This is a genomic window from Methylobacterium sp. Leaf111, assembly GCF_001423285.1.
GTDB lineage: Bacteria > Pseudomonadota > Alphaproteobacteria > Rhizobiales > Beijerinckiaceae > Methylobacterium.
Window position 1 is genome coordinate 1 of record NZ_LMNE01000004.1, and the last position, 115,343, is coordinate 115,343.

Annotated in this window: 95 protein-coding genes, 1 tRNA gene, 1 other RNA gene, 4 pseudogenes and 1 riboswitch (1 of these 102 running past the window's edge); of the genes and pseudogenes, 60 read left to right on the forward strand and 41 right to left on the reverse strand. The window is 69.3% G+C overall.

Translation table 11 applies throughout. The annotated features are described in order from the left end of the window. Window positions 1-495: 495 nt before the first annotated feature. Window positions 496-612, reverse strand: a pseudogene (locus tag ASF41_RS25930) (SOS response-associated peptidase); the annotation flags it as partial. Between the two features lie 80 nt (window positions 613-692). Beyond that, window positions 693-2,045, reverse strand: coding sequence for an alpha/beta hydrolase (locus ASF41_RS05620; protein ID WP_348271623.1), 1,353 nt, complete (start codon window positions 2,043-2,045; stop codon window positions 693-695). Window positions 2,046-2,445: 400 nt separating this feature from the next. On the opposite strand from ASF41_RS05620, the gene ASF41_RS05625 reads away from it, so the two are divergent. After that, a complete protein-coding gene (locus ASF41_RS05625; protein WP_056491658.1) occupies window positions 2,446-2,913 on the forward strand; it encodes a MucR family transcriptional regulator in 468 nt (155 codons plus the stop codon). A 75-nt stretch (window positions 2,914-2,988) separates the two neighbouring features. On the opposite strand, the gene ASF41_RS05630 is transcribed toward ASF41_RS05625, so the two are convergent. Further along, window positions 2,989-3,372, reverse strand: coding sequence for a VOC family protein (locus ASF41_RS05630; RefSeq protein ID WP_056352893.1), 384 nt, complete (start codon window positions 3,370-3,372; stop codon window positions 2,989-2,991). A gap of 1,899 nt (window positions 3,373-5,271) precedes the next feature. Between ASF41_RS05630 and ASF41_RS05635 the strand changes: the two are divergent. Further along, a pseudogene (locus ASF41_RS05635) lies at window positions 5,272-5,935 on the forward strand (outer membrane protein); the annotation flags it as partial. 1 nt (window position 5,936) lies between these two features. Continuing rightward, window positions 5,937-6,124: pseudogene (locus ASF41_RS25935) on the forward strand (porin family protein); the annotation flags it as partial. Window positions 6,125-6,306: 182 nt separating this feature from the next. Here ASF41_RS25935 and parE read toward each other — a convergent pair. From parE to ASF41_RS05665, 6 genes are all read right to left on the reverse strand, one after another. Beyond that, the gene (gene parE, locus ASF41_RS05640) at window positions 6,307-8,352 is read right to left on the reverse strand and encodes a DNA topoisomerase IV subunit B (RefSeq protein ID WP_056272126.1); all 2,046 of its coding nucleotides are present in this window, start codon (window positions 8,350-8,352) and stop codon (window positions 6,307-6,309) included. A 265-nt stretch (window positions 8,353-8,617) separates the two neighbouring features. Continuing rightward, window positions 8,618-10,600: a PhoX family phosphatase gene (locus ASF41_RS05645; protein WP_056491553.1), complete on the reverse strand. Its 1,983-nt coding sequence runs from the start codon at window positions 10,598-10,600 to the stop codon at window positions 8,618-8,620. Between the two features lie 101 nt (window positions 10,601-10,701). Then, complete coding sequence (topA, locus tag ASF41_RS05650; RefSeq protein WP_056491555.1) at window positions 10,702-13,476, reverse strand: type I DNA topoisomerase; 2,775 nt, start codon at window positions 13,474-13,476, stop codon at window positions 10,702-10,704. Window positions 13,477-13,635: 159 nt separating this feature from the next. Continuing rightward, entirely contained in the window at window positions 13,636-15,540 is a 1,905-nt protein-coding gene (locus tag ASF41_RS05655; protein WP_056491557.1) for an AI-2E family transporter, read from the reverse strand. An 86-nt stretch (window positions 15,541-15,626) separates the two neighbouring features. After that, on the reverse strand, window positions 15,627-16,010 hold the full coding sequence (locus ASF41_RS05660) for a response regulator (RefSeq protein ID WP_055955569.1): 384 nt from the start codon (window positions 16,008-16,010) through the stop codon (window positions 15,627-15,629). 211 nt (window positions 16,011-16,221) lie between these two features. Continuing rightward, a complete protein-coding gene (locus ASF41_RS05665) occupies window positions 16,222-16,449 on the reverse strand; it encodes a hypothetical protein (RefSeq protein ID WP_056382219.1) in 228 nt (75 codons plus the stop codon). 483 nt (window positions 16,450-16,932) lie between these two features. Between ASF41_RS05665 and ASF41_RS05670 the strand changes: the two genes are divergently transcribed. The 3 genes from ASF41_RS05670 to ssrA all read left to right on the forward strand — a co-directional run bounded on the left by ASF41_RS05670 (window position 16,933) and on the right by ssrA (window position 17,844). Further along, entirely contained in the window at window positions 16,933-17,124 is a 192-nt protein-coding gene (locus ASF41_RS05670) for a hypothetical protein (RefSeq protein WP_056219697.1), read from the forward strand. 34 nt (window positions 17,125-17,158) lie between these two features. After that, the gene (locus tag ASF41_RS05675) at window positions 17,159-17,473 is read left to right on the forward strand and encodes a hypothetical protein (RefSeq protein ID WP_056491559.1); all 315 of its coding nucleotides are present in this window, start codon (window positions 17,159-17,161) and stop codon (window positions 17,471-17,473) included. Between the two features lie 5 nt (window positions 17,474-17,478). Beyond that, window positions 17,479-17,844: a transfer-messenger RNA gene (gene ssrA, locus ASF41_RS23545) on the forward strand. Between the two features lie 199 nt (window positions 17,845-18,043). Here the strand turns inward: ssrA and ASF41_RS05680 are convergent. Both ASF41_RS05680 and ASF41_RS05685 read right to left on the reverse strand, forming a co-directional pair. Further along, on the reverse strand, window positions 18,044-18,718 hold the full coding sequence (locus ASF41_RS05680; RefSeq protein ID WP_056219691.1) for a hypothetical protein: 675 nt from the start codon (window positions 18,716-18,718) through the stop codon (window positions 18,044-18,046). A 46-nt stretch (window positions 18,719-18,764) separates the two neighbouring features. Further along, entirely contained in the window at window positions 18,765-19,151 is a 387-nt protein-coding gene (locus ASF41_RS05685; protein ID WP_056219689.1) for a hypothetical protein, read from the reverse strand. A gap of 460 nt (window positions 19,152-19,611) precedes the next feature. On the opposite strand from ASF41_RS05685, the gene ASF41_RS05690 reads away from it, so the two are divergent. From ASF41_RS05690 to ASF41_RS05700, 4 genes are all read left to right on the forward strand, one after another. Next, a tRNA-Arg gene (locus tag ASF41_RS05690) sits at window positions 19,612-19,688 on the forward strand. Between the two features lie 142 nt (window positions 19,689-19,830). Beyond that, window positions 19,831-19,995: an Rmf/CrpP family protein gene (locus ASF41_RS05695; RefSeq protein ID WP_056491561.1), complete on the forward strand. Its 165-nt coding sequence runs from the start codon at window positions 19,831-19,833 to the stop codon at window positions 19,993-19,995. Further along, a complete protein-coding gene (locus ASF41_RS26425) occupies window positions 19,995-20,123 on the forward strand; it encodes a hypothetical protein (protein ID WP_280138128.1) in 129 nt (42 codons plus the stop codon). The genes ASF41_RS05695 and ASF41_RS26425 overlap by 1 nt, the downstream gene beginning before the upstream one ends. 142 nt (window positions 20,124-20,265) lie before the next feature. Continuing rightward, window positions 20,266-20,646, forward strand: a complete 381-nt coding sequence (locus ASF41_RS05700; protein ID WP_056491563.1) for a hypothetical protein — start codon at window positions 20,266-20,268, stop codon at window positions 20,644-20,646. Between the two features lie 32 nt (window positions 20,647-20,678). On the opposite strand, the gene ASF41_RS05705 is transcribed toward ASF41_RS05700, so the two are convergent. Then, window positions 20,679-20,924: a hypothetical protein gene (locus ASF41_RS05705; RefSeq protein WP_156653210.1), complete on the reverse strand. Its 246-nt coding sequence runs from the start codon at window positions 20,922-20,924 to the stop codon at window positions 20,679-20,681. A 720-nt stretch (window positions 20,925-21,644) separates the two neighbouring features. On the opposite strand from ASF41_RS05705, the gene ASF41_RS05715 reads away from it, so the two are divergent. After that, window positions 21,645-21,929 carry an XRE family transcriptional regulator gene (locus ASF41_RS05715; RefSeq protein WP_407067259.1) on the forward strand — a complete coding sequence of 95 codons (285 nt, stop codon included), beginning with the start codon at window positions 21,645-21,647 and terminating at the stop codon, window positions 21,927-21,929. Window positions 21,930-21,962: 33 nt separating this feature from the next. Here the strand turns inward: ASF41_RS05715 and ASF41_RS05720 are convergent, their stop codons facing one another. Then, a complete protein-coding gene (locus ASF41_RS05720; RefSeq protein WP_056491571.1) occupies window positions 21,963-22,151 on the reverse strand; it encodes a DUF2934 domain-containing protein in 189 nt (62 codons plus the stop codon). Window positions 22,152-22,322: 171 nt separating this feature from the next. Beyond that, a riboswitch (cobalamin riboswitch) is annotated at window positions 22,323-22,539 on the forward strand. A 353-nt stretch (window positions 22,540-22,892) separates the two neighbouring features. Between ASF41_RS05720 and ASF41_RS05725 the strand changes: the two genes are divergently transcribed. The 3 genes from ASF41_RS05725 to ASF41_RS05735 all read left to right on the forward strand — a co-directional run bounded on the left by ASF41_RS05725 (window position 22,893) and on the right by ASF41_RS05735 (window position 31,318). Continuing rightward, window positions 22,893-25,115: a TonB-dependent siderophore receptor gene (locus ASF41_RS05725; protein ID WP_056491573.1), complete on the forward strand. Its 2,223-nt coding sequence runs from the start codon at window positions 22,893-22,895 to the stop codon at window positions 25,113-25,115. Beyond that, complete coding sequence (locus ASF41_RS05730; RefSeq protein WP_056491575.1) at window positions 25,115-26,548, forward strand: peptidase; 1,434 nt, start codon at window positions 25,115-25,117, stop codon at window positions 26,546-26,548. Before ASF41_RS05725 ends, ASF41_RS05730 begins: the two co-directional genes overlap by 1 nt. Window positions 26,549-26,809: 261 nt before the next feature. After that, on the forward strand, window positions 26,810-31,318 hold the full coding sequence (locus tag ASF41_RS05735; protein WP_056491577.1) for an SdrD B-like domain-containing protein: 4,509 nt from the start codon (window positions 26,810-26,812) through the stop codon (window positions 31,316-31,318). A 58-nt stretch (window positions 31,319-31,376) separates the two neighbouring features. Here the strand turns inward: ASF41_RS05735 and ASF41_RS05740 are convergent, their stop codons facing one another. The 3 genes from ASF41_RS05740 to ASF41_RS05750 form a co-directional block, all read right to left on the reverse strand. Further along, window positions 31,377-31,592 carry a hypothetical protein gene (locus tag ASF41_RS05740; RefSeq protein WP_056213480.1) on the reverse strand — a complete coding sequence of 72 codons (216 nt, stop codon included), beginning with the start codon at window positions 31,590-31,592 and terminating at the stop codon, window positions 31,377-31,379. 376 nt (window positions 31,593-31,968) lie between these two features. After that, window positions 31,969-32,844, reverse strand: a complete 876-nt coding sequence (locus ASF41_RS05745) for an SDR family oxidoreductase (RefSeq protein ID WP_056213482.1) — start codon at window positions 32,842-32,844, stop codon at window positions 31,969-31,971. Between the two features lie 84 nt (window positions 32,845-32,928). Then, a complete protein-coding gene (locus tag ASF41_RS05750; protein WP_244479573.1) occupies window positions 32,929-33,537 on the reverse strand; it encodes a phosphatase PAP2 family protein in 609 nt (202 codons plus the stop codon). 353 nt (window positions 33,538-33,890) lie between these two features. Here ASF41_RS05750 and ASF41_RS05755 point away from each other — a divergent pair, with 353 nt between their 5' ends. Beyond that, a complete protein-coding gene (locus ASF41_RS05755) occupies window positions 33,891-34,553 on the forward strand; it encodes a DUF2147 domain-containing protein (RefSeq protein ID WP_056213487.1) in 663 nt (220 codons plus the stop codon). Window positions 34,554-34,632: 79 nt separating this feature from the next. Here ASF41_RS05755 and ASF41_RS05760 read toward each other — a convergent pair whose 3' ends face one another. After that, entirely contained in the window at window positions 34,633-35,859 is a 1,227-nt protein-coding gene (locus ASF41_RS05760; RefSeq protein ID WP_056491579.1) for a serine hydrolase, read from the reverse strand. A 271-nt stretch (window positions 35,860-36,130) separates the two neighbouring features. Between ASF41_RS05760 and ASF41_RS05765 the strand changes: the two genes are divergently transcribed. Next, window positions 36,131-37,249, forward strand: a complete 1,119-nt coding sequence (locus ASF41_RS05765; RefSeq protein ID WP_056491581.1) for a metallophosphoesterase — start codon at window positions 36,131-36,133, stop codon at window positions 37,247-37,249. Window positions 37,250-37,330: 81 nt separating this feature from the next. On the opposite strand, the gene ASF41_RS05770 is transcribed toward ASF41_RS05765, so the two are convergent. Beyond that, the gene (locus ASF41_RS05770) at window positions 37,331-37,825 is read right to left on the reverse strand and encodes a DUF427 domain-containing protein (RefSeq protein WP_056491582.1); all 495 of its coding nucleotides are present in this window, start codon (window positions 37,823-37,825) and stop codon (window positions 37,331-37,333) included. Between the two features lie 159 nt (window positions 37,826-37,984). On the opposite strand from ASF41_RS05770, the gene otsB reads away from it, so the two are divergent. From otsB to ASF41_RS23555, 10 genes are all read left to right on the forward strand, one after another. Then, a complete protein-coding gene (otsB, locus tag ASF41_RS05775) occupies window positions 37,985-38,740 on the forward strand; it encodes a trehalose-phosphatase (protein ID WP_056491584.1) in 756 nt (251 codons plus the stop codon). Between the two features lie 61 nt (window positions 38,741-38,801). Further along, a complete protein-coding gene (locus tag ASF41_RS05780; protein WP_056491586.1) occupies window positions 38,802-39,812 on the forward strand; it encodes a glucokinase in 1,011 nt (336 codons plus the stop codon). Window positions 39,813-39,826: 14 nt separating this feature from the next. Further along, on the forward strand, window positions 39,827-40,579 hold the full coding sequence (locus tag ASF41_RS05785; RefSeq protein WP_056491588.1) for a DUF2459 domain-containing protein: 753 nt from the start codon (window positions 39,827-39,829) through the stop codon (window positions 40,577-40,579). 86 nt (window positions 40,580-40,665) lie between these two features. Then, window positions 40,666-42,195, forward strand: a complete 1,530-nt coding sequence (locus ASF41_RS05790) for a Do family serine endopeptidase (RefSeq protein ID WP_056491590.1) — start codon at window positions 40,666-40,668, stop codon at window positions 42,193-42,195. Between the two features lie 267 nt (window positions 42,196-42,462). Then, a complete protein-coding gene (locus ASF41_RS05795) occupies window positions 42,463-43,758 on the forward strand; it encodes an aminotransferase class I/II-fold pyridoxal phosphate-dependent enzyme (RefSeq protein WP_056491592.1) in 1,296 nt (431 codons plus the stop codon). Between the two features lie 65 nt (window positions 43,759-43,823). Beyond that, on the forward strand, window positions 43,824-44,312 hold the full coding sequence (locus ASF41_RS05800) for a hypothetical protein (protein ID WP_244479574.1): 489 nt from the start codon (window positions 43,824-43,826) through the stop codon (window positions 44,310-44,312). 39 nt (window positions 44,313-44,351) lie between these two features. Continuing rightward, the gene (locus ASF41_RS05805; RefSeq protein WP_244479575.1) at window positions 44,352-44,861 is read left to right on the forward strand and encodes a hypothetical protein; all 510 of its coding nucleotides are present in this window, start codon (window positions 44,352-44,354) and stop codon (window positions 44,859-44,861) included. 60 nt (window positions 44,862-44,921) lie between these two features. After that, window positions 44,922-45,755: a 3-deoxy-8-phosphooctulonate synthase gene (gene kdsA, locus ASF41_RS05810; protein WP_200941253.1), complete on the forward strand. Its 834-nt coding sequence runs from the start codon at window positions 44,922-44,924 to the stop codon at window positions 45,753-45,755. 188 nt (window positions 45,756-45,943) lie between these two features. Continuing rightward, window positions 45,944-46,273 carry a hypothetical protein gene (locus ASF41_RS05815; protein ID WP_082487217.1) on the forward strand — a complete coding sequence of 110 codons (330 nt, stop codon included), beginning with the start codon at window positions 45,944-45,946 and terminating at the stop codon, window positions 46,271-46,273. A 210-nt stretch (window positions 46,274-46,483) separates the two neighbouring features. Next, the gene (locus tag ASF41_RS23555) at window positions 46,484-48,448 is read left to right on the forward strand and encodes a Hint domain-containing protein (protein ID WP_244479576.1); all 1,965 of its coding nucleotides are present in this window, start codon (window positions 46,484-46,486) and stop codon (window positions 48,446-48,448) included. Here the strand turns inward: ASF41_RS23555 and queF are convergent. Further along, window positions 48,433-48,897, reverse strand: a complete 465-nt coding sequence (gene queF / locus ASF41_RS05825; RefSeq protein ID WP_056213513.1) for a preQ(1) synthase — start codon at window positions 48,895-48,897, stop codon at window positions 48,433-48,435. The genes ASF41_RS23555 and queF overlap by 16 nt on opposite strands. 132 nt (window positions 48,898-49,029) lie before the next feature. On the opposite strand from queF, the gene ASF41_RS05830 reads away from it, so the two are divergent. From ASF41_RS05830 to ASF41_RS05845, 4 genes are all read left to right on the forward strand, one after another. Further along, complete coding sequence (locus ASF41_RS05830; protein WP_056183260.1) at window positions 49,030-49,233, forward strand: hypothetical protein; 204 nt, start codon at window positions 49,030-49,032, stop codon at window positions 49,231-49,233. A gap of 206 nt (window positions 49,234-49,439) precedes the next feature. Then, on the forward strand, window positions 49,440-50,729 hold the full coding sequence (gene eno, locus ASF41_RS05835; RefSeq protein WP_055951092.1) for a phosphopyruvate hydratase: 1,290 nt from the start codon (window positions 49,440-49,442) through the stop codon (window positions 50,727-50,729). A 102-nt stretch (window positions 50,730-50,831) separates the two neighbouring features. Continuing rightward, window positions 50,832-51,242, forward strand: coding sequence for a thiol-disulfide oxidoreductase DCC family protein (locus ASF41_RS05840; RefSeq protein ID WP_056491667.1), 411 nt, complete (start codon window positions 50,832-50,834; stop codon window positions 51,240-51,242). Window positions 51,243-51,294: 52 nt separating this feature from the next. After that, complete coding sequence (locus ASF41_RS05845) at window positions 51,295-51,948, forward strand: DUF1345 domain-containing protein (protein WP_056491600.1); 654 nt, start codon at window positions 51,295-51,297, stop codon at window positions 51,946-51,948. Window positions 51,949-51,969: 21 nt separating this feature from the next. Here ASF41_RS05845 and ASF41_RS05850 read toward each other — a convergent pair whose 3' ends face one another. Next, window positions 51,970-53,013, reverse strand: coding sequence for an endonuclease/exonuclease/phosphatase family protein (locus ASF41_RS05850; RefSeq protein WP_056491602.1), 1,044 nt, complete (start codon window positions 53,011-53,013; stop codon window positions 51,970-51,972). Window positions 53,014-53,126: 113 nt separating this feature from the next. Between ASF41_RS05850 and ASF41_RS05855 the strand changes: the two genes are divergently transcribed. The 4 genes from ASF41_RS05855 (at window position 53,127) to ASF41_RS05870 (ending at window position 59,500) form a co-directional block, all read left to right on the forward strand. Continuing rightward, a complete protein-coding gene (locus ASF41_RS05855; protein WP_056491604.1) occupies window positions 53,127-54,503 on the forward strand; it encodes a pentapeptide repeat-containing protein in 1,377 nt (458 codons plus the stop codon). A gap of 31 nt (window positions 54,504-54,534) precedes the next feature. After that, on the forward strand, window positions 54,535-55,305 hold the full coding sequence (locus tag ASF41_RS05860) for a potassium channel family protein (protein ID WP_056213524.1): 771 nt from the start codon (window positions 54,535-54,537) through the stop codon (window positions 55,303-55,305). A 192-nt stretch (window positions 55,306-55,497) separates the two neighbouring features. Beyond that, the gene (locus ASF41_RS05865; RefSeq protein ID WP_056491606.1) at window positions 55,498-58,482 is read left to right on the forward strand and encodes a response regulator; all 2,985 of its coding nucleotides are present in this window, start codon (window positions 55,498-55,500) and stop codon (window positions 58,480-58,482) included. 73 nt (window positions 58,483-58,555) lie between these two features. Continuing rightward, on the forward strand, window positions 58,556-59,500 hold the full coding sequence (locus tag ASF41_RS05870; RefSeq protein WP_056350637.1) for an aspartate carbamoyltransferase catalytic subunit: 945 nt from the start codon (window positions 58,556-58,558) through the stop codon (window positions 59,498-59,500). A 22-nt stretch (window positions 59,501-59,522) separates the two neighbouring features. On the opposite strand, the gene purN is transcribed toward ASF41_RS05870, so the two are convergent. Both purN and purM read right to left on the reverse strand, forming a co-directional pair. After that, a complete protein-coding gene (gene purN / locus ASF41_RS05875; RefSeq protein ID WP_056491608.1) occupies window positions 59,523-60,197 on the reverse strand; it encodes a phosphoribosylglycinamide formyltransferase in 675 nt (224 codons plus the stop codon). Further along, the gene (gene purM / locus ASF41_RS05880) at window positions 60,197-61,264 is read right to left on the reverse strand and encodes a phosphoribosylformylglycinamidine cyclo-ligase (RefSeq protein WP_056272042.1); all 1,068 of its coding nucleotides are present in this window, start codon (window positions 61,262-61,264) and stop codon (window positions 60,197-60,199) included. The genes purN and purM overlap by 1 nt, the downstream gene beginning before the upstream one ends. Before the next feature lie 252 nt (window positions 61,265-61,516). Here purM and ASF41_RS05885 point away from each other — a divergent pair, with 252 nt between their 5' ends. From ASF41_RS05885 to ASF41_RS05910, 6 genes are all read left to right on the forward strand, one after another. Continuing rightward, entirely contained in the window at window positions 61,517-62,608 is a 1,092-nt protein-coding gene (locus ASF41_RS05885) for an AI-2E family transporter (RefSeq protein WP_056491610.1), read from the forward strand. Then, on the forward strand, window positions 62,609-63,373 hold the full coding sequence (locus ASF41_RS05890; protein ID WP_056491612.1) for a hypothetical protein: 765 nt from the start codon (window positions 62,609-62,611) through the stop codon (window positions 63,371-63,373). It abuts the gene before it with no gap. A 120-nt stretch (window positions 63,374-63,493) separates the two neighbouring features. Next, window positions 63,494-65,914, forward strand: a complete 2,421-nt coding sequence (locus ASF41_RS05895) for an RNA degradosome polyphosphate kinase (RefSeq protein ID WP_082504089.1) — start codon at window positions 63,494-63,496, stop codon at window positions 65,912-65,914. 22 nt (window positions 65,915-65,936) lie between these two features. After that, window positions 65,937-67,484: an exopolyphosphatase gene (gene ppx, locus ASF41_RS05900; protein ID WP_082487221.1), complete on the forward strand. Its 1,548-nt coding sequence runs from the start codon at window positions 65,937-65,939 to the stop codon at window positions 67,482-67,484. 52 nt (window positions 67,485-67,536) lie between these two features. After that, complete coding sequence (locus tag ASF41_RS05905) at window positions 67,537-67,866, forward strand: hypothetical protein (RefSeq protein WP_056213546.1); 330 nt, start codon at window positions 67,537-67,539, stop codon at window positions 67,864-67,866. A 328-nt stretch (window positions 67,867-68,194) separates the two neighbouring features. Beyond that, entirely contained in the window at window positions 68,195-68,902 is a 708-nt protein-coding gene (locus tag ASF41_RS05910) for an SAM-dependent methyltransferase (protein ID WP_244479577.1), read from the forward strand. Between the two features lie 19 nt (window positions 68,903-68,921). Here the strand turns inward: ASF41_RS05910 and ASF41_RS05915 are convergent, their stop codons facing one another. Beyond that, entirely contained in the window at window positions 68,922-70,367 is a 1,446-nt protein-coding gene (locus ASF41_RS05915) for an acetamidase/formamidase family protein (protein WP_056491616.1), read from the reverse strand. Between the two features lie 205 nt (window positions 70,368-70,572). Between ASF41_RS05915 and ASF41_RS05920 the strand changes: the two genes are divergently transcribed. After that, complete coding sequence (locus tag ASF41_RS05920) at window positions 70,573-72,018, forward strand: helix-turn-helix transcriptional regulator (RefSeq protein WP_056491618.1); 1,446 nt, start codon at window positions 70,573-70,575, stop codon at window positions 72,016-72,018. Window positions 72,019-72,147: 129 nt separating this feature from the next. On the opposite strand, the gene ASF41_RS05925 is transcribed toward ASF41_RS05920, so the two are convergent. The 4 genes from ASF41_RS05925 to ASF41_RS05940 form a co-directional block, all read right to left on the reverse strand. Beyond that, the gene (locus ASF41_RS05925; protein WP_056491673.1) at window positions 72,148-74,970 is read right to left on the reverse strand and encodes a bifunctional transaldolase/phosoglucose isomerase; all 2,823 of its coding nucleotides are present in this window, start codon (window positions 74,968-74,970) and stop codon (window positions 72,148-72,150) included. A 199-nt stretch (window positions 74,971-75,169) separates the two neighbouring features. Next, window positions 75,170-77,245 (reverse strand): transketolase, encoded by a 2,076-nt coding sequence (gene tkt / locus ASF41_RS05930; protein ID WP_056350648.1) that lies wholly within the window; start codon window positions 77,243-77,245, stop codon window positions 75,170-75,172. A gap of 51 nt (window positions 77,246-77,296) precedes the next feature. After that, window positions 77,297-79,201 carry a glycoside hydrolase family 15 protein gene (locus tag ASF41_RS05935; RefSeq protein ID WP_056213624.1) on the reverse strand — a complete coding sequence of 635 codons (1,905 nt, stop codon included), beginning with the start codon at window positions 79,199-79,201 and terminating at the stop codon, window positions 77,297-77,299. Window positions 79,202-79,333: 132 nt separating this feature from the next. Beyond that, complete coding sequence (locus ASF41_RS05940; RefSeq protein ID WP_156653211.1) at window positions 79,334-80,002, reverse strand: hypothetical protein; 669 nt, start codon at window positions 80,000-80,002, stop codon at window positions 79,334-79,336. Between the two features lie 349 nt (window positions 80,003-80,351). On the opposite strand from ASF41_RS05940, the gene ASF41_RS05945 reads away from it, so the two are divergent. From ASF41_RS05945 to ASF41_RS06000, 12 genes are all read left to right on the forward strand, one after another. Then, window positions 80,352-80,939 carry an ANTAR domain-containing response regulator gene (locus ASF41_RS05945; protein WP_056213559.1) on the forward strand — a complete coding sequence of 196 codons (588 nt, stop codon included), beginning with the start codon at window positions 80,352-80,354 and terminating at the stop codon, window positions 80,937-80,939. 13 nt (window positions 80,940-80,952) lie between these two features. Further along, the gene (locus tag ASF41_RS05950; protein ID WP_056491622.1) at window positions 80,953-81,963 is read left to right on the forward strand and encodes a CmpA/NrtA family ABC transporter substrate-binding protein; all 1,011 of its coding nucleotides are present in this window, start codon (window positions 80,953-80,955) and stop codon (window positions 81,961-81,963) included. A 409-nt stretch (window positions 81,964-82,372) separates the two neighbouring features. Further along, window positions 82,373-83,662 (forward strand): CmpA/NrtA family ABC transporter substrate-binding protein, encoded by a 1,290-nt coding sequence (locus ASF41_RS05955; protein ID WP_056491624.1) that lies wholly within the window; start codon window positions 82,373-82,375, stop codon window positions 83,660-83,662. After that, window positions 83,662-84,525: a nitrate ABC transporter permease gene (gene ntrB / locus ASF41_RS05960; RefSeq protein ID WP_056213565.1), complete on the forward strand. Its 864-nt coding sequence runs from the start codon at window positions 83,662-83,664 to the stop codon at window positions 84,523-84,525. Before ASF41_RS05955 ends, ntrB begins: the two co-directional genes overlap by 1 nt. 12 nt (window positions 84,526-84,537) lie before the next feature. Beyond that, the gene (locus tag ASF41_RS05965) at window positions 84,538-85,332 is read left to right on the forward strand and encodes an ABC transporter ATP-binding protein (protein WP_056272007.1); all 795 of its coding nucleotides are present in this window, start codon (window positions 84,538-84,540) and stop codon (window positions 85,330-85,332) included. 17 nt (window positions 85,333-85,349) lie between these two features. Beyond that, a complete protein-coding gene (locus ASF41_RS05970; protein ID WP_056272003.1) occupies window positions 85,350-86,570 on the forward strand; it encodes an NAD(P)/FAD-dependent oxidoreductase in 1,221 nt (406 codons plus the stop codon). Window positions 86,571-86,581: 11 nt separating this feature from the next. Continuing rightward, on the forward strand, window positions 86,582-88,369 hold the full coding sequence (locus ASF41_RS05975) for a NirA family protein (protein ID WP_056272000.1): 1,788 nt from the start codon (window positions 86,582-86,584) through the stop codon (window positions 88,367-88,369). Continuing rightward, the gene (locus ASF41_RS05980) at window positions 88,366-89,967 is read left to right on the forward strand and encodes a sulfite reductase subunit alpha (RefSeq protein WP_056491626.1); all 1,602 of its coding nucleotides are present in this window, start codon (window positions 88,366-88,368) and stop codon (window positions 89,965-89,967) included. The genes ASF41_RS05975 and ASF41_RS05980 overlap by 4 nt, the downstream gene beginning before the upstream one ends. A gap of 117 nt (window positions 89,968-90,084) precedes the next feature. Continuing rightward, window positions 90,085-92,757: a nitrate reductase gene (locus ASF41_RS05985; protein ID WP_056491677.1), complete on the forward strand. Its 2,673-nt coding sequence runs from the start codon at window positions 90,085-90,087 to the stop codon at window positions 92,755-92,757. A gap of 39 nt (window positions 92,758-92,796) precedes the next feature. Next, complete coding sequence (gene cysG, locus ASF41_RS05990; protein WP_056213575.1) at window positions 92,797-94,290, forward strand: siroheme synthase CysG; 1,494 nt, start codon at window positions 92,797-92,799, stop codon at window positions 94,288-94,290. Window positions 94,291-94,410: 120 nt separating this feature from the next. Continuing rightward, a complete protein-coding gene (locus ASF41_RS05995) occupies window positions 94,411-94,992 on the forward strand; it encodes an SCO family protein (protein WP_056491629.1) in 582 nt (193 codons plus the stop codon). 120 nt (window positions 94,993-95,112) lie between these two features. Then, window positions 95,113-95,997, forward strand: a complete 885-nt coding sequence (locus tag ASF41_RS06000) for a dihydrodipicolinate synthase family protein (RefSeq protein ID WP_056491631.1) — start codon at window positions 95,113-95,115, stop codon at window positions 95,995-95,997. 12 nt (window positions 95,998-96,009) lie between these two features. Here ASF41_RS06000 and ASF41_RS06005 read toward each other — a convergent pair. After that, window positions 96,010-96,660: pseudogene (locus tag ASF41_RS06005) on the reverse strand (glycosyltransferase family 2 protein); the annotation flags it as partial. Between the two features lie 88 nt (window positions 96,661-96,748). Then, window positions 96,749-96,958, reverse strand: a complete 210-nt coding sequence (locus ASF41_RS25775) for a hypothetical protein (protein ID WP_056491635.1) — start codon at window positions 96,956-96,958, stop codon at window positions 96,749-96,751. A 261-nt stretch (window positions 96,959-97,219) separates the two neighbouring features. Here ASF41_RS25775 and ASF41_RS24630 point away from each other — a divergent pair, with 261 nt between their 5' ends. Both ASF41_RS24630 and ASF41_RS24635 read left to right on the forward strand, forming a co-directional pair. Next, window positions 97,220-97,453 carry a hypothetical protein gene (locus ASF41_RS24630; protein ID WP_156653212.1) on the forward strand — a complete coding sequence of 78 codons (234 nt, stop codon included), beginning with the start codon at window positions 97,220-97,222 and terminating at the stop codon, window positions 97,451-97,453. Continuing rightward, complete coding sequence (locus ASF41_RS24635; RefSeq protein WP_156653213.1) at window positions 97,437-97,847, forward strand: hypothetical protein; 411 nt, start codon at window positions 97,437-97,439, stop codon at window positions 97,845-97,847. The genes ASF41_RS24630 and ASF41_RS24635 overlap by 17 nt, the downstream gene beginning before the upstream one ends. Before the next feature lie 45 nt (window positions 97,848-97,892). Here the strand turns inward: ASF41_RS24635 and ASF41_RS06015 are convergent, their stop codons facing one another. The 3 genes from ASF41_RS06015 to ASF41_RS06020 are packed head-to-tail and all read right to left on the reverse strand — an operon-like array spanning window position 97,893 to window position 99,429. Continuing rightward, window positions 97,893-98,360, reverse strand: coding sequence for a hypothetical protein (locus ASF41_RS06015; RefSeq protein WP_056491637.1), 468 nt, complete (start codon window positions 98,358-98,360; stop codon window positions 97,893-97,895). Beyond that, window positions 98,353-99,189, reverse strand: a complete 837-nt coding sequence (locus ASF41_RS24640; RefSeq protein WP_156653214.1) for a hypothetical protein — start codon at window positions 99,187-99,189, stop codon at window positions 98,353-98,355. The genes ASF41_RS06015 and ASF41_RS24640 overlap by 8 nt, the downstream gene beginning before the upstream one ends. A gap of 12 nt (window positions 99,190-99,201) precedes the next feature. Further along, window positions 99,202-99,429, reverse strand: a complete 228-nt coding sequence (locus tag ASF41_RS06020; protein WP_056491639.1) for a DUF6471 domain-containing protein — start codon at window positions 99,427-99,429, stop codon at window positions 99,202-99,204. A gap of 111 nt (window positions 99,430-99,540) precedes the next feature. On the opposite strand from ASF41_RS06020, the gene ASF41_RS06025 reads away from it, so the two are divergent. Both ASF41_RS06025 and ASF41_RS24645 read left to right on the forward strand, forming a co-directional pair. Then, window positions 99,541-100,497 (forward strand): IS1595 family transposase, encoded by a 957-nt coding sequence (locus ASF41_RS06025; protein WP_056491641.1) that lies wholly within the window; start codon window positions 99,541-99,543, stop codon window positions 100,495-100,497. A gap of 569 nt (window positions 100,498-101,066) precedes the next feature. Next, the gene (locus ASF41_RS24645; RefSeq protein WP_156653215.1) at window positions 101,067-101,555 is read left to right on the forward strand and encodes a hypothetical protein; all 489 of its coding nucleotides are present in this window, start codon (window positions 101,067-101,069) and stop codon (window positions 101,553-101,555) included. Window positions 101,556-101,612: 57 nt separating this feature from the next. Here ASF41_RS24645 and ASF41_RS06030 read toward each other — a convergent pair whose 3' ends face one another. Beyond that, the gene (locus ASF41_RS06030) at window positions 101,613-102,041 is read right to left on the reverse strand and encodes a hypothetical protein (RefSeq protein WP_056491643.1); all 429 of its coding nucleotides are present in this window, start codon (window positions 102,039-102,041) and stop codon (window positions 101,613-101,615) included. Between the two features lie 33 nt (window positions 102,042-102,074). Then, on the reverse strand, window positions 102,075-103,340 hold the full coding sequence (locus ASF41_RS06035) for a glycosyltransferase (protein WP_244479578.1): 1,266 nt from the start codon (window positions 103,338-103,340) through the stop codon (window positions 102,075-102,077). 150 nt (window positions 103,341-103,490) lie between these two features. Between ASF41_RS06035 and ASF41_RS06040 the strand changes: the two genes are divergently transcribed. Next, complete coding sequence (locus tag ASF41_RS06040; protein WP_056491680.1) at window positions 103,491-104,309, forward strand: transporter substrate-binding domain-containing protein; 819 nt, start codon at window positions 103,491-103,493, stop codon at window positions 104,307-104,309. Between the two features lie 93 nt (window positions 104,310-104,402). Continuing rightward, entirely contained in the window at window positions 104,403-105,206 is an 804-nt protein-coding gene (locus ASF41_RS06045; protein ID WP_056491647.1) for a glutathione S-transferase family protein, read from the forward strand. 7 nt (window positions 105,207-105,213) lie between these two features. Here ASF41_RS06045 and ASF41_RS06050 read toward each other — a convergent pair whose 3' ends face one another. Further along, window positions 105,214-106,434, reverse strand: coding sequence for an MFS transporter (locus ASF41_RS06050; RefSeq protein ID WP_156653216.1), 1,221 nt, complete (start codon window positions 106,432-106,434; stop codon window positions 105,214-105,216). 561 nt (window positions 106,435-106,995) lie between these two features. Here ASF41_RS06050 and ASF41_RS06055 point away from each other — a divergent pair. Then, window positions 106,996-108,669 (forward strand): lysine--tRNA ligase, encoded by a 1,674-nt coding sequence (locus ASF41_RS06055; protein ID WP_056271987.1) that lies wholly within the window; start codon window positions 106,996-106,998, stop codon window positions 108,667-108,669. 342 nt (window positions 108,670-109,011) lie between these two features. Here ASF41_RS06055 and ASF41_RS06060 read toward each other — a convergent pair whose 3' ends face one another. The 6 genes from ASF41_RS06060 to ASF41_RS06085 all read right to left on the reverse strand — a co-directional run. Further along, on the reverse strand, window positions 109,012-109,866 hold the full coding sequence (locus ASF41_RS06060) for an SDR family oxidoreductase (protein WP_056491652.1): 855 nt from the start codon (window positions 109,864-109,866) through the stop codon (window positions 109,012-109,014). Window positions 109,867-109,876: 10 nt separating this feature from the next. Beyond that, a complete protein-coding gene (locus ASF41_RS06065; protein ID WP_056213599.1) occupies window positions 109,877-110,056 on the reverse strand; it encodes a DUF1328 domain-containing protein in 180 nt (59 codons plus the stop codon). Between the two features lie 59 nt (window positions 110,057-110,115). Continuing rightward, a complete protein-coding gene (locus ASF41_RS06070) occupies window positions 110,116-111,453 on the reverse strand; it encodes a chloride channel protein (protein WP_056491685.1) in 1,338 nt (445 codons plus the stop codon). Between the two features lie 157 nt (window positions 111,454-111,610). Then, window positions 111,611-113,005 (reverse strand): deoxyribodipyrimidine photo-lyase, encoded by a 1,395-nt coding sequence (locus ASF41_RS06075; RefSeq protein WP_056350668.1) that lies wholly within the window; start codon window positions 113,003-113,005, stop codon window positions 111,611-111,613. Window positions 113,006-113,426: 421 nt separating this feature from the next. Beyond that, on the reverse strand, window positions 113,427-114,539 hold the full coding sequence (locus ASF41_RS06080; RefSeq protein ID WP_056491655.1) for a TRAP transporter substrate-binding protein: 1,113 nt from the start codon (window positions 114,537-114,539) through the stop codon (window positions 113,427-113,429). Between the two features lie 182 nt (window positions 114,540-114,721). Next, window positions 114,722-115,343, reverse strand: partial view of a branched-chain amino acid ABC transporter substrate-binding protein gene (locus tag ASF41_RS06085; RefSeq protein ID WP_056213606.1) — the 3' portion only. 512 nt of this gene lie beyond the right edge of the window; 622 of the gene's 1,134 nt are visible here — the last part of the coding sequence; its start codon lies beyond the right edge, outside the window; it ends in the stop codon at window positions 114,722-114,724.

The following is a 115,343-nucleotide window of genomic DNA, read 5'->3' on the forward strand; positions in this document are numbered from 1 at the left end:
CGTCGTCCTCAATCAGCAGCACACGCATGGGCCAGGATCCTCCAAAGGTTGAGGCATCCTGAACGCGCATCGGCAACAAACCGTTAAGGTTGCACCGCGGCCGGACATAACAACGGCCACGGACGCTGGAACGAGGTGCGCGTACATCCGGCGTCACCCCATCCCGGCATCTTGGCCGCATCCGATCGGGCCTTAGAGCCGCGATGGGTAAGGTTCTGAGATGGGGGTAGTAGGGTTAATATTCAATGAAGCTGCCCCGCCGCCCGATCTGATCACGAGCCGGCGGGGAGGATCGTCCATCTCACAGGCGAGCCGGTACGCAACGTGGCTCGACGTCAGGATGCAGCCCTTCGGTTACCCGAAGGCTCATGGTCAATCGTCGTCGCGCGTGTCGATGTGGGAATGCGACAGCAGGAATGCGCATCCCGCGCGCCGCGTGTGCCAGGGCAATCAACTCCCGTGTCGTGACCGTATGCGATAGGACATTGCAGAGCACTCCGGCGTCGTCAGCAGGACCGGCATGGCTTTCAGGTGGACCGGGCCGACGATACCGCTGGCCTCGCAGATCAGGAACGAGAACAGGCGGTGCTCCGCCTCCACGCGCTCGGGGTTCCACTCCACCGCCTCAAAAACAGATCGAACAATGCACGCAACTGGTCGCCATCATTTTCGACCCCGAAGAGGTTAAACCGCTAGCGCCCGCTGCTTCCGAGCGCACGCACCGGAGCGCCAGCGAGATCGACGGTCGATCCAACGGTGTCGCGCAGGCCAGATCCGACGTTCGAGAGGTGCTCGCCGTAAGTCTCGCGGGTCTGGGGGTCGATCAGGGCTACGGGGGCGGCAACGGCCAGGGCAGCTCCGGTCGCCACCGTGGACGCGGCGCCGGCGGCCGTGCTCACCAGACGGTCGCCGATGCCGATCTGACCGTCCGAGATTGGCTGGCCGTCGGCGAGGCGCTTGCCCAGGAGGGCGACGACGTCGCCGCTGGCGAACTTGCCGTGATTGAGTGCGTCGGTCGACTTCACTGCGGAGAGATTCAGCACCGACACCTTCTCGCGCTCGAGTTGCGTTCGATAGGGTTCGACCGTCGGGTCGATGGCGCCGAGGCGGACGCTGTCGCCCCAGACCAGGCGGGACACCGCCAGGGCCTGGTCGTCGCCGGAGACCATCAGCGTCAGGCGTGGGCGGTCCTTACCCATGTCGTGGAAGGCGGCGCGGGCAAGATCCATGTCGACGTCGGGGGCGGCCAGGATGACGTTGCGGATCTTCGGGGCGATCCGGCGGTCGCGGATGGCCATCTGGCGCAGGCTCTCGAGGGTCAGCCAATTACCCATGGAATGGGCGAGGATCGTCACCTCGCCGACATTCGGATCTTTCGCGAGGTCCCGCAGCAGGTCCTCGAGCCCGTTGCGCGAGAAATTCGTGCTTTCACGGTCATAGCCATAGGCGAGAACGGATCCGCGCGATGGCCAGGTGAAGAGCACGGGCGCGACCTCGGCGCCGGAATCATGCACGATCTGGGCAAAGCGGAAGACGGCATCCTCGAACTTGTTGTTGAAGCCGTGGACGAACACGAGAACGTGGCGCTTGGCCGAACCCCGGACGGCGCGGTGCGTCCAAGCCGGGACCTTCGAGCGCTCGATCGGATCGGCGCGCAGGGCGACGAAGTCGGTGGCCGGGTTGCCAGGGACCGCCCTCGGCCATTGGACAGAGCCCGGCTGACGGATGGCGTCGGGCGGGATCGAGACCGCGAGATCGGTGTAGGTCACCGCCTCGCCACGCTCGCCCGAGAACAGCACGCCGCGGTCGGCCGCGGACTTGCGGGTCGTGGCGACGAGCATGTCGACGCGCGAGGTGCCCACAACCTGCTCGGCGCCGGCGACGGGCAGGAGAACCCCGCCGGGGCGCCCCGCACAGGCCGTCAGCAGGGCGAGCGCCGTCACAGCGACCATACTGCCTGCCGTCACACGCCCGAACCCAAAGGCTCCGAACACCCGCATCTCCATGCCCATCTCGCTGAAAGGCTGGACGGGCGATTGGTTCACGCACCGTCAAGACCGAGACACGCTACGGTACGATTGCGGCGTCGGGCAGTCCGATCCGGCGGTTCTCGAACCGATGTGGCGAAGGAGTCACGAAAGCCGCAGCTTCTTCCGGGGAGCGCGGCACACGCACCGCTCGTCCTATTCTCCGCTGGGCCCCATCTCCCAGATGTCCCCTTGGCGCCGCGATGGCAGAACTGCTTCGGACCCGGGATGCCTGAGCGGAACACATCCAAGACGCGTGGGCCGTCCGCTTCGCTCCCGCCGACCAGCTTTTGCCGGATTGGATCGATCGCCAAGACCCTTCCGGCTCGCTCCTGGACCATCGGCCAAGGCAAAGCTTGATAATCATTCTTGGATGTTCGATTGCCCTCCGGTCGAGGTACAACAACAGAATATTATCATGCCCAAGAACATAGAAACCCAAACCACCAACTTCGTCGAGCTCACGGGCGATATCGTCTCCGCGTATGTGTCGAACCATCCAGTCCGGACCGCCAATCTACCGGATTTGATCCGTCAGGTTCACAGTGCGCTTGAGGCGCCTGCAATAGGAGTGGCCACAGCCGCGCCGGAAGCCGAGATTGAGAAGCCGAGCGCTGCGCAGGTCCGCAAGTCGGTGACGCCGGAAGGCATCGTCAGCTTCATCGACGGCAAGACCTACAGGATCTTGAAGCGTCACCTCGGCATGCATGGCTTCGACCCGCACAGCTACCGTCAGCGCTTCGGTCTCTCGGCCGACGACCCGATGGTCGCCCCTGAGTATGCCGCGCGACGCTCAGAGCTTGCGAAGTCCAGCGGCCTTGGCCGTGTCGTCGACCGGGGCGACTCCGCGGAGCCGAAGGCCACAAAGCGCACGAAGGCTGCGTGATTCGCCCTCACCGTCGTCACGTCGCTATCACCTATCGGTATGGGCCCAATGGTCAACCGGCAGGTGGGAGCAGCTTCAGTCCGCAACCTTATGGCGTGCGCAGAGCTTGTTGCCGTCTGGGTCGCGCAGGTAGGCGAGATAGATTCGACCCATCGGCGTTTGACGCTCGCCCGGCGGGTTCTCGATGGAAGTGCCCCCGTGGGCGACACCGGCTTCGTGCCAGGCACGGGCCTCATCCGGGCTGTCCATCCCAAACCCGATGGTACCGCCGTTGGAGGCGGTCGCGGGTTCCCCGTTGATCGGCTTGGTAATTACGAACCGGCTGCCGCGGTGCGCGTAGACCAAGCGCCCTAGAGCGTCCGTCGTGCCGGGTTCGCCGCCCATGACACCGAAGAGCGCATCGTAGAAGACTTTCGCCTTGGCCAAGTCGTTGCTGCCAATCACCATATGGCTGAACACGTCGTTGCCTCCCTCTCGTTGTGTCGCACGGCTACCGCGTCCGGGGCTTCAGCTGCAGCTATGGCCTTTTGCAGCGTCCCGACATGATACGCTGCAGGATCGACGATCCTCCCCGCCAGCCCATGAGCAAATTGGGTGGCGGGGGCAAGTCCGGGTTACCGGCCAGTGCTGCTTGGTGCTGCACCTGCGCCGGTCCCCGATGTGCCCGACGATCCGCCCGCAGAGCCAGCGCCACTGGTACCCATACCACCGCCTGTACCGGATCCCGTGCCAGTACCTGCGCTACTACCAGAGTTGCTGCCAGATCCACCGGTCCCGCCGCCGCTCATTCCGCCTCCGCCAGATGCGCCGCCTGCAGCTCCCCCGGCGCCACCCCCCGCCCCTCCAGCGCCACCGCCACCGCCACCGCCACCACCCTGGGCCAGCGCAAAGCTGGCACTACCAGCCAGAAGGGTCGCAGCGATCAGGGACGAGCGCAAAATCTTGGCGTTCATTTTCAATTCCTGCCGTGTCGTTGGAGAACCTTTCGAAGGGCTCTAGCCAACCAACCAAAGATTTCATCGCGTGTTCCTATTTCGCGAAAGGCGTGGACGTTCACGCCAACCTCATGATGATCGTCGCTGCGCAAATGAGGAGTGTGGCGGCAAGTGTGAGTTCAAGGCGCGTCATGGACGCCAAAAACCCACGAAGCTCCACGCGCTCGCCCGCCACCAGTGCGTCGGAGATCCGTCCCAGGATCGTGTTTTCGATAGCCTCGGCGTCTCGCCTGCGAAGGCGCGGGCTCTACTCTGCGATGCGGAGGATCAACTCGGATTTAATCATGAAGAGAGGGAAGCACTCAGCCGAACCGCGTGGTAAGTGCGAGAGCACGGATGCCTCAGCAGGCATCGCTTCACGACCATGGCGCAGCGACGAGGCTCGACTCCGGAGCGCCAAATCCAAGCATCCGGGTTGTGCGCAATTCGATGACGCACAGATCAGGGATGGTGTAGTTATGTCGTGTGGTGGATATTGTTTCATTTTTCATGAAACTTATTGCAGATTTTATCATTAACGCTGACTGCCAACCAATCGTTTGCGCCTCCTGAGGAGGCCTCTTCGTCACCCGAGAGCATCATGCGTGAAGCTAACTACTGCCTGCCGCTCGAAGGCACGCCGTCTTACCCAGTGCTCTATGGGATCGCTCGGGGCCTGGAGGATCTCTTCCCGGTCCCCGACCACCCTCATTTTTCCGACCGCGAGGCCGATGCTGGTGTCCCAGGGGATGCAGATCGAGACGACGTCGACAAAGGCATGCGTCGAGTCGGTTAGCTACAGAGCCATCTGCTCAACCGACTGGTAAGATCGCGGGCTTCACCTCAGCGACCGAACCACGACTGATGCCCTTCACGGCGTTCCGTTCAGGCCGTACCGCGAACAGCATCCATGAGGGACCCGCCGGCTTGGTTCTTGATCAAAAGCTGAGCACGCCAATCGGCATTCCATTCGTCCCCTCGATTCAAATCGACCGTCTACGGCTTCACGGCCTTCACGCTGGTCTTGGAACCGATAGGGCGGACGTGAGCTGTGGCGTTCACGAACAACATGGTAAGTAAAACCCTAACGCATTCTTTGACCAATCCGGGCTTCATTATTCTGATCTAGGTGTTGCGCGTCTGCACTAGTGGCCAGACCTGCCCTGTCGGTAAGGTCTCTTCACACCGCACCGAGAGTGCGCGGCAGCTTTCCCCCNACAACATGGTAAGTAAAACCCTAACGCATTCTTTGACCAATCCGAGCTTCGTCATTCTGATCTAGGTGTTGCGCGTCTGCACTAGTGGCCAGACCTGCCCTGTCGGTAAGGTCTCTTCACACCGCACCGAGAGTGCGCGGCAGCTTTCCCCCGGTAGACCAGACATGATCAAGACCCTCATCCTCGCCAGCGCAGCCACGGCCCTCCTCGCCGGTGCCGCCTCTGCCGCCGACCTTCCGCGCCGCGCGGCCCCCCCGGTGTTCGTGCCGGTGCCGGTGTTCACCTGGACCGGCTTCTACGCCGGTTTCAACGCCGGTTACGGCTTCGACGCYTCCAGCAACAACCAGGCGACCGTCATCGGCGTGAACGGCGCCAGCACCCTGGTCCTGCCGGGCACCACCGCTGCCATCGCCTTCGGCAACGGCCGCAGCAACGACGGCTTCGTCGGCGGTGGYCAGATCGGCTACAACTACCAGTTCACCCCGGGTTCGGGCGTGGTCGTCGGTATCGAGGCCGATGCCCAGTACGTCGACTTCGGTCGTGAGCGGAACCGCTTCTCGGCCACCGGCCCGCTGGCCGCCCAGCAGGTCTAGGCGCGCCGAGACCCCCGAGGAGACCGAGGCAGCCGTGACGACTTCCAGACCGGCTGGGCTGCCGGCGGCGGTATCGAGTACGCGCTCCCCACCGACTCGTTCCTGAACTTCTTCAAGTCCTCGGCCGTGACGCTGAAGGTCGAAGGTCTGTACGTGAACCTCGACCAGGGCAACCGCAACAACGGCGCCTTCGCGGTCAACAACGTCGGCACCGTCATCACCACCACCAGCCCGGGCGNTCGAAGGTCTGTACGTGAACCTCGACCAGGGCAACCGCAACAACGGCGCCTTCGCGGTCAACAACGTCGGCACCGTCATCACCACCACCAGCCCGGGCGTCGTGCTCGTCAGCGGCGGCCGCCAGGTGCGCGACACCGAGTTCGCCGTCGTCCGCGCCGGCCTGAACTACAAGTTCGGCTCCTACTAGGATCTGAACCCACGGCCTCCCGCGCGGTCGATCCGGTCGCGCGGGCCCCGGCCAACAAGAAAGCCCGGCCTCGCGGCCGGGCTTTCTTGCGTCTGGGCTCCTCTTCAAGACGGGCGTCCGTTCGGGGCCCGTCGATCGTCGCCCGCGCGTCCGGTCTTCCGAAGGCGCGGGCGATCGCCGTCTCAGATGTCGAGCTCGGCCCCGTCGGCGAAGGCGGCACGCTCGGAGATGAAGGTGAAGCGCGCCTCGGGCTTGTTGCCCATCAGGCGCTCCACCGCGTCCCCGGTGGAGTCGCGGGCCTCGTCCAGCACCTCCACCCGCAGGAGCGTGCGCTTCTTCGGGTCCATGGTGGTCTCCTTCAACTGGGCTGGCATCATCTCGCCGAGGCCCTTGAAGCGGCCGATCTCGACCTTACCGTTCTTGAACACCGTCTTGATCAGTTGCGCCTTGTGGTCGTCGTCGCGAGCGTAGGCCGTCTTGGCGCCCTGGCTGATCCGGTAGAGCGGCGGGATCGCCAGGTAGAGGTGCCCGCGGTCGATGAGCTTGGGCATCTGCCGGTAGAAGAACGTGATCAGCAGCGAGGCGATGTGGGCGCCGTCGACGTCGGCGTCCGTCATGATGATCACCTTCTCGTAGCGAAGGTCCTCCGAGCGGTAGCCCGTGCCAGTGCCGCAGCCGAGGGCCTGGGTCAGGTCCGAGATCAGCTGGTTGGCGCCGAGCTTGTCCCGGCTGGCCGAGGCGACGTTGAGGATCTTGCCGCGCAAGGGGAGAATCGCCTGGGTGGCGCGGTCGCGCGCCTGCTTGGCCGAGCCGCCGGCCGAGTCGCCCTCGACGATGAAGATCTCCGAGCCGGCCATGCCGGCCTTGGAGCAGTCGGCGAGCTTGCCGGGCAGGCGCAGCTTGCGGGTGGCGGACTTGCGGGCGACCTCCTTCTCCTGGCGCCGGCGCAGGCGCTCCTCGGCCCGGTCGATCACCCAGTCGAGGAGCTTGTTGGCCTGGGCCGGGGAGGCGGCGAGCCAGTGGTCGAACGCGTCGCGGATCGCGGTCTCGACGATGCGCGAGGCCTCGACGGTGGCGAGCTTGTCCTTGGTCTGGCCCTGGAACTCGGGCTCGCGGATGAAGACCGAGAGCATCGAGGCGCAGGTCGCCATGACGTCGTCCGTGGTCACCGCCGTCATGCGCTTGGCCTGGCCGACGCGCTCGGCATGCTCGCGCAGGGCCCGCAGCAGGGCGACGCGCAGGCCGCTCTCGTGGGTGCCGCCCTCCGCCGTCGGGATGGTGTTGCAGTAGGAGGCCGAGACGCCGTCGTCGGTCACCATCCAGGCCACGGCCCATTCGAGGGAGCCGTGCCCGCCCGGCTTGGTGATCTTGCCGGAAAAGATCGCGTCGGTGACGAGTTCCTTGCCCTCGAGATCGCGGGCGAGATAGTCGCGCAGGCCCCCGGGGAAGCGGTGCACGGTCTCGGCCGGCACGTCGTCCAGGCCCTCGAGGAGGGCGGGGGCGCAGCGCCAGCGGATCTCGACGCCGCCGAACAGGTAGGCCTTCGAGCGGGCCATCTTGAACAGGCGGCGGGGATCGAACTTCAGCGCCCCGAAGATCTCGGCATCGGGGTGGAAGCGCACGCGGGTGCCGCGCCGGTTCTGCACCCGGCCGACGGTTTCCAAGGGACCCTGGACATGCCCCCGCGAAAAGGTCTGGCGGTAGAGGGTCTGGCTGCGGGCGACCTCGACCTCGAGCTCGTCCGAGAGGGCGTTGACCACCGAGATGCCGACGCCGTGCAGGCCTCCGGACGTCTCGTAGACCTTCGAGTCGAACTTACCGCCCGCGTGCAGGATGGTCATGATGACCTCGAGCGCGGACTTGTTCGGGTATTTCGGGTGCGGGTCGACGGGGATGCCGCGGCCGTTGTCGGTGACGACGAGGTGGCCGCTCTCCTCCAGCTCCACCTCGATGAAGCTGGCATGGCCCGCCACCGCCTCGTCCATGGAATTGTCGATCACCTCGGCGAAGAGGTGGTGCAGGGCGCGCTCGTCGGTGCCGCCGATATACATGCCGGGGCGGCGGCGCACCGGCTCCAGCCCCTCCAGCACCTCGATGGTGGAGGCGTCGTAACCGGCCTCCGCCGAGACGGGGGGAAGCGGCGCCACAGCGTCGAGCTTGCGGCGCTCGGCGGTCTTCGGCAGGGGCGCCTTGCCGCCGGCGAAGAGATCGCGTGCGGGGTCGCTCACCGGAGCGCCTCGCGCGGGTGAGGGGGCAGCCGCGGGCTTCGCGGGCAGGATCGCAGAGGGAGACCGTGCAGCATTCGCCTTCATCCTCTCACCATACCGGAACAAACCGGAAACAGAAAGGGGTTCCCGCTCCGAGAGGCGGGAGCCGGAAGCCCCCGCCGCACAGGGCGTACCACCCCATGACATGGTATGGGGGTGGTTAAGAAGGCCTGACGGTGGCGTGATCCGTGGATCGTCGCGCCGGGCACCGCGCCCGTGGGCCGCCTCAGGTCCCGACGCGGCCGCCCCCGCGGCGGGTGATCGTCAGCACGGCGGGGCGGGGCGGCATCGCCGGGTCGAAGTCGGGCCAGCGAGTGGCGGGCGCCTCGAAGGTGGCGGGCACCGCCTTCGGGTCCTCCTCGTCGGCCTCGCCGGGATGCTGGACGGCCACGAAGAAGGTGGTGTCGTCGGGGGTGAAATAGGGGCCGCACATCTCGGCGCCGTGGGGCACGCGGAAGAAGTGCTTGCCCGTGCCGCGGCCCGCCCCTTCGGTCTCCATCGCCCAGATACCGTCATTGCGACCGGTGCGCGATGGGGCGTTGCCGTCCGTGGCGACCCAGAGCCGGCCGAGGCCGTCGACCGAGCAATTGTCCGGCATCCCGAACCAGCCGTTCGTCGTGGTGGCCGACGAGAAGGTGGCGCCGACCTGGGCGATGCTCGGGTCGCCGCAGCGGACCAGGATCTCCCAGGTGAATCCGGTGGCGGCATGGTCGCCGTCGTCGGGGGTGAGCTCGACGATGTGGCCGAACCGGTTGTCGGCCCGCGGGTTGGCGGCGTCGACCTGATCGGCCTTGCGCTTCCCGTTGTTGGTCAGCATCACGTAGACCTTGCCGGTCTTCGGGTTGGCCTCGACGTCCTCGGGCCGGTCCATCTTGGTGGCCCCGAGCCGGTCGGCGGCGAGCCGGGCGCCGATCACCACGTCGGCCTGGGATGCAAAGCCGTTCTCGGGCGTCAGCGGACCCTGCCCGAAGACCAGCGGCATCCAGGTGCCGCGCCCGTCGGCGTCGAAGCGGGCGACATGCAGGGTGCCGGAATCGAGGAGGTCGCGGTCGCCGCTGTCGGCCCGGCCCAGGGTGACGAACTTGTAGACGTAGTCGAAACGCTCGTCGTCGCCCTGGTAGATCACGTACTGCCCGGCCTTCGCGACGATGCCGGCCGCGCCCTCGTGCTTGAAGCGCCCCAGGGCCGTGCGCTTCTTGGGGACGCTCGTCGGGTCGAAGGGGTCGATCTCCACCACCCAGCCGAAGCGGTTCGGCTCGTTGGGCTCGCGGCCGAGGTCGAAGCGCGGGTGGAAGCGGCCCCAGGCATAGGCGTTGGCCGGCAGGTTGAAGCGCTTATGGTTGGCGGCCTCCGGCGAGTCCTTCGGCAGGGCGCCGGAGAAGTAGTAGTTGATGTTCTCCTCGCAGGTCAGCCACGTGCCCCAGGGGGTCGTGCCGCCGGCGCAGTTGTTGATCATCCCGAGGGCCGACCGGCCGCTGGGATCGGCGCCGGTCCGCACCCGGTCGGTGCCGGCGGCCGGGCCGGTCAGCGCCATCGGCGTCGTGGCGGTGATGCGGCGGGCGTATTTGGAATCCGGCACCACCGTCCAGCGGCCGTCCCGGCGCCGGATCTCGAGGACCGAGCCGCCATGGGCCGCCATCTCGATGTCGACGAGCGCCCGGGTCATGCCCTGGAAGTCCACCGCCTTGCCGTCCTGGCGCCCGAGGCCGGGGAACATGAGTTCCTCGTTGGTGTATTCGTGGTTGACGACGAGGAGGCCGTGCGCCGCCGGGTCGGCCGCCCCCGGCATGGGGAAGTAGCCGACGAAGTCGTTGTTGTAGCCGAACTGCTGGACCTGTGCCGCCGCGGACTGATTGCGCGGGTCGAAGGCGGGCGCGCCGGGCAGCACCGGGTCGCCCCAGCGGATCAGGATCTCGGCATCGTGCCCGGCGGCGACGTGGTGGTGCGCGTCCGAGCCGGCCTCGATCTCCGCGAACGGGAATCGGGAGTCGCTGGCCGGCGACGCCGGACCCACCGCCCCGCCGGCGGCCAGGGCGCGGGGCGTCACCACCGCCGCGATGGCGCCGACCCCGAGGAGCCCGCGCAGGAGGTCGCGCCGGTCGAAGCGCGCCGCCACCACGTCGCCGAAGGTCGGGTTGGCGCTGCCGTTCGACCCGCGATCCTCGGCGGCCTCGGCGGCCTGCGAGCGGTTCTGGTTCGATGCGGTCATGGCGTGGCGGGTCCGGTGCGGGGCGCGGGCTGACGACCGTCCCCGCTACCCCGCCCGCATGGCACCGGTGTGACAGCGGCCGGTGCCCCGGCCACCGATCCTTAAGCCTTCCGGCGCGCCGCGGCGGCGGGCTTCTCGGCCGCAGCCTTGGTGCTCTTCGCCGGTTTCTTGGCGGCCGTCGCCTTCGCGGCGGGCTTGGCCGAGGCCTCGTCCCCGTCCGCTGCAGCCGTCTTCCCGGCGGCCTTCGCCGCAGGGGCCTTCTTGACCGCCGCCTTCTTCGCCGGGGCCTTGGCGCCCGCCGCCTTGCGGGCCGGAGCCTTCTTCTTGCCCCCGCCCGCGGCTTCCCGGGCGGCGATCAGCTCCAGTGCCTGGGGCAGGTCGACCGCCTCGGCCGCCATGGTCTTGGGCAGCGTCGCGTTGGTGGTGCCGTCGGTGACGTAGGGGCCGTACTTGCCCGACTTCACCACGATGGGCTTGCCCGTCTCCGGGTGCTCGCCGAGGGGCCGGCCCGGATCGGCCGCCGGCCCGCGCCGGCCGCCGCCCTGCTCCTTGGCGACGATGAGGTCGATGGCCCGGTTGGCGCCGATCTCCAGCACGTCGTCGTCGCGCCCGAGATTCGCGTACATCTTGCCGTGCTGCACGTACGGCCCGAAGCGCCCGAGATTGGCCAGGATCGGCTCGCCGGTCTCGGGGTGGCGGGCCACCTCGCGCGGCAGGGCGAGCAGCTTCAGGGCCATCTCCAGGTCGACCGAGGACGGGCTGGTGCCCTTCGGAATCGAGGAGCGCTTGGGCTTGGGCGCCTCCTTCTCGGCCGCGGCCTCGCCGAGCTGGACGAAGGGACCGAAGCGGCCGTCGCGCACCGTCACGGGCAGGCCGGAGGCGGGATCGTTGCCGAGCACCCGCGTGCCGGGCTGACCGCCGTTCTCCGACGAGCTCTCGCCGTCGCCCTCGACGCCCGAGGCGGCGAGCTGGCGGGTGTACTTGCACTCCGGATAGTTCGAGCAGCCCACGAAGGCGCCGAACTTGCCGAGCTTCAGGGAGAGCTGGCCGGAGCCGCAGGTGGGGCAGGTGCGCGGGTTCGAGCCGTCGGCCTTCTCCGGGAAGATGTGGGCGCCGAGCAGGTCGTTGAGCGCGTCGAGCACCTCCGCGACGCGCAGCTCCTTGGTGCCGGCGATCGCGGCGGAGAAGTCGCGCCAGAAGTCGCGCAGCACCTCGCGCCAGTCGATCTCGGCGTTCGAGACCCGGTCGAGCTGCGTCTCGAGGTCGGCGGTGAAGTCGTACTCGACGTAGCGCTTGAAGAAGCTCTCCAGGAAGCCGGTGACGAGGCGGCCCTTGTCCTCGGCCACGAGGCGCTTCTTGTCGATCCGCACGTATTCGCGGTCGCGCAGGGTCTGCAGCACGGCGGCGTAGGTGGAGGGCCGGCCGATGCCGAGCTCCTCCATGCGCTTGACGAGGCTGGCCTCGGAATAGCGCGGCGGCGGCTCGGTGAAGTGCTGGGTCGAGGCGATGCGCTCGCGCTTGAGCGGGTCGCCCGCCTTCATGGGCGGCAGGCGCCGGCCGTCCTCGTCCTCCTCGTCGTCCTTGCCCTCCTGGTAGAGGGTGAGGAAGCCGTCGAACTTCACCACCTGGCCGGTGGCGCGCAGCTCCAGCGTGCGCGGCCCGACCTGGGCGACGACGTCCACCGTCGTGCGCTCCAGTTCGGCCGATTCCATCTGGCTCGCCACCGTGCGGGTCCAGATCAGCTCGTAGAGCTTGGCCTGCTCGGCATCGACGGTGCGGGCCACCGCCTTGGGCAGACGGCCCATGTCGGTGGGGCGCACGGCCTCGTGCGCCTCCTGGGCGTTCTTGGCCTTGACGCTGTATTTGCGCGGCGCACCCGGCAGGTAGCGTTCGCCGTATTCCTGGGCGACGACCCGGCGCACGTCGGCGATGGCTTCGGGCGCCATGTCGACGCCGTCGGTCCGCATGTAGGTGATGAGGCCCACCGTCTCGCCGTCGATCTCCACACCCTCGTAGAGCTTCTGGGCGGCGCGCATGGTCTGGGCCGGCGCCATCCCGAGCTTGCGGGAGGCCTCCTGCTGCAGGGTCGAGGTGGTGAAGGGCGGGGCGGGGTGGCGCTTGGCGGGCTTGGCCTCGACGCTGCCGACCGAGAAGGTGCCGAGCTCGAGGTCGCGCTTGAAGGCCGCCGCCTCCTCGCCGGTGCCGACGTCCAGGCGCTGGATGCGCTTGCCGTCCGCGCCGGTGAGGCGGGCCTCGAAGCTGGCGCCGGTCTCCGTCACCAGGGTCGCCACCAGGGACCAGTATTCCCGCGGCTTGAAGACCTCGATCTCGCGCTCGCGCTCGCAGACGAGGCGCAACGCCACCGACTGCACGCGCCCGGCCGAGCGGGCGCCGGGCAGCTTGCGCCACAGCACCGGCGAGAGGTTGAAGCCCACGAGGTAGTCGAGCGCCCGGCGGGCCAGGTAGGCGTCGACAAGCGCCTGGTCGATCTGCCGGGGCTGGCGCATGGCGGTCTCCACCGCCGTCTTGGTGATGGCGTTGAAGGTCACGCGCTCCACCGGCATGCCCTTGAGGGCGCGGCGGGCGGTGAGCGCCTCGACCACGTGCCAGGAGATCGCCTCGCCCTCGCGATCCGGGTCGGTGGCGAGAATCAGGCCGTCGGCGCCCTTCAGCGCCTTGACGATGTCGGAGACGCGCTTCGATCCGCGATCGTCGAGCTCCCACAGCATGTGGAAGTCCGCCTCCGGATCGACGGAGCCGTCCTTGGCCGGAAGGTCTCGGATATGGCCGAACGAGGCGAGAACCTCGTAGTCGCGGCCGAGATACTTGTTGATCGTCTTGGCCTTGGCCGGCGACTCGACGACGACGACTTTCATGTGCTGGTACTAGCCTCTCGTCAGGGCCTGACCCGCAGCAACGTCCATGCGCAGATTGTGCGGGGGGCGTCGCCACCCGTCCGGAGAGGGGGTCGGCGCGGGGGAGAAGTGGGTCAAGCCCAGGGGGATGTCAAATGGCCCCCCTGGCCCGGCCCGGCCTCACCCCCGTTTGGCGAAGGTCAGGGCGGCGTCGAGCGCCCCGTTCAGGGTGGTCACCAGCACGTCGGCGGAGAGGGTGCGGCGCAGCCGATCGAGGGAGGCCGGATCCCGCTCGCGCCAGAAGCCGACGAGGACCCGGACGCCGGGAATCGCCCGCCGCGCCTGGCGGACGTTCAGCCGGATCTGCGACAGGCTGACGGGCTCCAGGTAGGAGAAGCAGACCAGGGCGATCCCCGAGAGATCGTCCGGCGTTTCGCCCCGGCGCAGCTCCGCCATCGACATCACCTGTGCGCCGAGGCCGTGCCGGCCGAGGATCTGCCCCAGCATCGCGGTGGCCGCCTCGTCGAAGGGGCCACGGCTCGACACGCAGAGCACGGGCCGGGCCGCCCGCCAGCGGGCCGGGAGGTCCTCCGGGCGCAGCACCACGGCGGCGACCTGCCGGTCGGGCCCGATGGCGGCGATGGCCGCCGAGGTCTCGGAATTGCCGGCCGAGGCGGAGGAACCGATCGTCCGGCCCGCCGGCACGGTCCCGAGGCGGGCGACCACGGCCCGGAGCGCGGTGCCGACCTCGTCCTGGCGGGTCCGGTCGAGGGTGCCGCGGGAGAGGTCCTCCTGCGCCATCAGCAGGCCGGCCAGCACCACCTCGTCGTAATAGGTGACGAGGGCGCGGGCCTTGAGGAACATCCGGCCCTGGTCGATCGCCTCCTCGGGGTCGCCCGCCAGCATGCGCTGGTAGAAGATCTCCGGCGGCGACAGGGCGGGGCGGTCGCCCAGGATGACGTCGAGATACCAGAGCCGCTCGATGTGGCGCCCCAGCACCACGAGGCAGACGGTGATGGGGGTCGCCAGCACGAGGCCGATCGGTCCCCACAGGAAGGCCCAGAGGGTGGCGGCCAGGATCACCGCGATGGGCGAGAGCCCGGTGGAATGGCCGTAGAGCAGGGGTTCGACCACGTGGCCGGCGATGGGCTCCACCACCACGAACAGGATCGCGGTGGCGATGACCATGCTCCAGCCCGGATCGACGGCGGCGGCCACGATGAGGGGCAGGAGGGCGCTGATCGCCGCGCCGATATAGGGCACGAAGCGCATGATCGCGGCCAGCACCCCGAACAGAATCGGGTTCGGCACGCCGATCCACCACAGGCCGAGGCCGATCACGAGGCCGAAGGCGATGTTGAGGACGAGCTGGGCCAGGAAGAACCGGCTGAGGCGGGCCACCGCGTCGTCGATGGCCGCCGTGGTCCGGCGCAGGTCCCCCGAGCCCGCCAGCCGGATCGCGCGGTTCCGCAGGTCCTCCCGCTGCAACAGGATGAAGATCGTGAAGATCAGGATCAGGCCCGTGGTGGCGAGGGGATGCAGGATCGGGCCGGCGACGGCGCCGAGGGTTCCGAGCAGCCCGGCCTTGGCCGTGGCGATCTGGACGTGGAGGGGATGGGCGAGGCTGCCCGCGCTGCCCTCGGGCGGGGTCGCGTTCGGGTCCGGCTGCAGCTCGGCGCTGAGGTCCTGCACCATGTCGACCATGCGCGAGAGGGTGCCGCTGCCGGCGGTCGCCTCCTTCAGGGAGGCGATCTTCTCGCGCATCGTCACCTGGTAGCGGGGCAGGTCGGAGGCGAGCTGCGCCGTCTCGTTGGCGATCAGGAGGGCGACCCCGAGGAGCGCCCCGAAGGCGGTGAGCACCACGACCAGGACGGCGAGCGCCCGCGGGACCCGGATGCGGCGCAGGAGGCGCACGCCCGGCACCAGGACGAAGCTGAGCAGAATCGCCAGGGTCACCGGCACGAAGACGTCGCGGCCGAGATACAGGGCCGCCGCGATGGTGATCACGAGGAGGCAGGAGGCCAGGGTCGTGAAGACCGGCATCGCCTGCCGCAGGAGGCGGGCGGTGATGGGATCGTCGCTCATGGATGGATCGGTCTCGTTGGGGTGAGCGACGCGGCAGCCGATGCGACGGCATCGGGCGCGCGGGGCGCGCGGCCGGGCGGGCCGCCTCAGGCGATGGCGGGCGCCTGCGGACCGACGGCGGCGTTGATCTGGGTCAGCAGCTTGGAGAAGTCCACCGGCTTCGGGTGGTAGTCGTTGCAGCCGGCCTGGATCGCCTTGTCGCGATCGCCCGACATGGCGTGGGCGGTCAGGGCGATGATCGGGATGCCCTTGGTGTCGCTGCCGGATTTCAGCACGCGGGCGGCCGACCAGCCGTCCAGGATCGGCAGGTTCATGTCGAGGAGGATGACGTCCGGCTGCCCGGTGCGGGCCTGCTGAACGCCGGATTCGCCGTCATGGGCAAGGATCACGTCGTAGCCGCGCCGCTTCAGCCGGCGGGACAGGAAGTCCCAGATCTCCTCGTGATCTTCCACCAGAAGAATTTTCGCCATCGCCCCAATATCCTTCGATCGTCTTCGGCCCCGATGCCGCCGGATCTGTCGTAACCCCGGACGGTCCGCACGGGACCCAACCCCCGATACACGAGCCCCCCGAGCAAGACACGTGCGCGGGCCGAGCGGTGAACGCGCGATCGGCCGGAACGGTCCATGGCATCCCACGCGATCCAGCGACACAGGCGCCGTGCTGTGACGGGCTTGCCCCTCAGGGGGCGCGCGGCGCCGGCGCCGGAGGATCGAGGCTCGTCCGGGGACGGTCGTCGCTGTAGCGCCCCTGGCTCCCCGGGAGGAGCCCGGTGTTCTGCATCCAGATCATCAGCATCACGGCCGCCAGCAGCGTCGCGAAGGAGGTGAGGCGACCGATGTGGCGCCGCCGGACCACCATCAGGACGACGGTCGCCAGGAGCAGGAGGGACAGGAGGAGGAGCAGCATGCGGCCTTCCCGGACGGGCAGTCCGGCCGGAGACGGTTCCGGCACGGACCGCGGAGCCAACGGGATCGATGCCGCCGCCGTTCCACGGGCCGGGTCCCCGGGAAGCAGGGGCGGCCAAGGCGGGCCCCGGGGATCCGCGACGGGATCGTCGAGGCGGCGAACGGCGCCACCTGCGGCTCGGATCCAGGCGGGCCGGCTCGACAGGACCTCGCCGATGACGCAGCGGTCGACCGACCTCGCCGCCGGCCCTGATCGCGACAAGACCTTCCGTGACAAGACGGAGGGCGGCGTGACGGTGGTTTTCCACTCTACCTGAGCCGCGACCGTCAAGACCGGGCAGGATCGCCGAAGTCAGAGCCCGCGCCGCGCGCGGGATTTCGACGCGCGGCCGGACAATAGCCATGGAGATCAGCCAAGGATATCTCGGCCCTCTTGCTCCGATGTGCATTGCGGGTCGCCCCCGGCATCCGCTAAAGCCGAACAATGTCAGACTTGGAATCCCTCCTCGACCGCCTCAAGGACGCTCAGAGGACCCTCATCACCGAAGCCGCGAAGATCGAGATGCTGCCGCCCGACAGCGTCCTGCGACGCGTGGCCGACCTCGAGAACACGATCGCGGCCGTGGAGGCCCTGATCGAGGAGCAGGCGCATCGCCGTGGCCGCGCCACGGGGTAAGGCTCCGCCACGAACAGAAGCGGCACCGCCGCTCGTGACGCCGGACGGACGCTACCTCGTGGTGCGCGGCCGGCTCTGGCGCCGGACCCGTCCCGACCTCGGTTCCGCCGCGCGCGACGCCCTCGTCGCCGCGCTGATGGATGCGCGCCGGGCCGTGAAGGCCGGCAAGGCGGCCGGGAATCCGGACGCGGTCGCGCAGGCCCGCCGGGCCGTCGACGCGGCCAAGCGCGGCCTCGGGGAGCGCGGCCCCGTCTGGTGGGACGACGGCGCGCCCGACCTCAACCGGCACATGGCCCACACCACCCCCTACGCCGATTGGTTCGCTCGGGAGACGGGTGCGGCGGGATAGCGCGCCGACTGGACCCGCGCGGCGATTTCGCCTATATCGGATCTGCGGTTGATGACCGGTTCGTAATAACGTTTCAGGACCCGGAGGGCAGTACTCCGGCGCCTCCACCACAAGCCCATCCACGTCGGCGGGTGGTCTTCTGATGGGGGCGAAATAGGATCGACTGGGCGGTAAAGGGATCGCGAGTTCGCTCTCACTTCGGTGCGGGACGATGCGGCTGTCGGTAAGGACTCGACCGGTTCGACGCAGGCAACCCCTGTTTCGAGCATTTGGCCAAAACTCTAAATGCCAACGATAACGTTGTCATGGATGCCCGCCTCGCGGCGTAAGCATCTTGCGGTAGGGTAACCGTCGAAACAGAACCCGGAGCTTCGGCTCCGGGACCCACCCTTTCCTGATCATCCCAGACCGTCGCGAGACCGTGGCCCGCGTACACGCGGAGAGGCCCAACGCGACCGCGCCTCGACGACTCCCCCAGTCCACGCACGAAAAACCCCGGGGCCGAGGGCCGCCGGGGTGTCCGCCGTTGCGAGGGCCGCCCCCACGCGGAGGGCGGCCGTGGGGCGTCGATCAGACCGGCGTGGTCGGGTAGGCGCGCACGCGGTTGCGGCCCTCGACGGTCCCGCCCAGGGCATTGCCCGGGATGGCGTTCGGCGAGGTGGCGGCGGCGGCCTGCGGGGCGGTCCAGCCCTCGGCCCGCCAGTTCTGGGCGCGCTCGTCGACGTCGATCGAACCGTGCTCCTCCAGGATGTCCATCACCCGGGCCGCCTGGGACTGGTCGGCCCGGACCGTCACCAGGGTGCCGCCGCGGCGCACGCCCTCGCTGTAGGTATGGGCGTCGGTCTCGCTGAGGCCCGCGCCGGTCAGGCCGCCGGCGAGGCCGCCCGCCGCCGCGCCGATGCCCGCGCCCGTCAGCGTGGCCACGAGCCAGCCTGCCGCCACGACCGGGCCGACGCCCGGGATCGCCAGCAGGCCGAGGCCGGTCAGCAGGCCGGCGGCGCCGCCCAGGACCGTCCCGACGGTGGCGCCCGCTCCGGCGCCACTGGACGCCTTCTCCGGGGTGTCACCGTGGACGGGGGCGTCCAGGTCGGAGGCGGAGCGCACGCGCCCGGCATGCCGGTCCCCCTCGTTGCTGCTCACGATGCTGATGTCGGCATGCGCCACGCCGGCGGCCTCGAGCTTGGAGACGGCCGTGCTGGCAGCGTCGTAATCGTCGTACAGGGCGGTGATGGTCTGATGAGCCATGGGAAACTCCTGTGTGCGGGCGAGGGGAGGGGTGGGCGTTGGCGGCCTACTGGGCCGCGACGTTGCCCTTGAAGTCGACGCCGACCTTGACCGGCTTGCCGTCGAGCACCGCTTCGCCGCGCCAGATGCCCTTGTCGTCCTTGGTCAGACCCTTGACGTCCTTGTAGCCGGCCTCGGTGAGGCGGTGATGCGTCTGGGCCTCGGTGAAGCTGTTGGCGCCTTCCTCGAGCTTGGCGTTCGAGGCCGCCTTGGCCGTGGCCGGCTTGGTGGCGTCCGGCTTGTCGGTGTTGGGCCGGGTCACAGCCTCCTGGCCGCCGGAGGTGGCACTCGACTTGGCGTCCGGGGCCGGGGTGCCGGTGACGGTGGTCTGGGCGGAGGCCGAACCCGCACCGAGGATCGTCAGAAGGGCGAGGGTGGTCAGGGACCGTTTCACGGCATTCTCCTTGGATAAGTCTAGGACGGGCAAGAGACCCTCTCAATTCCCGAGGACCGCAAAGCGTTCCAAGATGGAAACCGGCAATCCCGGTTCAAACGGCCAAGCCGAAGCGTTGTCATAAATGTTCCACCTTGCCCTGACAGTGATGACGGGATGAAACGACAAGATCACGAGCCGACAAAAAACCAATTTTGATCGACGCATACGCTGCATCCCGGCATCAGATCTGCCCTTCACCGCGAAAGAACACCTTCCGACCGAGACGAGCCTGCGTTCGAAGAACGAGATAGGGGATCGCCCGCCGGGAGGCCGGACGTCGTGCCCGCGCGCGCCCTCCCCGAACGGATGGTGAAGCGCACCGCCGCGAAAAATCTGTCCGGCCAGGGTTGCCAGCGCAAAAAGGAGCCTCTAAACACCCGCTCACACCGGGGGCGGCACCAACCCCCACCGGTCGCAGGCGCCCGTAGCTCAGCTGGATAGAGCACCAGACTACGAATCTGGGGGTCAGAGGTTCGAATCCTTTCGGGCGCGCCATTTCTTTCCGAAGCCTTTGCTGGGAAAGACAAATTCTCCACCTGACAGCGTGATGCGGATGCCGGCGGGACTCCGTCGCGCCGATGAGGCGTGGACGCGTCGGGCCCTTGGAGGCCCTTCCGCGCGCCCTATCTTCCCGCCCATGACAGAGCCCCCGGACGACAACCTGGATCACTACGCGCTGGGGTTCTACGCCCCCGGCAAGGGCCTGCGCCGGGAGGACTGCCCCTATGCCGAGGGCACGCAGGCGCACGCCCAGTGGATGGCGGGGTATGACGCCGCCATGAAGGCGGGGGAGGGCGCGTGATGGTCTTCCTCCGCCTCCTCCACGTCCTGCGCCTCTGGACCCTCCTGTCCGTCCCGGCCGGCATCGTGATCGGCAAGCTTCTCAAGGCGAACCGTCGGGCGACCACCCGGCCCGTGGACCGCCCGTAGGGGCGCAGCGGCACCGGACTCCATCGGGAAAAACGCGCGCCCGCGTCGGCGCCGGCCGGCGGCAGGGTCCCGTCGCCCCCGGCGCCCGCCCCGGGGACGGCCCGTGGGGGTAGGGGACAGATCGGAAAGGTTCGGAACACGTATGTCGCCACGTCTGACCGCCCTTTCAAGGCTCGTCCGCGCGGCGGCCTGGCTGAGCGTGGGAACCCTGGTCTGGCTCTCCTGGATTCCGCGGGATTGGGAGGCGCGCACCTCCCTGCTGGGTCAGGTCGAGCACGCCATCGCGTATGGCGGGACCGCCGGCCTGTTCGTCCTCGGATACGGTGCCGCGCTGCGCTGGTGGCGGATCGGCGTGCCGCTCACCGTCCTGGGGGTCGTCATGGAGATCGGCCAGCGCTGGGTGCCCGGCCGGACCGCGCAGGTCATCGACGCTATGGCCAGCGGATCGGGCGCGCTCCTCGGCGCGCTGGGCGGCACGATCGTCGCCCGCTATCTGCTCAAGCCCGAGCCCCCGTTCCGGTAGGGCGCGCCGGCTCAGCCGGACGCCCCGAAGGTTCACGCCTTCCGGGGTTCGGCGGGCGAGGCCTCGGACGTCCAGAGCAGCGAGGCCGCGACATAGGACGCCTCCACCGCCACGAGCATCCAGATCGCATCGGTCAGGACGATCGCGAGGGCACGCTGCTCCAGGGCCCCCTCGATACCGATCGCCACCGCCATCAGCGATACGATCACCAGAAGACCCGGCAGGCGCACGGCCTGGCTTGCGGCAGCTCCGAGCGAGGCAAAACAGATCAGAAGCATTTGCGCACCAACGACACCGGAAGGTAGACTACCTAGGTATTGAGAGGACACAAGCGGAAATAAACAGCACTTTTGTGCTTTGCACAATTTCAGCTGCACTGCGGTCGTTAGTCCATTATCAACCTTAGCACTCCGTGAGCGACCCAACACAGGAAGACGACCCAGGCTAGAGTCAGTCCGAACCTCAGCCCCAGGATCGTGAGGGTCGAGACCCCGTGCACGGCGCGGCCGAAGGCGGCCCGCCGCGGCGGGATCGCGGGCCCGTCGACACGCGGTTCGGGATCGTTGGTTTTCTCCAGCAACCGCTCGATGAAGAACCCGAAGGCGATCGCCGTCGCCCGCACGGGCCGTATCGCGCGCTAAGCCGTCGCTCAGCACCGACCGCGTCGCCCGCGCCCTCACGGCGCGCGGCACATCCGGTGCGGGCGCAGGCGACGCGGGAACGGAGCGTTCCCGAACGGAAAGTCCCGATCCACGGATCACGGCGCAGTCCGGACTGTTTCCGACTAGCCCGGCGGTCGCCGCCGGATCAGGCGCGTCGAACGGCGCCCCCGCCCGCGGCGTCGCGGCGGCGCCGGCCGGGCCTGCGCCCTCCGATCAGGCGCCCGGGTCCTGCTCTCCGAGGGATTTGCGGTACTGCCGTGATCGCGCCCTCCCCATGCTGTTTGAGGAGGGATGTCCCACGTGTCTGCTCACCGCCAACGCCCGGATTCGGCGGGGGTGTCGGAACCGGGCCGGGAGGGCGGTCGCTTCCTGAAGCCCCTGCGCGCGGCGCGCGGCCTATGCCGGCACCCGCTCGCCACTGTGGTCGGGGCCGAATACGACACTGTCCTCTCGCAGCTGGAGACCGGACGGGGACGGATCCCACCGAATTGCTACCGCGCCTGGGCGGCCGTCCGCGACGTCCCCGTCAAGGCCCTCGTCCGGGCCCCGATTCGCGTCGACGGCCCGTTCACCCACGCGATCCTGTTCGCGGACCACGACGCGGTGGCGGCGAGCGGCTGAGGCGACCCGCCCCCGAGCCCGTCCCCGGCGCCGTCAGGGACAGGCGGCGTCCTCCTGCGCCTGTGCGGCCGACTTCGGGGCGTTGCGGGCGCGCTCGGCCCGCAGCTCCCGCTCGGCCATCAGCCAGAACTCGACCTCGAACCCCTCGGGGCGGTGGTTGCGCTCCCAGATCTCATGGGCGCGCTCGCGGATCCGCTCGAAAGTGATCCCATCCTCGGACATCGTGCTCTCTGCTCCTTCAGTCTCGGTCACAGCGTCACAGCCCGGTTCTCCCTGCGGGGCCAACGCTCCACGGCGGGATTTGTCCCCCGATCCGCGCGAGGCTGCCCCGGTCGCCCCGTTCGCAGGGCAGGCTGCCGAACCCCGGGGGATTTGACGGCGGCGCCGGAAACGGCCTAGCTTACCCGCGACGGTTCCTCTTTAACGAGGATCAAAAGGGAACGCGGTGAGGGCGAGAGCCCGAGGCCGCGGCTGCCCCCGCAACTGTAAGCGGCGAGCTCCTCATCAACACGTCACTGGGTGAACGGTCCGTCAGGACCCGGGCCTGGGAAGACGATGGGAGGGCGGTGACCCGCGAGCCAGGAGACCTGCCGTCAGTCGTGGTCACACGCGAAACGCATCGGGCGGGGTGTCCTGGTGGGTGTCGGGGCGTTCGCTTGCCGCGAACGGACCGACCTCTTCGCGGTGACGTGCCACTCCGCGCGACTCGTCGCGTCAGCCGTCCCGTCGATGCCCGTCCTCGCCCGCAAGTCTTGCTCCCGCATGCTCCCTCCGGCCGCCCCGCGCGGCCCGGTGACGGCTGCGCCGCGGACACGCCGGCCCCGGGCCCCGCTTGCCAATTGTAATGTTATAACATTCAGTCTAGCGGAGACGGCAGGTCGGCCCCGACCGATGCCCGCGCCCTTGTTCGGTTGCCCCATGTCCGGTTGCCCCACGTCCAGTTACCCCACATCCCGTTACCCTATGCCCGTCGCCCCCATCCCGTCCCGAACCGCGAACGCGCGCGGGTCGCGGCAAGGCCCGACCTTGCCGTCGCGACACGTCCTGCCCCTGGCGGCCCTGCTCGGCGGCCTGCTGCCGATCTCCGCCGAGGCCGAGACCCGGGAGGTCCCCCCGGCCGTCACCCTGGATACCCTGGAGGTCGCGGGCTCCGGGCGGGGCGGCCCGGCGCCCGCCGAGGGGCTCAACCTGCGCAGCCCCGGCCGCAGCGCCAGCCGCCTCGGCCTGACGGCCCTGGAGACCCCCGCCAGCGTCGACGTGATCGCGGGCGAGACCACGCGGCTGCGCGGCCAGAACACGGTGGCGGAGGCCGTCACCCAGAACGCCACCGGCATCACCACGGTGGCGGCGCCGGGCAACGGCAACGGCGCCTTCACGGCCCGGGGCTTTTCCGGCCCGAACTCGATCCAGCAGCTCTACGACGGCACCCGCCTGTTCGTGGGCGCCGGCACCGTCACCTTCCCGTTCGACACCTGGAACGTCGAGCGCATCGAGGTGCTGCGCGGGCCGGCCTCCGTGCTCTACGGCGACGGCGCCATCGGCGGCGTGATCAATGTCGTCACCAAGAAGCCGGTCTTCACGCCCCTCAACGAGGCCCGCGCGGCGGTCGGCTCGGACGGTCTGGCGCGTCTGGCCCTGGATTCCGGCGGCCCGATCGGGGAGGCGCTCGCCTACCGCCTCAACATCAGCGGCAACCGGGCCGAGGGCTGGATCGCCCCGGACGGGAGCTTCCGCAACCTCGCGGTCTCGGGCGCCCTGACCCTGCAGGCGACGCCGGACCTCGCCGTCACCCTGAGCCATGATTTCGGCTATCAGGAGCCGGCCCGCTACTGGGGCACGCCCCTCGTCGACGGGCGCATCCGCGACGCCCTCCGGTTCAACAACTACAACGTCCGCGACGCCCAGATCCTCTGGACCGACAACTGGACGCAACTGCGCGCCGAGTGGACGCCGAGCGCCGACGTCACGGTCCGCAACACCGCCTACCGGCTCCAGAGCCGGCGCCAGTGGCGGGACGTGGAGCAATACGCCTTCAACCGCGGCACCGGCCGGATCGACCGCTCCGACTACCTCGAGATCTACCACCAGCAGGAGCAGATCGGGAATCGCCTCGACGCCACCTTCCGCGGCACCCTGTTCGGCTTCCGCAACGAATTCCTGGCCGGGTTCGACGTGAACCACATCGCCTTCCGGCACACCAACAACTTCTACTTCGACACCACCACCAGCGTCGATCCCTTCGCCTACGACCCGGGCCTGTTCCCGGCCGAGGGCCGCGCCCGGCCCGCCTACGCCACCAGCACGCGCCAGGCCTCGGTCTTCGCCGAGAACCGCCTGATCCTGTCCGACCAGGTCTCGCTCCTGGCCGGCGTGCGCTACGACGCGCCGGTGCTGCAGCGGACCGACCTCGTCACCGGCAACACCTTCGACCGCGACTTCCGGGCGCTGAGCTACCGCTTCGGCGCCGTCTACAACCCGACGCCGCTGCTGGCGCTCTATGCCCAGTACGCCACCGCCACCGATCCGGTGGGCAGCCTGATCTCCCTGTCGCAGAGTCTCGCCAACTTCCGGCTCTCCACCGGCGAGCAGGTGGAGGTCGGCGCCAAGGGCGTGGCCTGGGACGGCCGGGCCGAGTGGACGCTGGCCGGCTACCGCATCGTCAAGGACAACCTGATCTCGGCGGTACCGGGCCAGCCGACGCTCTCGACCCAGGTCGGGCAGCAATCCTCCCTCGGCGTCGAGGCGGCCCTGAGCCTGCACCTCTCCGAGGCCTGGCGCATCGACGCCAACCTGGCGCTGCTGCACGCCCAGTACGACACCTTCGACCAGGCGGTCGGCGGGGCGGTGGTGTCCTATGCCGGGCGCCAGCCCATCGACGTGCCGGAGCGCGTCGGCAACCTCTGGGTCACTTACGCCTTCGCCCCGGCCTGGGAGGCCCGGGTCGGCCTGCAGCACGTGGGCGAGACCTTCAGCGACTTCGGCAACCAGGCGAAGCGCCCGGCCTACACCCTGGTCAATGCCGGGCTCGACCACCAGGTCACGCCGGATTCGCGCCTGTCGCTGCGCGCCTACAACCTGTTCGACACGATCTACGCGATCAGCGGCAACGCGGTGAACGGGGTCGGCACCAACTGGCTGCTGGGCCGGCCTCGCTCCGTCGAGGTCGCCTACAGCGTCCGGTTCTGATGCGGGCCTCTCCGAAACGGGCCTTCCTGAAGCCCCTGAAGCGCGGGCTGATCCTCGGCCACCGCTGGCTCGGCATCGCCACGGGGCTGTTCCTCGCCGCCTGGGTGCTGTCGGGGCTGGTGATGCTCTACGTGGCGTTTCCGGCCCTGAAGGAGGCCGAGCGCCTGTCCCGCCTCGCGCCCCTCGCCTGGGACCGGGTCCTCCTCGGCCCGGACGCGGCCCTGGCCCGGGCCGGGCTCGACCCGGCCCCCGGCGGCCTCAGCCTGTCCATGCGGGGCGGGGCGCCGGTCTATCAGGTCACCACCCGCGACGACGCCCGGCACGTGGTCTCGGCCGAGACCGGGCAGGCCCTGGGCGAGATCGACGGGGCGGCCGCCCGGGCGTCGTTCGGCGAGGGCGCCACCGTGCGGGCGGTGACCCGCGACCCATGGACGGTGCGCGACCGCTACGACCCGGTGCGCCCCTTCCACGTGGTGGCGCTCGGGGACGCGGCCGGCACCGAGCTCTACGTCTCGGCCCGCACGGGCGCGGTCGTCCTCGACACCACCCGCCGGGAGCGCCTGTGGAACTGGCTCGGGGCGATCCCGCACTGGTTCTACCCCACGCCCCTGCGGGCGCGGGGCGAACTCTGGCGCGGCACCGTGCTGTGGGTCTCCGGCCTCGCCACCGCCGGGGTGCTGAGCGGCCTCGCCCTGGGGATCTGGCGCCTGCGCCTGTACCGGCCCTACGCCGCGGGGGTGAGCCCCTATCGCGGCCTCGGGCGCTGGCACCACCTCCTCGGCACCCTCGGGGGCCTGAGCCTCCTCAGCTTCGTGGCGAGCGGCTGGCTCTCCATGAACCCGAACCACTGGTTCTCGCCCCGCACGCCCCCGGCGGCCCTGCAGGCGGCCTATGCCGGGCCCCCGGCCGCGGTCGGCCGCGCGGCCCTCGACGGCCTGGCGCGGCCGGGGATCGTCGAGGTCCGGTTCACGCAGGTCGGCGGCCGGCCCGTGCTGGTCGCCGCCGATGCCCGGGGCCGCCGGGTCGCGGTCCCGCCGCCCACGGAGGCGATCTTGCGCGCCGCAGCCGCCCGCGCCTGGCCGGAGGCCCGCATCGCCGCGACCGAGACGCTGACCGCCTACGACGCCTACTGGTATCCCCACCACGACACCCGGCCGCTGCCGGTGCTGCGGGTGCGCTTCGACGACCCGGCCGCGACCTGGCTACACCTCGACCCCGAGACCGGCGCGCTCCTCGACCGCCTCGATGCCAGCGGCCGGCTCCAGCGCTGGCTGTTCGAGGCGCCCCACCGCCTGGACTTCGGAAACCTGTTCCAGGCCCGCCCGGCCTGGGACGCGGTGATGTGGCTCCTCAACGGCCTCGGCGCGACCATCGCCCTCTCGGGCGTGGTGCTGGGCTGGCGCCGCCTGCGGCGCAGGGCGCGGCTCGGGTAGGGGCGCCGCGCCCCCCCCCGCGACGCGATCTTCGCCGCCGGATCTTCCACGCCCGCGCCGACATCCTCGCGCCCTGCTCTTGAGGCCCGGACGCGCCTGTGCTGATCGATGGGCCGGACTCTTCGGATCTATGGCAACATGATTCCGACAAAGAGAGCGCTTTGTCACTATAGTCCATTGCCTCCAGGCAATAGAGGCCTCACCCTAGACTGATAAAGCGGCGACGCGGCAAAGCGTCGTCAGCGATCAGGGGGGAAGGGCATGGCTGGCGCGACGCTGTCGGGGGCAGTCTTTACCGATGCCAACGGCAATGGCACGCGGGACGCCAACGAGACGGCCCTCGCGGGCGTCTCGGTCGACCTGCTCGCCGCCGACGGGAGCGGGGCCGCCCTGGCGACGGTCCGCACCGATGCGACCGGGGCCTACGCCTTCACCGCTCTCGCCGGCGGCGCCTACGCGATGCGCTTCACGCCGGCCGCGGCCGGATACCGGGGCAGCGCCGGGACGACGAACGCGAACGGCCAGACGCTCGTCACCAACGTGAGCGTCCCGAGCGACGCGAAGACGACCGTCGACGAAGGGTTCTACAAGACCGGAAGCATCGCGGGCATCATCTTCAACGACACGAACGGCAACGGCGTCTTCAACGCGGGCGAAGTGCTGACGAACGGCGTCTCGGTCGATCTGTACAACGACATCGGCGTCCTCCTGGCCAGCACGACGTCGAGCAACAAGGACCCCTTCAAGCCGGGCACCAACGGGGTCTACAGCTTCCAGAACCTCGCCCCGGGGACCTATACGGTCGCGGTGACCGCCCCGGACGGCAAGGTCACCAGCGGCGTGACCACGCTGAAGGAGGTCGTCACCAGCGGCGCGGTGATCGCGTCGCAGAACTTCGGTGTCCGGAACAATCCCCCGACGGTCAGCCTGTCCGGGACGATCTTCGCCGACGGAGACGGGAACGGGCGCCAGGGCCCCGGCGAGGCGGGCCTCGCCGGCACCAGCGTGCTCCTCAGCGATGCGGCCACCGGATTCGCGCTCAAGACCACGGTCACCGACGCCGCCGGGCATTACAGCTTCGGGACGACGGCCGGGAGCTACCGCGTCACCGTGGCGACCCCGGAAGGCCTGAAGGGCACCACCGCCACGACCCTCGCGACGGGCAGTCTCGCCAGCGGGGCCGCGAACGCGCAGCTGAATGTCGGGTTCGCGCCGGATCCGGTCCTCGACAAGACCGGCGCCATTCCGGCCGGCACGGTCCTCAACGTCGTCCTGCGCGGCCAGTCGAACACCTATTTCCCGACGCTGTACGGCGACCTGCCGAAGCTCGAGGCGGCCATCGAGGCGCAGCTCGGGTTCGACGGCGTCCGCCAGAAGGTCAACGTGATCGGCACGCGCGACAACGCCGACGGTGCCAACACGGAATGGCCGGGCACGGGGATGCTCACCGACTGGCTGAGCCCGGTCAACGGCGACTACCGCAACGGATGGACGGCGAACGCCCAGGAAATCGGCCTTCTCAGCACGATCGGGCAATGGTCCGCGGCGCAGAAGGCCGCGCCGACCGCGGTCGTCTGGCTGCACAACGAGAACGACAGCCAGAACGCGGCTCTCACGCCCGCCATGTGGGAGAGCGCCGTGCGCTACGAGGCCGGCCTCGTGCGCGGCGTGCTCGGCCAGGATGCCGCCACCGTCCCCTACCTGTTCGTCAACGCCATTCCGTTCCCGGCGCAGACGCCCGCGGTGCAGTCCACGCAGCCGGTCCAGAACCAAGCCATCCGGGTCGGGCAGGCCGAGCTGACGGAGGACAAGGACTTCAACGCCGGCTACGCCGCGCGCCAGGCCAGCGACGTCGACATGGACGTCGATGGCCACGGCATCACCCGACAGCCGGGGAGCGTTCACTTCAGCCGCGCCGACGCGACTCAGATCTTCGATCGGATCGCCCTGTCGGTCGCCGAGACGTTCCGGGCCTCGGCGCTGCCGGGCTCGCCCCTGGCGCTGGCCTCCGGCGACATCGACGACGACGGCCCCCGGGTCGTGCGCGCCGAGCGCGTGGCCGGCGCCCCCGACCAGCTCCTGCTCACCGTCGCGTTCGACCAGGCCACGTCCCTGCAGGCCCTCGGCAGCGTCGCCGCCGCCGGCACCGGCTGGAGCCTGCGCGCCGACTGGAACGCCGCCGCCAGCCAGGCGCTCGCCACCAGGGCGGAGTTCGTCGACGCCAGCCACCTGCGCCTCACCTTCGACCGCGACGTCCCCGCCGCCACCGAACTGTTCTACGGATGGGGCGGCGCCCGCATCGCCCTGCCCGGACAGCCCGGCATCGGCGCCGCCATCTACGACGACAACGACCTGCCCCTCTGGGTCGACCCCCGCGGCCTCGCCGTCTCCCAGGCCGTCACCCAGGCGGGCCCGATCGCGGTCCAGTCCATCGCGGACAGCGGGCCCGGCATCGACGGCGGCGGCAACGGCCTGCTCAAGGCCGGCGCCGCCGTCACCCTCGCGGTCCAGTTCACCGACGCCGTCGCCGTGACGGGCACGCCCGTGCTGACCCTGAACACCGGCGCCACCGCCGCCTATGCGGGCGGCTCGGGAACCGGCACCCTGCGCTTCACCTACACCGTGGCCCCCGGCCAGACCGCGCAGGACCTGGCCGTCACCGGCATCGACCTGACCAACGCCACCCTGGCCGGGACCGACGGCAGCCCCGTCACCCTGGCCGGATTCGCCACGGCCATGCCCGGCACCCTCACCGTCGACACCACAGCCCCGTCCCTGGCCCTGACCCAGATTCCGGCGGCCACCATCCAGGCGACCTCCGCGGCCGGGGCCGCCGTGACCTTCGCCGCCACCGCCACGGACGCGGTCGACGGCACCGACCCGGTGACGTTCCGCGAGGGCACGACGGTGGTCGCCTCGGGCCAGACCTTCGGCCTCGGCCCCCACACCCTCACCGCCACGGCGACGGATGCCGCCGGCAATTCCGCCGATCCGGTCGGCTTCAGCTTCACGGTGGCCGACACCGCCAAACCCGTCATCGCCGTCACGGCCCCGGCGACGACGATCCAGGCGACCTCCGCGGCCGGGGCCGCCGTGACCTTCGCCGCCGCCGCCGCGGATGCGGTCGACGGCACCGACCCCGTGACGTTTCGCGAGGGCACGACGGTGGTCGCCTCGGGCCAGACCTTCGGCCTCGGCCCCCACACCCTCACCGCCACCGCGACGGACGCGGCCGGCAATTCCGCCGATCCGGTCGCCTTCAGCTTCCTGGTGGCCGACACCGCCAAACCCGTCATCGCCATTTCCGCCCCGGCGCCCACCATCCAGGCGACCTCCGCGGCGGGCGCGACAGTGACCTTCGCCGCCACCGCCACGGATGCGGTCGACGGCACCGACCCGGTGACCGTTCGCGAGGGCACGACGGTGGTCGCCTCGGGCCAGACCTTCGGCCTCGGGCCCCACACCCTCACCGCCACCGCGACGGACGCGGCCGGCAATCCCGCCGATCCGGTCGCCTTCAGCTTCACGGTGGCTGGCACCCCGATCGCGGCGGCGGATACGGCCGCCCTCGACGCCCAAACCTTCGCGACGGGGAACGTGCTCGCGAACGACGTCGATCTCGGCGGTGCGGCCCTGCACGTCACGGCCGTGCGCACGGAGGACGGCGCGACCACCGCCGTGCCGGCCGGCGGCACCGTCACCCTCGCGAGCCCCCACGGGGCCCTGACGATCGGCGCCGACGGGCGCTACGCGTATCTCGGGCGGAGCCCAGGGGCCGATTCCTTCGCCTACACCATCGCCGACAGCGACGGCGCCACCGCCTCGGCCACCCTCACCACCACCGTCGCGGCGCACGGCCCCGCTGCGGAGGCGACCTTCGCCTTCGCCTTCACGCAGGCGACCCTGACCTATCAGAACGGGGCGGCGGTGCTGACGGGGCCGGATGGCACGGTCCAGGACGTGACCGGCATCGGCCGCCTTCACTTCACCGACGGCACGATCGACGAGGCCGACGGATCCCCCCTCGTGGACGATCTGTTCTACCTCGCCCAGAACCGCGATGTCTGGCAGGCGCGCGTCGATCCCGACCGGCACTATGCCGAATGGGGCTGGCGCGAAGGACGCGATCCCAACCCTCAGTTCTCGACATCGGGCTACCTGGCGGCCAATCCAGACGTGGCCGCGGCCGGTGTCGATCCGCTCACCCATTACGATCGGTTCGGCTGGCAGGAGGGACGCAATCCCTCGGCGGCGTTCGATACGGAGGCGTACCTGGCCGCCAACCCGGATGTCGCGGCGGCGGGGATCGACCCCCTCGCGCACTACCTGGAATACGGGCAAGTCGAGGGCCGCACGGCCCTGCCCGTCCCGCCCGCGGGGCCCGCCGCCCACCACCTCGATGGCGCGTTCGATGCCACCTACTATCTCGCGCAGTACCCGGACGTGGCCCGCGCGGCGGCGGCGGCCGGCGGTGATCCGGACAGCTTCGCTTTCGCGCATTATCTGCGGTACGGGGCCGTCGAAGGGCGCGACCCGGACGCCTACTTCTCAACGACGGGCTATCTGGCGGCCAATCCGGACGTGGCCGAGGCCGGGCTGAATCCGCTCCTCCATTACGAGGCCTACGGCTGGCGGGAGGGCCGCAACCCCTCCGCCCTGTTCGACACGAAGGCGTACCTCGCCGCCAACCCGGACGTGGCCGCCGCGGGGATCGACCCGCTCGCCCATTATCTCCAGTACGGCCTCGCCGAGCATCGGGACCTCGCCTGACGGGGCACACGGCGCCCGGGCACCCGACGCCCGGGGAACACGGCCTCGTCGAGCCGGATCAACCCGGTGCGCGCCCCCGCGTGTCGCGGCAGAGGGCGGCCGCCTCGGCCATGGCCTCGCGGCCCTGGCGCAGGGCGGCCTCCGCGTCGGGCAGGGAATAGAGGGCGCTCCGCACCACTTGGTCCGCCTCCCGCACGGTCCAGCGGTACCGGGTGGCGTCCTCGGGGCAGCTCTCAACCTCCAGGGTGAGGGGACCCATCGCTTCGCGCGCCATCGTGACCTCCTGCGGTGCCGGGTTCGACGCCCGCGGCGGCGGGCGGACACTCGGGGAAGTCCATCCAGTCCGTGAAGGCCTCCGCCGGGTAGCTGTGCTGGCAGGAGGCGACGTGCCACGGCCGGGGATCGCCCAGGCCCGCCGGGTCCCAGCGGATCACCGCGCGGCGGTCCGGGTCGGACCGGTGGATCGCGATGATCCAGCGACCGTCATGCGGGGCCCGGTCCATCGCCCTCCAGGTGCGCATCCTGCTTCTCCCCCTCCGAGGCCACAGGAACGCGCGAACCGGCCGAACCGTTCGGCGAACCCTTCGGCGAACACTTCGGCGAACACTTCGGAACGACCCCGGCGCCGAGGCCGGGGTCGGCAGGGTCCCTCAGAGGACCGGCATCGCCCCGGCGACGGTGACGAGGGCGCCGGAGGTGTAGCTGCTCTCGGCCGAGGCCAGCATCACGTAGGCGGAGGCGAGCTCCGCCGGCTGGCCCGGGCGCCCGAACGGGACCTGGCTGCCGAAGGACTTGACCGCGTCCTCGCTCATCCCCGCGGGGATGAACGGCGTCCAGATCGGCCCCGGCAGCACGCCGTTCACCCGGATGCCCTTCTCGGCCAACAGCTGCGCCAGGCTCAGGACCATGTTGCTGAGCGCCCCCTTGGTGGCGCTGTAGGCCATCAGCGAGGGCATCGGGTGCTTCGAATTCACCGAGGAGGTGAAGATCACCGAGGCCCCGGGCTTGAGGTGGGGCAGGGCGGCCTTGGTCACGTAGAACGGCCCGAACACGTTGGTGCGGAAATGGTCCTCGAAGACCGCGTCCTCGATGGCGTCGAGCCCCTGGTTCGGCTGCTGGAAGGCGCCGTTGTTCACCAGCACGTCGAGGCGGCCGAAGGCGGCGACCGTGCGCGCCACGAGGTCGCGGCCATGGGCCGGGTCCTTGAGGTCGCCCGGCAGCAGCAGGGCGCGCCGGCCCGCCTTCTCGATCCAGCCGGCCACCGCCTCGGCATCCGCCTGCTCCTCCGGCAGGTAGGCGATCGCCACGTCGGCGCCCTCGCGGGCGAAGGCGATGGCCACCGCCCGGCCGATGCCGGAATCGCCGCCGGTGATCAGCGCCGCCTGGCCCGTCAGCTTGCCCGAGCCCCGGTAGCTCGCCTCGCCGTGATCCGGCTCGGGCACCATCCGGTCGGTCTTGCCGGGAAAGCTCTGCGGCTGGCCCGCGAAGGGCGGGCCGGGATAGGTCGTCAGGGGGTTGTCGGTCACGCGGCATCTCCGATGGAATGCCGCGTCAACCGGAGGTCGCGTCGCGGCGTTCCCGGCACGCGATGCCGCGCGACCTCGCCGCGATCATCCGGGTATACCGCGCGCCGCCAGACCGGCGACGCCGTCCCGCCCGAGGGCGATCCGGTGGTCCACCGCCTCGGCCGAAAGCCCGATCAGCGCCCCGGCGGCGACGTCCACCGGAAAGTGCGCGCCACGCAGGACCTGGACGGCCACGACCCCGAGGGCCGCCGCCGTCGCGACGCCGCGGATCTCGGGATAGGCCCGGCCGGCCGCCGTCGCCACCGCGACGCTCAGGGCCGAGTGTCCCGACGGAAACGACTGCCACGGCCCGACATTCGGCCCGAACCAGCCCTTCTCGTAGAGGCCCTCATCCATCAGCACGTTGGGCCGGGTCCGGTGCACGACCCGCTTCACGGTGGTCTTGGTGGCCGCCGCCAGGATTCCGGCGAGGAGCATGTGCCGGCCGGCCTCGGCCAGACGCGGGTCCCGCCGCAGCACGCCGAGGGCGAGGGTTCCGCTGGAGAGCGCCAGCAGCCACTTCCAGCCGCCCGCCTCGCTGGCCGCCGCCAGGGCCCGCACCCGGCGGGTGTCCTTGGCGCGCGCCAGAGAGACGCCGAGACGGATGTCCGCCGCTTCGAGGCGCCGACCCATCCCGACCGATCCATCCGCCATCACGTCGTCCGCCATCCCCGAGAAGCACGGCCGTAAACGCGGTCCCCGGCGGATCGTTCGCGGCACGGCCGGCGATCGCGGGCGCCGGCAGTCCGTCTCCGCGCCAGAGGCCGAAGGGCCGGTTCGCCGTGGCACCCCGGCACGATCCAGCGAACATCAAGACTTCGCCCTCGGCCGGGCTCGGCCACGAAGATAAGGCCACGTCGTCACGACGAATCTGCAGGATTCGGTGCATGCCGGCCATGATCCCGTCACCTTCACGTCGGATGGCGAGGCATCACGTGACAAGCGCTTGCCGTCCTGCGGACGAGGGCGGATCGCCACGGGGCGAGCGCATGAGGGTTGTTGGAAGCATGACGAATCGATCCACCATGGCGGGCGCCGCGCGCCGGCTGGCGCCCCTGGCCGGGCTCGTTGCCGCCGTTCTGCCGGGCCTCGCACTGGCTGCCGCCCCCAACGATGCCAGCGGCACCTGGCTCACCGAGGATGGGCGCGCCCGCATCCGCACCGAGAGGTGCGGCCCGCAGAACACCAACCTGTGCGGCTACGTCGTCTGGCTGAAGGTGCCCCTGAACGACCAGGGTCAGCCCCGCATCGACTTCAAGAATCCCGATCCGAAGAAGCAGTCCCGTCCCTCCCTGGGCCTTCAGCTGATCATGGGCCTGAAGCCGCAGCCGGACGGCCATTACGGCGGCAAGATCTACAACGCCGACGAGGGCAAGTTCTACGACGTGACGATGTGGTCGGACCAGCCGACGGAGCTGTCGGTGCGCGGCTGCCTCCTCGGCTTCCTCTGCGGCTCGCAGACCTGGAACCGGGTCAACGACGTGGTGCCGGGCCAGCTCACCGGCCCGACCAACGGCCCGGGCGGCCCGCGCGCCGATGCGGAATGGGCCCCCAAGGCGGCGCCGAGCGCCGGAGCGGGTGCGCCCGCCGCGACCGGCACGGCCAAGGCGCCTGCGCCCAAGCCGGCGGCCAAGCCGAGTGCCGCTCCGGCGGCGGCACCGGCCGAGTAGTCCCGCGCCGCACGCGCGAGGGGTCGTGAAACGCCGCCGTCCCGCCAAGGGCCGGCGGCGGTTCGCGTTTCCGGGGCCTTCAATCCACCAGGGCCGCGTAGGTCAGCACGCGCAGCTCGCGTCGCAGCGGCAAGGCCGAGGAGGGGATGAGCTGCGTGAGCAGCACCACGGCGAGATCCTCGGCCGGGTCGACCCAGAAGGCGGTGCTGGCAAGTCCGCCCCAGGCCACCTCGCCCGGCGTGCCGACGATCTGGGCGCGGGCCGGATCGAGCATCACCGAGAAGCCGAGGCCGAAGCCGATCCCCGTATAGGCGGTCTCGGAGAAGCGCGGCTGGCCCATCGCCGCCAAGTCCCCGTCGAGGTGATTCATCAGCATGAGGTCGACGGTCTTGCGCCCGAGGAGCCGGGTGCCCTCGAGTTCGCCGCGCCCGAGGAGGAAGCGGCAGAAGCGCATGTAGTCGGACGCGGTCGAGACGAGGCCGCCGCCGCCCGAGGCCACCGCCGGCGGGCGGGCGAAGCGACTGCCGACCGCATCGTCGTAGAGCTTCAGCGTCCGGTCCCGGAACAGGCTGTAATTGGCGGCCAGGCGCGGCAGCTTGTCGGCAGGCACGGAGAAGTCCGTGTCGACCATGCCGAGGGGGCTGATCACGCGTTGGCGGAGGAAATCGGCGAAGTCCTGGCCGGAGACGACGGCCACGAGGTGTCCCAGGACGTCGGTGGCCACCGAATAGTTCCACTCGGCGCCGGGCTGGGCGAGGAGGGGCTGCCGGGCGAGCCGGGCCACCACCTCGGCGAGGCTCGCCTCCTGGGCCTCGCCGAAATCGACGCCGTTCTGGCGATAGAGGGCATCGACGAGGGTCGCCTCCATGAAACCGTAGGTCAGGCCGGAGGTATGGGTGAGAAGGTCGCGGATCGTGATCGGGCGCCGGGCCGGCTCACTGTCGAACTTTGCCCGGTTGCCGCCGGTGAGAACTCGCAGATCCGAAAATTCCGGCAGGAAGCGGGTGATCGGGTCGTCGAGTTGGAAGCGGCCCTCCTCATAAAGCATCATCACCGCCACCGAGGTCAGCGGTTTCGTCATCGAGTAGATGCGCGCGATGGTGTCGGGGGCGAAGGGCGCGTCGCGCGCGATGTCGGCCCGGCCATGGGCGCGGAAGAAGGCCGTCCGGTCACCGCGGGCCAGCATCACCGACAGGCCCGCGACCTTGCCGTCGTCGACGAGGCGCCGCATCCAGCCGTCGATCCGCTCCAGGCGGTCCGGGCAGAGCCCGAGGGCCCGCGGCTCGCTTGCGATCTCACCGTGCATCACACCTGCTCCGTCCCTGGCCACCAGCCCTGCCGACCGGCCCTGGCATAGCGGCGCGGCCGGACGGCGCAAACCCTGGCCTGCGCCGGAACGCCGACGCGATCACCCGACGCTCCGTCCCGCATCGAAGGCCGCCCGGCGCTCCCCTCCCAACACTTCCCTCCCAACGCCTCCCTTGCGGGTCGGTGACGACCCCGAAGCGTCCCTCGGGCTCCGCAACGCCGAGCAGAAAACTTTGCGCTGGGCCCCTGCCGCGGTCCATGGAGCAGCCATGATCCACCTGATCTTCAGCCTGCCCTGCCTGTACGTCGTCACCCGGGGCGTCTGGCCGCTGCCCTGGCCGCTTGCGCTCAAGCTCGGTCTCGCCGCCCTCCTGCTGGTCGCCTCGCAGTACCACCTGTGGAGCCGCCTCTCCTCCGGGTCCGTCTTCTCGCCCGAGTTTCCGCGGCCCATCGTTATGCTGTTCAGCGGGGCGTTCGGTGCGATCATCCTGCTGGCGGTGCTGCTCTTCGCGCTCGACGCCGTCGCCCTGGCATCCCCGGCCCTGCCCGGCGGCGGTTGGGCGGTTTCCAGCGCCTGGCGCATCGGGGCGGCCCTGGCGGTCGCGGTCCTGGCGGCGGTCGCGGTGCAGCAGGCCGTGCGCGTGCCGCCCCTGAAGGATGTCACGGTCGCGGTCAGGGACCTGCCGCCGGGCTTCGAGGGATACACCATCCTCCATCTCACCGACCTGCACATCAGCCGCCTGTTCCCCGCGACCTGGGCACAGGCGGTCGTCTCGCGCGCCAACGGGCTCGGCACGGACGTGATCCTCGTCACGGGGGATTTCATCGACGGTTCGTTCGCGGCCCGGCAGGCCGACGTGGAGCCGCTGCGCGACCTGACGGCGCGGGACGGCGTCTGGGCCATCCCCGGCAACCACGAATACTTCTTCGACGTCGAGACCTGGATGCGCCACTTCGCCGGCATGGGGATGCACATCCTCGCCAACGCCCATGCGGTCGTGACCCGCGGCGGCGACGCGCTGGTGCTGGCGGGAGTCACCGATCGCTCGGCGCCCGCCATCGGCCATCCGGGGCCCGACCTCGACGGTGCCCTGGCGGGTGCGCCCACGGATGCGCCGATCGTGCTCCTCGATCACCAGCCGGCAAATGCCCCTCGGGCAGCCGCGCGCGGCGTGGCGCTGCAACTGTCCGGCCATACACACGGCGGCATGATCATCGGACTGGACCGGCTCGTGGCGCGCGGCAACAACGGGTTCGTCTCCGGCGCCTACCAGGTCGGCGGCATGACCCTCTACGTCAGCAACGGGACGGGCCTGTGGGCCGGCTTCGCACTGCGCCTCGGCCGCCCGTCCGAGCTGACCCGCATCACCCTGCGCCGCACGTCTTGAGGGGGCACGGATACCGGGCGTCGCGTAGGCAGTCCGACGGGGCCTGGATCGGCGGCGATGCCTTTCGGCCCAGCCCGCGCTTCACCACCCCATGGTGCCGGGGCCGCCCTTGAACGGGCCGACGATGGCGGGCGTGATCCAGCCGCCGTAGAAGCCGCCGGGCTGCGGCGTCACACGCGCGTCGCCGACGAAGCAGGCCTCCATCGGACCGGCATAGAAGGCGATGTAGCCCGCGATCGCGGTGAAGTCCGGCGTGGGGGCGGGGTAGGCCCAGGCCGCGCCCTCGGCGCGAAAGCCGCCCGCCGCGACGTCGTACAGGACGGCGCGCCCCTTCCACTCGCAGATGCCGGCCCGGCGAGCGGACCCGAGCACGCCGGCCACCACATCGCCGGGCGGAAAGTAGTAGGTCGGCGGATGGCTGGTCTCCAGCACCCGGTATCCGGCACCAGTCTCGGCGATGGTCCGGCCGTCGAGCACGACCCGCAGCCGCTCCGGAACCCTCTCGAGGCGGGGCGGGCGCGGGTAGTCCCAGACGCTCTCCTCGTTCGGGCCGGGCGGGATCGGGGTGGGCCACATGCGATCGGGACCTTGCCTCACAGGGATCGGAAGGTCGGACAGATAGGGCAGGGTGTTGCGCCCGCCCTGTTTTCCGGCCTCCCGATTTCCCCTTCCCGCGTTTTCCCCCGGCGCAGGGCATGCTAGCGCAGGCCCGGATCAGACGAAGGGACAACCTGCGTGACCGACCCGACCGCCTTCGCCCTCTATCTCGACTTCGACGGCACCCTGGTGGAGATCGCGCCCAAGCCCGATCAGGTCCGGGTCGATCCCGCCCTCGCTCCGGCCCTGGAGCGTCTGCGCGCCCGGCTCGGGGGCGCCCTCGCCATCGTCACGGGCCGGCCCATCGGGGTGATCGACGATTTCCTGGTCCCCGCCTGCTTCGATGTCGCCGGCCTTCACGGCGTCGAACGGCGGGTCGACGGCATCGTCTCGGGCGGCTCCGCCGAGGATCACCCTGACCTCCGGGCCCAGGTGCCGGCCCTGCATGCGGCGGTCACCGCCCTCGAGCACGTCCTGATCGAAGACAAGGGCGCCTCCGTGGCGGTGCATTGGCGTCTCGCCACCCCGAGCGATGCCGCCGCGGCCGAGGAGGCCGTGAAGGCCGCCGCCACCGCCCTCGGATCCGCCTATCGGCTCCAGCTCGGCAAGGCGGTAGGCGAGATCGTGCCCGCCTCCGCCACCAAGGGCCATGCCATCCGGGCGCTCGCCGAAAACCCGCCCTATGCCGGCCGCCGGGCGATCTTTCTCGGAGACGACCTCACCGACGAGAAGGCCTTCGCCGTGATCAACGAGACCGGTGGCGTCAGCGTCCGTATCGGCGGGGCCGAGACGATCGCGTCCCGCCGCCTCATCGATCCGGAGGATGTGCGCCGTCTGCTCTACGCCTGGGCCGATGGAGCACAGATCGACCCAGACGCCCTGCCGGCCGCCTGAGCGGCGTCCCACGACCGATCCCTAATCCCCGTTCCCCGGGGCCCAGACGGAAGCGACGCGCATGTTCGAATTTCCCGTCCTCGTCGGCGATATCGGCGGCACCAACGCCCGCTTTGCCCTGGTCCCCGAGGCGGGGGCGAAGCCGGTCCTCCTCTCCCACGAGGAGACGGCCGGCCACCCCGATCCCAGTGCCGCCATCCGCGCCTCCCTGGCCAAGGGGAACGGCACCGCCCCACGCTCCGCCATCCTGGCGGTGGCGGCCCGGGTCGACGGGCCGGCGGTGCAACTCACCAATGCCCAATGGGTGATCGAGGGCGCGCGGATCGGGCAGGATTTCGGCCTGTCGCGCTCGGTGGTGGTCAACGACTACGTACCCGTGGCGGCAGGTGCTGCCGGGATCAGCCCCTCCGAGCTGACGCCCATCGGTCCGAACCGGGAGGAGGGCCGGGCCGGCGACCAGGGGGCGCGCCTCGTCCTCGGGCCCGGCACCGGGTTCGGTGCAGCGGCCCTGTTGCCGGTGGGCGGGCGCCTCGTCATCGTCTCGACCGAGAGCGGCCACGTGGATTTCGGGCCGAGCTCGCCGGCCGAGCTCGCCCTGTGGCCGCATCTGGAGCGGGTCGAGGGCCGCATCACCGTCGAAACTCTCCTTTCCGGCCCCGGCCTGACCCGGCTCCATGCGGGTCTGCACCGGCTGCGCACCGGCGCCGACGGCCCGCGCCTCGACCCGGCCGCGGTCACGGAGGCGGGGCTCACCGGCGCCGACCCGGACGCGGCGGCCGCCCTCAACCTGTTCGCCAAACTCCTGGGCCGCGTCTGCGGCGACCTCGCGCTCACGTTCCTGGCCACCGGAGGCGTCTATATCGGCGGCGGGATCGCGCCCCGCATCATCGACGTGCTCCGGCGCGGCGCCTTCCGCGCGGCCTTCGAGTACAAGCCCCCCTTCGTGGCGCAGATGGAGGCGATCCCCACGAGCGTCATCGCCGTGCACGATCCCGCGCTGACAGGCCTCGCCGCCCTCGCAAGCCAGCCTGACCGGTTCGACTATCACGGCCAGGTCTGGCAGGCGCCCTGACCGATCGCGCAGCCATGCGCACGGGTCGGTGGGGACTCGCTCGAATTGTCGCGGGCCTCGCCGCCCTGATCGTCACCCTGGTCGGACTCGTCGTCCTCGCAGCGCTGCTGACGGCGCAGCGGGGCGACCCGGACCTTTATCCGCCGGCGGACGCGGACAGTATCGGCATCGCGCTGGTGTCGCACGGCTGGCATTCCGGCCTCGTGCTGCCGCGGGCCGCTCTGACGGGAGCGGGGAGCGGGCCGGCCCTCGCCAGCATCGCAACGCGGTTCCGCGCCTATCCGCAGATCGAGTTCGGTTGGGGCGAGGCCCGCTTCTACCGGGCGACGCCGACCCTGGCCCAGTTCGATCTCGGCCTCGCGCTCGCAGCCCTGTTCACGCCGGGCGGACGGGCCGGGGTGGTCCAAGTGGTCGGCCTCGAGCGGCCGGTGCGTGATAGCTTTCCCTATTCGGACCTCGTGCCGCTGCGGGTCTCGAAGCCCGGCCTCGCGCGCCTTCTCGCTCGCCTGGAAGGAAGCTTCCGCCTCGTCGACGGACAGCCGGCCGCGGGCGGTCCGGGCCTCTACGGGCCGAGCCTGTTCTACGATGGGGCAGGGCGCTTCTCCTACGCGAACGTCTGCAACCACTGGGCGGCACGCCTGTTGCACGCCGCAGGCCTACCCATCACTCCCGTCCTCGATACCCACCCGGCGGGCCTCCTCCTCGACCTGCACTGGCGGTCCGGACTTGCCCCTCAGCCGCCGTCCGCGAACCTGTCCAAACCGTAATCTTCACGCCACGCCCGGGTCAGGCGGCGCCCTCTACAAACCGGATCACGGCCTGCCGATGGCGGCCCCCCGATCCGGAGACCCCTATGACCGCTCAGCCCAACCGTCTGCGCCGCAATGCCCTCGCCTCCGTCGCCGTGGCCGCCCTCGTGGCGACCGGCGCGGCCGGTATCGGCCTGACCCAGCCGGCCGCGCCGGCCTACGCCCAATCCCTTTCCAAGAACCCGATCGAGACCCCCGATCATCCGCCGGGCTCCTTCGCCAGCGTCGTCGACAAGGTGAAACCGGGCGTCGTCGCCGTGAAGGTGAAGCTCGACGACAGTGCCGATTCCGACGACGAGGACGGCCCCGGCCAGGGACAGCAGGTCCCGCCGCAGCTGCGCGAATTCTTCAAGCGCTTCGGCCAGGGCGGACCGGGTCAGGGTGGTCAGGGCCAGGGCTTCGGCATGCCCAAGCGCCAGGGTCAACGCGGCGCCATGGGCTCGGGCTTCATCATCTCGGCGGACGGCTACGTCGTCACCAACAACCACGTGGTCGACAAGGCCAAGTCGGTGCAGGTGACCCTGGACGACAACCGCACCCTCGATGCGAAGGTGATCGGCAAGGATCCCAAGACCGACCTCGCCCTCCTCAAGATCACCGAGGGCGGCACCTTCCCTTACGTCTCCCTCAGCAAGTCGGCGCCCCGCGTGGGCGACTGGGTGGTGGCGATCGGCAACCCGTTCGGCCTCGGCGGCACGGTGACGGCGGGCATCGTCTCGGCCCGCGGCCGTGACATCGGCGCCGGCCCCTACGACGACTTCCTGCAGATCGACGCGCCGATCAACAAGGGTAATTCCGGCGGCCCGACCTTCAACGTCGGCGGTGAGGTGGTGGGTGTGAACACCGCCATCGCATCGCCCTCCGGCGGCAGCGTCGGCCTGGCCTTCGCCATCCCGGCCGAGACTGTGCAGGCGGTGGTCGACCAGCTCCGGGCCGACGGCAAGGTGGCCCGCGGCTACCTCGGCGTGCAGGTCCAGCCGGTGACGAAGGACATCGCCGACGGCCTCGGTCTCGACAAGGCCAAGGGCGCCCTCGTGGATCATGCCGAGGCGGGGACTCCGGCGGCGAAGGCGGGCCTGAAGTCCGGCGACGTGATCGAATCGGTCAACGGTGCCCCGATCAACGACGCCAAGGAGTTGTCCCGCAAGATCGCCGGCATCAAGCCGGGGGCCAAGGTCGAGCTGACCTACCTGCGCGGTGGCAAGACCGACACCGCAACGGTGGAACTCGGCGTGCTGCCCAACGACACCAAGGTGGCGAGCACCGACCGCGGCTCCTCGGCGAACGGACAGCCGCGGCTGGGCCTCAGCCTCGCCCCGGCCTCCGAGGTCGGTGCCGGCTCCGAAGGCGTGGCGGTGATGGAGGTCGATCCCGACGGTCCGGCTGCGGCCAAGGGCATCGAGCAGGGTGACATCATCCTGGATGTCGCGGGCTCCAGCGTCTCGCAGCCCTCGGAGGTGGCCGAGCGCGTCCGCTCCGCCGAGTCGAGCGGCCGCAAGGCGGTACTGATGCGGGTCAAGAGCGCCAAGGGCGTCACCCGCTTCGTCGCGGTGGCCCTGAGCAAGGCGGGCTGATCCGGAGTTTCCTCCGAGGGGGATCGAACGAGACCGAACGGCGGCCCACCCTGCGGGCCGCCGTTCGCCATGGTTCCTCCAGGCGCACGGACTGGACGCGCCGAGCCGACATCGGAGGCATGGACTCGGATCCGAGCCACTTGGCATGCCACGCAACCCTGAGACCGGGAGCCCCGCGCCCGCGCGGGGTGACGCGGGCGACGCGAGACGTCATGGTGTGCGCGCTTTTTGAACGCCCGCGCGGCCCCACCCGGACCTGAGCCCACCATGACGACGATCGCCGACCGCAGCACGGCCGACCTCGCGGACCTGCACGCGCAGGCTCGCAACGCCTACGACGCCTTCAAGGCCCGGGGCCTCAAGCTCGATATGACGCGCGGCAAGCCGGCGCCCGAGCAGCTCGACCTCTCCAACGGCATGCTCGCGCTGCCGGGCAACGGCGACTACACCACCGCGGCGAAAGAGGATGCGCGCAATTACGGCGGTCAGCAGGGCCTGCCCGAGCTGCGGGCCCTGTTCTCACACCTCATCGATGCGCCGGCCGATCAGATCGTGGTCGGCGGCAATTCCAGCCTGGCCCTGATGCACGACACCATCGTGTGGGCGCTCCTGAAGGGCGTGCCCGGCTCCGAGCGGCCGTGGTCGCAGGGCGAGACGCCGGTCTTCCTCTGCCCGGTGCCGGGCTATGACCGCCACTTCGCCCTCTGCGAGGAGTTTGGAATCCGCATGATCCCCGTGCCGATGACGGGGCAGGGGCCCGACATGGACGTGGTCGAGAAGCTGGTCGCCGACCCCGCCGTGAAGGGCATGTGGTGCGTGCCGAAATACGCGAACCCGTCGGGCGAGATCTTCTCCGACGAGACCGTCCGGCGCCTCGCCACGATGACGACCGGCGCTCCCGATTTCCGCCTGTTCTGGGACAACGCCTACGCGGTGCACCACCTCACCACCGATCGCCACCCGGTACGCGATATTCTCGCCGCCTGCGCCGAGGCCGGCCATCCGGACCGGCCCTTTCTCTACGCTTCGACCTCGAAGGTCACCCTGGCGGGCGCCGGTCTCGCGGTCTTTGCCGGCTCGCCCGAGAACACGCGCTGGTTCCTGGCCCGTGCCGCCAAGCAGACCATCGGCCCCGACAAGCTGAACCAGCTCCGCCACGTGCGCTTCCTGCGCGACGCCGCCGGACTCCAGGCCCACATGGACGCCCACCGGGCCCTCATCGCGCCGAAGTTCGCGGCCGTACAGGAGGCCCTGGAGCGGCACCTGGCCGGAACCGGTGCCGCGCGCTGGACCCGGCCCGAGGGCGGCTACTTCATCACCGTCGAAGCCCGTGAAGGCACCGCCACCGAGGTGGTTCGGCTCGCCAAGGAAGCGGGCATCGCCCTGACACCGGCCGGAGCGACCTCGCCCTATGGCCGCGACCCGAAGGACAGCGTCCTGCGTCTTGCGCCGACCTTTCCCAGCCTCAGCGACGTGACGAAGGCAGCCGAGGGCATCGCCATCTGCATCCTTCTTGCATCCCTGGAGGCCGAGCACCGGGCCCGCGCGCGCTCGGCGGCCTGACCCTTCTGACGCAATCCGGAAACGTCGGCGCCGGATGATGCGGCGCCTATCCGGGAGGCAACGCGATGGTGACCCTGAGGACGGTGACCCCGAGAACGCTGCAACGCGCCGGCGCTCATGTTTTGCCCGGCCTGGCTTTCTGCATCCTCATGGCCGAGGCGGCCCCGGCCCAGGCGCGCACCGCCTGGGCGTCCGGCACCTTCGTCTATGCCGACCTTTGTACCCTGCCGCAGACCGGCACGCGCAGCGGCCAGCGCATCACCCTGCGACGCTCACCGAACGGGAACGGGCTGACCTACGAGAGGGCCGAGCAGCGTGGCCCCCGCGCTGCCGCCGACGTCACCCTCGACGACGCCACCAAGGCGATCCGCTTCGCGGTTGAGACGGAGGTCGGGCCGCTCCACTTCCAGGGCGTCGCCGGCGCAGATGCTCTCACCGGCACCTTCGAGGACGAGGCGGGCGCACATACGGTGTCCCTGCCGCGGGTCCTGCGCTCCCATGCTCACGAGGCCTGCCACGGCGACACCACGGGTTCGATCACCCCGCGGCTGTAAGTGGTGGGCGCGGTCTGTCTCTTGCGCTAGGTCGGACCGATGATGCTTTCCTTCCGGCTCGCCGCGATCCTGCTTTCCCCGATGCTGTACGCTGCGGCTCCGGCGGCGGCGGATGGCTGCGATGCCCTCGCCGCACGGATGATCCGCGCCACCGGGGCTTCCCTGGCCGGTCGCGAGGGGACACGCGCCGTATTCCGCGCAGCCGATGCCGAGCGGATGAGCCTCGATTGCCGGGCGCACCGTATGGTCTTCTCCGCCTTGGAACGGGAGCCGGCTCGCCGCTACTACGCGCTGATCGGCCTCGCCGCCGGGGCGCTCACCGGCGCGAAACCCGAGGCTGTCGAGACCCTCGCCCTCAGTCTGCACCAGGGCGCCCTGGTCACGGGACGCCCCCAGGAGGGCGTTGTAGGGCGCGCTGCGCTCCGCTGCGAGACGGCGCCCGATACCGACCCGTTCGTGTCGCCGCGGACCCTCTGCGTGCTGATCCCCAGCACCCGGGGCGTGCTTCGCCGCCATGCCGGCCTTCCCGTGGCAGCGCAGGCGGGCTAGACCGGCGCCATGCCTCAGATTGCATCATCCGAGACCGCGTCTTCCACCGCTCCCATCGTGATGGCCGGTTCGGTCGCGTTCGCGAACCACCTACCCTTCGCGCTGATCGCCGGCCCGTGCCAGCTCGAGAGTCGCGATCACGCGGTCGAGATCGCCGATGCCCTGAAGGCGATGACCGACCGCCTCGGAATCGGCCTTGTGTTCAAGGCCTCGTTCGACAAGGCCAACCGGACCTCCGGCACCACCGCGCGCGGCCTCGGCCTCGCCGGGGCCCTGCCGATCTTCTCGGAGATCAAGGAGCGCTTCGGCCTGCCCGTCCTGACCGACGTGCACGAGGCAGCGCAATGCGCGGCTGCGGCCGAGGTGATCGACGTGCTCCAGATCCCGGCCTTCCTCTGCCGGCAGACCGACCTCCTTCTCGCGGCCGCCGCCACCGGCCGAGTGGTGAATGTGAAGAAAGGTCAGTTCCTCGCACCCTGGGACATGGCCCACGTGGCCGCGAAGGTGACCAGGGCAGGCAATCCCAACGTGCTGGTGACCGAGCGCGGCGCCTCGTTCGGCTACAACACCCTCGTCTCCGACATGCGCAGCCTGCCGATCATGGCGCAGGTGACCCACGGCGCCCCAGTGGTGTTCGACGCCACCCACTCGGTGCAGCAGCCGGGTGGTCAGGGCGCGACATCGGGCGGTCAGCGGGAGTTCGTCGCCGTGCTCGCTCGCGCGGCCGTAGCGGTGGGCGTCGCCGGCCTGTTCATCGAGACGCATCCCGACCCGGACCAGGCTCCCTCGGATGGACCGAACATGGTACCCCTGACGGCGATGCCGGCGCTGCTCGCCAAGTTGCAGGCCTTCGATCGCCTCGCCAAGGCGCGGATCGTCGGCCAGGCCCCCTGAGATCGAGGAAAACCGTCAATCTAGATCCGGCAAGTCCAGGCACGGGCTCGACAACTCTGGACGGCTGAAGCGATTCACCAAGGGCGATGAACCACGTTGCGCTTTGTTCATCTGGGAAAGCGGACGGGAACGATCGGGACATCCTGACGTTGGAATGTCCAACTCGTTCTCGAATGCTGTAGGATACCATGCGCAAGCTCGCTCTGATTTCTGCCCTTACCCTTTCGCTCGGCGGTCTCGCCGCTGCCACCTCCGCCGAGGCCGGGCCGCGTGGCCATGGTTACGGTCATGGGGGCTACGGTCATGGACATGCCTACGGCCATCGCGGCTATGGTCGCGGCTACGCGTATGGCGGTCGTCGTCGTGGGATCGGAACCGGCGCGGCCGTCGGTCTCGGTATTGCCGGTCTCGCGGCGGGCGCAATCGCTGCGGGCGCTGCGCGGGATTCCTATTATCGCGACGGTTATGCGCGTCCTGCCTATGGCTACGGCGCTCCCGCTTACGGTTATGGCTATTAAGCTCTTCATCGTCTGACACCGAAGACCGATACGCAAACGCAAGCAGGGGCGGCCAACGAAAGTTGGCCGCCCCTGCTTGCGTTTGGACCCCGCCCGGAACTGCGAACCGCTCCGCTTCGCGCGCTCGGGGCCATATCGATTTTTGCGCCTCGTCCCACAAGCTTCGCAAGGGGGTTCGCGTCCGATCCCCACGGTTGTGAGGAATGCGGAATGGCCATCTTGACGGACCTGAGTCCAGAACAGCGTGATGAAGTCACCTACCTGTCGGGTCTCGATGAGGATGGCCGGATTGGGAAGGACACTTGGTTCACTTGGAACTATGCGGACTTCAGCAAGACACAAGTATGGATGAACAAGTTCTATAATGACAGCGAGGGCACCCCTCTCGCAGCCACGAGCGAGGCTGGAACACCAGGGGGAACAGTCACTTACTCCTTCGGCGCTGGCCTGCCAGCTCAAAGCCAGGCCGCCTATACTTCCGCGCTGACGCTGTGGTCCGATATCGCGGACATCACGTTCAAATACGTTCCGACGACTGAGACGGCAAATGTGCTGCTCGAGAATCCAACCGCAGGGCCCGGCGTTACCTTCTTCCCGAACAACGGCCGCCAGCCGATCGGAGGCTCGGACATCCCATCACAGACCTCCCCCAATGCCGCAGGCGGTCAAGCAACGATCCAGACATCCGCTTTTCCGGACTCAGGACCGTCGAACATCTTCAGCCTCGAGAACTCCAACATCCTGGGAACCATAGCTCATGAGACGGGCCACCTCGTAGGCCTCGGTCACTCCAGACCGTACAACGGCGATACCGTGGAGGGGGTGCGAGGCCCGTACGACCAGAATCTCTGGACCTTGATGTCCTATTACGGAAACAGCGACCCGGCCTCGCCCTTCACGTCGCAGGGCCCCGTCGTGGCGGATTGGCAAGGAGGATGGGCTCAGACACCCATGCCCATCGACATCCTGGCCATCCAACGCTTCTACGGAGAATCCAAAACCAGCACCTTCGCCGGCGGTCAGACCTACGGCTTCAATACAAATATCACCGGCGCATCCCGAGACTACTTCGATTTCACCAAAAACAGTACCCCCTTCGTCACCCTTTACAATCGGGGCGTCGACAACACTCTCGACGTCTCCGGATACAGCCAGGGCAGCCGAATCAACCTGAATCCCGGCACCTTCAGTACCGCCAGCGCCAACAGCTCCGTCACCAAAAACATCGGCATCTCTTTCGGCACGCGGATCGACAAGGCGATCACCGGCGATGGCGACGACGTGATCATCGGCAATGGCAACAGCAACGTGGTCGACGGTGGCGCGGGTGATAACACCTTCATCGTCACGGGCTTGCGCACGAACTTCACGATCGACCGGACGGGCGCGCGTACCATCGTCACCGACAAGACCTCGGGCGCCGTCGATACCCTGACGAACATCGGAAGGATCCAGTTCGCCGATCCCGTCTGCTTCACCACCGGAACGCGCATCGCGGTCGTCCGAGACGGCATCGCCGGCCAGGTCTTTATCCAAGATCTAGGCGTGGGCGATGTGGCGGTGACCGCGACGGGCGGATTCCGCCCAATCCGCTGGATCGGTCGGCGGGAGGTTCGGCCCGGTGCCTATCCCGTGCCTGCGACGCAATGGCCCGTACGCATCCTGGCCGGAGCGTTCGGCACGGATGCCTGCGGTCAGGCCGTCCCAGCCCGAGACCTGCGCCTGTCGCCCGGACACCCGGTGCTGATCGGCGCCGATGCGGCGAACGCGGGCGGCGTGCTGGTGCCGATCATGAACCTCATCGATGGCATCGCGATCTGCCGAGAGGCTGTGGACCGGGTGACCTACTGGCATGTGGAGCTCGACCGGCACGACATCCTGCTGGCGGAAGGCCTGCCGGCCGAATCGTACTTCGAGAGCGGCGCGCGCCTGGTTCGGCAGCGACACCAGGCAGGGCTGGTGGAGGGACGTCGACGGGACCGGCAGTCCGCTGTCCGGTCGCTGCCGTCCGGTGGCGTTCGACGGTCCGATCGTCGAGGCTGCGCGCTGCCGGATCGGCAGCGCCTTGCGCCTGCGTCTGGCCGCACAGGCAGCCTGGCCTTGCATCGAGACGCGGACGATGGCGGCCTGAGCCGAGGCCGCTCTCAAGGGAACGGTTCTCAGCGGGCCCGGTAGGGTGGCACGCCGGGATCCGGAAGCCAGACGGACTTCGGCGGCTCGCCCGTCTGCCAGAACACGTCGATGGGAATACCGCCGCGTGGGTACCAGAAGCCGCCGATGCGCAGGTAGCGGGGCGCCAGCAACTCGGTGAGGCGCAGGCCGATACCCACCGTGCAATCCTCGTGGAAGGCTCCGTGATTGCGGAAGGCCGTCAGATAGAGCTTCAGCGACTTCGATTCGACCAGCCACTGATCCGGTACGTAGTCGATCACCAGGATGGCGAAATCCGGCTGGCCGGTGACCGGGCACAGGGAGGTGAATTCCGGCACGGTGAAGCGGGCCAGATAGTCGGTGGTCGGATGTGGGTTCGGCACCCGGTCGAGTCGAGCCTCGTCCGGGCTGCCCGGCGGGGGCGTCATCTGTCCAAGTTGCAGGCTCTCGGCGCCTGAAGGCGGTGGCGTCATGGGCAAAATCTTCCGAAGACGAGGAGCGGACCACGTCGTAGGCGTCAGGCCTTATGACGAAATCCAATCATTTCGCCAGTCATGTGTCACCGACGAGTGGCAGGCGCGGGGTCCGCGTGCCATATGAAACGTATGAGCGACGAAAACACGGCTACCTACCCCTACACCCTGGAGATCCAGCCGCCCAAGGCGCCGGGCAGTCCATACCAGTGGGCGATTCGCCGGAAGGGGAAGCTGATTCAGCGATCCGACCGCAATCATCCCACCGAAGCCAAGGCGCGCGAGAACGGGATGGCCCAGATCGAGTTGCTTCTATCGGGCGCCGGAGACCGCTGACGCGATCCGGTCCAGACGGGACGCGGGAGATTCTGTCGGCCCGAAGGCAGCGGGTTACCGAGGGCGCTTGCCGGACGCGAAGCGTTGGCGGATAAGCCTCGGCGGGATCACCCCATCCCCGATGCGGCCAAATGGCGGCGTCCGGGAGGGGCCCGGCCTCACGCGATTGAGGCCTCGACAAGCCGAAACGTCCGGAAGGCGCCTGCATGACCGCGATCACCAACATCGCCGCCCGTGAGATCCTCGACAGCCGAGGCAACCCGACCATCGAGGTCGACGTGCTGCTCGAAGACGGCTCCTTCGGCCGCGCAGCCGTGCCGTCAGGCGCCTCCACCGGCGCGCACGAGGCGATGGAGCTGCGCGACGGCGACAAGGGCCGCTACGGCGGCAAGGGCGTGCGCAAGGCGGTCAACGCCGTGCAGTCCGACATCCTCGACGCCATCGGCGGCATGGATGCCGAGGACCAGATCGCCATCGACGAGGCGATGATCGAGCTCGACGGCACCCCGAACAAGAGCCGCCTCGGCGCCAACGCGATCCTCGGCGTCTCGCTGGCCGTCGCCAAGGCTGCTGCCGAGACGGCCGGACTGCCGCTTTATCGCTACATCGGCGGAACGCAGGGTCGGGTGCTGCCCGTACCGATGATGAACATCATCAACGGTGGCGCGCATGCCGACAATCCGATCGACTTCCAGGAATTCATGATCATGCCGGTGGGCGCATCGTCGCTCGCCGAGGCCGTTCGCATGGGCGCCGAGGTGTTCCACACTCTGAAGGGCGCCCTGAAGAAGGCCGGCCACAACACCAACGTGGGTGACGAGGGCGGCTTTGCCCCGAACCTGCCTTCGGCCGAGGCCGCCCTCGACTTCGTGATGCAGTCGATCCAGGCCGCCGGCTTCAAGCCCGGTACCGACATGGTCCTGGCCCTGGACTGCGCCGCGACGGAATTCTTCAAGGACGGTGCCTACCACTATGAGGGCGAGGGGCAGACCCGCGATATCGAGGCACAGGTCGCCTACCTCGCCGGCCTCGTGGATGCCTATCCGATCCTGTCGATCGAGGACGGCATGTCCGAGGACGACTGGGAGGGCTGGAAGCTGCTCACCGACCGGGTCGGCGACCGTTGCCAGCTCGTGGGCGACGACCTGTTCGTGACCAACGTCACCCGCCTCTCGCGGGGCATCGCCGAGCAGACCGGCAACTCGATCCTGGTGAAGGTCAACCAGATCGGGTCGCTCACCGAGACACTGGCGGCCGTCGATATGGCCCAGCGCGCCGGCTACACCGCCGTGATGTCCCACCGCTCCGGCGAGACCGAGGACTCGACCATTGCCGACCTCGCGGTCGCGACGAATTGCGGACAGATTAAGACCGGCTCGCTCGCCCGCTCGGATCGGTTGGCCAAGTACAACCAGCTGATCCGCATCGAGGAGGGCCTCGGCTCGCAGGCGCTCTATGCTGGCCGCAACGCCCTGAAGGCGCTCGCACGCCGCTGAGGCCACGCAAGCGCGCCTGCAAAGGTGCCTGAGTGAATCCGACACGGCCGCGAAGTCCTTCGCGGCCGTGTTTCGTTGCAGGCCGTGCCCTATGTCTCGTCCATGTCCACCTCCCAGACTGCGCGCCTCGCGCTGACCGTCTATTACGACGGCGCCTGTCCTCTCTGTGCCGCGGAAATCCGGCTGTACCGGCGCTCCGAGGGGGCCGAGCGCATTGCCTGGGTCGATGCCGGGGCCGAAGGCCCTGCGGAACTCGGACCCGGCCTCACGCGGGGTGCGGCCCGGGCGCGCTTCCACGTTCGGCGCCCCGATGGTGCCCTGGTCTCGGGGGCCGCCGGATTCGTCGCGCTCTGGGCCGTGCTGCCGCGCTGGCGCTTCCTCGCGTGGCTCGCCCGCCTACCGGGCGTGCTCGGTCTGGGCGAGTTCGCCTACCGCCTCTTTCTGCCGTTGCGGCCCTGGATCGCCCGGCGCGTTCGGGGCGGTGGACCACGCTGCGACAAGGCTTGCGGATAGGGTGCGCGTGGGCGCAGGAGCAGGGACGGAGCTCACTCCTGCGAGGCGGCGCATGCTCAATCCCATCCAGGCCTTCTGGCTTCGGCCGCGCCTCCTCGTCAGCGTCGGGCTCACCCTGGTGCTCGCCCTGATCCTGCCCTTCGCCGACCTGTCGGTCCGGCTTCTGATCGGTTGGTGTCTCGGGGTTCTCGTCTATTGCGGGCTCATCGTCGGCAAGGCTGCACGCCAGTCACGGGATTCCCTGCGGGCCGAGGCCTCGCGCCTCGATGACAGCGCCTTCACGGTCACGCTCTTCGCGATCCTGGCGGCGGCGGCGAGCTTCGGCGCCGTGGCCATGCTGGTTCTCGGAGGAAACGGCAGCGAAGCCTATCGCCTGACTCACCTGGCCCTCGCGGCCGCCACGATGATCAGTGCCTGGCTCTTCGTGCAGGTCGTGTTCACGGTGCACTACGCGCACCTCTACTACGGCGCCGATGCCGACACGTCCCGCGGCGGCCTCGACTTCAACGGCGACGAGAACCCAGACTTCTGGGACTTCTTCTACTTTTCCGCGACGATCGGGGCGACATCCCAGACCTCGGACACCGACATCACCAGCAAGGCGATGCGCCGGGTCGCCACGGTGCAGACGATCTATGCCTATGTCTTCAACACAAGCGTCCTGGCGCTGGCGATCAACATGGCGGCGGGTGTCGCCCAGCATTGAGCCTACAGGCGTCGCCGAACATCAGGGCGCGGCCTCCAGGGCTTCTCGAGCGTCCGCGTGATCGTCCACCGTAGCCTCCGGTGCCTCCTGCAGGTCTGGAGCTCGATCGCTGCGGCACAGGCTGATGAGGATCGGGAAATGGTCGGACTGGATATGGGGCAGGCGCTCGATCCGGCCAAGCAGGAAGTCGGCGCTGAAGAAGATATGATCGAGGGGCCAGCGCAGCAGCGGCCACTTCGCGTTGAAGGTCGGATAGAGACCGCGCCCGATGCGCGGATCGAGGAGCCCGCTGATCCGCTGGAAGAGGTCGTTGGTCTTGGACCAGGCGACGTCGTTGAGATCCCCCGCCACAACGGCGGGACGCCCCTCCGCCTTCACCTCGCGGGCCACCAGGACGAGCTCGGCGTCGCGTGCGGCGCTGCTCTGGCCCGGGTGGGGCGGGCGCGGATGCACGCCGAAGAACGTGAAGGTCTCGCCGGAACGCAGGGTCACGCCGGCGCGGACGGAGGGGACGTCGTCCTCCAGGAGGAAGCGCACCTGCGGGTCGGTGAGGGGGAGCTTCGAATAGAACATCAGCCCGTAGGTGTTGCCCTGCGGCTGGGCCAGCACGTGAGGATAGCGGGCCCGCAGGGGTTCGAGCGCCTGCGCCCAGGCTGCGTCGGTCTCGACCAGCAGCAGCAGGTCGGGGTCCTGAGCGGCGATGAGATCGAGGATCGGTGCGTAGGCGCGGTTGGACTCGAGCACGTTGGCGATCATGATCGACACGCCGGCGTCGGAGCGGCAGGCGCCGGCCTCCGCGGCCACGGCCTGCGGCGAGGACAGACGCGTGAACGGGTAGATGCAAGCCACTTGGTAGGCTAGGGCTGCCACGAGGCCCACGGCGAGCATCAGCCCCGGGGCATCGCGGGCGACGAGAAGCAGGCCCAGGATCACCGGCACGATCAGGGCCGCAATCTGCAGTCGCGGAAAATCGAAGGTGCGGATGAAGCCGGAATTGCTCGGAACGAACGGCAGCAGCGTCGCCGCCACGAGGAGCACGCCGAAGGCCTTCAGGCCCAGTGCCATCCATGTCCCCGCCACACTTCACCCCCCGTGTCGTCGCCGGCACGCCGTGGCCGAGCGTTGCGGAACGTCCCAGGGCCGGAATGGTGCCCGCATGGCCCACCGGGAGGTCGGTCGTGGAGCCTGACGCCGAGGAGACTGCCGCAGCGCGCGCACGGGTCGACGCGCTCCTCGCCCGCCTCGAATCCGCAGCCTTCATCGGCTTTTCCGGTGGCGAAGCCCGCGACCTCGGCGGCCTGCCCCTGGGGCGGGAAGCCCTGGCGGCCCGGCTCGGCGACACCCCGCAACCACCCGCCTGGTGGGACCCGAAGCAGGCCGGCTTCGCCCTCGCCGGTGCCGATCTCAGCGACGCGCACCTTGAGGACACGGATCTCACCGGCGCCAACCTCGCGGGGGCCAATCTCGCCGGGGCCCTCGGACGCTCCGCGGGCTTCGCCGGCGCCACGGTGGAGGAGGCGAATTTCGCCGGTGCCGATCTCAGCGGCGCCCGCTTCACCGGCATTGCCGGCGGCGAAGCCAATTTCGACGACGCCATGCTGGAGGATGCGCATTTCGGGGGCGCTGCGATGCGCTTCGCCAAGCTCCGCCGGGCGCTCCTCGACGGCGCCAATTTCGACGGCGCAGACCTCTGGGGGGCCGACTTCACCGGTGCAGATGCCGACTACACGCATTTCCGCGGTGCACGCCTGGACGAGGTCAAGCTCGTGGGCGTCAACCTGACCTACGCGGATTTCGAGGGCGCCAGCCTGAAGAAGACCCAGCTCAGCGGGTCACGCCTGCGAGGGGCCAATCTCACCGGGGTGAAGCTCGACGGGGCCGACCTGTCCGGGGCCGACCTGTCCGAGACCAGCCTGGTGCGGCTCAATCTTTCCACCTGCGACCTGCGCCATGCGCGCTTCGCCGGGGCCTGGCTCAACGGCACCCGGATGCGGGTGGACCAGCTCGGCGGCGCGGTGGGCGAGGAGATCGCCCGGGACTACGTCGCCGCGCAGGCGAGCTATCTCGCCCTGGAACAGAACTTCAAGAGCATCGGCAGCCAGGATGCGGCGAGCTGGGCCTACAAGCGGGGCCGCCGGATGGGCCGGTTCCACGCGGGCGCCCAGGCACGGGCGGCCTGGGAGAAGCGCATGGGCCCGGACCTCGCCCGCCACGGCTATCAATGGGTTGCCGACCGCTTCGTGGAGTGGCTCTGCGACTACGGCGAGAGCCTGTCACGCATCGCCCGCGCCTTCGTCATCCTGATCTTCGTCTTCGCGGTTCTCTACGGCTTGACCGGTGGCCTGATCCCGGAGGGGGGCGACGGGCGGGCGACCTACAATCCCCTCGATCTCGTGAGCTACAGCGCCCTGAACATGATGACCGCCAATCCCCCCGAAATCGGCGTGAAGCCGGTCGGCCGCGTCACCAACCTGCTTGTGGGCATCGAGGGCGCGGCCGGCATCATCCTGATGGGCCTGTTCGGCTTCGTTCTCGGCAATCGGCTGCGGCGCTGATCGACCAACCCCGATCGGCCGTTCTGCCGCCATGACCTCACTCACCGCGCGCCTCGCCGGACTCTACGAAGGAAATACCGACGGGGCGCATCGCTTCCGCTACGGCCTCCTCGTCTTGGACGTGACCACCGTCGCCTACGTCGTGGTGACCTCGTTCCTGCCGCGCGCGCCCTGGATCGAGGGAATCGACGTCGTCCTCGGCCTCGTCGTCCTCCTCGACTTCCTGGCGCGCCTCGCCATCAGCCGGAACCGGGCGCAGGAATTCCTGCACCTTTCCACCTGGGCGGACATCGCAGCGGTGGTATCGTTCCTCGCGCCGGTGGTGGGGGAGGGGGTCGGCTTCCTACGCATCCTCCGGACCCTGCGCCTCCTGCGCACCTACCAGCTCCTCGATCGCCTCCGCGCCGACAGCACCGTCTTTCGCGCCAACGAGGACGCGATCCTGGCCGCCACCAATCTCGCGGTCTTCGTCTTCGTGATGACCGGGATCGTCTACGCCACGCAGCACGGCAGCAACCCGGCGATCGGCAACGCCATCGACGCGCTCTATTTTACCGTGACCTCGCTGACGACCACCGGCTACGGCGACATCACCCTGCCGGGCCCGACCGGACGCCTGATCTCGGTCGTCGTCATGATCTTCGGCGTGACGCTGTTCCTGCGTCTCGCCCAGGTGCTGTTCCGCCCCCCCAAGGTACGGTTTCCCTGCCCGGCCTGCGGCCTGCAGCGCCACGACAGCGATGCGGTTCACTGCAAGGCCTGCGGCACGCGTCTCGCCATCCCGGACGAAGGTGCCGATTGAGCGGATATTGCACCGGGCGCGGTGAGCCCCGGGATGAACGGAAACGGCGCCGGCGCGTTTGCGAGCGTCGGACCCGTGATCCTGTTTCTCCGATCCTGTCGTGGTGGGGCTGGAGCACAACACCATCGCCGCCGCGACCACGCCGGCCCTTCCTCCCGCCCGCCCGGGCGTCAACCCCGTGAACCGCATCGCATGACCAGCGCCTACCCGAAGCGTCCCGATCGTGGTTGGCGCAAGCCCCGCATCCTCGCGGGCCTGCCGAGCTCCCCCCTCGCCCTGGTGCTCATCGGCATCGCGGTGGCAGCCGGCATCGGAAACTATCTGGCCGGCGAGGCCAGTCGCACCGAAGCGGCGCGCCAGCACGCGATCCTCAGGGAGAGCGAGCGCCTGCTGTCGAACATGGTCGAGCTCGAGACCGGCATGCGCGGCTACGTGCTGTTCGGTGAGGAACCCTACCTCGAGCCCTATCAGGCGGCCCAGAACACCATCGACGGGCAGCTCGATACCATCGAGACCCTGACGAAGCAGACCGATGCCCAGGCGCCCGAACACATGCGCGACCTGCGCCGTTTCGTGGAAGCGAAGAGGAACTACGCCGCCCACGTCATCGACCTGCGCCGGAACCAGGGCTACGACGCGGCCGTCTCGCTGGCTCGCCTGGGGGAGGGCAAGCGCACCATGGACGGCGTGCGGGGGGCCGCCAAGGGTGTCCAGAACCACGCTACCGCTGTCCTCGCCGTCAGCGAGGAGCGGGACCGCGTGCTCTCACTCGTGCTGCTGCTGGTGTCGATCGCCTCGGCCCTGGGTGCGGTCGGGCTGCTCGGGCGCCTCGCCTTGGTGCGCCGTCGCGACGAGCAGCGCACCGCCGCCCTCCTCGACGGCGTCTTCGCCAACGCACCCGTCGGCCTCGGCTTCCTCGACCGTGACCTGACGATTCAGAACATGAACCGGGCGCTCGCCACCATGAATGAGCGCGGATTCGGCGCCGATCTCGGTGCGCCGATCTGGGCGAACGTACCGACGCTGCAGGAGCAGCTCATCCCGAAGCTCAAAGCCGCCCGCGACGAGGGCTTGGTGACCACCAACGTTGACGTGGCGGTGCCCACCCCGAGCGCACCACGCGGGGTGCGCCACTTCCAGATGAGCTTCTATCCCCTGCGCGGACGGACCGGCTCCGCACGCACCGGCGGCGCCCAGGCCGACGGCGTCGGACTCGTGGTCTCGGACGAAACCCTGCGCAAGCTCTCCGAGGAGCGCATGCGCCACAGCGAGGAGCGCTTCCGCTCCCTCACCGAGGCCACCACCGCCATCGTCTGGACGACCAATCCGGAAGGCGGATTCGAGGTGACCCCCTCCGAATGGACCCGCTTCACCGGTCAGACGCCCCAGGAGGCCGCCGGAGCCGGATGGCTGGGCTCGATTCATCCCGACGACCGCGAACGCACCAACGCGGCCTGGCTCCAGGCCCTGGAAACCCTCGCGCCCTACGAGATCGAGCACCGTGTCCGCCGCCAGGACGGGGTGTGGCGGATCATGTCGGCCCGTGCCGTCCCGATCCTGGAAGAGAACGGCAGCATCCGCGAATGGGTCGGCACCCATTCCGACGTCACCGCCCGCAAGGAAGCGGAACTCGCCCTGGAGGCCGCCAAGGAGGCGGCCGAGGAGGCCAACCGCGCCAAGAGCCAGTTCCTGGCCAACATGAGCCACGAGTTGCGGACCCCGCTCTCGGCGGTGATCGGCTATTCCGAGATGCTGCAGGAGGAGATCGAGGATCTCGGCGAGGAGGGACTCCTCGCCGACATGCGCAAGATCGAGGCGAACGCCCGCCACCTGCTGGGCCTCATCAACGATGTCCTCGACCTTTCGAAGATCGAGGCCGAGCGCATGGAGATCTATGCCGAGGCCTTCCCGGTAGCCGAGACCGTGCGCGACGTCGCCGCCACCGTGGAATCGCTGGTCGACAAGAAGGGCAACAGCCTGGCCCTCGAGATCGCGGACGACCTCGGCGAGGCGCAGACCGACCAAACCAAGCTGCGCCAGTGCCTCATCAACCTCCTGAGCAATGCGGCGAAGTTCACCGAGGCCGGGCGCATCACCCTGGGGGTCACCCGCACGGCGCGCGAGGGGGCCGACTGGCTCGTCTTCCGCGTGACGGACACCGGTATCGGCATGACCCCCGAGCAGCAGGCCAAGCTGTTCCAGCGCTTCACCCAAGCCGACGCCTCGACCACCCGCCGGTTCGGCGGCACCGGCCTCGGCCTCGCCATCACCCGCGCCTTCGCCGAGATGCTGGGTGGCCGCATCGAGGTGGAGAGCGAGGAGGGAGCCGGCACGACCTTCACCCTGGCGGTGCCGGCGACCTACGTGCCTCCAAACCCGATCGCGGCGGCTCATCAGGACCACGACGCTCTGCACCGGACCGGCGAGGCACGACCGGTCGCCGGCGGCCATGTCCTGATCATCGACGACGACGCCGCGACGCGCGATCTCCTGGCGCGCTTCCTGGAACGCGACGGCTTCACCGTGGCCACCGCCCGTGACGGGCGCGAGGGCGTGGAGCGGGCCCGCGAGCTCAAGCCCCGGGTGATCCTCCTCGACGTGACGATGCCGCGCATGGATGGCTGGTCGGTGCTGCGTACCCTGCGGGCCGACCCGGAACTCGGCGCGACCCCGATCATCATGGTGACGGTGCTCGACGAGCAGAACCTCGCCTTCTCGCTGGGCGCCACCGACTACCTGCAGAAGCCGATTGAGTGGGGCCAGCTCAAGTCGGCCATGGAGCGGTTCAAGCCCTCCGAGCACAAGGGCCCGGTGCTGATCATCGATGACGATCCGGATGCCCGCGAGCGCCTCTCCGCGATGCTGACCCGCGAGGGCTGGCGCGTCGCCTCGGCCGAGAACGGCGTGGCCGGCCTGGAGGCGACGGCGGCCAAGAAGCCCTGCCTCATCCTCCTCGACCTGATGATGCCGGAGATGGACGGCTTCGGCTTTCTGAGAGCCCTGCGCGAGCAGGCTGAGTGGCGCGATATCCCGGTCGTCGTCCTCACCGCCAAGGACATCACGGCCGACGACCGCAGGCGGCTCGCGGGGCGTGCGGATCGGGTCCTGCAGAAGGGCGGCCTGAGCCTGACGGATCTGGCCGAATCCCTACGGCCGCTGGTGGCCCCCGGGGTCTGACGACGCCAGCCCGGCGGGCGCTCCGCGCGCGCTTGCCGGCCCCTGCGGGGCGGCCTATAGCCCTGGACTCACCATGACAGCCGCCCCTCCCAGCTTCCCCCACCGGCACCTGCTCGGGATCGAGGGGCTCACCCGATCCGACATCGAGATCCTCCTCGACCGGGCGGAGGACGCCGTAGCCCTCTCGCGTCAGGTCGAGAAGAAGCGCACCACCCTGCGCGGTCGCACCCAGATCAATCTGTTCTTCGAGCCCTCGACGCGGACGCAGAGTTCCTTCGAGCTCGCCGGCAAGCGCCTTGGAGCCGACGTGATGAACATGTCGGTGGCCTCGTCCTCGGTGAAGAAGGGTGAGACCCTCATCGACACTGCCGCCACCCTCAACGCCATGCGGCCCGATATCATCGTGGTGCGCCATCACGCGGCCGGCGCCGTGCACCTCCTGGCCCGCAAGGTCGACTGTGCCGTGGTCAATGCCGGCGACGGTGCCCACGAGCACCCGACGCAGGCGCTCCTCGACGCGCTGACGATCCGGCGCAATAAGGGCCGGATCGAAGGTTTGCGGGTCGCGATCTGCGGCGACGTCCTGCACAGTCGCGTGGCCCGCTCGAACCTCATCCTGCTGCAGGCCCTCGGTGCGCGGGTCCGGGTGATCGGACCCTCGACCCTGCTGCCCACCGGCATCGAGCGCTTCGGTGTCGAGGTCTTCACCGACATGCGCAAGGGCCTGGAGGGCTGCGACATCGTCATGATGCTGCGCCTGCAGCGCGAGCGCATGAACGGCTCCTTCGTGCCCTCCGTGAAGGAATATTTCCGCTATTTCGGGCTCGATGCCGACAAGCTGCGGCTGGCCGCACCCGACGCCCTGGTGATGCATCCGGGCCCGATGAACCGCGGCGTCGAGATCTCTTCGGAAATCGCCGACGGGGCGCAGTCGCTCATCAGAGAGCAGGTCGAGATGGGCGTGGCCGTTCGCATGGCGGTGCTGGAAGCTCTGGCGACGCATCTGCCGAACGCGTGAGGCGGCTGCGGCGTCTGCCCGCCTACAGGCTGAGCAGCGCCCCCTCCGCCTCCGGCACCTCCTCCGAGAATACCACCCGTGCGCCATCGAGCCGGGCCTTTCCGCCCGCGACGAGAGCCAAGGCTTGTGGATAGAGCCGGTGCTCCTGCACCAGGATGCGAGCGGCAAGAGCGTCGGAATCGTCGCCGGGCCGGACCGGCACGGCCCCCTGCGCGATGATGGGGCCGGCATCGAGCTCGGGCACGACGTAATGCACGGTGCAGCCATGCAGCCGCACCCCGGCGGCGAGCGCCTGTTCATGGGTGCGCACGCCCTTGAACAACGGCAGCAGGGAGGGATGGATGTTGATCATCCGGCCGGCCCAGGTCTCGACGAACCCGGCGGTGAAGATCCGCATGAATCCGGCGAGACACACGAGGTCGATGCCGGCCGCCTCCAATTCGGCGTTCAGCGCGGCGTCGAAGGCCTCCCGGCTTGAATAGGCCCTGTGATCGAGGGCACGGGTCGGGATGCCACGCTCGGCGGCGTAGGTCAGGCCGGGCGCTTCGGGCCGGTTGGATGCCACCAGCACGATCTCGGCGGGGTAATCCGGCGCCTCGGCCGCCGCGATCAGCGAAGCCATGTTCGAGCCGCGCCCCGAAATGAGGATCGCGACGCGGGTCTTGCCTCCGACCGATGATGTCTGCGCGGCCGCCATCAGAAGGCGAGCCGGCCTTCGAAGGTCACGGGCTCGGCCCCACGCGGGGTGATGCGGCCGAGGCGGACCGGGGAGGCGCCACCAAGGTCGAGGGCCTTCGACACGGCGCTCACGCTCTCGGGTGCCACCACCACGACCATCCCGATGCCGCAGTTGAAGGTGCGCAGCATCTCGGATTCGGCGACTCCGCCGACCTCCGACAGCCAGCCGAAGACCGGGGGCGGGATGATCGCGTCGAGGTCGATGCTGATGCCGACGCCGTCGGGCAGCACCCGGGGCAGGTTGTCAGGGAAACCGCCGCCGGTGATGTGGGCGAGGGCCTTGATCCCATCGGTGGTGCGCAGGGCCGCCAGCAGCGGCTTGACGTAGATCTGGGTTGGCTCCAGCAGGGCCTCGCCGAGGGTCCGGGCAGGCTCGAAGGGCGCGGGATCGTCGTAGGACAGGCCGCTCTTCTCGACGATGCGGCGCACCAGCGAAAAGCCGTTGGAATGGACGCCCGAGGACGGCAGGCCCAGGACGACATCGCCGGGCACGATGTTGCCGCGCGGCAGCAGGGTCCCGCGCTCGGCCGCCCCGACGCTGAAGCCGGCCAGATCGTAATCGGAGCCGTCGTAGAGGCCCGGCATCTCGGCAGTCTCGCCACCGATCAGCGCACAGCCGGCGAGCCGGCACCCGGCCGCGATGCCGCGCACGATGTCGGCGCCTACCCCCGGCACCAGCTTGGCGGTGGCGAAATAGTCGAGGAAGAACAGCGGCTCGGCGCCCTGTACGATGATGTCGTTGACGCACATGGCCACGAGATCGATGCCGATGGTGTCGTGCCGGTTCGTCTCGATGGCAATCTTCACCTTGGTGCCGACGCCGTCATTGGCCGCCACCAGGATCGGATCCTTGAAACCTGCGGCCTTCAGATCGAACAGGCCGCCGAACCCGCCGATCTCGGCATCCGCCCCCGGCCGGCGCGTGGCGCGCACCAGCGGCTTGATCGTCTCGACCATGGCGTTGCCGGCATCGATGTCGACGCCCGCGTCCGCGTAGGTCATTCCGTGTCTGGGCTCGCCGGTCATCCGCGCCGCTCTCCGAAGGTCCGTGTTCCGCGACCTCTAACCGCTCCCGCGCGCCTTCGCGAGTCCGTCCTCGCAGCGAGCGCATCGCAGGTCGCGGGGATTCGCACCGAGGTCCGCAGCCGAGGCTCCGACAGCGGCGCACGCGAAACGTCGGCATGCGCCCTGCAGCCTTGACCGCGTCCCCTCCCGTTCCCACTGTTGATCCGCGAACGGCGACGTCGCGCACACGACGATTGGGACGGGGAACGGCCGATGCGCGGCAGGGCGATGATCGGGCTGATGGCCCTCGTGGGCGTCGCCCTCCTGCTCTATCTGCTCGCCGACGTCATGCTGCCCTTCGTGGCGGGCCTCGCGTTGGCCTACCTCCTCGACCCGATCGCGGACCGACTCGAGCGCCTCGGGCTCGGGCGGCTCTCGGCCTCGCTCCTCATCCTCGCGGTCTTCGTCGTCGGGCTCGTGGTGGCCCTGCTTCTCGTGGTGCCGCTCGCCGCCAATCAGGTCTCCGCCCTCGTGGCGACTCTGCCCGGCATGGTCTCGCGGCTGCAGGGCATCCTCGCCGAACGGGCCGGCCCACTGCTGCAGCGGGTGGGAGGCGCCGACGTGCTCACCGATCTGCAGTCGCAGGTCGGCACCTTGGTGGGACAGGGCGGCACCTGGTTCCTGACCTTCCTGAAATCCTTGTGGTCGGGCAGCCAAGCGCTGATCTCCATCGCATCGCTCCTCGTCGTCACGCCGGTGGTGGCATTCTACCTCCTCGTCGATTGGGACCGGATGATCGCGACCCTCGACGGCTGGGTGCCTCCCCGGCATCGCCCGGTGGTCCGGCGCCTCGGGCGCGAGATCGACGGGGCGGTGACGGGGTTCGTCCGCGGGCAGACCCTGGTCTGCCTCATCCTCGGCACCTTCTACGCCGTCGGCCTCTTCTTCGTCGGATTGAACTTCGGCGTCCTCATCGGCCTGATCGCCGGCTTCCTCACCTTTATCCCCTACGTGGGGACGCTGACCGGCTTCCTGCTCTCGGTCGGGGTCGCCCTGGCGCAGTTCTGGCCAGGTTCCGACTGGCTGCATATCGGCCTGACCATCGGGGTGTTCGTGGTGGGACAGTTCCTCGAAGGCAACATCATCTCGCCCAAGCTCGTGGGCGAATCGGTGGGTCTTCATCCGGTCTGGCTGATGTTCGCACTCCTCGCCTTCGGCTCGCTTTTCGGTTTCCTCGGGCTGTTGCTGGCCGTTCCGGTGGCGGCGTCCATCGGCGTGCTGGTCCGCTTCGTCCTGGAGCGTTACCTCCAGAGTCCGCTCTACTACGCGGACGCACCCGCGCTCCTGTCGAAGCCTGAACCCTGAATGGCAACCCGCGACACCGTCCCCCCGAAGCAGCTGGCCTTCGACCTGCCGGCCGACCCGCGCTACGGCCGCGAGGACTTCCTCGTGGGCCCGGCCAACGAGGCCGCCTATACGCTGGTCGAGGCTTGGCCCAACTGGCCCGACACGGTGTGCCTGCTCACCGGACCACCGGGGAGCGGCAAGAGCCATCTCGCCTCGATCTGGGCGACCCGCTCCCACGCCTGGACGGCCCAGGCTTCTGAGATCACCGCTGCTACGGTGCCGCGCTTCCTCTCCAACGGCGCCCTGGTGATCGAGGACATCGACCGAGTGGGAGCGGACGGGAGCGCGCCCCGCGACGAGGCGGCCCTGTTCCACCTCCTCAACCTCGCGCGCGAACGGGGCTGCCCGGTGCTGGTCACTTCCGCCACCTCGGTGGAGGGGCTGGGCCTGACGACGGCGGACCTGCGTTCCCGCCTGCGCCTCGCCCCCGGCGCCACCATCCTGCCCCCGGACGACGCCCTGTTGCGCGCGGTCCTCGTCAAGCTGTTCGTCGACCGGCAGCTGGTGGTGGATCTCGCCATCGTGGAGGCCCTGGCCCTGCGGATCGACCGTTCCCTCGGGCGCGCCCGAGAAGTGGTCACCGCCCTGGACCGGGATGCCCTCAGCCGGGGTCGACGCATCACCAAGCCACTGGCGCTGGCAGTGCTGGAGCGCCTTGGCTTCGGGCCCGAAGAACCGGAGGACGAGGACGAGACGGATCCCGGGGATCATGCCCCGATCTGACGGCGGCCTGGCTACACGACCAACGGCCGAAGATCGTCATGCAACCGTCACAAACGCCGGCCCGGCCCATGCTACGACGCCGACCCTCGAAGACCTGTAGGAGACGAACTCTTGGCGGACATGGACTCGGACACGACCGCATCGGATGCCGGAACCCCGCGTGTCACCGAGGGCCGCACGCGGGCTGCCCGGCCCGCCGCCCGGCGGACCGGGCAGCCCGCAGCGGTAGCCTCCAAACCTCAGCCGGGGAAGACGATCCGGGACGCGCTCGCGGATGCCAAGGCACCCGTATCCAATGCCCTGCCCGATGCCGATCTCGACCTGCCGCCTCCCGGAGACCTGCCGCTCCCTCCCGCCGAGGGCCTCCCAGGTGCGGAGGCGCGTGATTCCGTGCGGGAGGCAGGGCTCGCCCTGCGCCACTCGCCCGAGCGCTTCGTCAACCGCGAACTGTCCTGGCTCCAGTTCAATCGCCGGGTGTTGGAGGAGGCCTCGAACGCCAACCACCCCCTTCTGGAGCAGGTCCGGTTCCTCTCAATCTCGGCCAACAACCTCGACGAATTCTTCATGGTGCGCGTCGCTGGCCTGCACGACCAGGTTCGTGCCGGTCTCGTCCTGCCCTCGCAGGACGGCCTGACCCCGGCCGAGCAGCTGGCGCGGGTGGGGACCGAGGTCTCTCGCCTCGCCCTCGACCAGCAGGCGCGCTGGCGCGAGCTGCGCGGTGAACTCCTCGGCGTCGGCATCGAGCTCATGGAGCCCGCGGGCCTGACCCAGGATCACAAGGCGTGGCTGGAGGACTACTTCCTCAACCACGTCTTTCCGGTCCTGACGCCGCTCGCCATCGATCCGGCGCACCCGTTCCCGTTCATCCCGAATCTCGGCTCCACCATCGCACTGATGCTGGTGCGCCCCCGCGACGGCCGGACCCTACGCGCGTTGATCCGTTTGCCAGCGGTGCTCGACCGCTTCGTGCGCCTACCGGATGCCGAGAACGATGCGACCGCCCGCTTCATCGCCATCGAGCAGGTCATCGTGCTGTTCACCGGGCGGCTCTTCCCCGGCTATGCCTTGCGCGGACAGGGCGCGTTCCGCGTCATCCGCGACTCGGACCTCGAGATCGAGGAGGAGGCCGAGGATCTCGTCCTGCATTTCGAGACGGCCCTCAAGCAGCGCCGCCGCGGCGTCGTCATCCGGCTGGAGGTCGAGGCCGGGATGCCCGAGGACCTGCGTGCCTTCGTGGCCGACGAGCTCGAGATCAGCAGCGACGCGGTGATCTTCGTGGAGGGGATGCTCGCCCTCAACGAGCTATCGCAGATCGTCGGCATCGATCGGCCGGACCTGAAGTTCAAGTCCTACAACCCCCGCTTCCCCGAGCGCATTCGCGAGAGCGGCGGCGACGTCTTCGCGGCGATCCGACAGAAGGACTTCATCGTCCACCACCCCTACGAATCCTTCGATGCGGTGGTGCAGTTCCTCGCCCAGGCCGCCCGCGACCCCAACGTGGTGGCGATCAAGCAGACGCTCTACCGCACCTCCTCGAACTCGCCGATCGTTGCGGCCCTGGCGGAAGCCGCCGAGCTCGGCAAGTCGGTGACGGCGCTGGTCGAGCTGAAGGCCCGCTTTGACGAGGAGGCCAACATCCGCTGGGCGCGCAACCTGGAGAAGGCCGGCGCGCAGGTCGTGTTCGGCTTCATCGAACTCAAAACCCATGCCAAGCTGTCGATGGTGGTCCGGCGCGAGGGCGACCGCCTCGTCACCTACTGCCACGTCGGCACCGGCAACTACCATCCGATCACCGCGCGCATTTACACCGACCTGTCCTTCTTCACCGCCGATCCCGCCGTGGCGCGGGACGTCAGCCGGATCTTCAACTTCATCACCGGCTACGCCGAGCCCGCCGAGCTGGAGCGGATGTCGGTCTCGCCGTTGACCCTGAAACCGCGCCTCTTGGAGAACATCGAGGCGGAGGTGGCCCATGCGAAGGCCGGACGCCCGGCCGCGATCTGGATCAAATGCAACTCGCTGGTCGACCAGCAGATCATCGATGCGCTCTACGACGCCTCCCAGGCGGGGGTCCAGATCGACTGCGTGGTGCGCGGCATCTGCTGTCTGCGCCCAGGAATCCCGGGGCTGTCGGAGACGATCCGCGTCAAATCGATCGTCGGGCGCTTCCTGGAGCATGGACGCATCTACTGCTTCGGCAACGGTGTCGGGCTGCCCCACCCCAAGGCCGTCGTCTACATCTCGTCAGCCGACCTGATGAGCCGGAATCTCGATCGCCGCGTCGAGGCGCTCCTGCCGATCACCAATCCAACGGTGCATCAGCAGGTGCTGGACCAGATCATGCTGGCCAATCTCCTCGACAACCGCCAAAGCTGGCGTGTACTGGCGTCTGGTGCCAGCGAACGGATCCAACCTGCCGAAGGGGAGGAGCCGTTCAATGCGCACAAGTATTTCATGACGAATCCGAGCCTCTCCGGGCGCGGCAAGTCGTCGAAGAAGTCGAGCCCGCGCGCCCTGAGCCGACGCGCGCAGCGTGGCTGACGGACCGTCCAGAGGAGCCCGCATGGGCCTCGACCCAGCCCGCCCCGCGCCCGTCCAGGGCATCCCCTTGTCCGGGGCCGGGGACCACATCGAGCCGGTGGCGATCATCGACATCGGCTCGAACTCGGTACGGCTTGTCGCCTATGACGGCCTGACCCGGGCGCCCACTCCGCTCTATAACGAAAAGGTGCTGTGCGGCCTCGGCCGCAACGTGCTCTCCACGGGCCGCCTCAACGAGGAGGCGGTGCGCCGGGCACTGGTCGCGCTCGCGCGCTTCCGCGTGCTGTGCGAAACCATGCGCGTGTCGCGCACCTTCGTGCTGGCCACCGCCGCCGCGCGCGACGCCGAGAACGGCCAAGAATTTCTCGCCGCGGCGGAAGCCGCCTGCGGCCAGCGCATCGAACTGCTCTCCGGCCGGCGCGAGGCCGAGCTCTCGGCGCTCGGCGTCATCTCGGGCTTCCACGCGCCCGACGGGGTCGTGGGCGACCTCGGCGGGGGCTCCCTGGAACTGGTGGATGTGCGCGGGGCCACGGTGGGGATGGGCGTGACGATGCCGCTCGGCGGCCTTGCCCTCCAGGATCTCTCGGGCGGCTCGGTCAAGAAGGCCCTCAAGATCGTCCGGGAGAACCTGAAGAAGGCGGCGCCCCAGCTGGAGACCCTGCGCGGGCGCAGCTTCTACGCCGTCGGGGGGACGTGGCGCGCGCTCGCGCGGCTGCACCAATCGGCCCGGGGATACCCGCTGCACGTCATGCACGGCTACAGCGTCGAGCCGTCGGACGAGCTGAACTTCCTCGAAGTGGTGGAGCGCACCGACGCGGCCCTGCTGCAGGATGTGGAGAGCGTCTCCGAAGCGCGCCGTCCCCTCCTCGCTTACGGGGCCGTGGTGCTGGAAGAGATCATCCGGATCGGACGTCCGCGCGAGCTCGCCGTCTCCGCCAGCGGCGTGCGCGAGGGCCTGCTCTACGAGCAGCTCGACCGCGACGCACGCCTTGCCGACCCGCTGCTGGCGGCGGCGGCCGAATTGAACACCTTGCGTGCCCGCTCGCCGGGCCATGCGGAGGACCTCATCACCTGGAGCGACCGCTTCATCGCCAGCCTCGATCAACCGGAGACTGCCGACGAGCGTCGCCTGCGCCACGCAGCCTGCCTCCTGTCCGATATCGGCTGGCGGGCGCACCCGGATTACCGCGGCGAGCAGAGCGTCAACGTGATCACCCACGCGGCTTTCGTCGGGATCGACCATCCAGGCCGGGCCTATCTGGCACTGGCCATCTACTTCCGCCACGAGGGAATCGCCCCCGAGAAGGCGAGCCCGATGCTGCGCAACCTGGCGGGCCCCCGCCTGTTCGAGCGCGCCCGTCTGCTCGGCGCCCTGCTGCGCCTCGCCTTTCCGCTCTCGGCCGGCATGGCGGGAGCCCTCGGGCGGATTCCCGTCACCATCGAGAGTGGCCGGGTGACGCTGACCCTTCCTGCGGACCTGGGTTCCCTTCCCGGTGATCGGATCCTCAACCGGGTGCGCGGTCTCGGTCGCCTGTTCGGCCTTGAAGGCCGGATCGTCGCAGCGGATTGAACCAAAACACAAGCGGAACCGTTTTCCGCGTCCGGCAAGGAGAATTACGGACATGAAGTCACTCTGTGCAGCGGCGGTTCTGGGGCTGACGGTCCTCGGCTCGGTGAGCCCTGTCCTGGCCCAGCCCTACCGCGGATACGAAGACGGCTATCGCGGCCGCGACGACGGATATCGGGGTAGGGACGACGGATATCGCGATCGCGATGGCGATTTCCGGGACCGCGGCCGCGGCTCCGGCCGACGGGACTATGGCTTCGACGAGGCCGAATACCTGCGCTGCAACCCCGATGTCCGCCGGGCCGTCAATCGCGGCCAGATGGAATCCGGCGCCGCACATTATCGGGTCTTCGGCCGTCGGGAAGGTCGGCGCCTGAGCTGCTGACGCACGCGATCGAAGTCGGCAACTCGGGGCGACGTCTCCGAGGGGCCGGCCCCGGTTCTGAGCCCAGGCTCCGTATAACTTCGTTCGGAGGGCACGAGCTGGGAGGCCGCAGCGAGAGCCGTGGCTCCGCCTCGGTTAATCTGTCTGTGCGGTCGAGACATCCCCGAGCAAAGACCGGGAGCCGCCGGACCGCCCGGATCGCGGGCTCAAGCCTCTCGCTCGGAACGTGGCGCTCGCGACCGGGACCCGCCCCGGTCGGTTCGGGGAGGCCCCTTGAGTCAGAAGGGCCTGACAGCGATGACGTGTTTCCAGGATCATTTTTCGGCCCATGCGGCCGAGTATGCGGCGCACCGACCGACCTAATCAGGGGGCCCTGGCCGATGCGCTCGCGGATGCCGCGCCGGGGCAGTCCGTGGCCCTCGATTGCCCCTGCGGCACCGGGCAGCTCTCAGTCCTGCTTGCCGATCGATTCGAACACGTCATCGCCGCGGATGCGAGCGCCGCGCAGGTTGCCCCTGCGAGGCCGCATGCCCGCGTCGCCTACAGCGTGGCGCCCGCCGAGCGGAGCGGTCAGCCGGCGGCGCGCGCGGCCTCGTGCCGGTCGCGCAGGCAGCCCACTGGCTCGAACTTCCGACCTTCTACACCGAGGTGCGACGGGTCGCGCATCCTGGCGCTCATCACATACTGGGTGCTGCACATCGATGATGCGGCGATCGATGCCGTGACGCAGCGCTTCTATGGCGGAACCCTTGGCCCCTATTGGCCGCCCGAGCGCCGCCACGTCGAAGACGGCTATCGCATGCTCCCGTTCCCCTTCCCGGCCGTTGCGATGCCAGAACTTGCCATCAGGCTGTCCTGGGGACGCTCCGAGCTGATCGGCTACACGGAGACCTGGTCGGCGGTCCGGGCATTGGAAACGGCGTTGGGCCGGGCGCTCATCACGGCATTCCAGGATGCCCTGGCCGCGGCCTGGGGCGCCCCCACCGTGCAGCGGGACATCCGTTGGCCCCTGTCCGTGCGCGCCGGTCGACTCTGACCGGCGCGAAGGCTGCGGATCAGGTTACCCGCACCGGGAAGATCGATTTCTTCACGATGGCGTGGACGCCCCAATTGCCGTCCACCACCTGGGTGATGCCGAAATCCACCGCGACGGACATGAGGGAGATCGCTTCGTCCTCGGTCAATCCGTGTCCATGCATCAGGAACCGGCGCATCTTGCGGAAGGCATCGCGCATGGCGAGGTCGATGGAGGATTGGGCGAAGATCGCGGTCTGCGCATCGGGCCCGAGATCGGCCAGATAGTTCGGGTAGCTGAAGCCCGAGAGCACCCAATCGTCGGCCGTCTCGATCATCGGGAAATCGAGGGTCTCGAGGGCCGTGCCCGGAAGGTCCGCCTTCTTGTGCAGGATGAACTGGAAGGTGCCGGTGAGCGAGCACTCGATGGCGGTGCCGCAGAGTTCGGAATCGCCCTGGCTCGCATGGGGGTCACCCACCGAGAACAGGGCGCCCGGCACGGCGACAGGATAGTAGAGGGTCGCGCCCTTGCCGATGCGCCAGTTGTCGATGTTGCCGCCGGTGTAGCTCGGCGGGATCGAGTTCACCATCTCGGCTTCCTTGGGTGCCAAGCCCATCGTCCCGAAATGCGGTCGGATCGGCACGCGGAAGCCCTTGAGCGCATTGAAATTGCGCTGCGTGCGGGTGTGGTCCACCGGCAGGCCCGGATAGTCGATGGTCGGGTGGTCGACACCGGACGGGTCCGTCACGCCCGGCCAGCGAAAGCTGTAGACCGCCTGTGCCCAGTCGCGCGCGCCCGTGGCATCGACCTCGTAGATCGTCACCACCTCGCGGGGCCGATCACCGGTGATCATGTCCTTGTAGTGGTAACCCCAGTTCGCGGCGGCGTTGCTCCCGAAGGTGCGGCCCTTGAAGGCCGGGTTGGCCGAGGGGCGGGGCATCACGTCCAGGATGCGGACCTCGAGGACATCGCCGGGCTCGGCTCCACGGATCGCCACCGGGCCGGTGCAGATATGCACGCCGAGGCCGCCGCCGGGGCCGAATTTGGTGTCCTCCGGGCCGGCCCCGCGCCGGGCGACGCCCTTCTTCTCCTTTGTCCAGAGAAAGACGCTCTCTGCACCGGGATCGCCATTGACCATGCGCTCGGCATCGTCGTTGGCATGGTGCGTCAGGGTTTCGATGGTGACGTAATCGCCGGAATCGATCTCGATCTGCGGTTTCAGGCTGCGGCTGAAATAGCCCCAATGCACGGTCTCGGCCGTGGCCGGCAGGTGGTAATGCGCCGTCCGCTTGGGGCCACGCTGCGCGCTCGCCTGGGCAAGGGCGACACCGGGCAACGTGAGGCCACCGGCCATCAGAGCGGCGGCGCCACCCGAGGCGACGAAGCCGCTCTTCAGGAAGGCCCGCCGCTCCGGTTCGAGGTCGCCCAGCAGGCGCCGTCGGTGCTCGGGAAAGTGGCTACAACTCGGATCGTCACCTTGGCACATCGCGATCTCCCGCCTAACCCATTCAGCAGGAATATTGCATGCAAAGCAGCGGCCACGCTTCCCGGCCCGGAACATTTCGGCAACGAGTCGGACGCTCCTGCGTTTGTTCCTCGGGCGAACGGATTCGTTCGCGTGAGGGGCGCCGACGCACCCGGGCGTCCTCTCCGGTGTCGGCGCCGCTTCTGTACACAGGATGCCAAAACCTTTGACGACGGGTGTCGACCGTTCTCAGCTGCACCAAATCATCGCCGGGCTCTCCGAGGGCGTGATCCTCATCGAGCCCGATCAGCGCATTGCCTGGGCCAATGCGGCCGCCCTCGCGATGCACGGGGCGGCTGACCTCGCCGAACTGGGCGGAACGGTCTCGGCATTTCGCGAGACCTTTGTCCTGCGCTACCGCAACAACCACGTCATCACGCGCACGCCGATCGAGCGCGTTCTCGCCGGCGAGACCTTCGATGAGGTCATCGTCAATGTCCGACGAACGGACCGGCCCGAATTCGATTTGATGCAGCGCATCCGCAGCCTCATCATCAGGGATGCGGCGGGCAAGCCCGATTGCCTCGTGCTGATCCTGGCCGACGTCACCTCGCAATTCGCAGCCGAAGAACGTTTCGAGAAGACATTCAACGCGAACCCGGCACCGGCCGTGATCTGCCGGCTGTCAGACCTCCGCCACGTGAAGGTCAATCTCGGCTTCCTGGAAATGACGGGCTATCGCAGCGCGGACATCATCGGGCGCAGCGTCTATGAGGTCGACGTGCTCAACGAGGCCCGCAGCCGGGACTTGGCCATCGCACGCCTCAACGCGGGCGAGACGATCCCCCAGATGGAGGCCTGCCTGCGTTTGCCCGACGGCGGTACCCGGTTCGTCATCGTGGCAGGCCAGCCCATCGACATGGGCGACGAGCCCTGCATGCTCTTCACCTTCGCCGATCTTGAATTGCGCAAGAAGGCCGAGACAGCCCTGCGCCACAGCGAGGAGCGCTTCGCGACGGCGTTCCGCCTCACGCCCGTTCCGACTCTGCTGTGTCGGGCCGATGGCCTCGCCGTGATCGGAATCAACCAAGCCTTCACGCGGACCTTCGGTCATGCGGAGGACGCCGTGGTGGGGCACGAACTCGATGCGATCGGCCTTTGGGCCAACGGCGCTCAGCGCGAGCGCTTCGGCCATGACCTTGCCGCGCAAGGCAGCGTTCTCGGCTTCGAGGCCTGCCTGCGCAGCCGGGATGGAATCGATCTCGACTGCCTCGTCTCGGCCGAGAGCGTCACCATCGGCGACGAACCCTGTCTCCTCGCGGTGCTGCAGGACATCAGCGATCGCAAGCGCTCCGAGCGTGAATTGTTCGATGCGATCGAGACCGTGATGGCCGACACCTCGTGGTTCAGCCGCGGTCTGATCGACAAGCTCGGCAGCCTGCGTCATCCGAGTTCGTCGGAGCCAGCGCCGGTCAGACCCGACCTCACCCGCCGCGAGGGCGAGGTGCTCCGCCTGATCTGTCAGGGCCTCGGCGACGGCGCCATCGCCAAGCGCCTGGGGCTGACCCCCAACACCGTGCGCAACCACGCTGCCGCACTCTATCGGAAGCTCGGCATTCATCGCCGCGGCGAGGCCATCATCTGGGGACGGGACAACGGCTTCGCGTCGTAGGTCGCGGCCGCGTCTCTGCCCGAGCCGCCGCGTCCGTTTCGGATCAGCTCCCTCGGCAAAGAACCGCCCGCTCCCTGTTGGAAGCGGCCGGTTCTCGAGGTCCCCGGCGGGGGTGCCCTGGAGCCGATGCTAGAGCGCCGCTCGAATCGCCGCGGCGATGCGCTTCAGGCCGGCCTCGACTTGACCGCCCTTGATATGGACGCGCAGGGCCCGGCGTCTGCGCTCGGCCAGGACCGCGAAATCGCCCCGGGCCTGGGCCGCCACCACCGTGCCGAAACCGAGGCTGCGACCGGGAATCGCGAGATCCGCCGAGGGATCGGCCGTGATCTGCAGGAACACGCCGGTATCGGGCCCGCCCTTGTAGGCCTGACCGGTGGAGTGCAGGAAGCGCGGCCCGAATTCGAGACAGGTGGCGAGGCGGCGCGTGTCGCGCAGCGCCACCCGGGCCTCCTGCAGGATCGCGTGGTGGCTGGGATTGCGGGCCACATAGGCCAGGAGCGCGACGTAGTCGCCGTCCTTCGCCCGGGCGAGATGGGCTGCGATGGCCGCCTCGAGTCCCTCGGTGGCCCGGGGCAGGGCGCCGGCATTGCCCGCATCCGCGTAGAGGGCCATCGTCTCGTCGGCGAAGATCGGCGTCTCGCCCGGCAGGGCACCGCTCTTCTCGGCCGCATCGAACAGCTTCTTCGTCTCGATCTTGCTCGCCTCGACGTCGGGCTGGTCGAAGGGATTGATACCGAGCATCGCGCCCGCGACCGCCGTGGCGATCTCGAAGCGGAAGAATTCCTGTGGCAGCTGCTCCTCGTTGGCCAGGGTGATGTGCGCCACCGGGTGGCCTTCTCGCTCGAGGTTGCGCACCGCCTCGTCCTGGTGAGGATCGGCGCGGCCGTCGAGTCGCAGGTAGACGAAGAAGCGGTCGCGGCCGTAGACGGCGGGTACGTCGACGGGCTCGCCGTCGATGGGGATCAGGCCCTTGCCCGCCTTGCCGGTGGATTCGGCGATGAGTTGCTCGGCCCAGGCGCCGAAGGTGTCGATGCCGGGGGACGCGACGATCGTGACCTTGTCACGGCCAGCGCTCAGCGCAGCCGCCCCCATGGCGGTGCCGAGGAGCACGCCCGGGTTCTGGGCAGGCGGCACGGCTGGGCCACAGGAGCGGACCATGGTCCGGGCGGTGTCGAGGAAGGCCCTCACGTCGATACCTGAGGCCGCCGCCGGGACGAGGCCGAACGCCGACAGGACCGAGTAGCGCCCGCCGATCTGCGGCACGCCGTAGAAGATCTTTCGGAAATTGTCCGTCTTCGCGGCCTTTTCCATGGCCGAACCCGGGTCGGTGACGGCGACGAAATGGGCACCGGCCTTGTCGGCCCCCACCGTCTCCTTCATCCGGCCGAGGAAGTAATCCCGGAAGACGTTGGGCTCGAGGGTCGAGCCCGACTTGCTCGCCACGATGAACAGCGTGGTCGGCAGGCTGATCGCAGCCTCCGTCTCGCGGACCTGATCCGGATCGGTGGAGTCGAGAATCCGCAGACGGGGGAAGCCCTCGCGGCTGCCGTAAGTCTCGGCGAGCACTTCCGGGCCGAGGCTCGAGCCGCCCATTCCAAGAACGACGACGTCGCTGAAGCCGCCCGCCCGCACGTCCTCGGCAAAGGCCTCGTAGTCGGCGACATGGTCGAGCTCGTCCTCGACGATGCGCAACCAGCCGAGCCAGCGGTCTTCGTCCGTCCCGCTCCAAACGGTCTTGTCGTGCGCCCAGAGCCGGCGGATCTTGCCGGACGCGCGCCACTCCTCGACCGCCTTCTTGGCGGCGGCGCCGAGCGTCTCGCCCAACACGAGAGTCTGCGCGTCGAGCTTCGGCCCCAGGAAGTCGATGCGCTTGGCCGCCACCGCACTGAGGAGCTTATCGGCGGCGTCGATGAAGAGTTGCACGCCCTCGTCGACCAGGGTGTCGGCGACCGTCTCGATGTGGATGCCGGCCTCGACGAGGCGCGCCATCACGGCCTGCGCGCCCGAGACGTCGCTCTCGATGGCGGCCTTGACGGTGCCGTGATCGCGGAACGCGTCCATGGTGGCCGGCGGCATGGTGTTGACGGTATCGGGGCCGATCAGCGCCTCGACGTAGAGAACGTCGGAATAAGCCTTGTTCTTCACGCCCGTCGAGGCCCAGAGCAGGCGCTGCGCCTTGGCACCCTTCTGTGCGAGGGCCTGCCATTGCGGCTCGGCGTGGATGGCCTTGTAGCGCTGGTAGGCGAGCTTGGCATTGGCGATGGCGACCTTGCCCTTGAGGTCGTCGAAGCCGCCGGCCTCGTCCAAGGCCTTGTCGACCGCGACATCGATCCGGCTGATGAAGAAGCTCGCAACGCTCGCGACCTTCGACACGTCACCGCCTTTGGCCGCGAAGGCCTGCAGGCCGGCGATGAAGGCGCGGGCCACCGCCTCGTAGGTGTCGACCGAGAACAGAAGGGTGACGTTGATGCTGATGCCGTCCGCGGTCAGGGCCTGGATCGCCGGAATGCCCTCCCGGGTCGCCGGCACCTTCACCATCAGGTTGTCGCGGGCCACCATCGCGTGGAGGCGGCGGGCCTCGGCCAAGGTCTCCTCGGTGTCGAGAGCCAAGTAAGGCGACACCTCAAGACTGACGTAGCCGTCGGCGCCGTCGCTCTCGTCGTAGACCGGGCGCAGCACATCGGCGGCGGCCTGGATGTCGGCCACCGCGCAACCTTCGTAGAGGTCGATGACGCGGGCATCGCCTTGATCCATCACGGATTTCAGGGCGTCGTCGTATTCCGACGATCCGCCGATGGCCTTCTCGAAGATCGAGGGGTTCGAAGTGACGCCACGCAGGCCGTCCTCGTCCACCAAAGCCTTCAGCTTGCCTTGCGCAACGAAGCCGCGGGCGACGAAATCGAGCCACACGGCCTGCCCCTGTTCGGGAAAGAGAGCCTTGAGCGGGTTCATGGGAAACTCCTCGTCGTCCGGGCGCCGGGCGGGGAGCCCCGTCGCCGACATCCATCACCGGTTCTGTGCATCTCCCCCCAACGAGGGGAGGAGAGGCTGGTAGGGTGGGGCCGGTCACGCTGACCGGCTGGGGAAGCTGGCGGCGCCGACTCGGCCCTCGGCCCTCCCCCAGAAGGGAAGGGGAAAACGTTCGCGCCGCCTACTTCCTGTGTCGAGCGATCTGATCGCGGGCGGCCTGGAGCACCTTCTCGGGGGTGAAGCCGAACTTCGTCTGCAGGTCCTTGATCGGCGCCGAGGAGCCGAAGGTGTGCATGCCGATGATCGTGCCCGCCGAGCCCGCAAAGCGGTCCCAGCCGATCACCGAGCCCTGCTCGACGGCGACGCGGGCCAGCACCTCGGGGATCAGCACGCTGTTGCGGTAGCCCTCGTCCTGACGCTCGAACAGGTCCCAGGACGGCATCGAGACGACGCGGGCCTTGACGCCCTCTGCCGTCAGCGCCTCGTAGGCCGAGACACAGAGCTGTACCTCCGAGCCTGTGCCGATGAGGATGACCTCTGGCGTTCCCTCGCAATCGGCGAGGACATAGGCCCCCTTGGCGGTGCCGGACGCCGCGGCGTACGTCGACCGGTCCAGGGTCGGCAGCGGCTGGCGGCTCAGCGCCAGCACCGCCGGCTGATCCTTCAGGCTCATGATCACCCGATAGGATTCCGCGACCTCGTTGGCGTCCGCCGGGCGGAGGGTGACGAGCCCCGGGATCGCCCGCAGCGTCAGCAGTTGCTCCACCGGCTGGTGGGTGGGACCATCCTCGCCGACGCCGATCGAATCGTGCGTGAAGACGTGGAAGACCGGCACCTCCATCAAGGCCGCCAAACGGATCGGCGGGCGCATGTAGTCGGCGAAGACCAGGAAGGTGGCGCCGTAGGCGCGCAGACCGACGAGGCCGAGGCCGTTCACGATCGAGCCCATCGCGTGCTCGCGCACACCGAAGTGGATGTTGCGGCCACCCGGTTCGAAGGGTGTTAGAGAGCCGGCTCCCTCGAAGGTGAGATTGGTCTTGTTGGACGGCGCGAGATCGGCCGAGCCGCCCAGCATGAACGGCACGTGCTGCGCGATGGCGTTCAGCACCTTCCCGGAGGACTCACGGGTGGCAAGGCCCTTGGCGTCCGCTTCGAAGACCGGGATGTCCTTGTCCCAGCCGGCCGGCAACCGGCCCTCGAGATAGGCATCGAGTTCCTCGGCATGCACCGGGTCCGCGGCCTTGGCCTCGTGGAAGAAGCCCTCCCAGGTGGCGTAGAGTTCGGCACCGCGCTTGCCGATGCCATTGCGGAAGTTGTCGTAGACCCCGTCGGGCACCAGGAACTGCGCGTCCTCGGGCCAGCCATAGGCACGCTTGGCCCCCTTGACTTCGTCCTCGCCGAGCGCGTCCGAGTGGGCCTTGGCGGTGTTCTGCTTCTTGGGCGCGCCGTAGCCGATGATCGAGTTGACGACGATCAACGTCGGGCGGTCGCTGGACTGGAGGAAGGTCTCCAGAGCCGACGAGACCGCGTGGACATCGTTGGCATCGGCCACGCGCAGGACCTGCCAGCCATAGGCAAGGAAGCGGGCCGCGACCTCCTCGGAGAAGGCGAGTTCGGTGTGGCCCTCGATCGTGATGGTGTTGTTGTCGTAGATCCAGCACAGGTTCGACAAACGCAGGTGCCCGGCGATGGAGGCCGCCTCCGAGGCGACGCCTTCCATCAGATCGCCGTCCGAGCAGATGGCGTAGACGTTGTAGTCGAACAGCGGCAGGTCGGGCCGATTCAGGCGCTCGCCCAGAAAGCGGCCGCCCATCGCCATGCCGACGGAGTTCGCCACGCCCTGACCGAGGGGACCGGTCGTGGTCTCGACGCCGGTGGTGAAGTGGTACTCGGGATGGCCGGGAGTCCGGCTGTCGAGTTGGCGAAAATTCTTGAGGTCGTCGATGGTCAGGGCGGGCGCGTTGCCGCCGTCCTTCTCGGTCACGCCGGCGAGATGGATCAGGCCGTAGAGCAGCATCGAGGCGTGACCGGCCGAGAGCACGAAGCGGTCGCGATTGGGCCAGTGCGGGTGCGCCGGGTCATAGCGCAGGTAGCGGTTCCATAGGGTGTAGGCCACCGGTGCCAGCGCCATAGGGGCGCCGGCATGGCCTGAATTGGCCTTCTGCACCGCGTCGATGGCGAGCGTCCGGAGCGTGTCGATGCTGAGCTTGTCGATCTCGCTCAGGGCCGCGTTCGGCTTGGTATCTGCTCCGCTCATCTCTCGTCGTCCTTCATCTGTGGGCTTGTTCGCCTGGAGCGTCCGAAACGCTCAGGCGTCGCACCGTTGGGGTGCAGGCGTGGTCGCACCCGGAGATTCGGCTTCCGCAGAGCCGCTGCTCCGCTCCCTGGCCGGCCCCTTGGCCCGGCTGTAGTTGAGAATGGTGTTCACCAGCGTGACGTGGCTGAAAGCCTGCGGGAAGTTGCCCACGAGGCGCCGGGCCTTCACATCATACTCCTCCGCCACCAATCCGACATCGTTGCAGACGCCGATCAGCCTCTCGATCAGCGCACGCGCCTCGTCGCAGCGCCCGAGACCGATGAGGTTGTCGGCGTACCAGAACGAGCAGGGCAGGAACGCGCCCTCGTCGCCGGGCAGACCGTCGGTGGTCTGGTTCTCGGTGTCGTAGCGCAGCACGAAGCCGTCGCGCATCAGGGTGTGCCCGATGGCCTCCACGGTGCCGACCACCCGCGGGTCGTCCTGGGGCAGGAAGCCCATATGGGCGATGAGCAGCAGGCTCGCGTCGAGTCGCTTCGAACCGTAGGACTGCACGAAGCTGTTCAGCTCAGGGTCGAAGCCCTTGGCGCAGACCTCCGCGTGAATCTGCTCGCGGATCTCGCGCCAGCGCGCCACCGGCACGTCACGAGCCTCCTTGGGCCGGTGGCTCAAACCAGTGGTCCGAATCTCATCCTGCTCGCGGGTCTCGGCCTCCTCGAAGGAACGGATGGCCCGATCGAAGGCGACCCAGGCCATGACCTTCGAGTGAACGAAGTGCCGGCGTCCGCCGCGCACCTCCCAGATGCCCTCGTCGGGCGTACACCAGACCTTCTCGAGATGGCGCAGCAGCGCTTCGCCGACGCGCCAGCCGTCGGCATCGCCCTGGAGGCCGCGTTGGTGCGCCTGATAGAGCGCGTCGAAGATTTCGCCGTAGACGTCGAGCTGGAACTGCTCCACCGCCGCGTTGCCGATGCGCACGGGCTTCGAGTTCTCGTAGCCGGGCAGCCAATCGAGCTCGATCTCGGGCAGCATGCGCTCCCCGGCGATGCCGTAGAGGATGTGCGCCTGCTCCGGGTTCCCAGCCACGGCGCGCACCAGCCAGTCGCGCCAGGCGCGGGCCTCGTCGAGGTAGCCGCCATCCATCAGGGCGATCAGCGTGAAGGTGGAATCGCGCAGCCAGCAGAACCGGTAGTCCCAGTTGCGTACGCCGCCAAGATCCTCCGGCAGGGACGTGGTGGGCGCGGCCACGATGCCGCCGGTCGGCTGGTAGATCAGCGCCTTCAGGGTGAGCAGCGATCGCTTCAGGATCGCGTCCCAGGGCGTGCCGGAAGCAGCGCGGCTGGACCAGTCGCGCCAGTAGCGATCGGTCTCGAACAGCACCTTGCGCGGCTGGATCGGCGCCGGGTCGTCCTCGTGGGATGCCCCGTAGCTCAGGGTGAAGGCCACGCTCTGACCGGCTTCCACCGTGAATTCCGAGACGGTGGTCTGATCCTGGCCGAACGTCGGCACTAGGGTGCGCAGCACCACCTTGTGCGGTCCGGAGATCGCGCGGAGATCACCGAGTTCGTTGTGCGAGACCCAGGGCACCGCCAATCCGTAATCGAAGCGGACGCGAAGGCGCATCCGCATGGGCACGGTCCCCTCGAGCCCCTCGACGATCCTGACGAGATGCGCGCCATCGTTGGCCGGCATGTAGTCGGTCACCCGCACGACGCCGGCGGCGGTCTCGTGCCGGGTCTCCAGGACGAGGCTGCCCTCGCGATACTGGCGCGTCGTGGCGGCCGCATCCATAGGGCCGAGCTTCCAGTAGCCGTGATCCTCCGTGCCGAGCAGGGCGGCGAAGCAGGCGGCGGAATCGAAGCGGGGCCAACAGAGCCAGTCGACGCTGCCGTCGCGGGCGATCAGCGCAGCGGTACGGCCATCGCCGACGAGCGCGTAATCCTCGATCCGTCCGGCCATCCAGGTCCTCGTCCTCGCGACGTCGACCGTCACGGGGCCGCGCAGCATCGCTGAGCGTCCACGTAGTCTTCGAAGGCGGCAGGGTCCAGGGTCAGGGGCGCTTTTGCTGGCCCGCCAACGCTTCGAAAGCGTTCAGCGGAGGCGCCCGATCCAACCGGAGACGGCGGCACCGAGGGTTGCGGTCTCCGCGCCGAGGGCCGCGCCCTGGTCGCTCACGAAAGTACCGGCGGCGGCGGTCTTGGCGCCCATGAAGGCGCCGGCAGCGGCGCCCGCCTGGGTCACCGCGCGGATCGTCGGCGCGAACGGCAGGGCGAGGTCGGGCAAGGTCGCGTCAGGCAGGCCGATCCCGGGCAGCACGCCCTCGTCCCCCTCGGCGGCGGCATGCGAGACCTCGGCCTCGGCCGCGAAGGGCAGGGCCTTCTCGCGAACCTGCGGCAGTCTCGCTGGGGCCTGCGGTGCCCTCTCGGAAACCTGCGGCGCCTTGTCGGTGGTCGGCGCGACCTTGGCGGCTGCAAGGCGCGGATGCTCGAACCCGCGCGGAGCGGCGAGGCGGGCAGGCCGAGGCACGGTCCTGTGGGCTTGGGCGGCGGGCTCGGCCTGGGCGACGATGACCAGTGGGAACTGGGACTGGAAGGCAAGACGGGCCGGGATGAAGGGCGCCACCGCCGTCGCCTCCGGTGCGGCAGCCACCGCTGTCGCCGGAACTGAGGCCGGTGCCACAGGGGCCGGCTCGTGGCAGAGATAGGAGGCTGCCCCGAGGATCACCGCCATGGCCAGCGTCGGCAGGAGGGGCGGCGTCACGCCACGCGCGGAACCCGATTCGAACGCCGTCTGATCGGGGGGCGTTTCGAACGCCGTCTGATCGGGGGGCGTGCAGCCTGACATCCGGGGCACCTCGCTGTGCGTTTCAGCAACCGGTCCGATCGCCAGCGCCATTAGCCGGGCCGTTTGCGGCGGAACCTGGGCTGTTTCCTCTCCAAACGGTAATGTTTCGCCGGGCATGCGGCTTGCGTTCCCGGTGATGACCCTCCTGTTCCCCGCCTTCCGAACGCCACGCCCGCGCCCACAGCGTCATGTGCCTTGTCATCCCCTCGACCGGCATGCGACCTGCCGGGACCGCCCCAACCCCGATTCGCGTCCCCGGACACCGATGACCGAGCCGACCCTGACCGTCGCCGTGATCGACCCGAGCCGTGCCCGCGCCGCGATCCTCGAGGAGGGCCTCATGGCGGCGGGCTTCACCCGCGTCGTGGTTCTGCCCGACACCGCCGACCTGCCGGCCCGGGTGGCGGCCCTGAACCCGGACGTGGTCGTGATCCACCTGGAGAGCCCGAGCCGGGACATTCTGGAGCAGATGTCGGGCCTGTCCCGACACGTGGAGCGGCCGGTGGCGATGTTCGTCGACCGCTCGGACGTGCCGATGATGCAGGCGGCGATGGATGCGGGCATTTCCGCCTACGTCGTCGACGGATTGCAGCCGCAGCGCATCCGCTCGATCCTCGACGTGGCGATCCTGCGCTTCAACGCCTTCGCGCGGCTGCAACGCGAATTGTCGGAGGCGCGGGGCGAGCTCGCCGACCGCAAGCTCATCGAGCGGGCCAAGGGTATCCTGATGACGGCCAAGGGCCTCTCGGAGGAGGAGGCCTACCGGACGATGCGGCGCAAGGCCATGAATGAGAAACGGAAAATCGCCGATATCGCCCGCGCCATCGTGACCGCGGCGGATCTCCTGGGATGAGAGGCCTGCCCCGATGAGACTCGCTCTCGGTTACGTGCCGCTCATCGACGCGGCGCCCCTGATCGCCGCCGTGGAGGGGGGCTTCACCGCCGCCGAAGGCCTGGCGGTGGACCTCGTCAGTGAGCCCTCCTGGGCGACGCTCCGGGACAAGCTGGCGCTCGGGCACCTCGACGGCGCGCACATGCTGGCGCCCCTCGCCCTCGCCAGCGCCCTCGGCATCAGCGGGCCCGAGACCGACCTGGTGGTGCCCCTCGGGCTCAGCCTCAACGGCAATGCGGTCACGGTCTCGCGCCCGCTCTGGGCCGAGATGGCGCCGGAGGCCGACAATCTCGACTCGATGGCACGCGCGTTTTCCCGTGTCGCACGCGTGCGGGTCACACAGGGTCGACCCCTGACGCTGGGCACCGTGCACCCCTTCTCGTGCCACACCTACCAGCTCCGGATGTTCGCGGCCCGCGGCGGGCTCGACCTCGACGCCGCGACCCGGCTGGTGGTGATCCCGCCGCCCTGGATCGCCCAGGCCCTGCGCTCCGGGCAGATCGACGGGTTCTGCGCCGGCAGCCCCTGGAACAGCGTGTCGGTGGCCGAGGGATACGGCCGCATCGTCGCCCTCGGCTGCGAACTGGCCCCGGACTGCCCGGAAAAGGTGCTGGCGCTGCCAGCCTATGCGGCGGAGACGAGTGCGGCCCTGGTCCGCGCGGTGCGTCGGGCCGGGCGCTGGTGCGCGGCGGCCGAGAACCGGGGCGAGCTGGCGAGCCTGCTCGCCCATCCGAGCCATCTCGGCATCGATCCGGGCCTCGTCCGCCGGGCCCTGGCCGGCACCGTGGTGGTCGATCCGGACGGGACCGAGCGGCCCGCATCGCGCTTTGTCGTGTTCGGCGCCGCGGCCGAGCGGCCGGTTCCCGACCAGGCCGACTGGCTCCTCGACCAGATGGGACAGGCCGGTCAGATCACGCCCACCCCCGCCCTGTCCGCCCGTGCCCGGGCGATCTACCGGCCCGACCTGTACGCGGCCGCCGGCTGAGAGGCAGCTGCCACGGGCATCAGCAGGGTGCCCGCGGATTGTGCAGCGCAGCGCGTGGCGCGCAGGCAGGCAGACCGGGCGGCCGATCTCGCGGTCCGGCCTGGTTTCTCGCATCCGCACGGGCTCCGAAACCGAAGGCGGCCGCTGAGACGTTTCTGACAAAGACCTTTGATCGGAACCGGTTGGAGCGCATCCGGGATGCCCGGCATCGCAATGGTCCGGCGGCCGCACCAGACTTGGCACGCCCCGTGCGAAGCATCGGGGGCTCGCCAACGATGACGAGCCTTATCCGTCGGCAGAGCCGCTGACCCGAGTCCCCCACGGAACGCCGATCGTGCGTTCGATGGATGTGCTTGGTCGGCGGTTTTTTCTTTGGCGGATGTCCATGATTGCGAGGGTTTCGGGTTCGATGACTGACGGTATCCGCAACAACCGCCGTGACCTCCTGAAGGGGGCCGCCGCGACGCTGTCCCTGGCGGCCCTCGCCCGCACGGCCCTGCCGGGGGGCGCCTTCGCGCAGGGGGCCGGCCCCGAGGTGAAGGGCGCCAAGCTCGGGTTCATCGCGCTCACCGACGCGAGCCCGCTCTTCGTGGCCAAGGAGAAGGGCTTCTTCGCCAAGCACGGCATGCCCGACGTCGAGGTGCTCAAGCAGGCGAGCTGGGGCACCACCCGCGACAACCTCGTCCTCGGCTCCGAAGGCAACGGCATCGACGGCGCCCACATCCTGACGCCGATGCCCTACCTGATCTCGGCCGGACGGGTGACGCAGAACAACGTGCCCGTGCCGATGCAGATCCTGGCCCGGCTCAACACCAACGGCCAGTGCATCTCGGTCGCCAAGGAATACCTCGACCAGAAGGTCGCCCTGGACGCGAAGGTGTTCAAGGCGGCGATCGAGAAGAAGAAGGCCTCCGGCAAGTCGGTCAAGGCGGCCATGACCTTCCCGGGCGGCACCCACGACCTCTGGATCCGCTACTGGATGGCCGCCGGCGGCATCGACCCGGACAAGGACATCGAGACCATCGTCGTGCCGCCGCCCCAAATGGTGGCGAACATGAAGGTCGGCACGATGGACTGCTTCTGCGTCGGCGAGCCGTGGAACGCCCAGTTGGTGCAGCAGGGCCTCGGCTACACCGCGCTCACCACTGGCGAGCTCTGGAAGGACCACCCCGAGAAGGCCTTCGCCATGCGGGCCTCCTTCACGGAGAAGTACCCGAACGCCACCAAGGCTTTGCTGATGGCGGTGCTGGAAGCGCAGGCCTGGTGCGACCGGCCCGAGAACAAGGACGAGGTCGCCGCCATCGCGGCCAAGCGCCAGTGGATGAACGTCCCAGTCTCGGACGTCGCCGGCCGCATCAAGGGCACGATCGATTACGGCGACGGCCGCGTGGTCGAGAACAGCCCCTTCGTGATGAAGTTCTGGAACGACAACGCCTCGTATCCCTACCAGTCTCACGACCTCTGGTTCCTCACCGAGGACATCCGCTGGGGCAAGTTCGACGCGCAGACCGACACCAAGGCGCTGATCGCCAAGGTGAACCGCGAAGACCTCTGGCGCGAGGCGGCCAAGGCCCTCGGCGTCACCGCGATCCCGGCCTCCACCTCCCGCGGAAAGGAGACCTTCTTCGACAGCAAGGTCTTCGATCCGGCCGATCCCGCCGCCTACCTGTCCAGCCTCGGCATCAAGAGGATCGCGTGATGGCCAACACCACCACCCTCGCGGCCAGCGCCGCCGCCGCGCCGGCCAAGCCGAAGCGGGCGCCCCTCGTCACGATGGCCACCCTGAACACCATCGCCAAGAACCTGATCCCGCCGGTCGTGGTGCTGATCGCGTTCCTGGTGATCTGGGAGATGCTCTGTTCGCGCCCCGGCGCCGGCCTGCCGCCGCCGTCGCGCGTCGTCACCGAGGCCTGGGACATCATCGCCCACCCGTTCTACGACAACGGCGGTACCGACAAGGGTCTGTTCTGGCACATCTCCGCCAGCATCCAGCGCGTCGCCCTCGGCTTCGCCCTGGCCACCGTCGTGGGCATCCTCACCGGCACCCTGATCGGGCAGTCGGAATGGGCCATGCGCGGCCTCGACCCGATCTTTCAGGTCCTGCGCACGATCCCGCCGCTGGCCTGGCTCCCGCTGTCGCTCGCCGCGTTCCGGGACGGACAGCCCTCCGCGATCTTCGTGATCTTCATCACGTCGATCTGGCCGATCATCATCAACACGGCGGTGGGCATCCGGAACATCCCGCAGGACTACCGCAACGTGGCGGCGGTGCTGCGCCTGAACCCGCTGGAGTTCTTCGCCAAGATCATGCTGCCCTCGGCGGCCCCCTACATCTTCACTGGCCTGCGCATCGGCGTCGGCCTGTCCTGGCTCGCCATCGTGGCGGCCGAGATGCTCATCGGCGGCGTCGGCATCGGCTTCTTCATCTGGGACGCGTGGAACTCCTCCCACATCTCCGAGATCATCGTCGCCCTCGTCTATGTCGGGATCATCGGCTTCATTCTCGACCGCTTCGTCGCCTTCGTCGGCACCCTGGTCACCCGCGGCACCGCGACGGCCTGAGGAGGGATTCCCATGAGCTATCTCAGCATCGAGAACGTCGGCATCAGCTTCACCCGCGCGGGCCGCACCAACGAGGTCCTGCGCGACGTCAGCGTGAAGATCGACAAGGGCGAGTTCGTCTCGCTGATCGGGCATTCGGGCTGCGGCAAGTCGACGGTGCTCAACATCGTGGCCGGCCTGCTCAAGGCCTCCACCGGCGGCGTGCTCCTCGAAGGCAAGGAGGTGAACAGCCCCGGCCCGGACCGGGCCGTGGTGTTCCAGAACCACTCGCTCCTGCCCTGGCTCACCGTGCGCGAGAACGTGGCGCTCGCCGTCGACAAGGTCTTCAAGGGCAAGAAGTCGAAGGCCGAGCGCAACGCCTGGATCGACCACAACCTGGCGCTCGTGAACATGACCCACGCCGCCGACCGGCGCCCGAGCGAGATCTCGGGCGGCATGAAGCAGCGCGTCGGCATCGCCCGCGCCCTCGCCATGGAGCCGAAGGTGCTGCTCCTCGACGAGCCCTTCGGGGCCCTGGACGCGCTCACCCGCGCCCATCTCCAGGACTCGCTGATGGACATCCATGCCCGGCTGAAGAACGCCGTGATCATGATCACCCACGACGTCGACGAGGCGGTGCTCCTCTCCGACCGCATCGTGATGATGACCAACGGCCCCTCGGCCACGGTGGGCGAGATCCTGACCGTCGACCTCGAGCGGCCGCGCCGCCGCCTCGATCTCGTGGAGGACGCGACCTACACCCACGCCCGCGCCGAGGTGCTGGAGTTCCTCTACGCGCGCCACGCCAAGCCCGCCATCGCGGCCTGACGGACGGATCGCGAGCGATGCGGGAACGGCTGGTGGTGATCGGCAACGGCATGGCGTCGTTGCGCTTCCTGGAGCGCCTGACCGAGCGGGCGCCGGGCCTGTACGACGTCACCGTCGTCGGGGCGGAGCCGCAGGCGGCCTACAACCGCGTGCTGCTCTCCTCGCTGCTGGGCGGCGAGGTCGACGAGGCCGGTTGCGCCTTTCGGGGCCTCGACTGGTACGCCGATCACGGCATCCGCCTGATCACCGGCGCGCCGGTGACCGCGGTCGACCGCGAGAACGGCCTCGTGATCGTCGGCGAGACCCACGTCCTGCCCTTCGACCGGCTCGTGCTCGCGGTGGGCTCCCTGCCGATCCGGCTGGCCAAGCCCGGCATGGACCTGCCCGGCGTGCTGACCTTCCGCGACCTCGCGGACGTGGCCGCCATCCGCCGGGCGGCGGTGGAGCACGCCCGGGCCATCGTGATCGGCGGCGGGCTCCTCGGCCTGGAGGCCGCCGTCGGCCTCGCGCGGCTCGGCGTCGACACCACGCTCCTGCACGTCATGGACCGGCTGATGGAGCGCCAGCTCGACCACGCCGCCGCCGGCCTGGTGAAGCGGGCCATGGAGGCGCGCGGCGTCAGGGTGCTCCTCAAGGCCGACACCGCGTCGGTCGATGGGGAGGGCCGGGTCGAGCGCCTGATCCTGTCCGATGGCACCGTGCTGCCGGCCGACCTCGTGGTGATGTCGGTGGGCGTGCGGCCCAACGTGGCGCTGGCACAGAATGCCGGGATCGCGACCGCGCGCGGCATCCTGGTGGACGATCGGATGCAGTCGTCGGATGCCCGCATCTCCGCGCTGGGGGAGTGCGCCGAGCACCGGGGCCAGGTCTATGGCCTCGTGGAGCCCGCCTACGAGCAGGCCGAGGCCCTGAGCCGCCACCTCATGGGCGAGGACGCGGCCTATCTCGGCACCGCCCTCTCCACCAGCCTCAAGGTCTCGGGCCTGCCCGTGTTCTCCGCCGGCCAGATCGAGGCGCCGGAGGGGGCCGAGACCGTGCTGATGTCGGATCCCGGCCTCGGCCTCTACCGCAAGCTCGTCGTCGCCGAGGACCGGCTGCTGGGCGCGGTCTTCGTCGGCGACATCGCCGAGCAGGGCTGGTGCAAGGAGCTGATCCGCACCGGCGCCTCGATCGCCGAGCACCGCGACGACCTCCTGTTCGGGCGCCCCGCGCCCGCATCCCAACCCCTCGCAGCGTGAGGAGGCTACCCATGGCCGATGCATTCAACGCCGAGCAGAAGCGCTATCTCGAAGGCTTCGCCTCCGGCATCAGTGCCGCCCGGATGACCGGCGGCCTGGCGCTCGCGCCGGGCGCCGCCGCCCCGGCCGAGCCCACCGGCCCCGACGCGATTCACATCAAGGCGCAGGACGCCACGGTGAAGGCCGGCGGCAAGCTCTGCGAGCAGGAGAAGTGGAAGCGCGCCGAGAACCCCTTCGACGGCCACAACCGCCTCATCGCCGAGGCTCAGACGGGCAAGGCCCCGAAGCCCGAGGACAATTTCCGCTGGCGCTACCACGGGCTGTTCTGGGTGGCCCCGGCCCAAAATTCCTACATGTGCCGGCTGCGCATCCCCAACGGCATCCTGCACCACTGGCAGTTCGCCGGCATCGCGGATCTGGCCGATGCCCATGGTGGCGGGTACAGTCACGTCACCACCCGGGCCAACCTGCAGGTCCGCGAGATCGCCCCCGAGCACGGCCAGCCCTTCCTCGACGGGCTGATCGACCTCGGGTTGACCGCCCGGGGCGCCGGCGCCGACAACATCCGCAACGTCACCGGCTCGCCGGTGGCCGGCATCGATGCGCAGGAACTCCTCGACACGCGGCCGCTCGCCAAGTCCTGGCACAACCACATCCTCAACGACCGCTCGCTGTTCGGCCTGCCGCGCAAGTTCAACGTCGCCTTCGACGGCGGCGGCGTGATGCCGGTGCTGGAGGAGACCAACGACATCGGCTTCCAGGCCGTGCGGGTGGGGGAGGGCGCGAGCGTCGCGCCGGGCATCTGGATGCGCCTCGTACTGGGCGGCATCTCGGGCCACCGGGACCTCGCCCGCGACACCGGCGTCGTGCTGCGGCCGGAGGATTGCAACAAGGTCGCCGACGCCATCCTGCGCGTCTTCATCCAGAACGGCGACCGCACCAACCGCAACAAGAGCCGGATGAAGTACGTCCTCGACGCCTGGGGCTTCGACAAGTACCTCGCCGCCGTCGAGGCGGTGCTGGGGACCACGCTCGACCGGGTCGACCCGGCCCACATCGCCCCGCGCGGGCCCATGGACCGCTTCGCCCATGTGGGCGTGCACCGGCAGGTCCAGGACGGCCTGAACTGGGTCGGCGTGATCCTGCCCGTCGGCAAGATGACCACCGACCAGATGCGCGCCCTGGCGGCGATCGCGTCCGAGTGCGGCGACGGCGCCATCCGCATGACCGTCTGGCAGAATTTCCTGTTTTCCGGCGTGCCCGACGCCAGGGTGGCGGAGGTCCGCGCCCGCGTGGCGGCCCTCGGCCTCACCACCGAAGCGTCGAGCATCCGTGCCGGCCTCGTCGCCTGCACGGGCAACCGCGGCTGCAAGTTCGCCGCCTCCGACACCAAGGGCCACGCCCTCGTCATCGCCGACCACATCGAGGCGAACCTGACGGAGCTCGACGTTCCGGTGAACGTCCACCTCACCGGCTGCCACCACTCCTGCGCCCAGCACTACATCGGCGACATCGGGCTCATCGGCGCCAAGGTCGTGGTCTCGGAGGAGGGCGACACGGTCGAGGGCTACGACATCGTGGTCGGTGGCGGCTTCGGCGACAGCCCGAGGATCGGCACCGAGATCTGGAAGGCCGTGCGGGCCGAGGATTGCCCGGCCCGCATCGAGGCGCTGCTGCGCAGCTACCTCGCCCGGCGCATCGGCCCGGAGGAGAGCTTCCAGGCCTTCACCGCCCGCACCGGCCCCGAGTCGCTGCGCCACATCGCCGAAGAGCAACCCGTCCTGAAGGCCGCCGCATGAGCGAGCACGTCACGCCCCCCCTGGTCCTCATCCCCGAGACCGCCCCGTTCGACCCGGACCAGCGCGCCTGGCTCTCGGGCTACTTCGCCGCCCTGCTCGGCCCCGCGGTGGAGGGCGCCACGGCCCTCGCACCCGGCGAAGCGCCCGGCGGCGCGCAACAACTCGCGGACAACGACGACGCGCCCTGGCACGATCCCTCGCTGCCGCTGCCCGAGCGGATGGCGATGGCGAAGGAACGGCCCGAGCCGCAGAAGCTGATGGCCGCCATGGCGCAGCAGGATTGCGGCCAGTGCGGCTACAACTGCGCCGACTACGCCAACGCGATCTTCCTCAAGAACGAGGAGCGCCTGAACCTGTGCCAGCCCGGCGGCAAGGACACGCTCCGGATGCTGAAGAAGCTCGAGGAGGAGTTCGGGGCCGGCGGCGGCGCCGCGCCGAAGACGTCCGAGGACGCCGCCCCCAAGGCCGCTCCCGCGCTCGGCCCCCTCGGCTACTGCCGGGAGAACCCCGTGGAGGCGACCTTCGTCTCGCGCACCCGGCTCAACGCACCGGGGGGCGAGAAGGAGACCTGGCACGTCGAGATCGACCTCACCGGCACCCCGATCGACTACGTGGTCGGCGATTCCCTCGGTCTGTTCCCCGCCAACGCCCCGGCCCTGGTCGATGCGGTTATCGCCGAGCTCGGCGCCCGGCCCGAGCGCCGGATCGGGGCCAAGACCCTGCGCGACCGGCTGCTGACCGACTACGCCCTGGGCGGCGCGCCGGACGGGCTTTACCAGCTCCTCTCGCTGCTCACCGCGGGCGAGGCCCGCCGGAAGGCGCAGGCGCTGGCCGCCGGCGAGGACCCGGACGGCGACGCCGCCCATCTCGACGTGCTGGGCGCCCTCCACAAGTTCCCCGGCGCGCGCCCCGACGCGGAGGTGTTCCTGGAGGCGCTGGACGAGCTGCAGCCGCGGCTCTACTCGATTTCGTCCTCGCCCAAGGCCGATCCGGGCCGGGTCTCGCTCACCGTCGACGCGGTGCGCTACAGCCACCGCTCGCGCCTGCGCCTCGGCGTGGCCTCGACCCATCTCGGCGAGCGCATCCCCGAGGGCATGAAGGTCAAGGTCTACCTGCAGAAGGCGCACGGCTTCGCCCTACCGGAGGATCTCTCGAAGGACGTCATCATGGTCGGGCCCGGCACCGGCATCGCGCCGTTCCGCGCGTTCCTGCGCGAGCGCGACGTGACGGCAGCGCCGGGGCGCAACTGGCTGTTCTACGGCCACCAGCGCCAAGCCTCCGACTTCTTCTACAAGGACGAGCTCAACGCCCTGAAGGACCGCAAGGTGCTCACCCGCCTGTCGCTGGCCTGGTCCCGCGACGGCGCCGAGAAGACCTACGTCCAGGACCGCATGCGCGAGACCGGCGCGGAGCTGTGGACGTGGCTCGAGGGCGGCGCGCATTTCTACGTCTGCGGCGACGCCAAGCGCATGGCCAAGGACGTGGAGCGGGCGATCATCGACGTCGCCGGCCAGTTCGGGGGCAAGAACCCCGACGAGGCCGTGGCCTACCTCGCCCACCTCAAGAAGACCGGCCGCTACCAGGCCGACGTGTACTGAGGCGCAGCCCCTCCCCCTCGCGGGAGGACGGCCGCGGAGGGGGTGGACGAGGCCCCGCCCCGCGCCCTCCGACCCTTGCTCCACGCCACGACCCCGCTCTCCGCCGAGGATTCCGCCATGACCGCGCACGTCCAGGCACCGGCCGCCCCTGTCAAGACCACCTGCCCCTATTGCGGCGTCGGCTGCGGGGTGGTCGCCACGCCGGACGGGCAGGGCGGCGCGGGCATCGCCGGCGACACCGCGCACCCGGCCAATTTCGGCCGGCTCTGCTCCAAGGGCTCGGCGCTGGGCGAGACGCTCTCCCTCGACAACCGCCTGCTTCACCCGCAGGTGGACGGCGTCCGGGCGAGCTGGGAATCGGCGCTCGGCACCGTGGCGGGGTCCCTGCGCCGGATCGCCGAAGAGCACGGGCCGGACGCGATCGCGTTCTACCTCTCGGGCCAGTTGCTGACCGAGGACTACTACGTCGCCAACAAGCTCGCGAAGGGCTTCCTCGGTACCCCGCACGTCGACACCAACTCGCGCCTGTGCATGTCGAGCGCGGTGGCCGCCCACCGGCGCGCCTTCGGCTCGGACACCGTGCCGGGCTGCTACGAGGACCTGGAGGAGGCCGACCTCATCGTCCTGGTGGGCTCGAACACCGCCTGGTGCCACCCGATCCTGTTCCGCCGCATGATCGACGCGCGGGCGAAACGCGGCACCAAGCTGGTGGTGATCGACCCCCGCCGCACCCAGACCGGCGCGGAGGCCGACCTCTTCCTCGGCCTGAAGGCCGGCACAGACACGGCCCTGTTCTCCGGCCTGCTGGTGCACCTCGCCAGCACCGGCTCCCTGGACTACCGTTTCGTCCTCGACCACACGAGCGGCCTCGACGGCGCCCTGGAGCGGGCGCGCGCCATCGCGCCGACGATTCCCGCCACCGCCGCCGCCACGGGCCTGTCGGAAGCCGACGTGGCCCGGTTCTTCGAGCTCTTCGCGCGGACGAAGCGCGTCGTCACCGCCTTCTCGCAGGGGGTGAACCAGTCGGCGCAGGGCACCGACAAGGGCAACGCGATCATCAACTGCCACCTCGCCACCGGCCGCATCGGCCTGCCCGGCGCGGGGCCGTTCTCCCTCACCGGCCAGCCCAACGCCATGGGCGGGCGCGAGGTCGGGGGCCTGGCCAACATGCTGGCCGCCCACATGCACTTCACCCCCGAGGAGGTGGACCGGGTCCGCCGCTTCTGGTCGGCGCCCAACATCATCACGGGCGAGGGCATGAAGGCGGTCGCCCTGTTCGAGGCGATCGAGCGCGGCAAGATCAAGGCCCTCTGGGTGATGGGCACCAACCCGATCGTGTCGATGCCCCGCGCCGACCGCATCCGCGCGAGCCTGAAGGCCCTCGACCTCTACGTCGTCTCGGAGGCGGTGGCCGACAGCGACAGCGCCCGGGCGACGGGACGCCGGACCGTGCTGCTCCCGGCCCTGGCCTGGGGCGAGAAGGACGGCACGGTGACGAATTCCGAGCGCCGGATCTCGCGCCAGCGCAGCTTCCTGACACCGCCCGGCGAGGCCCGGGCCGACTGGCAGATCATCTGCGACGTCGCCAAGCGCCTCGGCCACGGCGAGGCTTTCGCCTATTCGGGCACCGCCGCGATCTTCCGGGAGCACGCCGGCCTCTCGGCCTTCGAGAACAACGGCACCCGCGACTTCGACCTCGGGGCCGTCAGCGACCTGGCCGACGCGGCCTACGCCACGACCGCCCCGCTGCAATGGCCGCTGCCGAAGCGCGGCAAGGCGCGCGCCCGGCTCTTCGCCGACGGCCAGTTCTACACCTTCGACAAGCGCGCCCGCTTCGTGGCCGTGCAGACCCCGACGCTCGCCGAAGGCGTGAGCGAGGCCTATCCCCTCGTCCTCAACACCGGCCGGGTCCGCGACCACTGGCACACGATGACGCGGACGGGAAAGAGCCCCCGCCTCTCGGCCCACCGCGCGGTGCCCTTCGTGGAGATCCACCCGGACGATGCCGCCGCCCTCGGTCTGAAGGACGGGGACCTCGCCCGCCTCAGCACGCCGCACGGCAGCGCGACCCTGGAGGCGATGGTCACCGACGCGGTGCGGCCGGGCGACCTGTTCGCCGCCTTCCACTGGAGCGCCGCCACCGCCTCGGATGCCCGCGTCGGCGCCCTGGTGCGCGGCGTGCCCGATCCGGTCTCGGGCCAGCCCGAGCTGAAGGCGACCCCGGTCGGCCTCGCGCCGGTGCCCTATCGCAACCGGGGCTTCCTGCTGACCCGCGGCGAGCACACCCTGCCGGGGGGCTGGTGGTGGGCCCGCGCCACGATCGCCGGCGGCTCGGGCCTGCAATTCGCCACGCAGGAGAGCTCCCGCGCCGTGGCGCTGATGATGCGCGGCCTGTTCCAGGGCCACGAGCTCGCCGAATACGCCGACCACGCCCGCGGACGCTACCGCTGCGCCGTCTACGAGGCCGGCCGCCTCGTCGCCTGCCTGGCGCTGGGCCCCGCCGAGGCCCGCCCGGGCTGGGACGAGGCCAAGGCGCTGTTCGCGGACCCGGAGCCCGCGCCCTCGGCCCGACGCGCCCTCCTGACGGGCCGCGCCGAGACGGCCTCGGCCGGTCCCACCGTCTGTGCCTGCCACGGGGTCGGCCTCGACGTCATCACGGGGGCCATCGCCGCGGGGGCCGGCACCGTCGAGGCGGTGGGCGCCGCCTGCAAGGCCGGCACGAATTGCGGCTCGTGCATCCCCGAGATCCGCAAGCTGCTGCCCGAGGCGCTTGCGCGCAACGCCGCATAGGCTCACTTTCGGCCGAATCGACACCCATCTCCGAGCCTCATGAGCACGCCCCGCATCCCCCGTGAAACCCGGCCCGCCGGCACCGAATCAACGCGCGGCGGAGCCCCGGCCGGCCTGGAGCCCTTGGCCGTCCTGCCGGTCTTCGTGCCGCTGCAGGGCAAACGCGCGGTGCTGGCCGGCTCCAATGGCGGTGCGCCCTGGAAGGTGAAGCTGCTCGCCGCCGCCGGGGCCCACGTGGACGTCTATGCGCCCGAGCCCAGCGACGAGCTGCGCGCGGTGCCGGGCGAGATCGTCGCGGGCTCCGTCACCCTGCACGAGCGCCAGTGGCACGCCGACGACCTTGCGGGGTCCGCCTTCTGCATCGGCGCCATGGAGGACGAGGACGACTGTATCGCCTTCGTGGCCGCCGCCCGGGCGACCGGCGCCATCGTCAACGCGGTCGACCGGCCGCATCTCTGCGACGTGAAGTTCGGCGCCATCGTCAACCGCTCGCCCATGGTGGTGGGCATCTCGACAGAGGGCGCCGCCCCGGTCTTCGGCCAGACCGTGCGGGCCCGGATCGAGGGCATGCTGCCGCGCGGGTTCAAGGCCTGGATCGGCGCCGCCCGCGACTGGCGCGAGGAGGTCACGAGCCGCTTCCACGGCTTCTCGGACCGCCGCGCCTTCTGGGAGCGTTTCACGGATCGGGCCTTCGCGGAGCCCGACCGGGTGCCGACGGACCGGGACCTCGCCGAGCTCCTGGGGCAGACCGAGGCCGCGCCGAAGGGCGGGGCCGTGACCCTCGTCGGCGCCGGCCCGGGGGACGCCGAGCTCCTCACCCTCAAGGCCCTGCGCGCTTTGCGCAACGCCGACGTCATCCTGTACGACGATCTCGTGGCGCCGGAGATCCTCGACTATGCCCGCCGCGAGGCCCGCACCATGCTGGTGGGCAAGACCGGGCACGGCCCGTCCTGCCGGCAGGACGACATCAACGCGCTGATGGTGCAGCTCGCCAAGTCCGGCAAGCAGGTGGTGCGCCTGAAATCCGGCGACCCCCTGGTGTTCGGCCGGGCCGGCGAGGAGATCGATGCCTGCCGGGCCGCCGGCATTCCCGTCAGCGTGGTGCCGGGCGTCTCCGCGGCGCAAGGGGCGGCGGCCTCGCTCTGCGTCTCGCTGACCCACCGCGACGCGGCGCGACGGCTGCAATACGTCACCGGTCACGACCGGCGCGGGGCCTTGCCCGAGGACCTGAACTGGGGCGCGCTGGCCGATCCGAGCGTCACCACCGTGGTCTACATGCCCAAGAAGACCCTCGGGGTGCTGCTGGAGCGGGCGATCGCCGAGGGCCTCGCCCCCGCGACTCCGGCCCTTCTCGTCTTCAACGCCACCCGCCCGAACCAGCAGGTGGTGGAGGGCACGGCCCAGGATCTCGCGACCCGGGTCGAGGCCGCCGGCCTCGACGGTCCGGCGCTTCTCATGGTGGGCGACGCCCTGCGCCGCGGGGACGCCGAGGCGGCGATCGCCGCGATCGAGCCGGACAAGCTCGCCATCTGAGGCAGGACCAGCCGGGCGACGTTTGGTGGCGACGGTTTGGTGGCGACGGTTTGGTGGATTGCCCGGAGGCGGCGCCTGTGGTCTGAAGCCGCCACATCCCTGGATCGCAAGGCCGTTCCCATGCGTCGTACGCTCCTGCCCCTCCTCGCCTTCGCGATCGGCCTCGTGGGGCTCTGCGTCGCGGCCTTCGTGGTGCTGGCGCCCAAGACCCAGGAGGGCGGGACGAGCAGTGTCGGCGGCCCCTTCATCCTGACCAACCAAGACGGGCAGCGCGTCACCGAGCGCGATTATGCGGGCCGGACGCATCTCGTGTTCTTCGGTTTCACCCACTGCCCCGACGTGTGCCCGACCACGCTGCAGCAGATCGGCGACGTGCTCCAGGCCCTCGGACCGAAGGGCCAGGACGTGCGCGCCCTGTTCATCGCCGTCGATCCCGAGCGCGACACGCCCGCGGCCCTGAAGACCTACCTGGCGAGCTTCGACCCGCGCATCGTCGGCCTGACCGGCTCGCCGGAGGAGGTGAACGCGGCGGTGAAGGCCTACCGGGCCTATGTCCGCAAGGTGCCGACCAAGGACGGCGACTACACGATGGAGCACACCGCCCTGGTCTACGTGATGAACGGCCAGAACCGCTTCCTCAACGCGCTCAATCTCGCCCGCCCGCCCCAGGAGGCGGCGGCCGAGCTCGCCAAGATGCTTTAGGTACGCAGGTGCTGTAGGCACGAGGCTGTCAGGATCGCGTGGCGCCGCGGGGCGCCGGGCCGTCGACCCTGACGACGACGGGGGCCGGTGCCTCCCCGAAGCGTCCGCCCCGGAGCGACCATGACCGTCCTGTCGGCCTTCCCGATCACACCCTCGAACGCCGACGGCCAGGTGGACCTCGGCGCCTTGCAGGCTCTCCTGCAGCCCCTGGTCGCGGCCGGGGTCGGCTCGATCGGCCTGCTGGGCAGTACCGGCACCTATCCGTTCCTGGCGCGCCACCAGCGCCGCCGGGCCGTGGAGGCCGCCGTCGCGGCGGTGGCGGGCCGCGTACCGGTCCTCGCCGGGGTCGGCGCCCTGCGCACCGACGAGGCGGTGCGGATGGCCCAGGACGCCAAGGGCGCCGGGGCCGAGGGTGGGCTCCTGGCGGCGATGTCCTACACGCCGCTCACCGAGGATGAGGTCTTCGTGCATTGCGAGACGGTGGCGCGGGAATCCGGCCTGCCGCTCTGCCTCTACGACAATCCGGGCACCACCCATTTCCGGTTCACCCCGGCCCTCGTCGGCCGCCTCGCCCGGGTTCCGGGCATCGTCGCGATCAAGAGCCCGGCGCCGGAGCCGGGCGGGGCGGCGGAGCATCTCGGCGCGCTGCGCGCGGTGGTGCCGGCCGGGTTCTCCCTTGGCTACAGCGGCGACTGGAACGCGCTCGCGGCCCTGCTGGCGGGGGGCGAGGCCTGGTACAGCGTCGTCGCCGGGCTGTTCCCGCGGCCCGCCCTGGCGATCGTAAGGGCCGTCGAGGCCGGCGACACCGCCGAGGCGCAGCGCCTGAACGCCCGGCTCGCGCCGCTCTGGGACCTGTTCCGGACCTATTCGAGCCTGCGGGTGATCTATGCCTGCGCCGATCTTCTCGGCCTCTGCCGCGCGGCGCCGCCGCGGCCGATCCTGCCGCTGGAGGGGGAGGCGCGCCGGCGGGTGGCCGACACCCTCGCGGCGCTGGAGCTCGGCTGAGCCGGACCGCCCTCACTGCGGGCGCAGCGCGCCGGTGCGGGAGGTGCGGGCGAGGCCGTGCTCGGTCTTGTTCCAGCGGTTCGGTGCGCGGACGAGCTCGTACAGACCCGACCAGGCGGCGAGGCTGATGAGCAGGAAGTAGACCGGCATCCCCGGCACGGTGGTCAGGAGGTCGAACCAGCCGCGCCGGACGCAGCCGAGGGCCGCCGGCAGCAGCATCGCGAGCAAGCCGGCGACGAACAGGGTGACGGAGGTGCCGGTGGGGAGGTTCGCCCAGAATCCGCCGGAGGTCGGGGATCCGCTCCACGCGAAGGCCGCGAAGTCGTAGGCCGCCCGGCCCATCAGGAACGGGTAGGCGAGGGCGGAGATCACCGTCCCGGGCACCAGGGCGACGGCGCAGAGGGTGCCGAGGGGGCCGAGCTGCCGAAGCGTCCGGCGGGGCGCGCGGGCATGGGTGAGGCTCGTCTGCAGGAACCCCTTCATCCAGCGGGTGCGCTGGTGCAGCCAGGGCCGGAGCGCGCGCGGCGCCTCCTCCAGGGTGTCGCTGCGCAGGTCGCCCACGCGGTAGCCCGCCCGCGCCAGGCGGATGCCGAGATCGGCATCCTCGGTGACGTTCCACGCGTCCCAGCCATGGAGTTCGCGCAGGACGCCGGTGCGGAAATGCGGCCTTATGGAGCAAATGCACCAAGGTGATGGCGAATGCAAGCGCCTGCGATGGTGAGGGTATCGCCGGTGATTGCGTCGAGTGAGGCTAGCTTTTTAGCAGCGCCTCTAGATCGGCGATGATGCGCCGGCAGTCGGCCATGGCTTCCTGCGTGCGGTCTACAAGCTCGCCGTTATCCAACCGCTCGCCAGACATGTGGCGGCCTGACTCGAAGCCTTTCAGTAAGCGCTTATGGATTGCGAGTTGGTCTTCCGCCCAAAGGCGGTACGCTTCTGATGACGCCATAAAAACACCCATCAAATTTATCGGTTTTGAAGAGGCGCCGCATGATGCGTGAAGCCGCTCCGATTTGCAGCGCGAATTTTTGGCCCCTCAAAAAATGAGGCCAGAAACGCAGATTGTTTTTGGCCACGCTGGCACCAATTTTTAAAGCCATGCATTTAAAGATCGCAGCGAATTTCTCGCGCTTGAAAAAACTGGAGCGGCGGTGCAATCGTGCCTGACGTTCCATCACTCGTCATATCTCGAAATTCTCAGGCAGGTGCACCGGAGTTTGTCATGGCCGAAATTGCGATCAAAATCCTTTCGTCCGTGGCTGTTTTCGGTCCTCTGATCGTGCTCGGTCGTTCTCTTTTCCAAGCGCTTTTCCCAGCTAAAATTGTGATCACCAATCACAATGGGCGGATCGTGAAAGAGATTACGGCGGAAAGCGCGATCCGCGATAATCCGGCGGAACTGAAGCGTTTCCATAAAGACGTTCAGCGCCGGATAAGGGATGCCAAAGCAGCCTAGAAAAACGGCGAGTTCGAAGGAAAATTCCAAAGCTAAAGGGACGCTATCGAAGGTTGCCGGAGCTGGCACAGGCTCCGGCATGATCGTTTGGGTTGATAGCTTGGGGTTAAGCCCCTCGTGGAAAATTGCGTTGGAAGCCGCCGCGCCGTGGGTTGCGATTGGCATATCCTTCTTGGGTCCGATTGTAGCCGGAATGCTGTTAAATACAGCTCGCTATCGTGGCACCCAATTTTTGCTCAACAGAGCTGAAAAGCTTCACGACGCCATCCCTGACGATGCTGCCAATGCTTCGCAGCGGGAGCAGGTTGCTGCTAACATTCGGGAATACCGGCAGACATTGAGTGACATTCTTCACGACGCCGCACATACCTTCAAAGTGTCCTCGTCGCGGTAGATCGGCGGATCAATTGAGTGCGGTTGCTGCACAATACCGGATTGCCTAGCCGCCAGGAGGCCCCGGCTTCCTGGGAAGCGGTGTCAGCCTGAACGCCGCCAGCGTTAGGTCGACCACGGTCACGATGCTGAAGGCGATCGTGATCAAGGCGAGGCCATTTACGGCCGCCTGCCACACTGCAATCTCCGGAAGCAGCCCTTTGACGAACACGGTCACTAGGGACACGCATAGGGCGACAATCAGAGCCATCGCTGAGTGACGAAGATCGGCCCGCGATCTCTCAAAGCCGCTTTTCCCGAGCGCCTCGTCATAGCGGTTGAGTTCGATATGAATGTTTGCCGCTGACGCAAGCGTGATCGTTACGAGTACGCCCATGAAGCTAAGATACTCGTGGTTGACGAAATTCTTTAGGAACAAGTTTTCGTCGCTTAAAACGGACGGCATCGTGAACGTAAAGATCACAACCGCTGTGACCAAGCAGAAGAAGCCGCAAATCGCAACAGTCTTACTCATGGTCCAAAATCTTTGCCAAACTGATTAGCGCTCGCGCGATTGCGGCCCTAGGAGATCCCGAGAGATCATACTGTAATATAGCTCTTTTTGATTTCCTAGTCGAGCTATATGTTAGGCCATCACGAGTTTTTGCTGTTGCGGAGCCGCTTCCTTTTTCAATGTATGCCAAAGCTTCTTCTACCGGTGGGCTATTGGTGATTATGCCCGTCTCGCTCTTGATGGTCGTCGTAACTTCCTCGGCGTTCATTGTCTCACCCGCCGACCTAAGTTCGTCCTTGAGATGTGAGTCGGCGTTCCAAATCCCGTTCGGCACAACAAAGTCAAACGTCAGAGAAGTGATGTTACCCTTGTGCTTCTCCGCGAATTCCCAAAAAGTTTGCGAGCTAAATATTGGCTGAATTTCGAGCGTGTAAGGCGACAAGAAGTTTTTGTTTATTTCTTTTGCAATTGATCTTAGAACGGAGAAAGACCTGCCGATCTTTTTGTCTCTCTGAATTGATACTTTTTGACCGTCCCTTCCAGGCGTAGGGTCGACTGCAATTACAGATGCCTTCCAGACATCTCGCAGTTGCTCATCAAAATCTTCCTCTGGTGGAGCGTTTTCGGGGACACGTATCTGCCGTCCAACCTTCCCAACGATCGCCCCCGTAATCAAATCGGTTTCAATGGGAATGTATGAGAACGCTGTTCCATGGTGCTCAAATTCGATCCGTCTGCTGAAAACGGATCGAATATAGTCCTCGCGTGTCTCGTCAAACGGTTCAAAAAGATCGTTGTGACGACGCTTGATGAGCGTCAGACGAAAAAGCTCATAGGTGTCCGCCGGCATCTTCCTGCCCCGTCACAGGCGCACTTCCGTGGCGCCAATTGCGACTAGGCATTGCAGAAAAAATACCGCCGTAAACTTCCCGCGCGCGAGCTTGTTGCGAATGTTCGGCTCTGTCTCTTTTACGCCGATTGCTGCCAGCTTCTCGACAAGCTGGGCGTAGGTCACGCCCTTCCGCTTCAGCTCGGCCTTCAGGATCGCCTTCACGCGCGTATCCCAGTGTTCCTCAACGCCTTCGGTCATGGCACTCGCATCCTATTCGATGATGGATGCCATCATACGCGATACGATTTCGCTTGACCAGTAAGCCGTTATGCCATCATATGCGATGCATAAGCACGCAAGACGATGGCAATGGCTTCTCACTTCCTCCTCTCCTCAGCCGCTCGGACCCTCTCGCTCAAGGCGATCTACAAGGGTGGCGAGGACCAGGCCTACCAGACCTTCAAGCGCCTTCGCTGGCCTCTGACGGATGGCGAGCCCGTGTGCCCTGCCTGCGGGTGCCTGGACCACTACAACATCACGACCCGCCGTCGCTTCAAGTGCGCCGGTTGCGGCAAGCAGTTCAGCGTTACGTCGGGCACGATCTTCGCCAGCCGGAAACTCGCCTTCACGGACCTGTGCGCCGCCGTCGCGATCTTCGTGAACGCCGTTAAGGGCCTTTCGGCTCTCCAACTCGGCCGCGATCTGGACGTCTCCTACAAGACGGCCTTCGTGCTGGCTCACAAGCTGCGCGAAGCCCTTGCGGCTGAGACGGCCGGGCATGACCTTGAGGGTGAAGTTGAGATTGATGGCGCGTACTTCGGCGGCACCGTGCGCCCTGAGAACCGCAAGGAGGATCGGAAGGACCGTCGCCTCAAGGCCAACCTCTCGGACGGTCGCCGCGTCGTCATCGTCATGCGCCAGCGCAAGGGCCGCACCCTGACGTTCGTTGCCAAGCGCGAGGCTGAGGGCGTGAAGCTGGCCGAGCAGCACGTCGCCCACGGTTCCAAGGTCTATGCCGACGAGGCGACCCACTGGGACGATCTGGAAGCTAAGTTCCCCGACGCGGGCCGCATCAATCACTCGCTGGCCTACTCAGCGGACGGCGCAAACACGAACCAAGCCGAGAGCTTCTTTGCCCGCCTACGCCGGATGGTGGCTGGCCAGCACCACTTCGTCACGGCTCGCTACCTTCACCAGTACGCCGCCGAGGCTGCTTGGAAGGAGGATAACCGTCGCCTTCCGAACGGAGAGGCGTTCTCTCTCACAATCCGTCTGGCAATGATGTCGCCGGTTAGCCGCACTTGGAAGGGTTACTGGCAACGCTAAAGATCAAAAGTGCTCCGATGCGTATCCTTTCTGGCAACCGGCTGTGGGTAACTAAATTCTTTGGCCCATGAGGGCGTGACGTCTAGAGACTATATGTGGGCTTATGGGATCGCCCTGATTGGGAGCGCCGACCTTGAACAACTTGACAGATCGCGCGTTTCAGATCATACGGCGCGCTCCCGCACCCGTTGCGGGATTTTTTGTATTTTAAGGGGAACTCGCATGGCTGCTTCAGCAGACCCAAGACTCTTGGCTCCACTCACTCTCGGTGGCCCGGCTGTCGAGCGTGCGCGTTCCGTCAAGGACGACAACCACGCTGAACCGCCTAACGTTGCCGAATGGACACGCAACTTTGATAGTGCGGAAGACGCCGTTTCGGCTTCAGAGGTAGAGTTCTTTTCTGAGCTGCGTCGTCGTATAAGCAATTAAGCCGCTCTCGGTACAGAAAAGTTTAGGGGCCGAAATTGCCTGTCGCAGGAAGATCCGCAGAGTTAATTTCTGCGCGGGTAGCTTATTTTCAGCACGCAATAGATCGGCACCTTGCCTCTCCGGCAATGTCAGGGCTTGGGATGCAGTATCATGAGCAGATGCCGGCCATTTTAGCCGACGTCTACTTCTCGCTTACGCATGCCTACAAAGAGCTTTACCTTGTCCCCGGCCACGGAACCGATGTTATCAAGCAGGCAGCCCTGACTTGCGCTGCTATTGCAGCTGTAAAGCCTATTCGGCCGCCCGGTGACATTGATCCCCAGAACGTAGACCGCGAAGAGTATGTGTTCGCGAACGCTATGCTGGCAATGAAAAGCTCTTGCGGTATCGTACAGCACCCATTCCACAAGCGACCGTTCGATGATCGCCGTCGTGCCTATGCAGCGTTCCAAAAACTGGAATTGGCTTGCATTGAGCCGATCATGAACGAGGCTGCCGCCCAAGACGGCGTGCTCACTTCTATGTGGGATCTATCTTTGTCAAATACTGACGAAGCTCTGATTAACGGCCTAGTCCTTCAATTCTCGCTATATAGTCAAATGAAAGAAGCGGACTCGTCGTTCCGCTAAGTACTTCAGAGAGTTTGTGGCCACGAGATAGGCTTTATATAGTCCTTATCCAGATGACTATTTGGTGGGCCCCCAAACCTGCCCCGCCTGCGTCCGCTCCCCCTCCACCATCCGGCTCGCGCGCATCTTCCTGAGCGCGCAGCCAACACGGCGCGTGACATCGGCCAGCAAGCGCCGATCGCGGCCGTCCTTCCCCTCTGTCTGGCAAACTAGAAGCGCTAACTGGCGGGCCGTCAGCGGCTCCCCTGCCTTGCGTAACTCGGCCAAGAGGTAGTCCCGTAGCTCGTTGCGGTAGAACAGCACGATACGGGCCGCGCGGGGCGTGGAGCCCTCTAGCTCGCCCCTGAACCCACACGCCTCCAGAACCCTGTCTAGGGCCTCTATGTTGTTGGAGAGGATCGCCATGCGCTCGCGCAGATCGGCGTTCTCTCGGCTCAGTTCCTCGCGCTTGGCGAGCAGTCCGTTGATGAGGCTTTGATCGTCCATTCTGCCATCATAGGCGATGACGTAGGCCTTTACCTACCGTGCTTTTTGGTGCATTTGCTCCATAAGGCCGCGGAAATGCGTCGAGGTGCCCCCGAGAGGAATCGGCACGCACCAGGAGGCGAGGGCCGGGATCAGGACGTCGAAGAGGGCGGCGTACTCAATGGCGAAGCACCGCGTGAGGCGCCCGTCATCCATGTTGTCGATGACGAGGCGGCCCTGGAGGCAGGCCGTGGTGCGGGAGCTGCGGGCGAAGCGCGTCGCCGCCGCCCGGAGCTGACCCGGGTCGGGCACGTCCTCGGCGTCGTAGACCACGAGGCAGGCGCCGCGGGCCAGGGGCAGGGCGGCATTGAGGGCGCGCGGCTTGGTGCGGGGCAGGCCCGCCGGCACCCGGACGACCTCGAACCGGGCCGGAAGCGCCGCCGTCGCCAGGGCCCCGTCGGTCTCGCCGTCATCCGCCTCGATCACCAGCTTGATGTCGAGCTTGGCCACCGGATAGTCGAAGCGCGACAGGGCCGCCACGAGCCGTGGCACGACCGCGGCCTCGCGGTGGAGCGCCACCAGCACCGTGTAGACCGGCAGGGCAGTGTCCGGCAGCGCCGCCTCGGGCGGCCGGTCCGCCTCGACGCTGACGGCGGCGATGCGGACCGTGACCATGACGAGGAAGCCGAGCTGCATCAGGGTCCAGGCGCCGACCAGCACGGGGGCGGGGAGGAACGCCGCGGCGATGCCGACGGCCCCGAGGACAAGGCCCGCGATGGCGAGGTGCGGCCCCTGCGTGTCCGCCCCCAGCGCCCAGTCGGGCCGGTGGCGCTGGAGCGTATCGGCGGCGGCGGCCGCGATGCCCACCGGGTTGGCGGCGAACGCCGCCGCCTGCAGGGCCCGCGGCGTGGTGATGGCCGCGCGCGTACCCGTCCGCAGCAGCGTGGCGATGGCGGCCCCGCGCGGGGCGCGGACCGTGGCGGGCCCCGGGGCCATCAGGGGCGCGACCCCGGCCACGAGGCTGTCGGGATAGCGGGTGCCCTCGCCGAGGCGCAGGTCGCCGGCCAGGAACGGGACGCCGAGGGCGGCGGCGAGGCCGCGGTAATAGGCCTCCTCGGTGATCAGGTCGGCGTGAATCAGGGCCGCGGCGGCATCGGTGCCGCAGGTCCGCGCCAGAGCGGCGGCCCGCGCCAGGCGGCCCGCGTCGAAGCCCTGGCGCGCGAGGAACGCGATCTCGGGCGGCAGGGGTTCGGGCGGCAAGGGGTCAGACAGCAGGGGCGCGGTCCGGCCGTCGGGGGTGCTGAAACCGCGAAGCGACACCGTGCGCGACCTCCCGGCGGCCCGTGGATGTGCTAGGGGAGGGCCGTGAGCCAGTCCGTTTCCACGCGCAACCCACGCGCCACGATTGCAACTTCCGCGTTTGCCGGCCGAAAGGCAAGGCGGCGTCGGGGCCGGGCGGCGGCTTGTGCACTGGCGGCGGTCGTGTGCGGCCTCGGCTCCGCTCCGGCGGCCCGTGCCGAGGGCGTGACGATCCCCAACTTCTGGAACCCGCGCGCCCGCCAGGAGCGCATGGAAACCCAGCCGAGCGCGCGCACGGTCCGCTTCCTCACCGACGACGACTTCCCGCCCCTGCACTTCGCCGGCCCCGACGGCACGCCCACCGGCTTCGTGGTGGAGCTCGCCCGCGCGGTCTGCGAGCGCCTGGCCATGACTTGCACGGTTCAGGCCCGGCGCTTCGACACCCTCCTCGACGCCCTGGCCGAACGGCAGGGGGACGTGGTCGCCGCGGCGATCCCCCTGACGCCGGCCCTGCGCGCCCGCTTCCTCGCCACGCGCCCCTATTTCCGCTGGCCGGCCCGCTTCGCCGCCCGCACCGACAAGGGCCTCCCCGCCCCCTCGGCGACCGCCCTGGCGGATCGGAGCGTCGGCGTGGTCGGCGGCACCGCCCACGCGGCCTATCTGAAGGCGTTCTTCCCCAAGGCCGCCGCCAAGGACTTCACCGACCTCGCCACCGCCGAGGGCGCCCTGCGCCGGGGCGAGGTCGACTACGTCTTCGCCGACGGCCTCAACCTCGCCCTCTGGATCGGCGGCGTCGAGGCCGCGGGCTGCTGCGCCTTCACGGGCGGCGACTACCTCGAGAACCGCTACTTCGGCGAGGGCATCGGCCTCGTCACCCGCTCCGACGACCCGGCCCTGTCGCGGGCGCTCGACGACGCGCTCCAGCGCCTCTGGGACGAGGGGAAATACGCCGAGCTGTACCTGCGGTTCTTCCCGGTGAGCCCGTTCTAGGAACCGGCGCGCCGATCCCGCAGCCCGGCCCTCTGCCCGAGGCGACCGGGCGTTGAGGCGGGCCGCATCCCGCGCACCGAGGAGCCTTCCACCATGCTGCTCTACGAGCACCCGCTCTCGTCCTACGCCCAGAAGATCAAGATCGCGCTGCGCGAGAAGGGCGTGCCGTTCACGGCGGAGCTTCCCGAGAGCTTCGGCACGGGACGGGACGCGGGGCCCTTCGCGGCCGCCAATCCCCGCACCGAGGTGCCGGTGCTCCTCGACGGGGACGTGACGCTGTTCGAATCCACGGTGATCCTCGAATACGTCGAGGAGCGCTGGCCGGAGCCGCCCCTGCTGCCGGCCGAGCCCGCGGCGCGGGCCTTCGCACGGCTCACCGAGGAGGTCTGCGACACCCAGTACGAGGCGGTGAACTGGGGGTTCGGCGAGGTGCTGTGGTTCCGCCGGGCCACCGGAGACCTCGCCGCGCACCTGCGCGCCCAGGCGGCGGCGCAGACGGCGGTGCTCCAGGGCTGGCTGTCGGAGCGCCTCGGCGCGGCCGCGTGGTTCGGCGGTGCGGGCTTCGGCTGGGCCGACGCGGCGGCGGCCCCGATGGTCAACCGCTCGGTGCATTACGGCCTCGGGCCGGCGCCGGGGACCCCGCTCGCCCGCTGGCACGCCCGGGTGAGTGCGCGCCCCGCGGTGGCGGCGACCTTCGCCGAGTTCGACGCGGCCGCCGCCCGGATGGCCGAGGCCCCCGACCTCTACACTTCCGGCGGACGCCGCCGCGAATACCGCGACCATCGCCTCGACTGGATGATCCGGTCGGGCGGCATCGAGGTCGTGCTCGCCGGCCTGCACGACGGCAACGTCCGCTTCTCCTGGCCGGCCCCCCTGGCCGAACCCGTCCCCGGGTGATCGCCCCTCAGAGGCGCAGGCGCCCGGCACCGGCCGCGACCGCGACCGCGAGCAGGAGGGCGGCCACCGCGAGGAAGGCCAGGGTCAGGCTGGTGGCATGGGCGAGGAGCCCGATCGCGGCGGGGCCGGCCAGCACCCCGGCATAGCCCAGCGTGGTCACGGCCGGGATCGCGAGGACGGCGGGCACGGTCTCCAGCCGGCCGGCGGCGGTGAACAGCACCGGCACGATGTTGGCGCAGCCCGCCCCCACCAGGGCATAGCCGAGGAGCGTCGCCGGCCAGAGCGGCACCGCCGTCGCGAGGCCGAGCGCGGCGGCGGCGAGGAGCGCGCCCAGGACGACGATGCGGCGGCGGCCGATCCGGCGCACGAGGGCGTCGCCGGAGAGGCGGCCCGCCGTCATGGTCAGCGAGAAGGCCGCGTAGCCGAGGCCGGCCCGGGCCGGATCGAGGCCGCGTTCCTGGATCAGGAAGACGCCGCTCCAGTCGAGGGCCGAGCCCTCCGTGAGGAAGACCACGAAGCACAGGAGCCCGATGCCGAGCACGGGGCCGCGCGGCAGGGCGAAGGCCGGGCCGCCGGGACCGTCCGCCACCGCCGGCAGGATGCCAGGCAGGGCCACGAGGAAAGCGGCCGCGATGGCGGCGACCACCCCCAGGGTCGCGGCCGCCGGCGTCAGGCCGAGGCTCAAGAGCGCGCTGAAGCCGGCGGCCCCCAGGATGCAGCCGAGGCTGTAGAGGCCGTGGAAGCCCGACATCATCGGGCGCTCCGCCCGGCGCTCCACCGCCACCGCCTGAAGGTTCATGAGGCAGTCAAGCAGGCCGAGGCCGATGCCGAGGCCGGTCAGGGCGGCGGCGAGGACGGGCAGGCCGGCGGCGCGGGAGAGCACCATCAGGGCCGTTCCGGTGACGAACACGGCGACCGCCAGCACGGGGCGGGTGCCGAAGCGCCCCGCCAGGGCGCCCGCCACCGGCATGGTGGCCAGGGAGCCGATGCCGAGGCAGAGGAGGAGCAGGCCCAGCCGGCCGTCATCCAGACCCGCCCGCGCCTTCACGAGGGGCACCAGGGGCGCCCAGGCCGCGACGCCGAAGCCGACGATGAGGAACAGGAGCCGGGTGGCGCGCGTCTCGGCGGGGCGGGCCGCCCGCGCGATCGCGCGAAGCGCGGCGGGTGCGGCCCGCGTGATCTTCGATCTCGCCGGGACGGAGCGTGCGGACAGGGAACGGGGAGACATGGAGCGCGCGGGCATGGAGCGGACCGACATGGAGCCTTTCGGGTGCGCCGGACGGGGCCGTGCAACGGAACGGGACGGTGTCTCGCAGACACCCGCGGCGATGGTGTGAAGCCGGACGGCGCCGGGAACACGTCAGACCCGCGGCCGGTGCATCGGCCGCTGCGCCCGCCACCGCCGTTGCGCGGCCCGGCGGGAACGAAGGCGCAGGACCTGCGGGATCCTGTCGCCATCGCGGCCGTCAGCGCCCGCCGTCGGGTGCCCGTCTCGAGTCCGTCGGAATGCCGCTGCCGGCATCGAGGTTCGCGTCGACGCAGCTCCGGCCGGGAGGGGGAAGGGCGTCAGGTGCGACAGCACGGCAAGCCCGAGGGGACACGGGCGCGGCATGAGACGCTCGGGACCGGAATCCGGCGGAGCGCCGTCAGACCGCACACGGTTTCGACCGCGTTTCCAGGGCCGGATGCCGGTCGATCGATCCGCGTTGACCCTCCGGGTCGCCCTCCCTACGGTGCCGGCCTTCGCGATCTCCCGTTTCCCCATCCTTGCAGAACTGACGCTGTCCCCATGCCGTCCCCGCTTCCCTCCGACCCCGATCTCATCGCGGCGGCCGCCACCGCCGCGGCCTGGCCCTTCGAGGAGGCGCGCAAGCTCGTGGCGCGGCTGGAACGCCGCCCGAAATCGGAAGTCCTCTTCGAGACCGGCTACGGACCCTCGGGCCTGCCGCATATCGGCACCTTCGGTGAGGTCGCGCGGACCTCGATGGTGCGCCACGCCTTCCGGGTCCTCACCAACGACAGCGTGCCGACCCGGCTGATCGCCTTCTCGGACGACATGGACGGCCTGCGGAAGGTGCCGGACAACGTGCCGAACAAGCCCCTGCTGATCGGTGCCCTGAACCAGCCCCTGACCCGCGTCCCGGACCCGTTCGGCACCCATGACAGCTTCGGCGCGCACAACAACGCCGAGTTGCGCCGCTTCCTCGACGCCTTCGGCTTCGACTACGAGTTCCGCTCGGCGACCGAATGCTACCGTTCGGGCGTGTTCGACACGGCCCTCCTCACGGTGCTGGAGCGCTACGACGCCGTGATGGCGATCATGCTGCCGTCGCTGCGGGCCGAGCGCTCCGCGAGCTACTCGCCGTTCCTGCCCATCCACCCGGTGACGGGGGAGGTGATGCAGGTGGCCATCGACGAGGTCCGGGTCTCGGCCGGGACCCTGGTCTGGCGCGACCCCAAGACCGGCGAGGGGTACGAGACTCCGGTGACCGGCGGGCACGCCAAGCTGCAGTGGAAGCCCGACTGGGCGATGCGGTGGGTGGCCCTCGGCATCGACTACGAGATGGCCGGCAAGGACCTGATCGATTCCGTCAAGCTCTCCGGCGAGATCGCCAGGGCGTTGGGCGGCGAACCGCCGGAGGGGTTCAACTACGAACTCTTCCTCGACAAGGACGGCAAGAAGATCTCGAAGTCGAAGGGCAACGGCCTCTCGATCGACGAGTGGCTCGTCTACGGCACGGCCGACAGCCTGGCGCTGTTCATGTACAACAAGCCGCGCGAGGCCAAGCGCCTGTTCGTCGAGATGATCCCGCGCCAAGTCGACGACTATCTGAGCTTCCTGGAGAAGTTCCCGGGCCAGGAGCCGGCCCAGAAGCTCGGCAACCCGGTCTGGCACCTGCATGCCGGGCATCCGCCGGCGGCCGAGGCGGTCGGCAAGGGGGGGGCCCTCACCTTCGCCATGCTCCTCAACCTCGCGGCGGTGGCCAACACCGAGGACCCGGCCGTGCTGTGGGGCTTCATCCGCCGCTACGACCCGGATGTGGGGCCGGAGACCCACCCCGTCCTCGCCCGCCTCGTCGGCCACGCGCTGGCCTACTTCCGGGACCTGGTGCGCCCGGCCAAGACCTACCGGGCGGCCACCGAGGCGGAGCGGGCGGCCCTGGAGGATCTCGCGCAGACCCTCGCGGCGCACGAGGGCTCCGTCGATCCGGAGGGCCTGCAGGCGGTGGTCTACGAGGTCGGACGCCGGCACTTCCCGGACCTGTCCGGCAAGGCCAAGAGCCCGGACGGGCGCCCCGGCGTGTCGCAGGCCTGGTTCACCACGATCTACAACGTGCTGTTCGGTGAGGCGCGCGGCCCACGATTCGGCTCGTTCATCGCCCTCTACGGAGTCGCCGAGACGCGGGCGCTGATCGCCCAGGCCCTGTCCGGCGCCTTCCTGGCGGACGCCCCGGCCGCCTGACGCGGACGATCCTGCGTCCTCTCCCGGGAGCGGCGCAGAATAATGTCTGCGTCTCGAGGTGCGATTGCGCACAATTGTGCTTGTCGGCGCGTCCCGGGGCGGATAGAACGCCCTTCCACTGGACAGAAAAAAAGGCCGCCCCGATGAGGGAGCGGCCCGAAGTCTAGGGAGGAAACGCCCAAGAAGGGCACACCGCGGCGACGCCATCGCCGCGGTGCATGGCGATCAGATGCCATCTTGCACCGCACCATGCAATTGCTTCCGTGAGGGAGCGGGCATGCGCCCAGTGCATGAAAACGATTTCAGACACCCTGTCGTCGGGAGTGAGGGCGGCCTTCGTCGTCAGTTGCCGGTCGGATCCGCTAGGCCGAGCTGTGCCAGGCTGAAGGCCCAGACCCGTTCCTGAAGCGCCGTGTCCCGGCCTCGGGCCGAGGGCTCCACCGGCGCGCACCGGTCGAAATAGAGACCCGTGCGGCCTTCGACCGCGGGCGCGGTGGCGAGGTACAGGGAGGTCGCCGCGCCGTCCGCGGGCTTCGTCATGAACGGGCGGATCAGACGCCAGCCGAGGCCGAACCAGCCGCCGGTCTCCGACGCGAAACCGCTGGCGATGACGCCGGGATGGAGAGCGTTGCTGGTGACGCCGGTGCCTGCGAGCCGCCGTGCCAGGGCCGCACTGAACAGCACGTTGCCGAGTTTGGCCTGGGAATAGGCGGCGATCGCGCTGTAGCGCCGCGCATGGCCGATATCGTCGAAGGCGATGCGACCACGCCGATGCGCCGTCGAGGCCACGTTGACGATGCGGGCCGGCGCACCGGCCTTCAGGTGATCGAGGAGGGCGAGGCTGAGCTGGAGATAGGCGAGGTGATCCAGCGCCCAGGTCCGCTCGATGCCATCCGTCGTGGTGGCGTAGCGGTCGAAGATCGCCCCGGCGTTGTTCACCAGCACGTCGAGGCGCGGATAGAGCGCCCGGACCTCCGCGGCGAGGCGGCGGATCTCGGCCTGGCTCGACAGGTCGGCGACGAAGCCGTCGACCCGGGCTCCCGGCACCGCTCCACGGATCTGCTCGGCCGTGCGGCCGGTGCGGCCGGCATCCCGGCCCACGAGCCCGACCCGGAACCCCGCCCGGGCCAGCCCGAGCGCTGTCTCGGTGCCGATCCCGGAGGTGGCGCCGGTGACGAGGGCGATCCGGCCGGCCACGGACGCCGCCCTAGAACACCGCCTGCCCGATGGCGAAGGCGACGACCACGATGACGATGGCCACAACCAAGAACAGGCCGAACAGGATCCGGGCCAGGGAGCCGGCGCCCGAAGCGATCCCGGTGAAGCCGAGGCCGCCCGCGATGAGGGAGATCACGAAACAGATGAGGGCCCATTTCAACAGGGTCATGCGCAACACTCCAGCTCGCGGAACCGACCGATAACCACCTGGGGACGCAAGCGTTCCGCTCAAGCTCGGCTGTTTTGCGCGGCGTGTCCGGGGGGCGCCGGCCCGGCCGGGCGGGCCTCGGTTCCGGCACGCTCCAGGAGGATGTGTGCCAGGGCATGATAGAGCCCCTCGCGGCAGACCGCCTTCGAGACGGCGTCGGCGATGAGCGCCGCCACCATGAGGGGGATCATCAGGGCGTGGTCCTGGGTCATCTCGGTGACGATGACGAAGGCGGTGATCGGTGCCTGCAGGGCTCCCGTCAGGTAGGCGACCATGCCGAGGAGCACGAGGGCGGCCACCGGCACGCCGGAGAACCAGTCCTGCAGGGCGGCGCCGAGGCCGGCCCCGACGCTGAGGGAGGGCGCGAACAGGCCGCCGGGAATGCCGCTGATCGCCGAGAGCAGCGACGCGGCGAACTTGAGGGGCGCGAAGTCCGGATGGGACGCCGCGGTGCCGTGCAGGAGGGCGCGCGCCTCCTCGTAGCCGGTGCCGTAGATCGTTCCACCCGAGGCGAGGCCGCACAGGGCGACCCCGAGACCGCAGGCCGCCGCGAAGGCGACGGGACGGGCGGCGATGGCGGCCCCGAGACGCCCGGGCAGGCCGCGGGCGAACAGGATCACGATGCGGGCGAACCCGCCGCCGGCCAGCCCCCCCAGCGCCCCGATCACCGGCACGGCGATCCAGCCCGGCCCGAACGGCAGGGTGGCGCTCGACGTGCCGAAATAGGTGTAGTTGCCGGTGAGCGCCATGGCGGTGAGCCCGGCCGCCACGATGGCGGCGACGATCAGTCCGCCGGTGCGGGCCTCGTAGGCCCGGCCGAGTTCCTCGATCCCGAACACGATGCCGGCGAGCGGCGTGTTGAAGGCCGCCGCCACCCCGGCCGCACCGCCGGCGAGGATCAGCCCCGGCACGCGTTCCGGCGTGAGGTGGCCGGCGGCCGCCATGATCGCGGCCCCGACCTGCACCGTCGGCCCCTCGCGCCCGGTGGAAGCGCCGAACAGCAGGCCGAGGCTCATCACCACGATCTTGCCCGCCGCGACCCGGAGGGAGACGAGGGCCCGGCGCAGGGCGAGATGGCCGGTCTGGCGCGCCGCGATCACCTGGGGGATGCCGGATCCCTGGGCGTTCGGGAAGACCTCGCGGGCGAGCCAGGCGCAGAGGGCGAAGCCGAAGGGCGTCAGGGCGAGGGCCACCAGGGGCGAGACGCCGAGCACCTGCCGGAACGCGCCCTGGGCGGCATCGGCGAGACCCGCCATCAGGACGGCGGCGAGCCCGACGCCGATGCCGCCGACGAGGAACAGGAGGCGGTGGCGCCACAGCCCGAACGCGTCGCGGGTGGCCCCGCGCAGGCGCCGCATGCGCGGGGCCACCCCGGACCGGACCTTGGCGCGCAGCACCTTCACGCGCAGCACCTGGGCAGGACGGGTTCGGGGCATGCGATCCGGGGCTCGGGCGGGCGGGTCAGGGGCGGGGGGTCGGGAGGAGCTCAAGGCAAGGCGCGTACCCCGCGGGGCCCTAGGCCTTGTCCTCCGCCCGGCAGAGGTCTTCGACGGTCCGGAGATAGGCCTTGGCGTCGAATTTCCGCAGGGAATTCTCGCTCTGGTAGCGCACCGTCCCGAAGATCTTGCGACGGGCCCAGGGCCGGTCGTGCAGGCCGTAGACCCAGGCGACGTTGGTGAAGGAGTTCGGGTCGCGTCCGTCGAGGAAGTAGCGGTTGTTGAGCCGCAGCGTGCGGGCGAAGCCCTCCTCGGGGGTGGGCGACCATTCGAGGATCTTCTTGCCCCAGTACATGCGCAGGTGATTGTGCATGTAGCCGGTCTCACGCATCTCGGCCTGGGCGGCGTTCCAGTAGACGTCGTGCGTCCGTCCCTCCGCGAGCTCGGTCTCGGTATAGGTCTTCGGCCGGGCGTCGTCGGCATGTTCGGCCAGGACCTTGCGGGCCCATTCGGGAACGGCGCGCTCGTAGCGGTCGTAGCCGTCCGTGTAGTGGACGTGGTTCATCGCCAGTTCCCGGCGGATGACGACCTCCTCGACGTAGGACGCCTTGTCCTCGGCCCCGCCCGCCTTGGCGGCCCGAACCGCCAGCACGATCTCCACCGGCGAGATCTGCCCGAAATGCAGGTAGGGGCTCATGTGGGAGGCCGCCCCGGCCTCCGGCCGGTTGCGGTCGCTGCCGTAATCGGCGAACGGGCCCGCGAGATAGGCCTTGAGGCGCCGGCGCGCCTCGGTCTCCCCCCCGGTGAAGCGCCGCACCGGTCCGACCGCACGGTCGAGGCTCATGCCGGCCAGCACCTTGGCCGGGTCGGCGATGTCGACCTCCGATGTCGGCAGGCCGCGCCCGGCCGGATGCTTCACCCTCCGGGCGGTCAGGGGCGCGACGTAGTCGTCGAGGTGCTTGTGCAGCTTCGGGCGCAGGGTGCGGGCGGCGTATTCGTGCTTGGGCGAGGTGACCTCAACCGGCACCACGACGTCCCCCTCCACCTGCACGATCCGGGTGTCGACGGCCGCGACGATCTCGTCGTACCAGCGCTTCTGGATCGCGAGGTAGCCCCGGTCGAGGACCAAGAGGGCGGCGTCCCTGGCCAGATCGATGGCGACCCGGGCGGGGGAGGCCTTGCGCAGGCAGAAGCCGATGCCACGGGCCTCGAGACCGGACGCCGCATCGGCGAGTCCCTGGAGCAGGAAGGCGTAGTGCCGGGCATTGGCTTCCGGAAAGCCGTTCTTGCCGTCGAGCAGCCCGAAGCCGGCGAGCACCGGCAGGCCGAGCCGGTTGGCCTCCTCGATCGCAAGCTCGAGCGCCGGATTCCCGTGGGCCCGATTCGCCTGCTGCAGCAGGTAGAGCACGTAGCGCCCCGCCGCCCGAGGCTCGGCCTCCTTCAGGATCCGAATCCGTCCCGCCTGAATCGCCATCGTCGCTCATCGCCTCTTGGTGCTCGTCACGAAAGATCGGGCCGCCGCCCATCGCGACGCCCCAGGCAGAAAGGGCCGCCCCGACCGAATCGACCCCGGGAGAATGCGGCATAGGGCGGCGCGAAAACTGAATTCGAACAACCCTCTAATGTCGCTTCACTTGAGTCTTCCCCCCTCCCGGGGTCATGAGAATTTGCGGCGTCTCGGGTGCGTCATTTTGGATACAGAAATCGGTCAATGTGTTCCGGAGCACGAAAAGCGACACGGATACTGCCCTATCCGCCTTGCAATTCCGCGTGGGAGGATCAGATTGTGCGTTGCGGGACCGCGATGGCGTCGCGGTCCCGCTGCCCTCCTTGGGCGTTTCCTCCCTAGACTTCGGGCCGCTCTTCGGAGCGGCCTTTTTTCTGTCCCGACCGTCCTAGCCACGCGCACGGGCCCGGATCATGAAGTTGTCGTAGGTGTACTCCGCCACCTGGAACCAGAGGTATTCCTCGTTCCGGAACGTCTTCATCGCCTCGTGGATGCGCTTGAAGTCGGCGTTCTTGGCGCCGATCTCGGCATAGACGTCGTTGGCGGCCTTCAGGGCCAGCTCCATCACCTCCTGCGGGAACGGACGCAGCTGCGCACCGGCCGCCACGAGGCGGCGCAGGGCGCGGGGGTTGCGCGCATCGTACTTGGCCTGCACGTCGGCATGGACCTGGGCGGCGGCCGCCTGGAGGACTGCCCGGTAGCTCTTGGGCAGTCCCTTCCAGGCCTCGGCCTGGATCCAGAGGTGCAGCGTCGAGGCGCCCTCCCAGAAGCCAGGGTAGTGATAGGTCGGGGCCACCTTCTGCAGCCCGAGTTTCTCGTCGTCGTAGGGGCCGATCCACTCGGCGGCGTCGATCGCCTTGGCCTCGAGGGCGGCGTAGAGGTCCGGTCCCGGGGTGGCCTGCGGCACCACCCCGAGCTTGGCCAGAACCTGCCCGCCGAGGCCGCCGATCCGCATCTTCAGGCCCTGGAGGTCCGCCTGCGCCTTGATCTCGCGACGGAACCAGCCGCCCATCTGCGCGCCGGTATTGCCGGCCGGCAGGGCGACGAGCCCGTGCCTGGCGAAGATCTCCCCGAACAGGTCGGCGGCACCGCCCTGGAGCCACCAGGCGCTCTGGCCGCGCGCATTCAGGCCGAAGGGCAGGGCGGTGGCCAGGGCGAAGGTCGGATCCTTGGCGAGCCCCAGGGTCGCCGGTCCGTAGCCCATCTCGACGGTGCCGGCGGCTACGGCATCGAGGAGGCCCTCGGCGGGCACCGGCTCGCCGGGCCCCGAGGGCTGGATCTGGAAACGGCCGTCGGTGGCCTCCGCGACGATGCGGGCGAGCTGGTCGGTCGCGCCGAACAGGATGTCGAGGTTCTTGGGGAAGGCGCAAGCCAGTCGCCAGCGCAGATCCGGCGTCGCCTCGGCCCGGGCGGGGCGTACCAGGAGGGTCGCCGCGCCACCGAGGCCCGCGGAGAGGAGAGCACGGCGCCCGGTGCTCGGGCGCGCGGAGGATGGGGGCATGACGCCTCGCTGAGAGATCTCGAATCGTCCTGTTGCGGCGCGTCGCGGCCGACCCGCGGCCCGAAGGTCCGCCGTTCACGAACGGCGAAGGGTCGGAAACGATCCCGAAATGGGCGGAGGCCCCGCGCCGGCGGACCGGACGGCGCGCAAGCCCAGGGGGGCTGCGCCCGATCGGGCGCGCGTTACTTGGCGTACGTGAAGGCGCCGTCGTTCCAGACGTAGAGGACATAGCCCTGAGCGGTGACGTCCCCCTTGCCGTCGAACCCCACCGGGCCGAGCACGAGATCGAAGCGCTCCGCGTGCAGGGTGGCGGCGATCCGCTTCGAGTCCGCCGTGTGCGCGAAGTTGCCGGCCGCCACGAGGGCCTGGAGGGCGGCGTAGCCGTAGATCGTCGATCCTTCGGGCTCGACCCCCTCGGCCTTGAAGGCCGCGACCACGGCAGCGGCCTCCGGCTTGCGGCGGGGATCGAGGTAGAAGGTCATCAGCACGCCGTTGCTGGCCGGCCCGGCGATGGTGGCGAATTCCTGGGTGGCGATGGCCGAGGTCCCGAACCATTGCGGCTTGAAGCCACGCTCCGCGGAGATCCGCACGAGGCGGCCCATCTCGCGGGCGTCCCCGCCGTAATACGCCACCGCGATCCCGGCCTCCTTCAGCCGGTCGGCGAGGGCCGCATCATCGGCATCGCCCGCCGCGAAGGCGGTGGCGATGGCCTCGTTGATGCCGATCCGGTTGAGGTTTTCCTTCGTGGCGGCGGCGAGGTTGCGCGAACCCGGCGTCAGGTCGTTGAGGATGGCGATCTTCTTC

Coding starts and splice junctions, on each gene's coding strand:
- ASF41_RS05625 (WP_056491658.1), top strand. CDS start 2,446: ATGCCCAAGAACATAGAAACCCAAACCACCAACTTCGTCGAGCTCACG.
- ASF41_RS05645 (WP_056491553.1), bottom strand. CDS start 10,600: ATGACCGCATCGAACCAGAACCGCTCGCAGGCCGCCGAGGCCGCCGAG.
- topA (WP_056491555.1), bottom strand. CDS start 13,476: ATGAAAGTCGTCGTCGTCGAGTCGCCGGCCAAGGCCAAGACGATCAAC.
- ASF41_RS05655 (WP_056491557.1), bottom strand. CDS start 15,540: ATGAGCGACGATCCCATCACCGCCCGCCTCCTGCGGCAGGCGATGCCG.
- ASF41_RS05660 (WP_055955569.1), bottom strand. CDS start 16,010: ATGGCGAAAATTCTTCTGGTGGAAGATCACGAGGAGATCTGGGACTTC.
- ASF41_RS05665 (WP_056382219.1), bottom strand. CDS start 16,449: ATGCTGCTCCTCCTCCTGTCCCTCCTGCTCCTGGCGACCGTCGTCCTG.
- ASF41_RS05670 (WP_056219697.1), top strand. CDS start 16,933: ATGTCAGACTTGGAATCCCTCCTCGACCGCCTCAAGGACGCTCAGAGG.
- ASF41_RS05680 (WP_056219691.1), bottom strand. CDS start 18,718: ATGGCTCATCAGACCATCACCGCCCTGTACGACGATTACGACGCTGCC.
- ASF41_RS05695 (WP_056491561.1), top strand. CDS start 19,831: ATGACAGAGCCCCCGGACGACAACCTGGATCACTACGCGCTGGGGTTC.
- ASF41_RS26425 (WP_280138128.1), top strand. CDS start 19,995: ATGGTCTTCCTCCGCCTCCTCCACGTCCTGCGCCTCTGGACCCTCCTG.
- ASF41_RS05700 (WP_056491563.1), top strand. CDS start 20,266: ATGTCGCCACGTCTGACCGCCCTTTCAAGGCTCGTCCGCGCGGCGGCC.
- ASF41_RS05705 (WP_156653210.1), bottom strand. CDS start 20,924: ATGCTTCTGATCTGTTTTGCCTCGCTCGGAGCTGCCGCAAGCCAGGCC.
- ASF41_RS05720 (WP_056491571.1), bottom strand. CDS start 22,151: ATGTCCGAGGATGGGATCACTTTCGAGCGGATCCGCGAGCGCGCCCAT.
- ASF41_RS05725 (WP_056491573.1), top strand. CDS start 22,893: ATGCCCGTCGCCCCCATCCCGTCCCGAACCGCGAACGCGCGCGGGTCG.
- ASF41_RS05730 (WP_056491575.1), top strand. CDS start 25,115: ATGCGGGCCTCTCCGAAACGGGCCTTCCTGAAGCCCCTGAAGCGCGGG.
- ASF41_RS05735 (WP_056491577.1), top strand. CDS start 26,810: ATGGCTGGCGCGACGCTGTCGGGGGCAGTCTTTACCGATGCCAACGGC.
- ASF41_RS05740 (WP_056213480.1), bottom strand. CDS start 31,592: ATGGCGCGCGAAGCGATGGGTCCCCTCACCCTGGAGGTTGAGAGCTGC.
- ASF41_RS05750 (WP_244479573.1), bottom strand. CDS start 33,537: ATGGCGGATGGATCGGTCGGGATGGGTCGGCGCCTCGAAGCGGCGGAC.
- ASF41_RS05755 (WP_056213487.1), top strand. CDS start 33,891: ATGACGAATCGATCCACCATGGCGGGCGCCGCGCGCCGGCTGGCGCCC.
- ASF41_RS05760 (WP_056491579.1), bottom strand. CDS start 35,859: ATGCACGGTGAGATCGCAAGCGAGCCGCGGGCCCTCGGGCTCTGCCCG.
- ASF41_RS05765 (WP_056491581.1), top strand. CDS start 36,131: ATGATCCACCTGATCTTCAGCCTGCCCTGCCTGTACGTCGTCACCCGG.
- ASF41_RS05770 (WP_056491582.1), bottom strand. CDS start 37,825: ATGTGGCCCACCCCGATCCCGCCCGGCCCGAACGAGGAGAGCGTCTGG.
- ASF41_RS05780 (WP_056491586.1), top strand. CDS start 38,802: ATGTTCGAATTTCCCGTCCTCGTCGGCGATATCGGCGGCACCAACGCC.
- ASF41_RS05785 (WP_056491588.1), top strand. CDS start 39,827: ATGCGCACGGGTCGGTGGGGACTCGCTCGAATTGTCGCGGGCCTCGCC.
- ASF41_RS05790 (WP_056491590.1), top strand. CDS start 40,666: ATGACCGCTCAGCCCAACCGTCTGCGCCGCAATGCCCTCGCCTCCGTC.
- ASF41_RS05795 (WP_056491592.1), top strand. CDS start 42,463: ATGACGACGATCGCCGACCGCAGCACGGCCGACCTCGCGGACCTGCAC.
- ASF41_RS05800 (WP_244479574.1), top strand. CDS start 43,824: ATGGTGACCCTGAGGACGGTGACCCCGAGAACGCTGCAACGCGCCGGC.
- ASF41_RS05805 (WP_244479575.1), top strand. CDS start 44,352: ATGATGCTTTCCTTCCGGCTCGCCGCGATCCTGCTTTCCCCGATGCTG.
- kdsA (WP_200941253.1), top strand. CDS start 44,922: ATGGCCGGTTCGGTCGCGTTCGCGAACCACCTACCCTTCGCGCTGATC.
- ASF41_RS05815 (WP_082487217.1), top strand. CDS start 45,944: ATGCGCAAGCTCGCTCTGATTTCTGCCCTTACCCTTTCGCTCGGCGGT.
- ASF41_RS23555 (WP_244479576.1), top strand. CDS start 46,484: ATGGCCATCTTGACGGACCTGAGTCCAGAACAGCGTGATGAAGTCACC.
- queF (WP_056213513.1), bottom strand. CDS start 48,897: ATGACGCCACCGCCTTCAGGCGCCGAGAGCCTGCAACTTGGACAGATG.
- ASF41_RS05830 (WP_056183260.1), top strand. CDS start 49,030: ATGAGCGACGAAAACACGGCTACCTACCCCTACACCCTGGAGATCCAG.
- eno (WP_055951092.1), top strand. CDS start 49,440: ATGACCGCGATCACCAACATCGCCGCCCGTGAGATCCTCGACAGCCGA.
- ASF41_RS05840 (WP_056491667.1), top strand. CDS start 50,832: ATGTCCACCTCCCAGACTGCGCGCCTCGCGCTGACCGTCTATTACGAC.
- ASF41_RS05845 (WP_056491600.1), top strand. CDS start 51,295: ATGCTCAATCCCATCCAGGCCTTCTGGCTTCGGCCGCGCCTCCTCGTC.
- ASF41_RS05850 (WP_056491602.1), bottom strand. CDS start 53,013: ATGGCACTGGGCCTGAAGGCCTTCGGCGTGCTCCTCGTGGCGGCGACG.
- ASF41_RS05860 (WP_056213524.1), top strand. CDS start 54,535: ATGACCTCACTCACCGCGCGCCTCGCCGGACTCTACGAAGGAAATACC.
- ASF41_RS05865 (WP_056491606.1), top strand. CDS start 55,498: ATGACCAGCGCCTACCCGAAGCGTCCCGATCGTGGTTGGCGCAAGCCC.
- ASF41_RS05870 (WP_056350637.1), top strand. CDS start 58,556: ATGACAGCCGCCCCTCCCAGCTTCCCCCACCGGCACCTGCTCGGGATC.
- purN (WP_056491608.1), bottom strand. CDS start 60,197: ATGGCGGCCGCGCAGACATCATCGGTCGGAGGCAAGACCCGCGTCGCG.
- purM (WP_056272042.1), bottom strand. CDS start 61,264: ATGACCGGCGAGCCCAGACACGGAATGACCTACGCGGACGCGGGCGTC.
- ASF41_RS05885 (WP_056491610.1), top strand. CDS start 61,517: ATGCGCGGCAGGGCGATGATCGGGCTGATGGCCCTCGTGGGCGTCGCC.
- ASF41_RS05890 (WP_056491612.1), top strand. CDS start 62,609: ATGGCAACCCGCGACACCGTCCCCCCGAAGCAGCTGGCCTTCGACCTG.
- ASF41_RS05895 (WP_082504089.1), top strand. CDS start 63,494: ATGGACTCGGACACGACCGCATCGGATGCCGGAACCCCGCGTGTCACC.
- ppx (WP_082487221.1), top strand. CDS start 65,937: ATGGGCCTCGACCCAGCCCGCCCCGCGCCCGTCCAGGGCATCCCCTTG.
- ASF41_RS05905 (WP_056213546.1), top strand. CDS start 67,537: ATGAAGTCACTCTGTGCAGCGGCGGTTCTGGGGCTGACGGTCCTCGGC.
- ASF41_RS05910 (WP_244479577.1), top strand. CDS start 68,195: ATGCGGCCGAGTATGCGGCGCACCGACCGACCTAATCAGGGGGCCCTG.
- ASF41_RS05915 (WP_056491616.1), bottom strand. CDS start 70,367: ATGTGCCAAGGTGACGATCCGAGTTGTAGCCACTTTCCCGAGCACCGA.
- ASF41_RS05925 (WP_056491673.1), bottom strand. CDS start 74,970: ATGAACCCGCTCAAGGCTCTCTTTCCCGAACAGGGGCAGGCCGTGTGG.
- tkt (WP_056350648.1), bottom strand. CDS start 77,245: ATGAGCGGAGCAGATACCAAGCCGAACGCGGCCCTGAGCGAGATCGAC.
- ASF41_RS05935 (WP_056213624.1), bottom strand. CDS start 79,201: ATGGCCGGACGGATCGAGGATTACGCGCTCGTCGGCGATGGCCGTACC.
- ASF41_RS05945 (WP_056213559.1), top strand. CDS start 80,352: ATGACCGAGCCGACCCTGACCGTCGCCGTGATCGACCCGAGCCGTGCC.
- ASF41_RS05950 (WP_056491622.1), top strand. CDS start 80,953: ATGAGACTCGCTCTCGGTTACGTGCCGCTCATCGACGCGGCGCCCCTG.
- ASF41_RS05955 (WP_056491624.1), top strand. CDS start 82,373: ATGACTGACGGTATCCGCAACAACCGCCGTGACCTCCTGAAGGGGGCC.
- ntrB (WP_056213565.1), top strand. CDS start 83,662: ATGGCCAACACCACCACCCTCGCGGCCAGCGCCGCCGCCGCGCCGGCC.
- ASF41_RS05965 (WP_056272007.1), top strand. CDS start 84,538: ATGAGCTATCTCAGCATCGAGAACGTCGGCATCAGCTTCACCCGCGCG.
- ASF41_RS05970 (WP_056272003.1), top strand. CDS start 85,350: ATGCGGGAACGGCTGGTGGTGATCGGCAACGGCATGGCGTCGTTGCGC.
- ASF41_RS05975 (WP_056272000.1), top strand. CDS start 86,582: ATGGCCGATGCATTCAACGCCGAGCAGAAGCGCTATCTCGAAGGCTTC.
- ASF41_RS05980 (WP_056491626.1), top strand. CDS start 88,366: ATGAGCGAGCACGTCACGCCCCCCCTGGTCCTCATCCCCGAGACCGCC.
- ASF41_RS05985 (WP_056491677.1), top strand. CDS start 90,085: ATGACCGCGCACGTCCAGGCACCGGCCGCCCCTGTCAAGACCACCTGC.
- cysG (WP_056213575.1), top strand. CDS start 92,797: ATGAGCACGCCCCGCATCCCCCGTGAAACCCGGCCCGCCGGCACCGAA.
- ASF41_RS05995 (WP_056491629.1), top strand. CDS start 94,411: ATGCGTCGTACGCTCCTGCCCCTCCTCGCCTTCGCGATCGGCCTCGTG.
- ASF41_RS06000 (WP_056491631.1), top strand. CDS start 95,113: ATGACCGTCCTGTCGGCCTTCCCGATCACACCCTCGAACGCCGACGGC.
- ASF41_RS25775 (WP_056491635.1), bottom strand. CDS start 96,958: ATGGGTGTTTTTATGGCGTCATCAGAAGCGTACCGCCTTTGGGCGGAA.
- ASF41_RS24630 (WP_156653212.1), top strand. CDS start 97,220: ATGGCCGAAATTGCGATCAAAATCCTTTCGTCCGTGGCTGTTTTCGGT.
- ASF41_RS24635 (WP_156653213.1), top strand. CDS start 97,437: ATGCCAAAGCAGCCTAGAAAAACGGCGAGTTCGAAGGAAAATTCCAAA.
- ASF41_RS06015 (WP_056491637.1), bottom strand. CDS start 98,360: ATGAGTAAGACTGTTGCGATTTGCGGCTTCTTCTGCTTGGTCACAGCG.
- ASF41_RS24640 (WP_156653214.1), bottom strand. CDS start 99,189: ATGCCGGCGGACACCTATGAGCTTTTTCGTCTGACGCTCATCAAGCGT.
- ASF41_RS06020 (WP_056491639.1), bottom strand. CDS start 99,429: ATGACCGAAGGCGTTGAGGAACACTGGGATACGCGCGTGAAGGCGATC.
- ASF41_RS06025 (WP_056491641.1), top strand. CDS start 99,541: ATGGCTTCTCACTTCCTCCTCTCCTCAGCCGCTCGGACCCTCTCGCTC.
- ASF41_RS24645 (WP_156653215.1), top strand. CDS start 101,067: ATGCAGTATCATGAGCAGATGCCGGCCATTTTAGCCGACGTCTACTTC.
- ASF41_RS06030 (WP_056491643.1), bottom strand. CDS start 102,041: ATGGACGATCAAAGCCTCATCAACGGACTGCTCGCCAAGCGCGAGGAA.
- ASF41_RS06045 (WP_056491647.1), top strand. CDS start 104,403: ATGCTGCTCTACGAGCACCCGCTCTCGTCCTACGCCCAGAAGATCAAG.
- ASF41_RS06050 (WP_156653216.1), bottom strand. CDS start 106,434: ATGTCTCCCCGTTCCCTGTCCGCACGCTCCGTCCCGGCGAGATCGAAG.
- ASF41_RS06055 (WP_056271987.1), top strand. CDS start 106,996: ATGCCGTCCCCGCTTCCCTCCGACCCCGATCTCATCGCGGCGGCCGCC.
- ASF41_RS06065 (WP_056213599.1), bottom strand. CDS start 110,056: ATGACCCTGTTGAAATGGGCCCTCATCTGTTTCGTGATCTCCCTCATC.
- ASF41_RS06070 (WP_056491685.1), bottom strand. CDS start 111,453: ATGCGGCGCCTGCGCGGGGCCACCCGCGACGCGTTCGGGCTGTGGCGC.
- ASF41_RS06075 (WP_056350668.1), bottom strand. CDS start 113,005: ATGGCGATTCAGGCGGGACGGATTCGGATCCTGAAGGAGGCCGAGCCT.
- ASF41_RS06080 (WP_056491655.1), bottom strand. CDS start 114,539: ATGCCCCCATCCTCCGCGCGCCCGAGCACCGGGCGCCGTGCTCTCCTC.